The sequence below is a fragment of the Pseudomonas sp. EU05-FHT14B02 genome (genome assembly GCF_058791055.1).
Genome location: NZ_JBYTDD010000017.1, coordinates 1 through 112,257 on the forward strand (window position 1 = coordinate 1; position 112,257 = coordinate 112,257).

Consider the following 112,257-nt stretch of genomic DNA (forward strand, 5'->3'; position numbering starts at 1 on the left):
GCCGGATAGATGAAAGCAAGCCAAACACGCATCAAAACCAGTATTGCAGAAATGGGGGGATCCATAGATGTGGGAGCTTGGTCCGGGCGGCGTTCCGACGATGGGGCCACTGAAATCACCCAAGACACTCAATCCTGAACCCTTCCTGAAGAACCCCGCATTTCCCCCCGGCAAGCTTTTGTAACAGGTTTACTCTCCAAACATCGGGGCGTAAGCTTCGCGCGTTTTCATCCATTACGGAGACCCACAGTGGGTACTTGTTCGAGTGACAGTTGTCGGCCGGTCTCGGTAACCGGCATTTTCTCGGCAAGATAACGCGCAGTCTCCTGTGCCGTTGTCTCGCCGACAAGCGAGCAGCGGCATCCCGATCATGGCCCGTCCCGGCCGTGTCCCGACGTCCCTCTCATCGACGCTGAACAGTGCGTGGTTTCGACTTTTTTGTCGTGGCCGCCGCTCTATCGACACGCCTGTCATTCGTGACCGGCGTGCCAGGCCTTGCTTTGCCGGTTGTTTCGGCGGCAGCGGCGTGGACCTGCCTGCTCGACGGTTTCCCGGCTGACCAAAGGGGCACCAGCCATGAAACTTAACCTCAAGGAATTCTTCGCGGGCTTCCTGCGTAACCGCCACATCGCCCGGCACTTCCGTCGCCTGGCGTTGCTGGAATCCTTCACCGACACCACGGTCAGCCGTGAAGTCCCGCCCACCCTGGCGCAAACCCTGGTGGCCGCTGCCGGCAGCGACACCGATCAATTGTTCAACACCCTGGGCAGTCACACCGATGGTTTGAGCGAACTCGAAGCTGATGCCCTGCGCGAGCAGTACGGCCTCAATGAAGTCGAGCACGAACAGCCGCTGCCTTGGTGGACCCACCTGTGGCACTGCTACAAGAATCCGTTCAATCTGCTGCTGACGTTGCTGGCGGTCATCTCCTGGCTGACCGAAGACATGAAAGCCGCCATCGTGATTTTCTCCATGGTGGTGCTCTCGACCTTCCTGCGTTTCTGGCAGGAAACCAAATCAAACCAGGCCGCCGATGCCCTCAAGGCGATGGTCAGCAACACCGCCACGGTGATGCGCCGGGACCCTGAGGAGCGCGGCGCGCAGCGTATCGAACTGCCGATCAGGCAACTGGTGCCGGGCGACCTGATCGTGCTGTCGGCCGGTGACATGATTCCCGCCGATTGCCGGGTGCTCAGCGCCAAGGACCTCTTCGTCAGCCAGGCTGCCATGACCGGCGAATCGATGCCGGTGGAAAAGTTTCCGCGCCAGCAGGACCGTGACACGCTCAATCCCCTGGACCTGGACAACATCCTGTTCATGGGCACCAACGTGGTGTCCGGCACGGCCATGGCGGTGATTCTCATCACCGGCAACAGCACCTATTTCGGTGCCCTGGCCCAGCGGGTCGGCGCCACCGACCGGGCACCGACTTCGTTCCAGACCGGGGTCAACAAAGTCAGCTGGCTGCTGATCCGCTTCATGTTCGTGATGGCGCCGCTGGTGTTGTTCATCAACGGTTTCACCAAGGGCGACTGGAGCGAAGCGCTGCTGTTCGCGCTGTCGATCGCCGTGGGCTTGACCCCGGAAATGCTGCCGATGATCGTCACCTCGACCCTGGCCAAGGGCGCGGTGTTCCTGTCGCGCAAGAAAGTCATCGTCAAACGCCTCGACGCTATCCAGAACTTCGGCGCCATGGACGTGCTGTGCACCGACAAGACCGGCACCCTGACCCAGGACAAGATCTTCCTGGCGCGCAACGTCGATGTCTGGGGTCATGACTCCGATGACGTGCTGGAAATGGCCTACCTCAACAGCTACTACCAGACCGGCCTGAAAAACCTGCTGGATGTGGCGGTGCTCGAACACGTCGAGATCCACCGTGAACTGAAGGTCGGCACGGCGTTTCGCAAGGTCGACGAGATCCCGTTCGACTTCACCCGCCGGCGCATGTCGGTGGTGGTCGCCGAGTGCGATCAACCGCCCTTGCTGATCTGCAAGGGCGCGGTGGAAGAAGTGCTGGCGGTGTGCTCGCGGGTGCGTCATGGCGAAGTCGATGAGGCCTTGAGCGAAGAACTGCTGGCGCGCATCCGTCAGGTCACGGCCACGTTCAACGCCGAGGGCCTGCGGGTGGTTGCGGTAGCGGCACGGCCAATGGTCGAAGGCCGCGATACCTACAGCCTGGCCGACGAACAGGCACTGACGCTGATCGGTTACGTGGCATTTCTCGATCCGCCGAAAGAAAGCACCGCACCGGCCATCAAGGCCCTGGCCGCCCATGGCGTGGCGGTGAAAGTGCTGACCGGCGACAACGAACTGGTGACGGCGAAAATCTGCCGCGAAGTCGGCCTGGAGCAACTGGGCCTGCTGATGGGCAATGACATCGAACGCATGAGCGACGCCGAACTGGCGAAAGCCGTGGAGACCACCAACGTCTTCGCCAAACTGACGCCTTCGCACAAGGAGCGCATTGTCCGTCTGCTCAAGGGCAACGGCCATGTGGTTGGTTTCATGGGCGATGGCATCAACGACGCCCCGGCCCTGCGTACTGCCGACATCGGTATTTCGGTGGACAGCGCCGTGGACATCGCCAAGGAAGCGGCCGATATCATCCTGCTGGAAAAGAGCCTGATGGTGCTGGAGGAGGGTGTGCTGGAAGGGCGCCGGACCTTCGCCAACATGCTCAAGTACATCAAGATGACCGCCAGTTCGAACTTCGGCAACGTGTTCTCGGTGCTGGTGGCCAGTGCTTTCATCCCGTTCCTGCCAATGCTGCCGATGCACCTGCTGGTGCAGAACCTGCTCTATGACATTTCGCAGATCGCCATTCCGTTCGATAACGTCGATGACGAAATGCTCAAGCAACCCCAGCGCTGGCAGCCGGCGGATGTCGGCCGCTTCATGCTGTTTTTCGGGCCGATCAGTTCGATCTTCGACATCACCACGTTCGCCTTGATGTGGTACGTGTTCGATGCCAACACCCTGGACCACCAGACCTTGTTCCAGTCCGGCTGGTTCGTGGTCGGGCTGCTGACCCAGACACTGATCGTGCACATGATCCGCACGCCGAAGATTCCGTTCCTGCAAAGCCGCGCGGCCATGCCCTTGCTGGTGATGACCGGGCTGATCATGGCCGTGGGGATTTTCCTGCCGATGGGACCGTTGGCCCATTACTTCAAATTGCAGGCGTTGCCTTCGCTGTATTTCGTGTTCCTGCCGATGATCCTGCTGGCGTACATGGCACTGACCCAGGCGGTGAAGGGGTTCTACATTCACCGGTTTGGCTGGCAATAAAGCCGCGAGGCTGGCCAATCAACGCAAGCCCTGTGGGATCGTGTGTTTTTCAAAGGATTCATCATGCAAGCACTGAACAACCTCAACCTGACCTCCCTGCTCGACACCCTGGTCAGCCTCAGCGCGGCCTTCATCCTCGGAGGCCTGATCGGTTTCGAGCGCCAGTACCGGCAGCGCACCGCCGGCCTGCGCACCAACGTGCTGGTGGCTGTGGGCGCGGCGATTTTCGTCGACATGGCCAACCGTCTCGCCGGTGCCGAAGGTGCCGTGCGGGTCGTAGCTTATGTAGTTTCCGGCATCGGCTTTCTCGGTGCCGGGGTGATCATGCGCGAAGAGGGCAACGTGCGCGGTCTTAACACGGCCGCCACACTCTGGACCTCGGCGGCAGTTGGTGCCTGTGCCGGTGCCGACCTGCTGGCCGAAGCGCTGCTTGGCACCTTGTTTGTGCTCGCGGCCAATACCTTGCTGCGGCCGATCGTCAACAACATCAACCGTCAGCCGCTGGATGTGATTTCGGCGGAGGTCACCAACATCGTCTACGTCATCGCCCGACGCACACAGCAGAAAACCGTGCTGGCCCTGCTCGAAGCCGAGCTGGAACGCAGCAACTACCCGGCCAGCGATGTCGATGTGCACGCCTTCGGCACGGATGAAATTGAAATCGAAGCCACCTTGGCCACCACTTCGGTCGATGGTGATGAGCTGGATGCGCTGGTGGCACGGATTTCGACCTCGACCCTGGTGGTACAGGCGTTCTGGAGTCCGAGTACCACGGAGTAAAGGCAAAGGTTTCCCTGGCAGGCGTCAGACTAACCGGCATTTATTTAGGAAAATTCCTACATAAACCCAGGAAGGTCTTCCGTAGGCTTTGCGACCTCTTGAAATCGACATCCTTTTGGAGGTCACCATGCCGAACAAATCCCTGCGCATCCTGATCGCCGATGCGCAGCACTTCAACCGCCTGCGGATCGAGCGGCTGTTCAATCAGCTCGGCTACTTTCGCGTAGCACCGGTACAGAGCCTCGACGAGCTCCTTCCACTGGTGGAGTACGGTTGCGAGCCTTTGGACCTGGTGCTTATCAACGGTGCGATGGCCAGTGAAGGGCTGGACCTGTTGAGTTTCTTTGCCGACAACCCGCAGGTTCATCACGCGTTTATCTTCAATGAACAGCAGGTGCTGTTGCCGCCAGCCGCGGGCAACGTCCAGGTCAGCCGGACTGCCCTGCCTGACCTGGTGTCCATTACGCAGCTGATGAGCGCTGTCGATCGTCGGTTACCGTTCGTCGGAACTGTCATTTCTGTCAGGTAGTTCTTTCCAGCCTTCCATGCAAGAGTCTATGCGCAGCGTTGTGTCCAACCGCTGCGGTGCCTGGAGGGTATTTTTTACCCGATCGTGTTGGTTTGCACGGGAGATGTCATGAAGTCAGCACTGATTGTGGAAGATCATCCGGTGGTTCGCTCCATGATCAAACTCGTACTCAAGGGCGAAGGGTTCAAACGGATTTACGAGGCCTCCCGTGGCGATAAGGTCCTGACGTTGGTCCGGGAGCATAAACCGGATGTCGTGCTGCTTGATCTGGGCCTTCCCGGTGTGGCGGGGCTTGAGGTGATGGACCGTATCAAGACCGAAAAGATGCGATGCCGTGTGGTGGTGTTCACCTCGCTGGAGGCCCAGTTCTATCAGGACCGCTGCATGCGTGCCGGGGCGGTGGCCTATGTTTGCAAGAGCAAGGATCTGGATGACTTGAAGGCGGCGGTGAATTGCGTGATGGCCGGCTACACCTATTTCGCTCAGATTCCCTCCAGCTCCGTGTCGATGGGGGAGTTGCAACGCAGCGAAAAGCAGTTGATCGACAAACTCTCCAATCGAGAGTTGACCATTCTGCAGTACCTGGCCCAGGGGTCGAAAAACCTGGAAATCGCCGAGATCATGCACCTGAGCTACAAGACCGTCAGTACCTACAAGACCCGACTCACCCTCAAGCTCAACGTGAGCTCGTCGGTGCACTTGAGGGATTTCGCCCTGCGCAATCATCTGATCTGAATGAACGCACTCCGACGACTGGCAGGTGCGGTGCTGATCGGCCTTCTTCTCTGGGCATCGACGGTCTGTGCACAACAATCGTTGACCCTGTTGGGACGCTCGAGTGTCGAAGGCCTGAGCGTCAGGTTGTCGGAAACCGAGTCGCGCTGGCTACAGCAAAAGGGCCGGTTGGTGCTGGCTGTCTCGGCACCGGACTATCCCCCCTTCGAGTTCAACACGGCGGGCAAGGTGTTCGAAGGCCTGACAGCCGATTATGCCGGCTTGCTCGAACAGTTGCTGAACGTCGCCATTGAGGTCCAACGTTATCCGTCGCGGGCCGACGCGGTGCGGGCCATCAAGGAAGGGCAGGCAGATCTGCTGGGAACGGCCAATCGATTTGAAGCCGAAGATCCACAGTTACAGATGTCCAGCGCGTACGCGGTCGATCAACCGGTGCTGGTCACGCGCACCGATTTCCCTCCGGTGCTCGATCCGACACTGGCCGGCAAGCGGCTGGTGATGCTGTATCACTACCTGCCCGAATACAGCGTGCAACAGTTCTATTCCAGGGCGCAGGTCCAGCTGTTTCCTTCGACATTGGCGGCGATGGGCGCCGTGGCTTTCGGCCAGGCCGATGTCTACCTGGGCGATGCGATCAATGCCCATTACCTGATCAGCAGAAATTATCTGAACAACGTGCACCTGACGGACTTCTCGCCCATGGAGTCCGGGCGTTTTGCCTTTGCGATGGCCCGCGACAACGATTCGCTGTTGCGCATCGTCAACAAGGCGCTGGCGGCCATCACCACCAATGAACAAATGAACATCCTGCGTCGTTGGGGGGCAAACGGGGTTTCTATCCCCGGCACCCAGTCATTGCAATTGAGCGTGGCCGAACAACGCTGGCTCGATCGCCACCCACGGGTGAGGGTCGCGATCAACGAAAACATTCCGCCGATTTCATTTATCGACAGCGAAGGCAAGTTCCGCGGTATTGGCGTCGATGTGCTGACGAAAATCAGTTTGCGCACCGGCTTGCAATTCGACATCCGGGGCATGAAATCGGTAGCCGAGATGATGACCGGCATCAGGAGCGGGCAGATCGATGTGCTGGCCGGTATCGGCCTCAGTTCCCAGCGTGAAGATCAATTGCTGTTCACCCGGGCGTTCCTGAGCAGCCCTTCGGTGCTGGTGACCCGCGTGGCCGCGGACAGCCCCAGGACGCTGGATGACATGGCAGGGCGAACCCTGGCACTGACCCAGGGCAACATTGTCGGCGAGTACCTTCGCCAGCATTACCCGCTGATCCAGCTGGTGGATGCACCATTGTCGACGGACGCCATGGAAATGGTTGCCCAAGGCAAGACCCACGGCGGCATCAACTCCTTGATCAGTGCCCGTTACCTGATATCCCGGCAGTATCGCGATCGCCTGCAAGTGACCAGCACCGTGGGTACCGACCCTGCACGAAGTACCCTGGCGACCAGTCGCGAGGCCACCGAGCTGCATTCGATCCTGGACAAGGCGCTGTTGAGCATCCCTCCCGAAGAAATTGACGAGCTGACCCAGCCCTGGCGCTATGACTCGATGGTCGAGCAGAGTTACTGGTTACGACACCGGCAGGCGATCGTGAAGGCGTTTGCAGTGGCGGGTGTCTTGCTGTTGCTCGCGTTGGCCGGGATCGTCTGGCAGCGGCGCCAGATTCGCCAGCGTCAGCAATTGCTCGGACAACTGCAGGAAGCCAAGGACGCGGCGGACGATGCCAACCGGGCCAAGACCACGTTCCTGGCCACCATGAGCCATGAAATCCGCACGCCGATGAACGCCTTGATCGGCATGCTCGAACTGGCGCTGAAACGGGCCGATGAAGGGGAGACCGACCGCGCCGCCATCGAGGTGGCGTCCAACGCCGGGCAGCAATTGCTGGATTTGATCGGCGACATTCTGGACGTCGCGCGGATCGAATCAGGGCATTTGTCGCTGGCGCCGGAGCGGGTCAATCTGCAGGCGCTGGTGACGTCGGTCTGCCGGGTTTTCGAAGGGCTGGCGGTACAGAAGAATCTGCAGTGGCGGGTTGAGCTCGACGAGCACAGTGACTGTGACGTGATGCTCGACCCCACGCGCTTCAAACAGGTGCTGTCCAATCTGCTGAGCAATGCGATCAAGTTTACCCGGGAAGGCCAGGTGAAGCTGACGCTGGGAGTGCGACCTCAAGCCCCGGCGCACCTCGCCGTCAGCGTACAGATCGAGGACAGCGGCATCGGCATCAGTGCTTTCGACCAGCAGCGCCTGTTCAGCCCGTTCGTGCAGGCGGGCAACAACCAGCAGAGCGCCCGGCAAGGATCCGGCCTGGGTCTGGTGATCAGTCGTACCCTGTGCGAAATGATGGGCGGCCGGTTGCAACTCGACAGTCAGCCTGGGCATGGGACGCGGGTGGACATCAGCCTGGTGCTGCCCGCCCTGCAAGCGTTACCCGCGGGGGACAAGCCCCTGGATCCGGCGCAGCTCACGACCCGGGCGTTGTCGATTCTGGTGGTCGACGATTATCCGGCCAATCGTCTGTTGCTCTCGCGGCAGCTGAGCTACCTGGGCCATCGCGTGGTGCTGGCTGAAGATGGGGCGCAGGGGCTTGAGCAGTGGCGCGGGCAAGGGTTCGATCTGGTCATCACCGACTGCAATATGCCGGTGCTCAGTGGTTACGAATTGGCGGGTGCAATACGTGAGCTAGAGCGAGTGCAGGGGCTGTCGGCGACGCTGATTCTGGGCTTTACCGCCAATGCGCAGGCCGAGGAGAAGGTCCGATGCCAGGCCGCGGGTATGGACGATTGCCTGTTCAAGCCCATTCGCCTGGTGGATTTGCAGGCGTGGCTGGCCCAGCGGTTTGCCAGCGCACCCTCAACGCCAACTGACGACCATGGCGTCGCCGAATTCGATTTGAGTGGGCTGGAGCGCTTTGCGGATGCGGACCGTGAGCTGATCGATCAACTGTTGCACGATCTGGCGCTGAGCAACCGCGAGGATCGCGTGCATTTACTGGCCTTGCATGCCGGAGGTAATCGCCCGGGCTTGCGGGAATTGGCACACCGTATCAAGGGCGGGGCGCTGATGGTGCGAGCGCTTGCCCTGGTCGAGTGTTGCGAACAGCTGGAGCAGGCGTGCAATGACGGCCGCGGGGCAATGATCGACGACGCCGTCGACCAGCTACAGCAAGCCATGGCCCGCCTGGACCGGCATCTGGAGCAGGATTGAGGCTCAATCCCAATTCGGTGCAATGCCTTTCGGGCTGGTCAAGCGGTGGCCGCGATCCAGCGTTGCGATCAAGGCCATGTCGGCTTCGCTCAAGGTCAGTTCGCGAGCCTTCAAGTTGCTTTCAAGGTTGGCCCGGCGAGTGGACGACGGGATCACGGCGTAACCCGATTGCATGGCCCAGGCCAGGGTGACCTGCGCCGGTGTCGCGTGCAGTCGATCGGCGATCTGATGGATGAGCGGATCCTTGAGGACTTCACCGTAAGCCAGGGTCATGTACGAGGTGATGCCGATGCCCTGGCTGTGTGCGAACTCGACGACCTCGCGGTTTTGCAGGTAAGGGTGCAGTTCGATCTGGTGGGTGGCGATGTGCTCGGCACCAATGGCGGCGATCGCCTGTTTCATCAGGTCGATGGTGAAGTTGGAAACGCCGATCTGCCGGGTCAGGCCCAGGTGTTTGGCTTCGAGCAGGGCGCCCATGAATTCTTCGACCGGCACCTGATCGTCCGGCGACGGCCAGTGGATCAGGGTCAGGTCCAGGTAATCGGTCTGCAGTTTGCGCAGGCTTTCCTTCAAGCTGTCGATCAGACGATCACCGGCCAGGTTGGCGACCCAGATCTTGCTGGTGATGAACAACTCTTCCCGGGCGATGCCGCTGGCGGCGATAGCCTCGCCGACGTCGGCTTCGTTCTCGTAGATTTGTGCGGTATCGATCACCCGATAGCCGAGCGCCAGGGCGGTGCTCACCGAATCGATGACCACCTGGCCTTGCAGGCGAAACGTACCCAGGCCGAAAGCGGGAATAGACATTGAAGACTCCAGAGGTTGCAGTGGGGATGGGCGGGAGTATCGGCGCCTGCATCCGTGAGAAAAACCGCTGGAGCGGCAAAGCAATGTTTACCGGAAATCAAGAATCGGGTCAGACCGATGTATTGAAGGTGTCTGGTCTGACGCCATCGCGAGCAAGCTCGCTCCCACAATGATTCGGGTCGTACACAAATGCTGTGGACGCAGTGAATTCCTGTGGGAGCGAGCTTGCTCGCGATAGCCATCACTCGGTCCAAAGCCTTACCCCGCCCTTAAGCAATATCACTACGGCTGAATTCTTCCCCAAGAAAATCGATCAACGTGCGCACCGAAGGCAGCAGGCCCCGACGCGAGGGGAAGATCGCATGGATGACACCGCTTTTCGGTGCCCAGCCCGGCACCAGTTCCACCAGTTGCCCGGCAGCGATTTCATCACGCACCACCACGCTGGGCAGGTGCACGATGCCGATCCCGGCGACCGCCGCATGGCGCAACGCCAACAGGTCATCGGTGACCATGCGCGGTGCATGCCGGATCATCGCGGTGTTGCCATCGGCCCCGAACAGTTCCCACTGATATTCGCGCTGCGCCGCGCCCCAGTGCAGGCTCGGCAAGCCGCTGAGGTCGGCCGGGGAAGCCGGTGTCGACAGGCGCGATAAAAAGGCGGGGCTACCGACCACGCTCTGGGTGCTGTTGCCCAGCACCTTCATCACCATGTCGGTGTTTTCCAGCGGGGGGAAACGTACCCGCAGGGCAATGTCGAAGCCTTCATGGATCAAGTCGACCCGGCGGTTGGTGCTCTCGATGAACAACTCCACCAGCGGGTACTTGAGCATGTAGCGGGTCAGCATCGGCCCGACCCAGGAATTGAGCAGCGCCGTCGGGCAACTGACACGCACCAGGCCCTGAGGCTCGGAGCGATTGCGTTCGATCAGTTCGGCGGCGCTTTCCGCCTCCACCCGCATGGCCAGGCAGCGCTGGTAATAGGCCTGGCCGATTTCCGTCAATGAGCAGTGCCGGCTGGTGCGGTGCAGCAAGCGCACGCCGAGGCGTTCTTCAAGCTCGGCAATGCGTCGGCTGAGCTTGGACTTGGGCATGTCCAGTGCCCGGCCGGCCGCGGCGAAACCGTGATGTTCCACCACTTGGGTGAAGTAGTAGAGGGTGTTGAGGTCTTCCACCATCGTTCTCCAAATAGAACGCTAAAGCTGATTTTTGCAGTCTAGCGCAGCAAAGGTCACGGTTTTAAGCTTTGTCCATGGCTTCACCCACCTCATCAGGAGACACCATGAAAAACATCATCGGTATCTACACCAGTCCACGGACCCATTGGGTTGGCGACGGTTTTCCGGTTCGTACGCTGTTTTCCTACGACAACCTGGGCAGGCACATCAGCCCGTTCCTGTTGCTGGATCACGCCGGCCCCGCTGAATTCACCCCGACCACCGAACGGCGTGGCGTTGGTCAGCATCCTCATCGTGGCTTCGAAACCGTGACTATCGTTTACAAGGGCGAACTGGAGCACCGGGACTCCACCGGCAGTGGCGGCAAGATCGGCCCTGGCGATGTGCAATGGATGACCGCTGCCTCGGGGATCCTGCATGAAGAGTTTCACTCCGAAGGTTTCTCCAAGAGCGGCGGCACCCTGGAGATGGTGCAACTGTGGGTCAACCTGCCGGCCAGGGACAAAATGGCCGACCCCGGCTACCAGACGATTCTCGACCGTGACATCCCGAGCATCCCCTTGAAGGACAACGCCGGCAGCCTGCGCCTGATCGCCGGAGAGTTCGACGGTCACAAGGGCCCGGCGCGCACCTTCACCCCTGTCGACGTGTGGGACATTCGTTTGAATGCCGGCAAGTTGCTCACCCTTGACCTGCATGAAGGGCGCAATACCGCGCTGGTGGTTCTGCGTGGCACGGTTCAGGTCAACGGCCTGGAATCGGTGCGCCAGGGGCAATTGGCCCTGTTCGACCGCAAGGGCGATCAGGTGAGCCTCGAAGCCAGCGAAGACGCGGTGGTGTTGTTGCTCAGCGGCGAACCGATAGACGAGCCGATCGTCGGCCACGGGCCGTTCGTGATGAACACCGAGCAAGAAATCCACCAGGCCTTCGCCGACTTCCAGTCCGGTCACTTCGGCCGGATGCACGCTTAGTTCGCAACGCTTTAACACCCGACTCTACACAGGATGAGTAGGCCGGTTTTCAGGCCAGGGATGGCTGTTGCCCAAAAGAAAGAGGAAACGCACATGAACACTGTCTACGCCGCCAACTTCAACGGCCAGAAACCGACCATCGACCCCAATGACAGCGCAATGCTGTTGATCGATCACCAGAGCGGACTGTTCCAGATCGTCAAGGACATGGACGTGCCCCAATTGCGCGCCAACGCCATTGCCCTGGCCAAGGCCGCGACCCTGCTCAAGATGCCAGTGATCACCACCGCTTCCGTTCCCCAGGGGCCGAACGGGCCGTTGATCCCGGAAATTCACGAGGCCGCGCCCCATGCGCAGTACGTGGCGCGCAAAGGTGAAATCAACGCCTGGGACAACCCGGAGTTTCACGCGGCGGTCAAAGCCACCGGCAAGAAAACCCTGGTGATTGCCGGCACCTTGACCAGCGTGTGCCTGGCGTTCCCGTCCATCGCCGCCGTGCATGAGGGCTACAAGGTGTTTGCCGTGGTCGACGCCTCCGGCAACCACTCGAAACTGGCCACTGATCTGACCGTTGCCCGTCTGGCCCAGGCCGGGGTGGTGCCGATCGACATCATGGCGACGCTCTCTGAGCTGCAGGGCTCGTGGAACCGCCCGGACGCCGAGCAGTGGGCCGCTGTCTACGCCCAGGCCATGCCGCATTATCAGTTGCTGATCGAGAGCTACCTCAAGGCCCAGCAAGTGGCGAACGAACACGAAGCGCTGGACTCCCAGCGCTAACCGGTTACCCCACGCCGATTTCCAATCGGCATCGATAACATGCGAGGACTACTGCAATGGCTACTTCCTACAAGCGACTGGACAAGGACAACGCCGCGGTTTTGATGGTTGATCATCAGGCGGGCCTGCTGTCTCTGGTGCGCGACATCGATCCGGATCGATTCAAGAACAACGTGCTGGCGCTGGCTGACCTGGCCAAGTACTTCAAGCTGCCGACCATCCTCACCACCAGTTTCGAAACCGGTCCCAACGGACCGCTGGTGCCCGAACTCAAGGCACTCTTTCCGGATGCGCCGTACATCGCTCGCCCGGGCCAGATCAACGCCTGGGACAACGAAGATTTCGTCAAGGCGATCAAGGCCACTGGCAAGAAACAACTGATCATCGCCGGTGTGGTGACGGAGGTGTGCGTGGCGTTCCCGGCGCTTTCGGCGCTGGCCGAAGGTTTTGACGTGTTCGTGGTCACCGACGCGTCCGGCACCTTCAACGAACTGACCCGCGAATCGGCGTGGCACCGTATGACCGCTCAGGGCGCGCAACTGATGACCTGGTTCGGCCTGGCCTGTGAACTGCACCGCGACTGGCGCAACGACATCGAAGGGTTGGGTACGCTGTTCTCCAACCATATTCCGGATTACCGCAACCTGATGACCAGCTACAGCACACTGGCCAATAGCAAATAACTTCGGCATCACTCATACCCCCTGTGGGAGCGAGCTTGCTCGCGATAGCGGCCTGACAGTCAGTACATCAGTGACTGTTTTGCCGCCATCGCGAGCAAGCCCGCTCCCACATTGGTTTGTGGTGTTTTTGGGAGGGTGTTCATCCCGCCAAATCAAATGCTCCTACACTGAGGCCAATCCATGCGATCTTCGCGTTATTGACCCTGGCTGGAGTTGCTTGATGCTGTCATTGCTCACCGAACACCCGCTGATTAGCGCGATGGCGTTGATCCTGATCGATCTTGGGTTGTGGTACTTGCTCAGTGCAATTGGCAGCACCTGGCGGCTATTGGTACGGGTGGTGATTTTTTCGTTGTTCAGCCTGCTGTTGTTCAACGAAGGCCTGAACCCGATGGAGCCGCCGCCCTGGGCTGACAACGTACCCTTGCATCTGGCGGCCACCGGTTTGCAGATCGGCTGGTGGTTGTTCGGCGCGCGGACCCTGACCGTGCTGATCGGCGCGGTGATGATGCAACGGGTCGGGCACACCGGGCGATTGCTTCAGGATCTGCTCGGTGCGGTGATTTTCCTGATCGCGGTCATTGCCGCCCTGGCCTATGTGCTCGATCTGCCGGTCAAGGGCGTGCTGGCAACGTCCGGTGCGTTGGCGATCATCGTCGGGCTGGCCTTGCAAAGTACCCTCAGTGACGTGTTTTCCGGGATCGTCCTGAACACCACCAAGCCCTATCAACTCGATGACTACATCTCCATCGATGGCATGGAGGGCCGGGTCACCGACATCGACTGGCGTGCCACGCGCCTGCAGACCTCCCAGGGTTGCATGGCGGTGATTCCCAACTCTCTGGCAGCCAAGGCCAAGATCATTAATTTCAGTCGGCCGAGCGATATGTTCGGCATCTCCGTTTCGTTGGAGGTGAGCCCCCACGCGCGGCCGAACACGGTGATCGATGCTTTGGAGCGGGCCATGCAAGGTTGTCGCTTTCTGCTGGACACACCATCGCCAAATGTCGCCATGAAAAGTGCCAGCAACACTGGCGTGGTCTATGAAATCAGCGGGTTTGTCGCGCAGATGGACCAGAAACGTTCGGTGCGCAATCAACTGTTCGACCTTGCCTACCGGCACTTGCAGGCGTCCGGTGTGAACTTGCTGTCGAGCATGGAGCCCAATCCGCCTGGCAACCTGTCGCGGCCCCGGGCATTGCTCGACAGCTCGCCGATTTTCTCTACCCTGCGCCAGGAAGAGAAAGACACGTTCAGCCAGAACATGACTTTGCAATCGTTCCGCGCCGGGGAAACGATCCTGGAGGCGGGGGAGGTCAGCGATCACTTGTTCATCATCGAGTCCGGGGTAGTGACGGTGATGCTCACCCGGCACGGCGAACCTTTTGAGTCCGGGCGCATGGGGCCGGGGGAAGTGATAGGCGAAGCCGGGATCCTGGCCGACAGCTCAGTGCCTGCGCGGTTCACTGCCAAGACCTTCTGTGGCCTGTACCGCATTGAAAAGTCATACCTCAAACCGTGTCTGGATGCTCGTCACGATATCAACGACGCAATGCAAACCTTACTCGATTTCCGGCTGCACAAAGCGAAAACCCTGACTCAGGAACTGCCGGTGGTGGAGGCGAAAAAGGGCTTTTTGCAATGGTTGCGCAATCGGGTTTGAATGGCCTCCTCGACTTCTGATGGATTGGCTATTTGTGCAGACCGGTCGGGGGACTAACGTAGTCACACACTCACCTGCCCTGGAGCACCCCATGCAACCCCGTATCGATTTCTACACTGCCTCCCCTGATGCCCTCAAAGCGATGATCGCCCTGGAAACAGCGGTGTCGAAGTTGCCGCTGGAAAAAAACCTGATCGAACTGGTCAAGCTGCGTGCCTCGCAAATCAACGGCTGCGCCTTCTGCATCGACATGCACACAGCTGATGCGATCAAGGGCGGTGAAACCCCGCGCCGCCTGTTCGCCGTGACAGCCTGGCGTGAAGCACCGTTCTTTACCGAGCGCGAACGCGCTGCGCTGCTCTGGACCGAATCCCTGACCCAGCTCAGCCTGACCCACGCTCCGGATGAAGACTACGAAATGGTCAGCGCCCAGTTCACGCCCAAGGAAATGGTCGACCTGACGGTGGCCATCAGCACCATCAACAGCTGGAACCGTCTGGCCGTAGGTTTTCGCAGAATGCCTCAGGCCTGACCCGAACAAGCATCAATGAGCATCGGCACTCGGCGCGGCCGGTGGTTGTACCTTGCGCATCAAAGGCACCATCGCCGTGGCGATAATGAAGCAGACCATGATCATCAAGAACGCGTCGCCATAGGTTTGCGTCTGGGCTTCGCGGTAGGTCAGCAACCATAGTTGATGCAGGCTGGCGGTGACCCCGGCGTCACCGCTCTGGCCGAGGGCGGCGAAGTTGTTGCCGACCTGGGACAGCCATTGGTTGAGGGCCTCGTTGGTGCTGTTGAGGTTCTCCGCCAACCGGGTGAAATGCAGGTTGGTGCGGTCGTTGAGGATGGTCGCGCACGCGGCGATACCGATGGCCCCGCCCAGGTTGCGCATCAGGTTGAACAACCCCGACGCATGCTTGAGCCGTGCTGGCGCCAGGCCGCCGAGGGTCAAGGTCACCGCCGGCGGCACCGCCAATTGCTGGGCAATCCCGCGCAGGGCTTGCGGCAGCATCAACTCCTTGGCCCCCCAGTCATGGGTGATCGGGCTGAAATCCCACATCGACAAGGCAAATAGCCCAAGACCGAACATCATGATCCAGCGCAGGTCGACGCGATTGGCCAGAAAGGCATACAGCGGAATCGCCATGATCTGGAACACTCCGGTGGAGAAAACCGCCAGACCAATGTCCAGCGCTCCGTAGCCACGCACCCGACCGAGGAACAGCGGTGTCAGGTAAATGGTGGCGAACAGGCCGATGCCGGTGACGAACGAGAAGAAACAACCGAGGGCGAAATTGCGGTCCTTCAAGGCGCGCAGATCGACAATCGGGTTGGCTACATGCAAGGTCCGGCCGATGAACGCCAGCCCGGCCAGGCCACTGATCCACGCGGTGGTCAGGATCGTGCGGTCGCTGAACCAGTTCCAGCGCGGGCCTTCTTCGAGGGTGTATTCCAGGCAGCCAAGGAACAGCGCCAGAAACACCATGCTCAAGTAATCCGCGCCTTTGAGCAGCGACAGTTCCGGCTGGTCGATTTTTACCAGCATCGGCACGGCCACGGCGACGAAGATGCCGGGGACCAGGTTGATGTAGAACAGCCAGTGCCAGGACGATATGTCGGTGATCCAGCCACCGATCACCGGCCCCAGGGTCGGTGCCAGGGACGCCACTGCGCCGATGGTCGCGGCGGCGATCACCCGTTGTTTGCCGGTGAAGAACACGAAGGCCGTGGTGAACACCAGCGGGATCATCGAACCGCCCAGAAACCCTTGCAGGGCGCGGAAGGCGATCATGCTCTGGATGTTCCAGGCTATGCCGCACAGCAGGCTGGCCAGGGTGAAACCCACCGCCGATGCGCAAAACAGCCAGCGCGTCGAGAACACCCGGGACAGCCAGCCGGACAGCGGGATCACGATGATTTCGGCGATCAGGTAGCTGGTTTGTACCCACGCGGTTTCGTCGGTGCCGGCGGAAAGCCCGCCGCCGATGTCACGCAACGAAGCTGAGACAATCTGGATGTCCAGCAGGGCAATGAACATGCCGATGCACATGCTGGCGAAGGCGAAAACCTTGGTCGCCGTCGCCATGTTCGCGGCATTGAACGGTTGCGCCGGGGCGGCGAGGGCACGGCTCATGGCGCGCTGGCCACGGCTGGCGCTTCAGGTTCCTTGCGCGTGTCCACTTCAGCGGTGACCGACAACCCCGGACGCAAGTGGCCGAGCACACTGTCGGCCGGGTCGAGGTGAATCCGCACCGGCACCCGCTGCACGATCTTGGTGAAGTTACCGGTGGCGTTTTCCGGCGGCAATACGCTGAATTGCGAACCGCTGGCGGGGGCGAGGCTGTCCAGGTGACCGTGGAATTCCTGCCCCGACAGCACGTCGGCGCGGATCACCACCCGTTGCCCCGGCACCATGTGCGCCAGTTGGTCTTCCTTGAAGTTGGCATCGACCCACAGACCGCTGGTCGGCACCACCGAGAGCAATTGCGAGCCGGCCTGGGCATAGGCGCCGACCCGGGCCCGACGATTGCCGATCACACCGTCAACCGGTGCCTTCAGTTCGGTGTAGCCGACATTCAATTGCGCCAGGTCGCGCTCAGCCTTGGCCTGGATCAAGGCGGCCCGGGCCTGTTGTTTCTGAGTGTCGATCACATTCAACTGGCGTTGCGCGGCCAGCAATTCAGCCTGGGCGCGGTTGCTTTGGGCCTGGGCCGTCTTGAACGTGGTATTGGCCCGCTGGGCACTTTCAACCGAGACGGCGTTGGTGATCACCAGTTTTTTGTAGCGGGCATCGTCATCCCGCGAGCGTGCGGCTTCGGCACCGGCGGCGTCGATGCCGGCACGGGCCTGGCCGATGACGGCCTGTTGCAGTTGCTCGGTGGCGTCGAGGTTGGCGAGCAGGGCCTGCTGGGCGGCCACTGCGCCTTCGGCCTTGGCCAGGTGGGCGCGGTAGTCGCGGGAATCGAGACGGACCAGCACGTCACCGGCCTTGACCTTCTGATTATCGGTCACCAGCACTTCGTCGATGTAGCCCGCCACTTTCGGCCCGATCACCGTCACATCGCCGCCGATGTAGGCGTCGTCGGTTTCCTCGATGAAACGTCCGGCAGTCCACCAATGCGTGCCATATACACCGGCCAGCACCAGTGCCGCGATGCCCAGTGTTGGCAACAGCAGGCGTTTGAGCAGGGGAGGTTTGGCGGCAGTCACCGGGGCAGCCAGGTCGGGTTCAACGGTGGGCATGCTGGTCATGGAGGATTACCTGTGGGTGCGGCGGTTAATTATGATGATCATAATATGACGAATGTAATATTTTGTGGCAAATGGTTTTTGCTGCCGGTCGTCAGGTGGCTTGTTCAAAGAGGAAGAGATTTTGTGAGCGCTGGAGAAACATTGTAGGAGCGAGCCTGCTCGCGAAAAATGCCCAGACAACGCGCTCATCCAGACACCCCGCGTCATCGTTGACGTCCATCGCGAGCAGGCTCGTTCCTACAGGGAATCGGGGTACCAGCAAAAGCCAGGTCGGCCCGAAGGCCGCCTGGCTTTTGCTTTTGCTTTGGCTTTTGATCTTCTTGCCCCCTCGAGAGGCCGAGTGGAGGTTCTGCGCAGTGGGCAACCCGGCATGGATGCCGGGTTAGCCGCGTACGGCCATGGATGGCCGATCGCGGCGGGCCCACGGAGCAGGACCGGAGCGAGGGAATGCCGAGCCTTGGCGAGGCACCGAACGTCAGGGGCAAGAGCCCTTGGTTACTTGGGGCTCTTCCAAGTAACCCGCTGTAAAAGCGGAACCGTCAGCCGCCGTTACAGCAGAAATGGATATGCACCCACTCCAAATGTGCAGCTATCAAACCCGCTCAAAAATCGCCGCAATCCCCTGACCACCACCGATGCACATGGTCACCAGCGCGTAACGGCCGCCGGTGCGGTGTAGTTCGTGGATGGCCTTGGTGGCGATGATTGCACCGGTCGCGCCCACCGGGTGGCCCAGGGCGATACCCGAACCGTTCGGGTTGACCTTGGCCGGGTCGAGGTCCAGTTCCTGGCTGACGGCGCAGGCCTGGGCCGCGAAGGCGATGTTGGCTTCGATCACGTCCAGGTCGGCGACGGTCAGGCCGGCGCGCTTGAGTGCCAGGCGCGTGGCCGGGATCGGGCCCAGGCCCATGAATTCCGGTTCGACGCCGGCGTGGGCGTAGCTGACCAGGCGGGCGAGGGGTTTCAGGTTATTGGCCTGGACCGCGTTGCCACTGGCCATGACCAGTGCGGCGGCGCCGTCGTTCAGGCCCGAGGCGTTGCCGGCGGTGACCGAACCGTCCTTCTTGAACGCCGGCTTCATTGCTGCCAGCTGTTCCAGGGACGTGGCGCGCGGATGTTCGTCGACGCTGAACAGCTTGGTGCCTTTGCGATCCTGGATTTCCACGGTCGCGATCTGCTCGCTGAAGTAGCCGTTGGCAATCGCGTGGGCCGCGCGTTGCTGGTCTTCGAAAGCCAGGGCGTCCTGCATTTCGCGGGTGATGCCGTTGCGCGCGGCGACGTTCTCGGCGGTGATGCCCATGTGGATGCCATGGAAGGGGTCATGCAGGATGCCGAGCATGTAGTCGATGACCTGGGCGTTGCCCATGCGCGAACCCCAACGGGCGGCCGGCATCAGGTACGGGCCACGGCTCATGGATTCGGCACCGGCGCCGACGACGATGTCGGCATCGCCGAGCATCAGGGTCTGGGCGGCGTTGATGATCGCTTGCAGGCCCGAACCGCAGAGGCGGTTGACGTTGTAGGCCGGGGTTTCCTTCGGAATGCCGGCGTTCATCGCCGCGACGCGGGAGATGTAGGCATCGCGGGTTTCGGTCGGGATCACGTTGCCCATCACCAGATGGCCAACGAGCGCCGGGTCCACGGCGGCTCGCTCCAGGGCGGCTTTCACGGCCGTGGTCGCGAGGTCGGCCAACGGCACGTCCTTGAGCGAGCCACCGAAGGTACCGATGGCGGTACGGGCGGCGCTGACGACGTAGATTTCTGGAGTGTTCATGGCTGGTTTCCTTTCGGTGGATTCTTATCTGTACTGCGATTGAGCAGGGCGTTCAAGGCGGTTTTCGCCTCGTCGGTATTCAGGCGTTGAATGAACAGCGTGTTTTCTTCGCGCAGGGTGGCTTCCAGTTCGGCCAGGCAAGCCTGTTTCATCAGCAGCCGGGACTGGCGCAAGGCTTGCTGGGGCATGGCCAGAAAGCGCTGGGCGATTTTTGTCGCCGCCGCCAGGCATTGTTCGCCGTCATCGAAGGCTTCGTTGGCCAGGCCCCAGGCCACCGCTTCGTTGCCGTCCAGGCCGTTGCCCAACAGGAGCAGGTTCGCGGCACGGGCATGGCCGAGCCGGCGTGGCAGCAACAGGCTGGCGCCAAATTCGGGGCACAGGCCGATGTTGACGAACGGCATGCGCAGCTTGGCGTTGCGGGTGACCAGTACTTGATCGCAATGCAGCAGCAATGTGGTGCCAATACCGATGGCCGCACCGCAGACTGCCGCGATCAGCGGTTTTTGCAGGCGCGTGACGACCTTCATCAGGTGGAATGCCGGGGCGTCCAGATGAGTCGGCGGGTGCTGGAGGAAATCCACCAGGTCATTGCCGCTGGTAAAGCACGCCGGGCCGCCGGTGATGATGATCACGCCGGTCTGCGGGTCTTCGTCGGCGGCCAGCAACAGCTCGGCCAGTTGCGTGTACATGGCGTTGTTCAGCGCATTGAGCTTGTCCGGGCGGTCGATGGTCAGCGTCAACACGCCGTCGCGTTGCTCGTGTTTGATCAGGTCGGTCATCGCAGGATCTGCACGGTCGGTTCAGGGCTGCCACTTTAAGCGCCGGACAAACCCCGGATCTATGGCAAAACGGGTCAACTGCACTGCCGCTTTTTGCCATGCCGATGTGCCCAAAAAGCGACACACACCCATTCGGGGTATGGCCGCGCCCGGTGAATCCACCAATAGTGGGGGCATCCGCTCATCCAGAGCCGAACTCGCTATAAGGTGCATTTGCTATGGGCAAGACGCTGCTTAAGGTGATTTCCAGTCTGTTTGTTGTACCGCTGACATTGAATGCCTACGCCGCTCAAGTGGACGACAGCCATACGCTGCGGTTGTACAACTGGGCGGATTACATCGGTGAAAAAACCGTGGCCGACTTCGAAAAGGCCACCGGCATCAAGGTCATCTACGACACCTTCGATGCCTACGAAACGGTGCAGGCCAAATTGCTCACCGGCCACTCTGGTTATGACCTGATCGTGTTGAACGCGTCCCTGGCGCCACCGCTGATCAAGGCCAAGGTGTTCCAGCCGCTGGACAAAAAGCTGCTGCCGGGCTGGACCAACCTGGACCCGAAAGTCCTGGAGGATCTGCAAGGGTACGATCCGGGCACCACGTACTCGGCGCCTTATACCTGGGGTAGCAACGGCGTCACCTACAACGTCGACAAGATCAAGGAACGCATGCCCGACGCGCCGATCGGCTCGCTGGCGATGATCTTCGATCCGAAGATCGTCTCGCGCTTCGCCGACTGCGGAGTGACCCTGCTCGATGCCCCGACCGAAGTCATTCCCATGGCCCTGAAGTACTTGGGTCGTGATCCGAGAAGCGCCGCACCGGAAGATCTGAAAGCCACCCAGGACTTGTTGTTGTCCGTGCGGCCGTACATCCGCAAATTCGACTCGGTCAATTACCTGACCAGCCTGCCCAATGGCGATGTGTGCATGGCCATGACTTGGTCCGGCGACTACGCCACCGCCATGGCCCGCGCCGCAGAAGCCAAAAAGAAGATCGACCTGGCCTACTTCATCCCCAAGGAAGGCTCGCTGATCTGGTTCGACAACCTGTACATCCCGGCCGACGCGCCCCACGTCGCCAATGCCCACAAGTTTCTCGAGTACCTGATGCAGCCGCAGGTGATGGCGGACGTGAGCGACTTCATCAATTACGCCAACAGCAACGCCGCGGCCACGCCGTTGTTGAGCGCCGATGTGCGCAACAACCCGGCGATTTACCCCGACGCGCAAACCCGCGAGCGGCTGTTTCCGCAGAAGACCCAGAACGCCAAGGACATGCGGGCGATTACCCGGGTCTGGAGCACCGTGAAAAGCGGCATCTGATTTGTTCGAACGTTAGTCAATTCGGTTAGAGGTTTATTTATGGCGACGCCAACACGCACCGTTTTTTCCCCAGCGGACGAGTCCCGGCTGGTCAAGGCCGACAAGGCTCACCATATGCACGGCTATCACGTGTTCGACGAACACGCCGAACAGGGCTCGCTGAACATCGTCGCAGGCGACGGCGCCTACATCTACGACACCCAGGGCAACCGCTTTCTCGATGCGGTGGGCGGCATGTGGTGCACCAACATCGGCCTGGGTCGTGAGGAAATGGCCGAGGCCATCGCCGACCAGGTGCGTCAGCTGGCCTATTCGAATCCGTTTTCCGACATGTCGAACAACGTGGCGATCCAGTTGTGCGAAAAACTCGCCAGCCTGGCCCCTGGCGACCTTGACCATGTGTTCCTGACCACCGGCGGCTCCACCGCCGTGGACACTGCGTACCGGCTGATCCAGTACTACCAGAACTGCCGAGGAAAACCCGAGAAGAAGCACATCATCGCGCGGTTCAACGCCTATCACGGCTCCACCACCCTGACCATGTCGATCGGCAACAAGGCCGCCGACCGCGTGCCGGAGTTCGACTACGCCAACCCGCTGATCCACCACGTCTCAAACCCGAATCCGTACCGCGCGCCCGATGGCATGGACGAAGCGCAGTTCCTCGAGTTCCTGGTCAAGGAATTCGAAGACAAGATCCTCTCGATTGGCGCAGACAAGGTCGCCGGTTTTTTCGCCGAGCCGATCATGGGCTCCGGCGGGGTGATCATTCCGCCCCGGGGTTATCTCAAGCGCATGTGGGACGTCTGCCAGCGCTACGACATCCTGTTCGTCGCCGACGAAGTGGTGACCTCGTTCGGGCGCCTGGGCAAGTTCTTTGCCTCTTATGAGGTGTTCGGCGTGCAACCCGACATCATCACCACGGCCAAGGGCCTGACCTCGGCCTACCTGCCGCTGGGTGCGTGCATCTTTTCCGAGCGCATCTGGAAAGTCATCGCCGAGCCGGGCAAGGGCCGCTGCTTCACCCACGGCTTCACCTACAGCGGGCATCCGGTGTGCTGCACGGCGGCGCTGAAGAACATCGAAATCATCGAGCGGGAAAACCTGCTGGCCCATGTCGACACGGTGGGGGCGTATCTGGAAGCGCGCCTGGCAACCCTGCGGGACTTGCCGTTGGTGGGGGATGTGCGCTGCCAGAAACTCATGGCCTGCGTGGAGTTCGTCGCCGATAAACGCACCAAGGCGCTGTTCCCCGACGAGATCAACATCGGCGAGAAAATTCACGTGCGGGCCCAGGCCCGAGGCTTGCTGGTGAGGCCGATCATGCACCTCAACGTGATGTCGCCGCCGTTGATCCTGACGTTTGCCCAGGTCGATGAAATCGTCGAGACCTTGCGGGTGTGCATACTTGAAGTGGCGGCCGAGCTTGAGCAGAGCGGCCAGTATTTCGGCCAATGACTTCATCCGTCAGGCTTTTACCAAGGCCCTGTTCACCCGCTAGACTGCGGGGCATGAGCAAACCAAACGACGATACGCTGATCGCAATGCCCTTCGGGGCATTGCACAAATGGCATGGGGGAATGCGCGAGGCCTTCGCCCATATCGATGAGCCTGACGCCTTGCGACACCTGGCGTCGGCGTTGGCGCAACTGGTGTCCGTCGAGTCGATGATGATCAGCCTGGAGCGCAAGGACCGCGCGCCACAGTTGCTGCATCAGCGCGGGATTGCACAGGAGTATCAGGTGTCGATTCTTGAGCGCTATTTTGCCGGGGGCTATTTGCTCGATCCGTTCTGCCTGGCGGTGGAGCAGGGGTTGGCGCAAGGGTTCTATCACCTGGAGGAAATCGCGCCGGACAACTTTTTCGACACTGATTACTACAAGACCTATTACCTGAATGCGGGCTGTTCGGAAGACAGCTACTACATCGTCGATACCGGCAATGACACGAAGATTTCGGTCAGCCTCTATCAGGGTTTCGGCGGTGAATGCCTGAGCGCCGAACAGTTGAACCTGCTGCGCGCCGTAGAACCGCTGGTGCGTGAGTTCATCAGCGAATTCAGTCAACGCGGAATGCTGCGCAGTCGCGAGATCCAGTGCGATAAAGACCAGGGCATGCGCGATGATCTCAAGCACCGGGTGCAGTCGGCTTTCGAGCATTTCGGCAGCGATGTGCTCACCGAGCGCGAGCGGGAAGTGGCGCACATGCTCCTGCGCGGGCATTCGGTGAAGTCCACCGCCAGCCAGATGAGCATCTCACCGGAAACCGTGCGCATGCACCGCAAGAACCTGTACCTGAAGCTGGAGGTGGGTTCGCAGTCGGAGTTGTTTGCGCTGTTTATCGAGTGGTTGCGCAAACATTAAAAATTAAAAAATCGCAGCCTGCGGCAACTCCTACAGGTTTTGCGTACACCCGCAAAATGACGGTTGTACCGGACCCATGTAGGAGCTGTCGCAGGCTGCGATCTTTTGAATTTCTACTCAGGTGGATCGATTCGATCCAGCGCCCGGTTCACCGCCAGCTCGCCCAGCATGATGACTTGCGCGATACCCAATAGAGTATTGCGGCTCGATCCCTCCGCCCGGTCCGCCAGATCCATCGTCATGATATTGGCCGAGGCCAGCGATTCGCACGCATGGGCCAAGAGGCTTTCGGTATCGAGTTCAGGATTAACGAAAAACATCGTGCACAGTTTGCGTGGAGTGTCTCGGATATCGGCTGCTGAGGGAATGGTATCGGTGGGGGCGTGGGGATTATTTGAGTCGATGGTTCTGGAGGACGTTGCCGGATCGGTGTCCGGCGGGTTTGGCGTTACCTTGAACATTTCTTAGATTCCCGATTTGTGCCGGCACCACTTCCCTACTAAAAGAAGGGGTGGCAGCTGTACGCAGGTTAGTAGACCGGGGAATCTAAGAAGCCGGCGCGCCCAAGGACGCCCTACGTACAGCCACCATCAAAACGCAGGCGCAATGCCTGACTGATAGAAGCGTTGTACGACTTAGATTTAACCACGGGCTACTAAACCCGATCACTGACGATCAGTGACGCGAATCAAGTTACCGAGCGGCCCCAGGGCGCACAAGCCGGCGGATTCTGGCGTATCCGTAGGCAACGACGCAAGGTGATGTGGCTTTCGGGAAGTAAACTTGCTGACTTTTAAACAGGCAGGAACTTGATTGTAAAAAAGCCCTGAATTGCGGCCAAACCGGGTTCGCCCCGAGGGTTTTAACGCTGTCAGAAATCTCCGAGCTGTAAGCCTCAAATAGAGATCATAAAAAATCCTACAGACCTTGCGCGTCGTTATCGGGAAGAGTCCTACGCGCTAGAAGGAGCAATCCTATATCAACTGTCGCCACCTTCTTGAAAGCTGTCGAATGCTTGAACGAGGGATGGAAATGAAGCCTTTCCGTATGCTCTCAGGGAGTTCTGAACATGTATACAGCAGAGACTCGTGCGGAATTTTTCCAATGCAGCCTGAAATGAAATAAGGGAGTGTTCGGTGATGGAGATAACTATAAAAAAAACAAGAGTGCGATGGTTGTTGGGCTTGTTTGGACTGGCGTTAGTTGGATGCTCCACGGCGGAAAATGAAATGGCGGGAGGTAATCTAAAAGCGGTTAACCATACCCTGCATGCGATTAATTGGTTTTCCGTTAATGGGTACCGAGCTCACGGTGGAGGTGGAAGTACGTGTTGTATTGTTTTGCCGACCAAATGGCGTCCTGGTTTGAAGGCGAATATTGAATGGGAAGTCGATCCGGAGCCTTATGCAAAAATAAAAAGAAAAACTACTGGATATGGATTTGATGAAGATGCGTGGGCTGCGCATGAGGCAAAATTTCAGCGCCACAACACAATTGTGGATATTCCCGAATGGTCGGGAACGGATTCATGTGGTTTAAGCGTGCATTTTTTAACTTGCAATAAAATCAAGGTCACGACTTCGTGTTGGGGATACGGATCACCCAATAACCCAATTAAAGAACCCAAACAGATGAAGGAGCCAGCTGTATGTCCAAAGTAAACAATAATTCAAACGCCAAGGTATGGGCTCCGCCGGTTTTTCCAGTGGAGGGGTGTTTGCCTGGTGATGTTGTGAAGGTGACTGCCAATTACAAAAAGCAAATCGCCGAGGAGGTTTGCCACCAGCGAGGCGTCGACTCCAAAGGACAGTCCTTGGGGTTCGAGTGCAGCCACAGCCTGCACATCAGTCTGTTCTTCGATGGAACTAACAATAACGAGTTCAACGACACAAAGAAGAATCACCCGAGAGGCTGTATGGGAAAGCTCCCCGTGGGGGTTTTTCCCATGCAACCTGAAATGAAATAAGGGAGAGATGGGTGCGGGAGATAGCTATGAAAAAAAACAGGGCGCGATGGTGGTTGGGGTTGCTTGGGGTGGCGTTAGTTGGATGTTCCACGGCGGAAAATGAAATGGCGGGAGGTAATCTACAAGCGGTTAATCATACCCTCCATGCAATTAATTGGTTTTCAGTGAATGGTTACAGAGCGCATGGAGGCGGTGGAAGTTCGTGCTGTATTATTCTGCCTACCAAATGGCGCCCCGGCTTGAAGGCAAATATTGAATGGGAAGTCGATACTGATCCTTATGCGTACTCTAAATGGCCGCCGTTAGGAACTGATGGCTATAGAGCCGCTCAAGCCAAGCATAAAGCTAACTATCAGCACTACAGCACCATCGTCGAAATCCCAGAATGGTCGGGAACGGATTCATGTGGTTTAAGCGTGCATTTTTTAACTTGCAATAAAATCAAGGTCACGACTTCGTGTTGGGGATACGGATCGCCCAATAACCCAATTAAAGAACCCAAACAGATGAAGGAGCCAGCTGTATGTCCAAAGTAAACAATAATTCAAACGCCAAGGTATGGGCTCCGCCGGTTTTTCCAGTGGAGGGGCGTTTGCCCGGTGATGTTGTGACGGTGACTGCCAATTACAAAAAACAAACCGCCGAGGAGCGTGGTCACCAGCGAGGCGTCAACTCCAAAGGGCAGTCCCAGCGGTTCGATTGTTGCCACAGCCTGCACATCAGTCTGTTCTTCGATGGCACTAACAATAACGAGTTCAACGACACAAAGAAAAATCACCCGAGCAATATCGCCAAGCTCTTCCATGCGTCGATTCAAGATGATGATGCGAAGACGGAAGGCTACTTTTCTTATTACATGCCCGGTGTCGGCACACCGTTTCCGGAAATTGGCGAACCCGATTACAGTGCATATGGGCTGACGTTCGCAACGGGTGGTGAGAATCGAATCAACTGGGCGTTGGTTCAGGTGGCCAGTGCACTGTCGTACTCACTGAACAATAAAAAAGAAATTGACCGTATAGCTGCCAAGGGCCTGGTCAAAGAAATGAGCACCTGGCCGGCCCCGCTCATGAGCGTCCTGGGGGAAGGCAAACGGCGGCGAATCATGAATGGGCTGCTGGGGGATTTGGAGGAATGCAAAGCCAAATCTCGGCAACCCAAAGTGCTGGGAGTCAAACTGTTCGTATACGGCTTCTCGCGCGGCGCGGCAGAGGCCCGCACCTTCGTGACTTGGCTGAGCGAGCTGTTCGATACGCCAGCCGGTGCCGAGCTCCCCGAACAGCGACTGATCGGTCTGCCGGTCAGCGTGGAATTTCTCGGTGTGCTGGACACCGTCGCCTCGGTCGGCATCGCCCATGCGGCACCTTTTTTTGCCGGGCACATGGACTGGGCTGATGACAGTCAGTTGCTGCCCGACGCCGCGAAATTTCCGAAGTTCGTCAAACGTTGCCGGCACTTCGTCGCGGCCTTCGAGCAACGCTCGTGCTTTCCGCTGGACTCGATCCGCAACGAGGACGGCCAGTACCCGCCCAACACCTTTGAAGTGGTGTACCCCGGTGTGCATTCCGATGTCGGGGGTGGTTATCCGCAGAATGACCAGGGCAAGGCTCGCGGCGGTACTGATGAACTGGTATCGCAGATTGTCCTGCACGACATGTATGCCGAAGCCTTCGCTGCCGGCGCACCATTGCAGGTGCCGGAAACGGTGCTGCCGGAATGCCTGCTGCCATATAGACAATGGCGTGTCATGAGTCCGGCAACCGACAGAGAGTTTGGACTCAGTGACACGCTAGTCGAGCGCTTCAACGCCTGGCGCCACACCCTCCCAGGTATCACCGCCGACCCCCCCACCCACACAAAACCCTGGGAGTACAAACCCGAGCTACTCAGTACAACAGTGGAAGAAACCCTCGCCGATCAACTGGGCTGGATCACCGGCTGGCGCATCGGTCGTTATGCCAATGACCCGTTGCAGAACAACGACAGCTACAAGCATCAGCCGTTTTTCACCCAGGCCAACGAAATCACTGGCTACGAGACCGAACAACAACGCGAGGCCTACGAAAAGCAGAAAAAAATCATCCTGGCCGATCGGCTGAAGGCGCCTGAGGCGGCCACGAATCATCCCGGCCCACCCATCTATGAACCGCAGATCGACAAGACCCAGCTCAGCGAGGCGGCTGCGGAATTCAAGCGCGACTACAGAGGCTTCGACCGCAAGCAAACCAGTGCGGCCGGTACGATCACCGATGTGATCTTGCGCGACGCCATCTATCTGCTCAACGAAAACGATGAATTGCAAGACCACGCCGCGATCAGGGCGGCAGGTGATCTGCGCACCAAACAATTGTTCCGCGATGACCGAGGCACGCCCAGCAGCGACCCGCGCATGGCGCTGGTGGTCGCGTTGTTCGATGACCAGATACACGACTCACGCGCCTGGTTCATGCATGACGCGTTGAAATCCCGCGAGCTGTGGGCCGGTTATTTCTTCTATCGCATGACGTATTTCGGCAATGCCAACAGCCGGGACCTGGCACCGGTGGTGGTGGCGGGACGAATTCTGGGCGTGGCGATGCTGGCCGGCGCAACGGTCTACGGCATCAAGCGCGGTGGGGTGCTGGGCGGGGTTGGCGGGCTGGCCGCTGGCATCGGTGGCGCCACCATCGGCTATCAGGTGATCGACAAGGCGCGGGGTGTGGCGCTGCCGTTCCTGCCGGAGGCCGCGCAGTTGCTCAAACCGACGGCTCATATCGGCCAGGTGGCGGCTGAGCTCAAGCAGCAGATTGCCGAGGAAAACTATGCGCAGATGATCGATCGAACCACCGCCATGCTGCGCGAGGCGGGCAGTTTGTTCGAACTCACCGGGGAGGACGTCTGATGTTGCCTCTGGTACGCATGGGTAACGAACCTGAATGTCGAACTGGTTGCAATGTTTCTGGCTCTGTTCAAGCTGGGCTGGGCGCGCGCTAAAGTACAGGGCCATTCGGAAAAATCCACCGCCAGCCAGATGAGCATCTCACCGGAAACCGTGCGCATGCACCGCAAGAACCTGTATCTGAAGCTGGAGATGGGTTCGCAGTCGGAGTTGTTTGCGCTGTTTATCGAGTGGTTGCGCAAGCACTGAGAATTTCAGCTGGCACAAATCGAATGTGGTTTTTGGTTGACCACAGGATCTGTGGTCAACCGGAAGCCCAGATCACTCTTCGCGTTTGACCACCAGCGTCAGAATGTCATAGCTCGCCACCAGCTCACCCAACTGGTTGGTGACCTCCACATCCCACGCCACCACCCCTTGCGGGATGCCCTGCGGGCTCTTTTTGCCCTGGTCGATCTTGCGCTTGCAGGTCAGGCGCGCCTGGATGGTGTCGCCGATGCCTACCGGATTGATGAAGCGCAAGGTGTCCAGGCCATAGTTGGCCAGTACCGGCCCCGGAGCGGGGGAAACAAACAGCCCGGCCGCTGCCGAAAGCACGAAGTAACCGTGGGCGATGCGCTTGCCGAACTGCGATTCCTTGGCTGCGATCTCGTCGAAGTGCATGTAGAAGTGGTCGCCCGACAGGCAGCCGAAGTTCACCAGATCTGCTTCGGTGACGGTGCGGCGATGGGTCAGCAGCGACTCGCCGATCTGCAGGTCCTGGAAATGGCGACGGAACGGATGCACGTCGGTTTCGATGACCTTGGCCCCGCGCACGTACTCGCCGGTGACCGCCGCCAGCATGGTCGGCGAACCTTGTACCGCCGCGCGTTGCAGGTAGTGTTTCACCGCGCGCAGGCCGCCGAGTTCTTCACCGCCACCGGCACGCCCCGGGCCGCCGTGCTTGAGCTGTGGCAGCGGCGAGCCGTGACCGGTGGATTCGCCGGCAGAGTGGCGATCCAGTACCAGCAAGCGGCCGTGCCAGGCAGCCGCGACCGGGATGGCCTTGGCGGCGATCTGCGGATCCTTGGTCACCAGGCTGGCCACCAGGCTGCCTTTGCCGCGTGCGGCCAGGGCCAGCGCTTCGTCGAGATCGTCGTAGGCCATCAGGGTGCTGACCGGGCCGAAGGCTTCGATGTCGTGTGCACCACCTTCAGCGTGCGGATCGCGGGCCTGCAACAGGGTTGGGGCGAAGAACGCGCCCTTGTCGACATTTGCGCCACGCGGCTCGAAACCGTCGCGGGCACCAAACAGCATATCGCTGCTCTGCAACAGGCTTTCCAGACGCTCGGCCACGTCTTTCTGCTGATCGTGGGAAGCCAGTGCGCCCATGCGTACGCCTTCCACCGACGGGTCGCCGACCACCACTTTGGCCAGGCGATCACGCAGGCGCGTAGCCACGGCATCAATGTGCTTGGCCGGCACGATGGCGCGGCGGATGGCGGTGCATTTCTGCCCGGCCTTGGTGGTCATTTCCCGGGCGACTTCCTTGATGAACAGCTCGAACTCTTCGTCATCCGGGGTTACGTCCGGGGCGAGGATCGCGCAGTTCAGGGAGTCGGCTTCGGCGTTGAACGGCACCGAATTGCGGATCAGGTTCGGGTTGACCCGCAGCTTGGCCGCGGTGTCGGCGGAACCGGTGAAGGTCACCACGTCCTGGCCTTGCAGGCGGTCGAGCAGGTCGCCGGTGCTACCGATGATCAGTTGCAGACTGCCCGCTGGCAACAGGCCGGATTCGTCCATCAGGCGCACCACGGCTTCGGTCAGGTAGCTGGTGGCGCTGGCGGGCTTGACGATGCATGGCATGCCGGCGAGGAAGCTCGGAGCGAACTTTTCCAGCATGCCCCAGATCGGGAAGTTGAACGCGTTGATGTGCACCGCCACGCCACCGCGCGGCACCAGGATGTGGGTACCGGCGAAGGTGCCGAGCTTGCTCAATTGCAGCGCCGGGCCTTCGTGGACGACGTTGCCCGACGGCAGTTCCCGCGAGCCGAGGCTGGCGTAGGTGAACAGTGTGCTGTTGCCGCCTTCGATGTCGATCCAGCTGTCAGCGCGGGTCGCGCCGCTGTGGTGGGAAATCGCGTAGAGCTGCTCCTTGCGCTCGCTCAGGTACAGGGCCAGGGCCTTGAGACGCTGGGCGCGCTGCTGGAAGTCCAGCGCCATCAAGCCGCTGATGCCCTGGCGACGGCCGTGCTCGATGGCTTCGGCGAAGTCCGGACGCTCTTCGTGGGTGCGGGCGATTTCATGGCCGTCGATGGCGCTGCGCAGGACCTGCGCGCCGTGTTGGCCGATCCAGCGACCGGCGATGAAGCTTTGCAGGGTGGGTGCATGCAGTGCAGGTGAAGAGGACATCACGATTGCTCCTGGTTATGAAGGGTTGTGGCGTGGTGGCGGCCGCGCCTTTCGGAATTACCAAAGCGCCAGGGTGTAACCGACGATCAGCCGGTTCTCATCGAGGGCGGTAGTCAAGCCATTGCCGGAACGGAAGGTCACGTTGCGCCAGCGCAGGCTGACGTTCTTGAACACACCGCTCTGGACGACGTAGCTGATATCGGTGTCGCGCTCCCATTCGCGACCGTTGTCGACGGTGCCTGCCTTGACGTGGCGACCGTCGGTGTAGCGGGTCATGAAGGTCAGGCCGGGAATGCCTTGGGCCGCGAAGTCATAGTCGTAACGCAGTTGCCAGGAATCCTCGTCGGCGCGGGTGAAGGTGTTGAAAGTCACCAGGTTGACCACGTACGGATCGCCGCCGTTGAGGAACGGAAAGGCGCTGTCGCCGGACAATTGCTGGTAGGCGGCACTGACCTTGTGGGCACCGTGGGACACCGTGAACATGCTGTTGAAGTTTCGGTTGTCGATGCGCCCGGCTCGTTCGGTGCCGTCGCCACGGCTGTCGAAATAACGCAGGTCGCTGCGCAGGTTGAAGCCGTTGCCCAACGGTTGCGTATGCACCAGTCCGGCGAATTGCTGGCGATAGATCTGGTCGAGCTTGCCGTAGTAGTAGCTCAGGTTCAGTTGCGGGCTGAACGCGTAGCTGCCGCCGCCGAAGTCGAAGTGATCGCTGGTGGCGGCGCCGAAGCCGATGTCATCGTTGCTGGAGGAGTCCCGCAGGTTGGCCTTGGTCAGGCGTCCGGCATTCACCGTCAGGCCGTCGATTTCCTGGCTGGTCAGCAAGCCACCTTCAAAGGTCGAACCCAACAGGCGTGTGTCGTTGTAAGTTGCCACTGGCAACAAGGGCTGCAGGGTGCCGAGTTTCAGCACGCTTTTGGATACCCGCAATTTTCCGGTCAGGCCCAGTTCGCTGTACTCGTCGTCGGGCTCATGGCTCTGCGGGCCAAACGGCAGCAGCCCGGTGCCACGGCGGTCGGGACTGGAGTCGAGCTTGATCCCCAGTTCGCCCAGCGCGTCGAGACCGAAACCGATGGTGCCGTCGGTGAAGCCGGACTCGATGCGCGCAGTGAATCCCTGGGCCCATTCTTCGGCCTTGGATTGCGGCGCGTTGTCCTGACGGAAGTCGCGGTTGATGTAGTGGTTGCGCATATCAATGCGGGCCTTGCTGTCGCCGATGAAGTCGGCCATGGCGCTGGGGGCGATCATGGGCAGACTCAATGCGGCGGCCAGCGAAAACAGTGATTCACAAGACGTGGTACGTGCGGGTTTCATTATTTTTATTCCCTGCCAACTGATCGGTCGTCGTTTAGTGTTTGCTGGCGCCAGCGGCACCGATGCCGGTCATCGAGCGGATGAACTGCGCCAGATAACGGCCACGCTCAAGGGCTGCACGGGGCGAGGTGTCGGTGACGGAAAACAGCCATGCACTAAAGAACGCCAGGCTCATGGAAAACAGGGCCGGGTTGGAGTACGGGAACAGCGCCTTGTCGTGATGCATCACGTTGACCCACACCGCCGGGCTCAGCACCAGCAGGACAATCGCCGAGACCAGTCCGGACAGACTGCCGAGGACGGCGCCGCGGGTGGTCAGGCCTTTCCAGTACATCGAAAGGAACAGCACCGGGAAATTCACCGATGCGGCGATGGCCAGCACCAGACCGGAGAGGAAGGCAATGTTCTGCGACTCGAACAGCAGGCCGAGAACGATCGCCAGTACACCGATGCACAGGGTGGCGATTCGCGACACGCGCATTTCCTGTTGCTCGCTGGCCTGGCCTTTGCGCATCACGCAGGCATACAGGTCATGGGACACCGCCGAGGCACCGGACAGCGCCAGCCCGGCAACCACCGCCAGGATGGTGGCGAAGGCGACCGCCGAGATGAAACCGAGGAACAGGTTGCCGCCTACCGCGTGGGCCAGGTGTACGGCGACCATGTTGCCGCCGCCGATGATCGCGCCGCTGGCGTCACGGAACGCCGGATCGGTGCCGACCATGACGATGGCGCCGAAGCCGACGATGATCAGCAGCAAGTAGAAGTAGCCGATGAAACCGGTGGCGTAAAACACGCTTTTACGCGCTTCCTTGGCATCGCTGACGGTGAAGAAACGCATCAGGATGTGCGGCAGGCCGGCGGTGCCGAACATCATGCCCAGCCCCAGGGAAATCGCATCGATCGGGTTGGACAGCAAGCCGCCGGGGGCCATGATTGCGTTGCCCTTGGCATGCACGGCGGTGGCACCGGCAAACATCGCCTCAGTGCTGAAACCGAAGTGCTTGAGCACCATGAACGCCATGAAGCTGGTGCCGAACAGCAGCATCACCGCCTTGATGATCTGCACCCAGGTGGTGGCGAGCATGCCGCCGAAGGTCACGTAGAACACCATCAACACGCCGACCAGCATCACTGCATAGAGGTAGTCGATGCCGAACAACAGTTCGATCAGCTTGCCGGCGCCGACCATTTGCGCCACCAGGTACATCAGGGCCACGGTCAGGGTGCCGAACGCCGAAGTCAGGCGCACCGGGGTCTGTTCCAGGCGATAGGACACCACGTCGGCAAAGGTGTATTTGCCCAGGTTGCGCAGGCGCTCGGCAATCAGGAACAGAATGATCGGCCAGCCGGCCAGCACGCCCAGGGCGTAGAGCAAACCGTCGTAGCCATTGAGGAACATCATCGCGGAGATGCCGAGGAACGAGGCTGCCGAGATCATGTCGCCGGCAATCGCCAGACCGTTCTGGAAACCGGTCATGCCGCCGCCAGCAGTGTAAAAATCGCTGGTGGAGCGGGTACGCAGTGCCGCCCAGCGTGTCACACCAAGGGTGAATAACACGAACACCAGGAACATGCCGATGGCGTTCCAATTCAATGGGCGGGCCACGCCATCGGCGGCCATCGCAACATCAGTGACAGCCGCCAGCGGCAGCAGGAACAGTGCAAAAAGGCGGTTCATCGAGCGCACTCCTGCTTGAGTTTTTCATTCAGCGGATCGATCACGTTGTTGGCGCGATAGACATAGAAACCGGTCAGCGCAAAGGCCAGCCCGACGATAACGACACCCACCAGCATGCCCACGGTGGTCACGCCGCCGCTCAGGGATTGGCCGAGGGTAGAAGGGGAGAAAGCCACCAGCAGCACGAAGCCGTAATAGATCACCAGCATGGCCAGGCTCAGCGACCAGTACAGCTTCTGTTTGCGACGAACCAGCTGGATGAAATCCGGGTGCTGGCGGATGAGTTCTATTTCCTGGGGTGTCATGACGCGCGCTCCTTTGTTGTTTTTGTTGTTGTGTAAAGCAGGTACGGCCCGAGCCCTGTAGGAGCGAGCATGCTCGCGATGAACCTGAAATCACCGCGGGGTATCAGGCATCCAGCGTCATCGTTGACGATCATCGCGAGCAAGCTCGCTCCTACAGGGGTCAGTAGTCGGTGGGTCAGAGCTGATCGAAATCCAGCACCACCTTGTCGCTGATCGGGAAGGCCTGGCACGACAGCACATAGCCGGCGGCCACTTCGTAGTCTTCCAGGGCGTGGTTGCTGTCCATTTCCACTTCGCCTTCGATGACCTTGCACTTGCAGGTCGAGCACACGCCGGCCTTGCACGAGTAGGGCAGCTCCGCGCCTTGCTCGTTACCTGCATCGAGGATGCTCTGACTGTTGCGTGGCAGGTCGAAGGCGAGGGCGCGGCCGTCGCTGATCACGGTGATCTGGCTGACTGCCGCATCGACCTGGCGGGCGGCTTCGCGGGCGGCGCGTTTTTGCTCGCTGCCGGCGGCGGCGAACAGTTCGAAATGGATGCGCTCAGGTTGCATGCCCTTGGCCTTGAGGCTGTCGCGCACGGTCTCGGTCATTTCCTGCGGGCCACAGATGAAGGCAGCGTCCAGGGCCTTGACGTTTAGCCAGCGGCTGAACAGTTGCTCGCATTTCTCGGCGTTGATCCGGCCGTTGTACAGGTCGACGTCCTGCTGCTCGCGGCTGAACACGAAGATCAGGTTCAGGCGCTGCAGGTAGCGGTTCTTCAAGTCTTCAAGCTGTTCGCGGAACAGCGCACCGGAGCTGGAGCGGTTGCCGTACAACAGGGTGACGCGGCTGTGGGGCTCGGTTTCCAGGGTGGTCTTGATGATCGACAGGATCGGCGTGATGCCGCTGCCTGCCGCCACGGCCAGGTAGTTGCCATGGCGCGCCGGGTCGAGTTCGACGCAGAAATGCCCGGCGGGCGGCATCACTTCCAGGGTGTGCCCGGCTTTCAGCTGTTCGTTGGCAAATGCCGAGAAGCGTCCGCCGGTAACACGCTTGACGGCGATGCGCAGCTCACCGTCGTTGACCCCGGTGCAGATCGAGTAGGAGCGGCGTACTTCTTCGCCGTCCAGTTGGGTGCGCATCACCAGGTGTTGGCCCTGGGTAAAATGGAAGCTGTCTTGCAGGTCCTGCGGAATCTCGAAGGCGATGGACACCGCGTCACGGGTCTCGGCGCGCACGTCCTTGATGGTCAGGCTGTGAAATTTGCTCATTGTTGTTCTCCAGCTGGGACGGCCGATTCGCCGCTCAGATGCACTTGAAATAGTCGAACGGTTCCCGGCAATCGACGCAGCGGTACAGGGCCTTGCACGCGGTGGAACCGAACTCGCTGAGGACCTCGGTGTGGGCGCTGCCGCATTGCGGGCACACAACCTGCGGGTTCTCGCCGAGCAGGCTGCGCTTGCTGGTGCTGCCCTCGGGCGGCGCGATGCCGTAGGCGCGCAGGCGTTCGCGGCCGCTGTCGCTGATCCAGTCGGTGGTCCAGGCCGGGGTCAATTTGCGCTCCAGGTGCGGCGCCTTGAATCCGGCGAGTTCCAGTGCTTCGCGGATATCGCTCTCGATCACTTCGGTGGCGGGGCAGCCGGAGTAGGTCGGGGTGACCACCACGTGCAAGTGACCGGCCTGCCAGTCCAGATCGCGGACGATGCCCAGGTCGACCACGCTGACCACTGGCACTTCCGGGTCCATGACCTGCGCCAGGGTCGCCCACGCGGCGGTTAAGTCGCTCGGTTGTGCCGGCCGGGCGCCCTGGTCGCTGGCGATCAGCTCACCAGGTTGCATCGGGGTACGCTCGTGGCAGGCACTGCATTTCGGCCAGCAGGATGCCCAGGTGTTCGGTGTGCAAACCCTTGCGCGCATTCAGGTAGAAATAGCTCGGCGCGGCCGGCACGGGCAGGGTAGCGCTGGCGAAGATCTGCTCGACTTTGGCCTGCCACTGCGCGGCGACGCTGGCGATGTCCGGAGTGATGCCGGCTTCACACAGGCGCTGTTCGCTGTCATCGGCGGCGATCAGCTCAACGGTGAAACGCCAGACCTCGGGGATCGCCGCGAGCATGCGCTGGTGGCTTTCCTCGGTGCCGTCACCCAGACGCTCGACCCACTCGCCGGAGCGGCGCAGGTGATAGGTCACTTCCTTCACCGCCTTGGCGGCGATCCCGGCGATGCGTTCATCGCTGGATTGGCTCAGGCCCTTGAGTACTTCCAGGTGCCAGGCGTCATACAGGAACTGCTTGAGCATGGTCACCGCGAAGTCGCCGTTGGGTTGTTCCACCAGCAGCAGGTTGCGGTAGGCGCGCTCGTCGCGGCGGAACGCCAGATGATCGGCATCGCGGCCGTCGTCCAGCAGTTCGGCGGCGTACTCCAGCCAGTTGCGCGCCTGGCCCACCAGGTCGAGGCCGACGTTCATCAGCGCCAGTTCTTCTTCCAGTGCCGGTGCCTTGCCGCACCACTGGCACAGACGCTGGCCCTGGATCAGGGCGCTGTCGCCGAGGCGCAGCAGGTATTCGATCAGATCAGTCTTGTTGTCCATGGTCGACCTCACATGTGCCCGACTTCGGCCGGCAGCTCGTAGAAGCTGGCGTGGCGGTAGACCTTGTCGTCCGACGGATCGAACAGCGGGTCTTTTTCATCCGGCGACGAGGCGGTGATCAACGCCGAAGGCACGACCCACAGGCTCACGCCTTCGCTGCGACGGGTGTAGAGCTCGCGCGCGTTCTCGATGGCCATGGTGGTGTCGGCGGCGTGCACGCTGCCGACGTGCTTGTGGTTGAGGCCGTGCTTGCTGCGCACGAAGACTTCGAAGAGGGTCCACTCGGACATTTCAATTACTCCACATTGAGGCTCTGTAGGAGCGAGCTTGCTCGCGATGTACCCGCGAGCACCGCGGGGTGTCAGGCAACCAACGTTAACGTTGACGACCATCGCGAGCGAGCTCGCTCCTACAGGGGGTACGGTTGTCTTAGGCGGCGTTCTTGTTTTGTTTTTTGCGGGCGTGGGCGACGGCGGCTTCACGGACCCAGGCACCGTCTTCAATCGCCTTGCGGCGGGTGGCGACGCGTTCCTGGTTGCATGGGCCGTTGCCCTTGAGCACTTCGTAGAATTCGTTCCACTGAATCTCGCCGAAATCGTAGTGGCCGCGCTCGGCGTTCCACTTCAGGTCCGGGTCGGGGCAGGTGCAGCCCAGCAGTTCCAGCTGCGGGATGGTCTGGTCGATGAAGCGCTGGCGCAGTTCGTCGTTGCTCTGGCGCTTGATTTTCCAGGCCATGGATTGGGCGCTGTTCGGCGAATGTTCATCGCTTGGGCCAAACATCATCAGCGACGGCCACCACAGGCGGTTGATCGCGTCCTGGACCATGTCTTTTTGCGCCTGGTTACCGTGGCGCATCATGGTCAGGAGGATTTCGTAGCCCTGGCGCTGGTGGAAACTCTCTTCCTTGCAGATGCGGATCATCGCCCGGGAATACGGGCCGTAGGAGGTGCGCTGCAGCACCACCTGGTTGACGATCGCCGCGCCATCCACCAGCCAGCCCACCGCGCCCATGTCGGCCCAGTTCAGCGTCGGGTAATTGAAGATGCTCGAGTACTTGGCCTTGCCGCTGTGCAGCTTGGCGATTTCTTCATCGCGGTCGGCGCCCAGGGTTTCCATGGCGCTGTACAGGTAGAGGCCGTGGCCGGCCTCGTCCTGGATCTTGGCCATCAGTTGCAGTTTGCGTTTGAGGCTTGGCGCGCGGGTGACCCAGTTGCCTTCGGGCAGCATGCCGACGATTTCGGAGTGGGCGTGCTGGGAAATCTGCCGGATCAGGGTCTGGCGGTAGGCATCTGGCATCCAGTTCTTGGCTTCGATCTTGATTTCTGAATCGATTTTTTCCTGGAAGGTGCGTTCCTGTTCGGACATTTCCGAGAGGTCTTTTATGCGCTTGACGCCTGTTTCTACGAGCTGTGCGTACATTTTTGAGTTCCCGCCTTGAATCTGTTCTGGGGCATGGAGAACTTTATAAGCGATACAGAATTTAATATCAAACACAAAATGACGTGTCGTAATTGTTTTTTGTATCGCTTTGGGGGGTGGGGTTTTGGGTGGGTGTGCATATCCGTTTTTTGGGTAACGGCGACTTGGTGTTTCGCCCTTACGGCGACTCACTTTTTTTACAAGCGCCTAAAAAAAGTAAGCAAAAAAACGCTCGCCCCGAACGTCCGGCCCCTCGCTTAGGCTCGGGGTTCCTTCGCTCCGGTATTCATCCGGGGGCATTGCCCTCCGGTCCGCTTCGCTCGACCTGCATGCAATGAGTTCGACTGCGTCGAACGGCGCTGCGCGCCAGTCCCCGGATGAACGCCTCCACTCAGCCTGCCGAGGGGGCGGGTGGATCAAGATCAAGAGCTGCAGGCGAGCTAACGCTCGGCCTGTTGAATGGTGAAAAGCGTGGGGGTACACAGCCCTGCTTTTGCTCTGCTCTTCTGTAGGAGCGAGCTTGCTCCGGGCGGCGTTCCGACGATGGACGTCAACGATGACGCGGGCTGCCTGAATGCCCGCGGTGTCCTGGCGTTTTTCGCGAGCAAGCTCGCTCCTACAGGGGGAACGCATTCATTTGTGGTCAGGTCGGCTGTCAGGCCGCCTCGCTTTGGCTTTTGCTTTGGCTTTTGATCTTCTTGCCCCCTCGAGAGGCCGAGCGCAGGTTCTGCGCAGTGGGCAACCCGGCATGGATGCCGGGTTAGCCGCGTACGGCCATGGATGGCCGATCGCGGCGGGCCCACGGAGCAGGGCCGGAGCGAGGGAATGCCGAGCCTTGGCGAGGCACCGAACGAAAGGGGCAAGAGCCCTTGGTTACTTGGGGCTTTTCCAAGTAACCCGCCGTCAGGGCGGAACCATAAGTCGCCATTACCGAGAAAATGGATATGCCCCCCCCAAAAAAAAACCCCGCAAAAAGCGGGGCCATAAAGGGTGCAGCAGTCATGCTTTAGGACGTTTATCCACCACGTGGCAAGCCTTGCCCTCGGATCTCTTGATCGAGTGGAAAGGCTGCAAAACGATCCGCGAGCTGATCCCGATGTACGTCTTGATATGCCGGCTCAATTCCCCGCAAACAGCCTTCTGCTGTTCATCGCCCAGGTGCTGGTGCTCAGCCTTGAGCTCGACATGCACGTCAACGCTGTCCAGGTTGCCGTTGCGATACAGGTGGATCTCATAGCACTCGGCAAGCTGTTTGACTTTGAGGACCTGCTCCTCGATCTGTGTCGGAAACACGTTGACCCCGCGAATGATCAGCATGTCGTCGCTGCGCCCGGTGATCTTGTCGATGCGTCGCATCGGCCGCGCGGTGCCTGGTAGCAGGCGCGTCAGGTCGCGGGTGCGGTAGCGGATCATCGGCAGGGCTTCTTTGCTCAGGGAGGTGAACACCAGTTCGCCCATCTGCCCGTCCGGCAGTACTTCGCCGGTGACCGGGTCGATGATTTCCGGGTAGAAGTGATCTTCCCAGATGGTCGGGCCGTCCTTGGTTTCGGCGCATTCCATGGCCACGCCCGGGCCCATGATTTCCGAGAGGCCGTAGATGTCCAGGGCGGTGATGCCCATGCGTGCCTCGATGGCGCTACGCAGTTCGGCGGTCCACGGCTCGGCGCCGAAGATGCCCAGGCGCAGGGCCAGTTTGTGCGGGTCGATGCCCTGGCGCTCGATTTCATCGGCGATGTTGAGCATGTAGGACGGCGTGACCATGATGATGTCCGGCTGGAAATCCTTGATCAGCTGCACCTGTTTTTCGGTCTGGCCACCGGACATCGGGATCACCGTACAGCCCAGGCGTTCGGCGCCGTAGTGCGCGCCGAGGCCGCCGGTGAACAGGCCGTAGCCATAGGAAATGTGCACCTTGTCGCCACGATGGCCACCGGCGGCGCGGATCGAGCGCGCAACCACGTTGGCCCAGGTGTCGATGTCGTTCTGGGTGTAGCCGACCACGGTCGGTTTGCCGGTGGTGCCGCTGGACGCGTGCAAACGCACGATGTCGTGCATCGGTACGGCAAACATGCCGTAGGGGTAGTTGTCCCGCAGGTCGGACTTGGTGGTGAAAGGGAATTTCGCCAGGTCGTCCAGGGACTTGATGTCGTCCGGGTGCACGCCCAGCGCATCGAAGCGCTGACGGTACAGCGGCACGTTGTTGTAGGCGTGGTTCAGGCTCCAGCGCAGGCGCTCCAGCTGATGCTGGCGCAGCTCGTCGATGCTGGCGGTTTCCAGCGGGTCCAGCACAGGGTTCAGCACGGCTTGGGCAATTGGCATGTTCATGTGTTCACTCGAATTGTTTTTGTGTTCCAGCCCTTTTGCACAAGGGCTTTGAGTGCATGCCCCAAGGATACCTCTCGGCTCCTTGGGAATCGCGATTCTTTAGTGGGGTAGACGCTCGATGATCAGCGCGATCCCCTGGCCGACACCGATGCACATGGTGCACAGGGCGTAGTGGCCGTTCCGTTCCTCAAGCTCATGCAGGGCTGTGGTGACCAGGCGTGCGCCGCTCATGCCCAGCGGGTGGCCCAGGGCGATGGCGCCGCCGTTGGGGTTGACCCGCGGATCGGTGTCGCTCAGGCCCAGTTCGCGCAGCACCGCCAGGCCCTGTGCGGCGAAGGCTTCGTTGAGCTCGATCACGTCCATGTCGGCCAGGCTCAGGTTGGCCACTTCCAGCACCTTGCGGGTGGCTGGCACCGGGCCGATGCCCATGATCCGTGGTTCAACGCCAGCCGTGGCCATGGCCACGACCCGGCCACGGGCGGTCAGGCCGTGGCGTTTGGCGACTTCCGGGCTGGCCAGCAACAGCGCGCAGGCCCCGTCATTGACCCCGGAGGCGTTGCCGGCTGTGATGCTGCCGCCTTCGCGGAACGGCGTACCCAGTTTGGCGAGCTGCTCAAGGGTGGTGTCGCCGCGTGGGTGTTCGTCGTGCTCGACCACTTTGGCCGGGCCTTTGCGCTGGGGGATTTCCACCGCGACGATCTCTTTGGCCAGACGCCCGCTGGCCTGGGCAGCGGCAGCGCGTTGCTGGCTGCGCAAGGCGAAGGCGTCCTGGTCGGCGCGGGAGATGTTGAACTGTTCGGCGACATTCTCTGCCGTTTCCGGCATGGAATCGATGCCGTAGGTCTTTTTCATCAGCGGATTGACGAAGCGCCAGCCGATGGTGGTGTCGAAGACCTCGGCTGCACGTGAAAATGCCTGCTCGGCCTTGCCCATCACCAGTGGCGCGCGGGACATGGATTCAACGCCACCGACCAGCATCAGCCCGGTTTCGCCACTGCGAATGGCGCGGGCGGCGGTGCCGATGGCATCGAGCCCGGAGCCGCACAGGCGATTGAGGGTGGTGCCCGGCACGCTGACCGGCAATCCGGCCAGCAGTGCGGACATGCGCGCGACGTTGCGGTTGTCTTCGCCGGCCTGGTTGGCGCAGCCGTAGATCACGTCGTCAACCGTGTTCCAGTCGACTTGCGGGTGGCGGCGCAGCAGTTCGCGCAGCGGCACCGCGCCGAGGTCGTCGGCGCGCACGCTGCTCAGGACACCGGCGTAACGGCCAATCGGGGTCCGGACTGCGTCGATGATCAGGGCGTCATTCATTCGGGTTCTCCTGCGTCAGCACCGGGCCGCGCACTTTGTAGGATTTGCCATGGAACAGGGCGATCAACTGGCCCTGCTGGTTTTCGATGCGCACGTCGTAGTTGCCGGTGCGACCCGAACGGCTCTGCTCGATGCAGTCGGCGTTCAGCGTGTCACCCAGGCGCGCCGGGGCGATGTAGTCGATGCTGCAACCGATGGCCACGGTGGCTTCGTTGTAGCTGTTGCAGGCAAAGGCGAATGCCGAATCGGCGAGGGCGAACAGGTAGCCGCCGTGGCAGGTGCCGTGACCCTGGATCATGTCGGCCCGCACCGTCATGCCCACTCGCGCGCAACCGGGGCCGGCCGAGAGCAGGCGCATGCCCATGGCCTGGCTGGCGGCGTCGCGCTGGAACAGCGATTGCGCGCATTCACTGGCCAGGGTCATGGCTTCATGGTTAGTCATGGAATGTTCTCCCTTCGGCGACGCGGCGACGCAGCAACAGCGACGGCCGGTAGCGTTCTTCGCCATAACTGGCTTGCAGGTTTTCCAGCGTTTCAAGAATGTGGGACAGGCCAATGGCATCGGCCCAGGCCAGCGGCCCTTGTGGATAATTGACCCCGGCGCGCATGGCCAGATCGATGTCGGTGGCCGAGGCCACGCCTTGCAGCAGGGCGTCGGCGGCTTCGTTGGCGAGCATGGCCACGGTGCGCAGGACGGCGAGGGCCGGGCTGTCGCTGAGCAGGCTGACCATGAGGCCGGCCCGTTGCAGCAGGGCAACGCCTTGTTCGAGGGCTAGCGGATCAATGCCTGCCGCATGGCTGATGGCGATGCGTTTGGCATTGCGGTAATCGAACGCCAGATCCAGCAGGATCAGGTTGCGCAGCCCGTCTTCCCGGGCACGCTGGCAGGCCATGCGGCCATCGCTCAGGGCCAGCACGGCGTCACCCACTCGCAGCAATCCGCGGCCGTCGCGCCGGATGACTTCGACACCTTGCTCGCTCAAGCGCGCCAGCAAACCCTGGGCGATGCCAAGGTTACCTTCGGCGATACACGTCTCGACGCTCGCGCTGCTGCTGATTTCACCTGCTTGCGGGCGTTCGGCGCCTTGGGCGTAGCTGTAGAAACCCTGTCCGCTTTTACGTCCCAGGCGCCCACCGTCCACCAGTTCTTTCTGGATCAGCGACGGCAGGAAACGGGTGTCCTGGTAATAAGCGTCGAACACCGAGCAGGTCACGGCGTAGTTGACGTCATGGCCGATCAAGTCGGTCAGTTCGAACGCGCCCATGGCAAAACCACCGGCCTCACGCATCAGTGCATCCAGGGTAGGGCAATCGGCCGCGCCTTCCTGCAGCATCCGCAGGCTTTCTGCATAGAACGGCCGGGCCACGCGGTTGACGATGAAACCCGGTGTGGAGCGGGTGTGCACCGGTTTTTTGCCCCAGGCTTTGGCGGTGTCGTACAGGCACTCGGCGAGTGCCGGATCGCTGGCCAGACCGGAGACGATTTCCACCAGTGCCATGACTGGCGCCGGGTTGAAGAAGTGCAGGCCTAGCAGGCGCTGTGGATGATCAAGCTGCGCGGCGATGCTGGTGATCGACAGCGACGAGGTGTTGCTGGCCAGAATGCAGTGCTCGCCGCAGATGCCTTCGAGCTGGCGAAACAGCGCGCGTTTGACCTCAAGGTTCTCGACGATGGCTTCGATGATCAGGTCGCAGTCGGCCAGGGCTTCGATGGCTTCCACCGCTTGCAGGCGGGTGAGGGTGGCGCTGCGCGACTCGGCCGACAGCTTGCCGTTCTCGACTCGCTTGCCCAGTTGTCGGTCGATGCCTTCAATCGCTTGGGCGGCTACGCCGGGACGATTGTCCAGCAGCAAGACCGGATGGCCGGCCTGGGCCGCCACCTGGGCGATACCGGCACCCATGGCCCCGGCGCCGATCACGGCGATGCGTGCAGATGTGTTCAATGCGGTCATGGCTCAGCGTCCCTTGAAACTTGGGGTGCGTTTTTCCATGAAGGCGCCGACGCCTTCGCGGTAATCCTCACTGCGCCCGGCCAGGCGCTGCAGGTCTTTTTCCAGCTCAAGCTGTTCGTCAAAGCTGTTGCTCAGGCTGGCGTTCAGGCTGCGTTTGATCAGCGCCAGACCGTAGGTCGGTTGTGTGGCGAGGTGGCGGGCCAGTTTCAACGCTTCATCGCGCAGCTCGGCGTCTTCCACGCAGCGGTAGATCAGGCCCCATTGCTCGGCCTGTTCGGCGGTCAGGCGATTGCCGAGCAGGGCCAAAGCCTTGGCCCGGGCCATGCCAACAAGACGCGGCAAGGTCCAGGTACCGCCGGAATCAGGGATCAGGCCAATCTTGCAGAACGCCTGGATGAAACTGGCCGAACGCGCCGCCAGTACCAGGTCGCAGGCCAGCGGAATGTTGGCGCCGGCGCCGGCGGCCACACCGTTGACCGCGCAGATCACCGGCAGCGGCAGGTCGCGCAACTGGCGGATCAGCGGGTTGTAGAACTTCTCGATGGACTTGCCCAGATCCGGCACGGCGCTGCCTGGCGCGACATTGCGGTCGCTCAGGTCCTGCCCGGCGCAGAAGCCGCGACCTTCACCGGTCAGCAACAATACGCGCACGTCAGGGTTCTGCCGCACTTGCTTGAGTGCTTCCTTCACTTCGCCATGCATCTGGGTGTTGAAGCTGTTGAGCTGGTCCGGCCGGTTGAGGCTGAGCAGGGCGACGCCGGCGTCGATGGAAAACAGGATGTGTTCGAAGTTCATGGTCTTGGCGTTCTCTTGGCAGTCGTTCGAATTCGGATGTCAGTGGCCGCTTTATTGCCCGGTGAAAGTCGGGCTGCGCTTTTCCTGGAAGGCCGCAATGCCCTCGTCGCGGTCGCGGGTGCCGGCCAGCACGGTGAAGGCGTGACGCTCGAAACGCAGGCCGCTGGCCAGGTCGGTGTCCATGGCCTTGAGCAGCGCTTCCTTGGCCAGGCGCACCGCCAGTGGCGCCTTGGCCGCAATGCTGCGAGCGATGTGCAGGGCGCGCTCGACGGTAAATTCCGGTTGGGTCACTTCACTGACCAGGCCGGCGCGCTGGGCCTGTCGGGCGTCGATTGGCTCGCCGGTCAGCACCATTTGCATGGCCATGGATTTGCCGACGGCGCGCAGCAGGCGTTGGGTGCCGCCGGCGCCGGGCATGATCCCGAGGTTGATTTCCGGTTGGCCAAAGCGGGCGTCTTCGCCGGCAATGATGATGTCGGCGTGCATCGCCAGTTCGCAGCCACCGCCGAGGGCGAAGCCATTGACGGCGGCGATCAGCGGTTTGCTGAAGCGGGTGATGGCTTGCCACGAAGCCTGGCGCGGGTCGTCGAGGATGCCGACCAGATTGCGTTCAGCCATTTCCTTGATGTCGGCACCGGCGGCGAAGGCTTTGCGGCTGCCGGTGAGCACCACGGCACGGGTGTCGGGGTCGGCTTGCGCGATGTTCAGTTCAGCGGCCAGTTCGCCCAGCAACTCGGTGGTCAGGGCGTTCATGGCTTGCGGGCGCTGCAGGGTAATCAGGCGGACGCCAGGCTCGATCAATTCGACGGCAAGGGTCAGAGGCATGGCGGATGCTCTCACGGTGCACGCTCGGCGGGGTGCCGGCTCGTTATTGGGTCGGCCGCGGGGGCCGGTTTTGCCCAAGTATAGCTATAACGTGATACGTAAATGCAATACGAAAGTTGATTTAATGTGTCTTATTGGTGTGCGTTTGGATTTTTGATCTTCCCGCCGATGGGGGGGTGGTAGCGGGTTTTTGCTAGAAAACATTGGGTTTTATGGTGGTTTTAGAGGCGTGCAGGCATTCGTCGGAAAGGTGTATTTCAAGTGATACGGTTTTTAGTCTTTGTTCGGTTAAAAGTGATGTGATACAAAGTGAGTCACTATTTGCATCGCTTTGTGAAGGAAGCTTCCATGACCTGCTACAGCCTTGATGGCCTGACTCCGGTGGTTGATCCGAGCGCTTATGTGCATCCGTCCGCCGTATTGATCGGGGACGTGATCATCGGTCCCCATTGCTATGTCGGCCCGCTGGCCAGCCTGCGCGGGGATTTCGGGCGGATCGTGCTGGAAGAGGGCGCCAACCTGCAGGACACCTGCGTGATGCACGGTTTCCCCGACAGCGACACCGTGGTCGAGCGCAACGGCCACATCGGCCACGGAGCGGTGCTGCACGGTTGCCGGATTGGCGCCGATGCGCTGGTGGGCATGAATGCGGTGGTGATGGACAACGCTCGGATCGGCCCGCGTTCATTTGTTTCGGCGGCGGCGTTCGTCAAGGCCGGTTTCGAATGCCCGGAACAGTCGCTGGTCATGGGCGCCCCGGCCAGCATCAAGCGCACCCTCAGCGATCAGGAAGTGGCGTGGAAGCAGGCCGGCACACGTGAGTACCAGGAATTGGCCAAGCGTTGCCTCATGCAGATGCAGGTTTGCGAACCGCTGAGCGAGCCGGAAGCTGATCGCCCGCGCATCAGCGACAGAGGGTTGCGGCCCAAGGGCAGTGCCCTGTGAATACAAATCCCCTTGTAGGAGCGAGCCTGCTCGCGATGGACGTCAACGATGACGCGGGCTGTCTGAATGCCCGTATTGTCCGGACGTTTTTCGCGAGCAAGCTCGCTCCTACAGGTGGGTGCGATTAACAGGCAGGTTTTCGGTATATTCCTTTTCTTTTTTTGCACGGAACGCCCATGTCGTCCCTGACCCCCTTGAACCATCTGATTACACGCTTCCAGGAACAGACGCCGATCCGCGCCAGTTCCTTGATCATCACGTTGTACGGGGATGCCATCGAACCCCATGGCGGCACCGTGTGGCTGGGCAGCCTGATTCAATTGCTCGAGCCCATCGGCATCAACGAGCGGCTGATCCGTACGTCGATTTTTCGCCTGACCAAGGAAGGCTGGCTGACCGCCGAGAAGGTCGGTCGCCGCAGTTACTACAGCCTGACCGGCACCGGTCGCCGGCGTTTCGACAAGGCCTTCAAGCGGGTCTACAGCACCACGATGCCGGCCTGGGATGGTTCCTGGTGCCTGGTGATGCTCTCGCAACTGACCCAGGACAAACGCAAACAGGTGCGCGAGGAACTGGAGTGGCAAGGCTTCGGCGCGATTTCGCCGGTGGTGCTGGCCTGTCCGCGCAGTGACCGTAGCGATGTCAACGCGACCCTGCTCGACCTTGGCGTGCAGGAAGACACCATCGTCTTCGAAACCACCGCCCAGGACGTACTGGCCTCCAAGGCCCTGCGTTTGCAGGTGCGCGAGAGCTGGAACATCGAGGAGCTGGCCGCGCACTACAGCGAGTTCATCCAGCTGTTCCGGCCGCTGTGGCAAGCCCTGCGCGAGCAGGAAAACCTGCAACCGGCCGACTGCTTCCTGGCGCGGGTGCTGTTGATTCACGAGTACCGCAAGCTGCTGCTGCGCGACCCGCAACTGCCGGACGAGTTACTGCCCGGCGATTGGGAAGGCCGCGCCGCCCGCCAGTTGTGCCGCAATATCTACCGCTTGATTTACGCCAAGGCCGAAGAATGGCTGAACGCTGCACTGGAAACGGCTGACGGCCCGTTGCCGGATGTGGGTGAAAGCTTCTATCGGCGTTTTGGCGGACTGAAATAGCACGTCATTGTTCAGGGAGTGGTGCGGTTCAGGAGAGCATCCGATGTCGTGTGGATTGACGTAGACAATAAAAATAAGCCTGCGTGAGGCCTGACATGATTTCTACAACAGCACAGCGCCATGATGGGTTCGACCAGTGGATCCATCAAATCAACCAGATCTGTGGCGCCTTCAACGCACAACCCCTGGGCAGCGAATTTTCCGGACGTATCCGCGAATACCAGAGCGATGCGCTCAAACTCAGTTTCGTCGACGTGTGCCAGGCGCGTTTGTACCGTACGCCCCAGGAGGTCGCGGCGGGCGAGGGCGGCAAGTATTTTGCGGTATTCCAACTCGATGGCACGGCGGGCATGGCCCAAGGCGACGACAAGGTCTTGCTGTCCCCCGGCGACATCACGCTGATCGATGCTTCGCGGCCCAGCGACTTCACCTACGGCGAAAGCTCCCGGCAGTTGTCGCTGATCTTGCCGTATCAACTGGTCGAGCAAACCCTGCGTTTCAATCAGGTCAAGTGTGGCCACCGGATTGCCGCAACCTCGCCCATTGCGATGCTGTCGCACCGGCTGATCCTCGATGCCACCCGCCAGCAGCACCTGACCCGGCAGGAAAGCGAAGCGACCCTGGAGGCGATTGTCAGTCTGCTGCGCCCGGCGATCAGCCAGGCCGACGATTGCACCGATGCCCATGAGCGGATCTTCCGCAAGACGCTCACCTGCATCGACGAAAACATTCGCTCCGAAGACCTGTGCCCGGAATGGCTGGCGCGGGAAGTCGGCATCTCCACCCGTGGCCTGTACCGGATGTTTGCCAAGAAAGGGCTGGTGGTCGCGCGCTACATCAAGAACCGCCGCCTGGACCTGTGCGCCGAATCCCTGCGCCAATCGGGCAAGGAGGAGAAGTTGTCGGTGCTGGGGTATTCGTGGGGGTTTTCCGATTCGAGTTACTTCTCCACCGCGTTCAAGTCGCGCTTCGGCATTGCACCGGGGGAGTATCGCAAGCGGCATGCTTGATCATCTGCATGAACACCGCTTGACCCTGTGGGAGCCGGCTTGCCGGCGATGGCAGTGTGTCAGATGGCAATGATGCTGTCTGACACACTGCCATCGCTGGCAAGCCAGCGCCTACAAAGGGGCTGGACCCAATTGATTCGTGCAGCACCTGTAGGAGCTGTCTGGCGCCCCCATATTTCAACGCACTTGACCACTGGCCGACTTGCCTCGGCTGCAGATAATTTCGTTGTCTTTGGTGAGTATTTGGTTAAAGTTTCGACCGGTGAACCCCATTACCTTACAGTCTTGTGAATACGCTACCTCGATATGCCCACCACCAAAAAAATCCATGCGATAAATCCGTGTCTGATCCACAGTTCGCACTGCAAATGACTCAATTTCGGACATATCCCGGATGCCTACCGATTTGGGGACAAGGTTCTCGAGGGTTATATCACCGTCAATCATGCTGATCGTTACCCCGTCCGGACGAGTGACCCTCACGCCGCCCTCAATTCTTTCCACGAAGTTGCCATAAGAATGAGCTTCAATAAAATTGCCTTCCTCGTCTAACAGAATAATGCTTTCACCCTTTAATTCAGGCTCTGACGGGTTTGAGTCAAACGCTATCGTCACATCGTCTTTTTTATTTTTGCTCATTGTTTTGCTCCTTTTAGTTGCCAGAGTTGGCGGTTCCATTAATGAGCTGTGGCGAATTGCCGAAGTTGCTCAGGCGAAGGGTACATCGCACCCAATCAGCAACGAGTTCAATGCCAAGATCAAACAATGCTCAAGCTTCACCAAGTAGACTCCATTCAATTTTTTCTTCTTCGACGGTGAATCTATCGGCGAGCAAAAATCGGCTTTGCCGATGCTGAACGTTAAGGGTCGGCATGATCTCGCCCTTCTCGAAGCGCCGGGGCTCGCCTTTTTCCAGGCGCGACCAGGATTGACCGGCGATACTTTCCGCCAGCCAATAACCGGTATGCGTGCAGGCTTGGCCGCTGTTGCAGGTCGGTCTTTTGATGTTGTCGATCTGTATAAAGGCCGGGGAGCCTGGCATTGGCCGGCCTGTGGCGGGTTCGAGGACTTTGGCTTTGGCCAGTTGGTTGATCAGCGCTTCGCTGGGTTTTTCAGGTGGGACATTGGCCAAACGTTCTTCGAGCCATTGGAGCTTGCCGTCCCAGGCGGGCAACGTGGCGGGTGGCAGAGGGACGATCTCGTTGATCTCGGGGACTTTGGGATTGGCGTAGGAGTAGCCCGAGAGGATTTTCCAGATTTTTTCGTAGCGATCGGCGCGTTCGAGGTCTTCAAGTTGACCAAGGTAATCCAGCTTGTCGGTTGGTTCCGGGCCGCGAAAGCCATCATTTAACCAGGCAGCAGCGCTTTCATTACCTGCGGCTACGCCCATCTGGAATATTTCGAGTGCCTCCTTGTATTGCCCCTTGTTTTTAAGATGAATACCCAGATCGACAGCAGCCTCACCATTTCCCTGTTCTGCTGCGCAACGGCGCAACTGCCGCGCAACATCCGGGGCGACGTCGATCGGCGCCAATTTGTCGGCGATATATGCCTGAGCTTGCGCATTACCTTGGTCGGCGGCCTTGCGGTAGTAACGCAACGCCATTTCGTGATCTTTCTCCAGCCCCGCCGAACCGTTCTGCAGGAAAATGCCGACAAAGTAATATCCCGTTGCCACTCCCGCGTTGATCAATTGCTCACTCATGCGCAAATGCTCTTCACCACGGAGTTTGAAAGTTCCGCGCATCGCACCGTTCTGCAGATTGATATTGGCCTTGTAGTGGCCGTTTTCACTGGCGATGCGGTACAAGCGCTCGATCTCTGTATCAACAGTCTTGTCCTGCTTGAGCTGGTTGTTTTTTTGCAACCAGCGTGCGTAATGGAACAGCACATCGGCTTCGGCGGAGGCCGCAGGGATCTGCTCGTGTACACAGCTGAAAGCCAGCTTGGACTTAACTTCAGATAATGGGTTCAAGGGCGTCTCCTTGGTCGAAGTAGAAGTAGGATTACTGGTATCGCAGGCGACCAGCAGCAGACATGCCAGCAACAAGACCGGGCGCATCAGTCGAGGTCCGACAGTTTGGATTCGCCGAAATAGAACTCGACGAGGGGGGCGTAGGGAACAAGCTCGTCTGTCTGACGGCTTTTGTTTTCCTTAATAATCTTTTGCCAAGCTATAAACGCTTGTTCCGGATCGTCCTGTGCCCCTCTATTGTCCGTATGCATCTCCCACAACCGCCGCCGCAACCCCTGCGTCACACTTGCCCACTCATGCGCAATATTCAGCTCACTATCCACCTGCATACTGCGCGTGTTGATGTTGGCCGAGCCGTGGGTAGTGAAGACGTCATCAACAATCATCAACTTGGAGTGGATGTACACCGGCATCCATTCCTTGCCCGCCGGTGAGTCGGGGGCAACCAGTGAGCACACATGGACTTTCAGGCCGGTTAATTCCGGGAGTTGGGCAAAAGTTTCCTTCTCGATTGCCTCGATTTGGCTCTGGAGTGCGGCTTTGCGCCAATCGTTGTCTATATTCTTGCGCCGCTGGGCTTCCTTGGCCTCGTCGCTGAGATTGGTTCCGCCCAATGCGTCGGTGAGTTTCGTTAGCGTGACCAGGGCATGCTGCTCCAGGCGTTCGCCCAGACCGGACTCCAGCGCGGCGGCCTCGGTTTTTGCCTTTTCAATCCGCCGTAACTTGGTGATTGCAGGCATGGTATGGCCGCGCCCGAGGCTTTCGAGCATGCGTTGGGTGTTCACGGTGCCAGAGCCTATGCCGCCCTCGCTTGCATTGGTGATAACAAACAGGTGCAAGGGGCCGTGTATGGCGGGGTCGCGCCCGGCCTTGGTCTGGCCGGCGGCGACGGCCTTGATCAATTCGGCCAAGGGCGGCCAGCGGAAGTACTGGTTCTCGATGTAGATGAACTGGGTCGCGTTGTTGACGGCTTGCAGGTAGAGCTTTTCGATGTCCCGTTTGCCCTCCTGGGCTTGGGTGCGCAGGATCTGTGCGATCTGTCGGGTGGCGTCCGGGGAGCATTGCAGTTGCGGCCCCACCTCTTTGGCTTGGCGCAGGTCGAGCAAGTCCTCGCCGGTTTCCTTGCGCCAGGCGCTGGCGAAGTTGTGGTGCAGGTGTTCCAGGATCGGCCCGCTGACCTGGCTTGAAATGTCCTGACGTGGGGTATCGCCACGCGGTCCCTTGTTGGGGGCGGGTTTGGTGCCCTTGTCACGGTTCACCGCCAAATGGTCATTGGTGTCCCAGTACTCGTCGAGCATGTTGTGACCCATCACGAAACCGACGGCGCGGTCCGGTAGTTCATAATCGACGAGGACCGTTTTTTGATGATGGGTCGCTGTAGCGGTCAGGATGAATTGCGTCGTGGCGCTGACCTGCGGGTCGAGACTTTTGTATTTCGCCTGATGGGCTATTTCGGCCCTTTCAAACACGCTGAAACCCCGACTGACGAACACTGGAGTGCCGCGAGCCGCCAGATGTGCAGCGGCCATGTTGTCGGCAAGCGAACAGTTGACAAACCACTGGCGGTCGTAAGCATATTGCTCATCCGTGGAGGGTTGCATCTCCCGGTCGTAGTATCGGAATGGGCCTTTGCCAGGCAGGTTGGCTTCTCCGGCTTTACCTGCCGTATTGAACGGCATTTCCCACCCCAGTATCCGCACCTTGACGCCTTCGCGAGCCATGGCCATCAGCAATTCACCGATACGCGGCGATATTCCATCGCGGATGAAATACATCGACGGCTGAAAGCCCCAGCAAATGATGTCGACAGTTGCCTTGGCCTTTGAAATGGCCAAGTGCACGGCCCGGAACGTTTCTTCCCCATTGATCAACGGTTGATAGGTCGCCATTGCGGGAGGGTATTCGGTATTGCGCACATACCATGGCGGGGTACAGGTCACCTCTTGGGTGTGCTGGAGTGCGACCGGCGTCACGATTTCGTATTGGCTCATGGTGTTTTCCCTTCCTGATCACTTGCTCCTTCCATCACCGTGGCATACAGGCCTCGGTGATCCGTGTGCGATGTGGGTTGACTCACCTCGGCGTGGGCTTGCGAGGGATGGTTATGCAAGCCACGATTGGCCAGTTGCGCTTGTTCTGCATTGCGGTAGTCGGTAGGTACCGGGATCTGGTAGGTCACACCGTTGGTCATGACCAATCGGTACCCCCGTGTCACCACCTGATGATCGATCAGCAGTTGCCCGGAAGCGTCCAGCACACCTTGCTTGAGCTCGGCACCGTCGGCGTAAAGCGTGTAGGGCATGCCCGCCCAGACTTGGCGGTTGGCATTGGGGGCTTGCGATACGTTGAATCGCAGCGTTTGTTTGGACAGGCTTTGCGGGTAATCCCGATGCGTGGCCTTCATGCTCGCCGGACCGCTGTATTCGAAGTGCGCCGCCTTGACGTTGTGATCCCCCGCTGTACCCGATTCGATACGGCATTCATCCAGGCTGAGGTAACTACCGCCGCCGTTGAGGGTGATTTTCTTCTTCGCCGTGATGTGGATTTCGTCTTCGGTGCTGGTGATGTCCAGACCGTGCCGGGCGATCAGCTCCATACGATCGTTCTGCGCCTGCACGCTCACCGCGCCCTGATTGGCGATCATCTGGATGCCGAGCTTGCGCACGAACAGGCTCAGGCCCTGGCCGACGCCGATGAACAGGCGCTTGACCACACTGAGGTCGGCTTCGCCGCCCGCGTTGAGCATCAGGTTTTTCTCGGCGGCCAGTTGCAGGTGCTGGCCGCTGGTCAGGGCGATCCCTTGCGGGGCGCTGAGCAGCAGGACCTGGGACTTGAGTTGTTCCAGATCCTGACGTAGCAGATTTATCTGCGCGGCCACATCTGCCGGCTCGGCTTTGGCGGCCTGGGCGTCGACCGAGAGTTGTTGCAGTTGTTCGCCGGCCTGTTGCAGGCGGCCGACAGCGGCGGCCATGTCGAGCACCGCCCCCTGCGCTTTGGCCTGCCCATCGGCACTGATGAACAGGCCCTTGCCCGCCCGCAGGCTCCCCCAGTCATCCGTCCTCAGCTCAAACCCTTCCCCCCGCTTCTGCTTCTGGGCATCCACCAGATGCCCCAGATTCAGCTGACTCTTGCCCCCATAGTCGGTACTGAGCTTGACGTGCTCCTCCCCGCGCCGGTCCTCCATGCGCAGTTTGTTGTTGGCCGGGGTGCGCAGGACGTTGCGGGTGTAGTCGCGTTTGCCGAGGGTCACGTGGTCCGGGTGCTGGTCGTCGTGCAGGGCGTGGGCGATGTAGGGTTTGTCCGGGTCGCCTTGTTCGAAGGCGATCGCCACTTCGGTGCCGGCGATCAGTGGCAGGTGCAGGCCGTGGGTGTCGCCGGCGTAGGAGCGGGCCTGGCGCAGCCATTTGCTTTCCTGGCCGGGTTTCCAGGTGTCGCGGTCGAAGAGGAATTTGACCCGGTAGCGGCCTTCCAGGTCGATGTCGGCGTAGGGGTCGTTGGCCTTGGGGCTGGTGACGCGGGCCGGGAGGGTGCCGGCGATTTGTGGTTTGGGCGGGACTGGCGGGCGGAAGCACAGGCGTTCGGCGTAGGGCATGGCTTCGAAGCTGACTTCTAGGCTGCGGTCACGGGCGGCGCGGGTGGTGAGCCGGGTGATCACCGCGCCGGGGGCGAAGGCCTGGGGTGCGCCGCCGCTGATGTTCAGTACTTGCCCTGGGGCCAGGGTGGCGCTGCTGCTGGTGCCGCTGAGATGGGTCTGTTGGTTGAGGTAGCGTTCGTGGCGCAGGCGCGCGTAGAAGAAGCCGCTCTCGCTTTGCAGGTCTTCGTCCTGATGGTAGGCGTTGCCGAGTTCGGTGTAGGGCTCGGCGTAGTGATAGGCCTCACCGTAGGTGTGGGGGGCGCCGTGGGTGGTCGGCTCGCCACGGGTCTGGTCGACCTCGCCGTCGAGATGGGCACGGGCGTCGCGGGGGTGATAGGCGCGGACGCTGACTTGCTGTTCCACCACCTGGTGGCGGGTTTGCAGGGCCCAGACGGCGTCCTCGCCACTGCTGCTGAAGCCTGATGGCGAACGCAACGGCAACGTGACGTCGAACTGGTAGGCGCGCTGGTCGTCGCAGAATTCGACGACGTCGATGTTCAGGCGTTCGTCGCTGGTGCAGCGGTACCAGATGCCGACGTCGGCCAGCAGGCGGGTGATGAAGGCCAGGTCGCTTTCGTTGTACTGCATCACCTGTTCGCGGCGCGGGTACTCGCGGTTCAGGCGGAAGAAGAAGTCCTGGCCGAGGAAAGCGTGGCGGCTGCGCAGGATGCTTTCGACGATTTCCGGGACGGATTGCTGCTGGTAGAGGCGCAGTTGTTGGCCGCGGGCGAGCAGCGCCAGGCGCGGTTGCAGGGTGACTTGGTAGCGGGCTTCGTCGACCGAGCCGGACAGGCGTCGGCAGTGGCTGATCCTGCCGTGCAAGGTGCACAGCGGCTTGATGTTGGGGACTTCCCACGCCATCAGGGGCACCTGTGACGGCGCGGCGTGCAGGCTGAATCGGGCGTATTGGCCGAGCATCTGGTCGGCGCCGATGTCGAGGTCGCTGGCGGTGAATTCGATGCGGTAGGTGAACGGCTGGCTGAGGCCTTCTTCGCCCTTGAAGGCGAGGACGTCGGGGGTGGTGTCGAGGCCGTCGATGTGCAGTTTGTGGCGGCTGTGGTCGAAGAAGACGGGCAGATTGGTGTTCAAGTACGGACCTCCCTGGGGCAGTCGGGGAGGCGTCATTTCCATCCCCGTTCAAGCGCTCGACAGCTTTCAGGAAGGGAAAAAAGGTTGATATAGGAAGCTTCCGGCACTCGCGTAGGATGCATCCTAGTGTTGGTGCAACGTACCTGTAGGACTATTCGCGATCTTGTCGGCGCCACGTGCCGTGGCTGCTTTTGACAGGGTTGAACCGTTCGGATCGAACGCTACTTCAGAGCGCAGATCCTACTTGTTTAAAAAACCTCAAAGTTACTTCGTGAAAGCCACAGCGCCTTGCGTCGTTGCCTACAGTTACTCCAGAATCCGCCGGCTTGTGCGCCTGGGGACCGCTCGGTAACTTGATTCGCGTCACTGATTGTCAGTGATCGGGTTTAGTCGCCCGGCTAGTTTTCCTCGGTTGCATCAGCGTCATCCAGTCAGGCATCCGCCTGCACTTGATGGTGGCTGTGCGCATGGCGTCTTCGGGCGCGCCGGGTTTTGGGAAACTTTACCGGTCGACTAACTTGCGCACGGCCACCACCCTTCCGTTTAGTCGCGAGATGGTTGTGGCCCTTACTGGAGAAAATTCCCATGTTCAAGGTCACACCGAATCCGCCGGACACTGATCCGACATCCTCATCAGTAAATTTTGACTCAAGCACCCCCCACGAACTCGCCGACCGCATCCCCTCGGCCGCCGACATCCGTGCCACTCCACGCAAACTGTGCACGATGTTTTTCGTCAATCCGGAACTCGATACCGAATCCCTGCTGGCCAATGCATGCGAATCACTGGCATCGGCCAACGTCATGACTATGGATCTGGCGGATCGGATGGAAGGGACAAGTCGCAATACCCTGCTGGACATTGCGCAAGTCATCATGCTGGGGGAACTAGCGGTGAATCGGGCGCTGGACCGGGTGGAGTCGGTTGGGTAGGTATCAAAGCATGTTGCCTGAACACCACTAAACCTGTAGGAGCGAGCTTGCTCGCGAAAAAACGTCAGGACAACGCGGGTATTCAGACAGCCCGCGTCATCGTTGACGTCCATCGCGAGCGGGCTCGCTCCTACAGGTTTTGCGTTCGGCCTGGTTACTTCGGTGAGTTGAGGTTCAGGGTCGGCGTTTCATCGAAGAAGTTCCACGGTTTCAACAGCACATGCACCCATTCGGTCGGCATGATCGGCCACTCTTCGGCGCGGGCGATGTGGGTGGTGCCGGTGGTCAGCCAGACCACGTCGTCGGTGTTCTCGATGGAGTGGTTGTCCTGGGTGAACTGCCCCAGGCCCGAGTCCTTGTCCGAGCGGTTCGGGTATTTGCCTTCCGGGTACTTTTCCTCCGGGTTGTATTGCGTCACCCACAGCTGCTTGTCCATGAAACTCAGGCGGTGGTAGAGCCATTCCTCCTTGCCGAAGTTGGCACCCTTGGCCACCGGGTGCGTGCCGCCGGCATAAGGGATCAGTTGATAGGAAACCGGGTTGCCGACCTTGTTCTCCTTGCTGAAGTTGGTCAGCAGGCGCACGGTCGATGGGTCGAATTTCTGCGCCGCTTGCTGTTCGGTAGTGACCACTTTGGTCTCGGTCTGCATGGTGCTGGTGCGCGGCCCGCCACGGTCATTAGGCAACACCACCGGGTTCACTTCCACCAGCGAGTTTTGCTCGCCGTCCACGTCCATATCGAGACGGAAGTTGTAGATGTGCTGGTGCGTGGTGCCGACGATGTTGTGGTCCAGCAGGGTGCCGTGGCGCGTGTCTTCCCTGGCGGTGTCTTCGTGCATGGTTTTCGATTTCACGCCTTTTACCGCTTCGATACCGGTGGCGCCGGCGTCGATGCCGATGGTGCCGTTCTGCTGGAAGACCCAGTCGAAGATGTAGTCGTAGTTGCCCACGGTGCTGATCCAGCGCACCACCAGCTCACGGCGCTCGGTGCTGAGGTTGGGCTGACCCATTTCCTGGTGTTTGTATTCGGGGCCGGCGTAGCGTTCGAACACCGCCATGGCACGCGGGATCGCAGTCGGTGCGCCAGTGTAGTCGGCGATGGTGGCGTCCAGCAGCACGGCGTTTTGCGGGGCGTCTTTGCCACGGGCAATCGGCGAGGTCAGGGTGCCCATGCCGTAATCGCCGGAGTCGAGGTAGGCCTTGAAGTACCAGCCGACGTCCGGGTCGCCGTAAGGCACGATCATGCCGCCCAGCGAGCCTTCGTACATGATTTTGCGTTTCTTGCCCTTGTCGTCGTAGGTGACGGTGGACAGGATCGGCCCGACGCGGGAATCGAGGCGAACATGGAAGTCCCAGTTCTGCCAGTGAATGCTGTTACCGCTGATGGTGTAGTTCTTGCCCTCGGGCTCGATGATTTCCAGCGGTTTGACTGCGACGCCCTGGCGTCCGCGACCGTCATACGGCGTCGGTTTCATCGGCACCGGTATGAGCGCTTCGTCTTCGATCTTGATCAGCTTCTTCTGTTCCAGGTCGACAATCGCCACCAGGCCTTCAATCGGGTGCGCCCAGTAGTTGCCGTCGCCGGTGTTGAGGTAGCTGACGATTTTCAGCAGGCGCTTGTCCTGCGCCAGGCCGTCCTTGCCGTCGAAGAAGCCGACAGTCAGCGGTGTGGCCACGACTTTTTTCACGTCGTTGATGCCGCGCTTGGCCAGGGCCTGGGCGTATTCCGGGCTGGTTTCCACAGCCGTCTGCACCGTTGCGAAGTCGTCCAGCAGCACCATGCCGTGGGCGCCTTCGATTGGCTTCCAGGACTTGAGTTCTTTCGTGTCGAGGTCGACCAGGGCTTCGATCACATGCTTGCCGTCGAGCACCACGATTGAGGCCTCACGCGGCTGGGCGACGTTTTGCCCGGTGAAGACGAAGTTCCACACCTGATCCTTCGGCGGCTCCTTGACCGAGACTTCGGTGAAGCGGAAGCCAGGCTTGTAGTTTTCCGATTTTTTGACGATGTCCACTGCCGTGGTGATTTCGGCTGCGCTCAGGGGGTTGAGCGGGTTAGGGCGGGGCTCGACGACGAAGGTCTTGTCCAGCCCGGACTGGAACACCTGGTTGATAAAGTCCTTGGACATGAACGCCGTATGGTCCTTGAACACCACCGGCACCGTCAGCTCGATACGCTTGCCGTTGAGCATCGCCACTTTGCTGTCGGGCTTGACCTTGAGGTAGACCCCGTCCTTGGCAATGGTGAACAGGTTGGCGTAATCGTCCCATTTCACCGTGGCGCCAAATTCCTCAAGACCCGCTTGCAGCGGCACCATTTCGGCGCGACTGCCGTGGGCCTGGGCATTACCCGCCCAGAACGGCAGGCCGAGGGTGCACAGGGTGATGGCCAGGGCGAGGCGGGCCTGCGGTGTTCTCTTGGGCGGTGCTTTGGGGCTGAACATGTGTGAATTCCTGGGTGAAAGCCGGGTACGGGCATTTCTGCACTTTGTTACAACCAGTCAATGGCTGCATTTGAATGCCTGCCAGATTTCTTTGGTTCCGTGCCGCCATTGAGCTTTCCTGACGAAATGCACAATGGCAAGGGGATAAAGCGCCCTGTGTGGGGCCTCAAAATAGATGAGTCATACCCACTCACAAGCACAGGGATAAATTCATCTTTTTTGTGACTTCCGAAAACAGAAATCACAAAAAAGATGAGAAAAACCTATCGAGTTCACAAAATAAATGCCTTCGGTAAAGCCTTCGGACGCCATCTATCGTCTTGAAACCGCGCGCAATTGATTTGAGGTGGGTCGCCGCTCAAGAGGCTCGCCGCATCACCGATCGACTCATTGGATGCATGGAGGGAACGGTTATTGCCGAAGCGACGGGTGACAAGAGCGCGTCGACCGGGCGCGTGCAAAGATGACTGGTGCAAAAGGGTTCTCTATTGTTGTTGAGGGATTTCTAGCAGCGCTCGGACAGCGTGCTGTTAGTACAACGACAGAGAGGAAGGGGGGATTGACGGAGGGCTCGATCCCGGACCTAAGCGCCGGGACAGAGACCAAGCAGTCCGCTCATGACGGGAAACGTCAGAGCTAGAAGGCTTTGAGTAAACAGTAACGAACGAGGGCCCGTTCGACGCTCTGCTTACCTCTCAGGACCAGACCAATGGCGACAGTCTGATCCGCCTCGAAGATCTCGTAGAAGACGCGGTAACCATCTGTATTAAGTTCACGATATTGCATGACACCCAGCTCGCTCAACTGAGGGCTGACGGGATAACCGTAGGGGGTGGGCACGAGTTTATTTGTAATGATGTCAACGACGGAATCAACCCGCTGGTAAGCAGATTGCAATCCGTGATAATCAGCCAGATATTCGATCTGGTCTTCGATGCTTTGCTGAGCGATTTCGGTGTAACGAACGGTGAACTTGGTCATTTAGACTCCTATATTATTTGTGGGAAAACCTCCTGCTCAAACGGGCTTTCAGCTCATCAGTAGAACAATGCTTGCCTTGGGCATACTCGCGAGAACTGATTGCGAGCATTTTCACAAGGGCGACTGCTTCGTCACGGCGCTTATGGTCAACATAAGACTCCACAACATAGGCAGGAACACCGTTTTGCGTGACGACCATTGGCTCATCTAATGGCAGGTCGGATGCGTGTTTTTTCAAAAAACTTATTGTTTCGACTCGCATGAGTGGAAACCCTCCTTTGTGACGTTCGTCTCGGACGCCAACTAACTCTGATGGTTCTGTTTTAACGTGGCTCAGAACCTTCCGGGCGAAATTGCCCAACGCCAACCACCATACACCAAATTCAGACTAAAACAAGACCGATATTGATCTTCATTTTATTTGTGTAGTCAAGGTTTATTTTGTTTCCAGGCTCTCGGGGGGTTCTGACACCGAAAACGAGAAAAGCCCTGCAAGCGTAAACCTGCAGGGCTTCTCGGTCAGGCTGACCATTTCATTAAGCCCGCTCGCGCGGGCCTTTCTTTTAGCGTGGTGGACCAACCATTCGGAAGGTTCACCAAGCCAACTATTTGTGAAAATGAGCAGCTATTCTGTGAACCTGCACCCGGTGTGGGGTCGCAAACCATTGCTTCGAGTTAATAGGAAGCATTACTATTAACGCCCGTCTCCACAGCGCACCGCAATGACCCTCAAGCTGCCCCGCAGACACGGCTTTTTCGAGCATTACGAAGAGTTGGTTGGCACTTGGACCCGTCGTCTGAGGAATCGTCAGCAGGCCGAGGATCTGGCCCACGATACCTTCGTGCGGGTGCTTGAGTCCGATTCGGCGGTAGTGCAGCAGCCCCGGGCGTATTTGCACCAGACCGCGCGCAACATCGCCGTGGATGGTTATCGGCGTGAGGACCGGCGGGGCGCCATGGAGTCAGAGGCGATCGATCTCAGTGAGTCGCCGACCGGCGACCCGGAGCATTTCATGCACGCGATCCAGCTGGCGGATTCCATCGAACGGGCGCTCACCGAGCTGCCGGTCAACTGCCGCAAGGTGTTTGTCTGGCAGAAAATCGAGGGCCTGACCCAGGCCGAAATCGCCGAACGCCTGGGGCTGTCCAAGAACATGGTGGAAAAGTATATGATCCGCACGCTTCGGCATCTGCGCGATCGCCTGGACGGGTTGCAGTCATGACCGGCCGCGCCTTCTCCTCCCCAGCCAAGCAGGAACTTCCATGATGGATACTCGTGATTGTGCGTGCGGGCAAACAGCGGTTCGCGATGACGCGGCGCAGTGGTTTGTGCGTTTGCAGGAGCCTGTTGTCGATGTCGAAGTGCGGCGTCAGTTTCAACTCTGGCTGGAGCAGCACCCCCAGCACCGCAACGAATTCGAAGTGCTCCAAGGCTTGTGGAGCGCCGCCGACCTGCTACCGACGGCGCGCTTGCGGGCCCTGTGTGAAACCCCGTCAGCCCTGAAAAAACGTCGTCCCGTGCTGCGTTACGCGGTGGCTGCCAGCGTATTGGCGGTAGCGCTCGGCCTGGGTTTGTTCAGCAGCCTGAATCATCCGGCGCCTTATACCGCCGAGTTTTCAACGGCCCTGAATGAGCGACGCCAAGTGGCGTTGCCCGATGGCTCGGTGGTCGATCTGGACAGCCGCAGCCGGATTCAGGTGCGCTTTGAAAAGGATAGCCGCAACGTTGAGCTGAGCGAAGGCGAAGCGATGTTCAGCGTCGAGCATGACACTGGCCGGCCTTTCGTGGTCGCGGCGGGCGGCGGCAAGGTCACGGTCACTGGCACCCGTTTCGATGTGCGTCGCGGCGCCAGCGAAACCCGGGTGGTGGTGGAGCAGGGCAGCGTCAAGGTTCAAGGTCGCGACGCCGCCGATAACGATTTCATCAATCTGACGGCTGGCCTTGGCACCCACGTCGATGCTCAAGGCAAAGTTGCCGCCGCCTATGTCGTCAACCCGGCGGAAATGACCGCCTGGCGCAACGGCAAACTGGTGTTCAACAATGCCAGCCTGGCCGATGTCGCCGAGCAGGTCTCGCGCTATCGCGAGAAGCCACTCAAGGTCGCCAGTGCCGCGGTGGGCGATCTGCGCCTGACCAGCGTGTTCAAATCCGACAACACCGACGCGCTGCTCAAAGTCTTGCCGAGCATCCTCCCCGTGGCCGTGCGCACCCTTGGCGATGGCAGTCAGGAAATAATTTCAAAATAAAATTCAGGTTTTTTTCGAGTTCATCGTCTTCCTGTTCAACTGCAACTGGTTTGCATTAACAAACGCACACTCTTGCGATCCACAGGATTACGTTCGACGTGAAAATCTCCATCGCTAAAAACAACAAACTCCCCTGGTTGCCGCTGGCCCTCGCGCTGGCGGTCAACGTTGCGCTGCCCCAAGCCTTTGCCGCCGATGGCATCCGCATCCCGGCGCAACCCTTGGGACGAGCCCTGAGTCAGTTGGGCCAGCAAACCTCGCTTCAGGTGTTCTTCAGCCCTGAACTGGTCGCCGGCAAGCAGGCTCCGGCGGTGGATGGCAACCTTTCCCCGGAAGACGCGCTGCGCCAGTTGCTGCAAGGCAGCGGCCTGCAATACCAGATCGATGAAGGTTCGGTGACGTTGATGCCGGCGCCCGCTTCGGCGACCAACGGCCCACTGGAACTGGGCGTGACTGACATCAAGGTGGTCGGTAACTGGCTCGGCGACGCCGATGCCGCTGTGGTGCAGAACCACCCCGGGGCACGAACCGTGATCCGCCGCGAAGCCATGGTCGAGCAGGGCGCGATGAACGTCGGCGACGTACTCAAACGTGTTCCGGGCGTGCAGGTGCAGGACGCCAACGGTACCGGTGGCAGCGACATTTCCCTCAACGTCGGCGTGCGCGGCCTGACTTCGCGCCTGTCGCCTCGCTCCACCGTGCTGATCGACGGCATCCCGGCGGCGTTCGCGCCTTACGGTCAGCCGCAACTGTCCATGGCGCCGATTTCCTCGGGCAACCTCGACAGCATCGACGTGGTGCGCGGTGCCGGTTCCGTACGCTACGGACCACAGAACGTGGGCGGCGTGATCAACTTCGTGACCCGCGCGATCCCGGAACAGGCCTCCGCGGAAATCGGCACCACCCTGGAAACCTCACAGCACGGTGGCTGGAAGCACATCGACACCGCGTTCATGGGCGGCACCGCCGACAACGGCATGGGCGTGGCGCTGTTGTATTCCGGCGTGAACGGCAACGGTTACCGTGAAAGCAACAACGGTAACGACATCGACGACGTGATCCTCAAGACCCATTGGGCGCCGACCGATGTCGACGATTTCAGCCTCAACTTTCACTACTACGATGCCAAGGCCGACATGCCCGGTGGCCTGAACCAGGCGCAGTACGAAGCCGACCCGTTCCAGTCCGTGCGCGACCACGACAACTTCAGCGGTCGCCGCAAGGATGTGTCGTTCAAGTGGCTGCGGCAGATCGACGATCGCACCCAGGCCGAAGTGCTGACTTACTACACCGACAGTTTCCGTGGCAGCACCATTGCCTCCCGTGACCTGAGCACACTCAACTCCTATCCGCGCAGCTACTACACCTTCGGTATCGAACCACGGGTGTCCCATGTGTTTGATGTCGGCCCGACCACCCAGGAAGTCAGCGTCGGTTATCGCTACCTGAAAGAGGCCATGCACGAGGAGGCCAGTCGTGTGGCACTGGTCAACAATGAGCCGGTCGTGCGTCCGGGGGCGGACGGCCATGTCTATCAGGACCGCACCGGTGGAACCGAGGCCAATTCGGTCTACGTCGACAACAAGATTGACGTTGGCAACTGGACTGTCACGCCAGGCATTCGCTTCGAGCACATCAGCACCGACTGGCACGACCGTCCGGTACTCGATAACGCCGGTAAACGGGTGCCGGAGAAAAAACGCAGCATCGAAAGCAACGAGCCGCTGCCGGCCCTGAGCGTGATGTATCACATGTCCGATGCCTGGAAACTGTTCGCCAACTACGAAACCTCATTCGGCGCGCTGCAGTATTTCCAATTGGGTCAAGGCGGTATCGGTGACGAGCCCGCCAACGGCCTGGAGCCGGAAAAGGCCAAGACCTACGAAATCGGTACGCGCTACAACGATGACGTGTGGGGCGGTGAAGTGACGCTGTTCTACATCGACTTCGACGACGAACTGCAATACATCAGCAACGATGTGGGCTGGACCAACCTCGGCGCGACCAAGCACCAGGGTATCGAAACGTCGGTGCACTACGATCTGGCCGCGCTGGACCCACGCCTTGACGGCCTGACCGCGAACGCCGGCTTCACCTACACCCGTGCCACCTACGAAGGTGAAATCCCGGGCTTCAAGGGCCGTGACCTGCCGTTCTACTCCCGTCAGGTGGCCACTGCCGGCTTGCGTTACGACATCAACCGCTGGACCTGGAATCTCGATGCGTTCGCCCAGTCCAAACAGCGCTCGCCGGGCACCGGCGTGAACGCCGATGGCAGCTTCAACGGCGACTACATCACTGAAGGCACCGCCGACGGCCAGTTCGGTGACATCCCGGGTTACGTGACCTGGAACATGCGTGGCGGCTATGACTTCGGCCCGCAGGTGTCGAACCTGAAACTGGGGGCGGGGGTGAAGAACATCTTCGACAAGCAGTATTTCACCCGTTCCAGCGACAACAACTCGGGTATGTACGTCGGTGCGCCGCGCACGTTCTTTGTGCAGGCCAGTGTCGGGTTCTGATAGACCTGTGGCGAGGGGGCAAGCCCCCTCGCCACAATTCAGACTTTCAACACTCTCCCGCCAACGGCAACCGCCACCAGCAATACCGCCATCAAGGCAAAGGCAAAACTCAAACTGCTGCCATGGGCGACGAAGCCGATGACGGCAGGGCCTGCCAGGATGCCCGCATAACCCAGGGTGGTAATGGCCGGCACGGCGATGCTTTCGGGCATGACCGTCTGCTTGCCGACTGCCGTGTACAGCACTGGCACAATGTTCGAGCAACCGGCCCCCAGCAACGCATAACCCACCAGCGCCGCCTCCCAGCTCGGTGCGAACGTTGCCAGAAACAAACCTGCGGCGGCGGTCAGCCCGCCGGACACAATCACCCGCGTCGCGCCCAACCGCCGTACGATTTTGTCGCCGGTCAAACGCCCGGCCGTCATGGTCAAGGCAAACGCCGCGTAACCGAGCCCCGCATACGCTGTGTCGATGCCACGTTCCTGTGTCAGGAACACAGCGCTCCAGTCCAGCGCAGCGCCTTCGGCGAGGAACACAATGAAGCACATGCCGCCAATGAACAGGACGATGCCATGGGGCACGGCAAACGCCGGCCCCGAACTCTCACTGCCGTAGGGCAGCAGATGCGGCACGGCCTTGGCCAGCGCGATCAGCAGCAACACGATCACCACCAGCGTGGCCCCCAGAGGTGAGATCCCCAGGCCAAGCAATCCGCTGACGCCTGCCGCGCCGACAATCCCGCCCAGGCTGAACAGGCCATGGAACCCCGACATCATGTTTTTGCCGCTGGCGCGCTCGACGATCACCGCTTGCAGGTTGACCGTTGAATCCACTGTGCCCAGCCCCGCGCCGAACATGAACAGTGCGGCGATCAGCGCCGGAATCGACGACACCGTCGCCAGCAGCGGCAGGGCGGCACAGATCAGCAGGGTCCCGCCGGTCGTTACCCGCCGGCAGCCGAAACGTGTGGACAGGATCCCGGCCAGCGGCATCGCCAGGATCGAACCTACCCCCAGGCACAGCAGCAACAATCCCAGTGTGCCTTCATCCAGTCCGGCCCGGGCCTTGGCATAGGGCACCAGCGGTGCCCACGCGGCGATGCCGACTCCGGCGATGAAAAAGGCGATGCGCGTGGACATCTGTTCCAGGCGCCCGGGAACGAAGGTGGTTTGGCTGTTGAGGCTGGTCATAACAATCCTTGGCAAAAAGCGTCGCGTCCTCAACGGACAGTGATCGGCCTATGAGGGTTCGATCAGTGCCCGGAAAGTTTTACGGTCAAACAGGGCGATATGGTTGCACAGCGCCAGTGTTTTTCGCGATATGTTGAGCCATTCCAATGACACACGGAGGGCGCCATGGCGCAGAGGTACGATGCACGGGGCAATATTTACATCGTGGTAGCGCCCGAAGAACTGCGCCGTCAGGGCATCGACCTGCCCGACCAGGCCAGCCAGGCAGCGCAAACCCTTGAGGCCTGGGCGCTAGCCGCGATTGAGGCTTGCTGCAGTTGGGCTCCAGGCACTCAACCGCCCGGCAGCAAGGATCATCGCAGCGACGGTTTGCTGGTCGGACCGTTTCAGTCGTCGTCTCCCTTCGATCTGCTGATCGTCAACACCGATGGCACGCTGGCCGAGCGCAGCGGCAACGGGCTGACGATTTTTTCCCAGGCCCTCAGCGATCAAGGGCTGTTGCCGCAGAACGAAGCCTGTCTGCTCAGGGTTCACCACGACAAGGCTGATTCGCCTTCGCCGGGGCAGACTTCAGTGAAAGCCGCAGAGGTCGGGGGCGTGAAGGGTTTTTGGCTCGATCTGGGCCAGCCGGGATTCGGGCCGTCGGCGGTCAGTGCTCACGGGGTTGAAGCGGCGATGTTCAATGGTCGTGAACTCAGTCACGTTGAACAATTGTCGGCACTCAATAGTGCATGGTCGCACAGTCAGTTCGCGCGGGTCGGCAATCCCCATTGCGTGACGCTGGTGGAAAGTGCCGAGGATCTGCCGAGCAACGAGCAGATGCGCGAGCCGGCACTGGGTGAGGGGCTGACGCGAATCGCCTACGCCATGCCGGTCGGCGCAGGCCAGCCTTGTCCGGCGGGAATCAACCTGCAATGGGCAATGCGGGTGTCCGAAGGACACATCGCCGCGCGGGTATTCGAGCGAGGTGAGGGGCCGACGGCGTCGTCGGGGACCAGCGCCAGTGCAGTGGCCTGCGCGGCGTGGCGGGCAGGTTGGGTCAGCGCCGGGGAGGTGAAGGTGACGATGCCGGGTGGCACGGCGCCGATCTTGCTGGCGGAAGAGTTGGGGGAGTTGAGTCGGGTCAGTCTGTTTGGTACGGCTCGGTTAATTGATTGACTTCAAAATAGCTTTCGCGAGCAAGCTCGCTCCCACAGTGTTTTATGTCGTTCACAAAACCTGTAGGAGCGAGCCTGCTCGCGATGGGGCCAGTCCAGTCAGCGCAAGTTTCAGCTCAGCCCACTGAACTCTACCACCGGCATCGTCCGCTTCATCAACACCTTGCCATCGCGCACCGAGTACAGCGGCAACCCCTGGCTGCGGATGACCTCGTAGTCACTCTCCGCCGACAGAATCAGCAGGTTCGCCGGCCGCCCACGCTCCAGGCCATAGCGATCGCCGAGGTTCATGGCTCGGGCGCTATTGTCCGTCACCAGGTCCAGCGCACTTTGCAGGTTTCGATAACCGAGCATGTGGCAGATGTGCAGGCCGGCTTCGAGTACCCGCAGAATGTTGCCGTTGCCCAGCGGATACCACGGATCGACGATGGAGTCCTGGCCGAAGCACACGTTCATGCCTGCTTCCAGCAACTCATTGACCCGGGTCACGCCCCGGCGTTTCGGGAAACTGTCGAAGCGACCTTGCAAGTGGATGCTTTCGGTGGGGCAGGAGACAAAGCTGATCCCCGAATGCCCGAGCAAGCGAAACAGTTTGGCGCAGTAGGCGTTGTCGTAGGAACCCATGGCCGTGGTGTGGCTGGCCGTGACCCGCGAACCCATGTCGCGGCTGCGGGCCTCTTCGGCGAGCACTTCGAGAAAGCGTGAATGCGGGTCGTCGGTTTCGTCGCAATGCACATCCACCAGGCAACCGCTGCGTTCGGCCAGGTCCATGAGAAACTTCACCGAGCTGACGCCCTGATCGCGGGTGTATTCGAAATGCGGAATGCCACCTACCACGTCGGCGCCCATGCGGATCGCTTCTTCCATCAATTCGCGACCATTGCGGTAGGACTCGATGCCTTCCTGGGGGAATGCGACGATTTGCAGGTCGACCAGGTGCCGGCTTTCCTCGCGTACTTCGAGCATCGCCTTGAGCGCGGTCAGTTGCGGGTCGGTGACGTCGACGTGTGTGCGCACATGCTGGATGCCGTGGGCGGCGAGGGCCTGGATGGTTTTCTTTGCCCGGGCCTTGGTGTCTTCCTGGGTGATGGTTGCCTTGCGTTCGCCCCAGCACTCGATGCCTTCGAACAGCGTGCCGCTCATGTTCCAGCGCGGCTCGCCAGCGGTCAGGGTTGCGTCGAGGTGGATGTGCGGCTCGACAAAAGGCGGCACCACCAGGTTGCCGCCGGCATCCAGATCGTCAGGGCCCAGGGTCGGGGCTTCGATCTGGCGGCCGATGCTGCTGATCAGGCCGTTTTCCAGGTTCAACTCATGCAGGCCTTCCTGGTTGCGCAGACGGGCATTGATGATGTGCATCGGGCAGATCCTTTTGGCGAATCGTTTAGGCAATGCTCTTACGTTAGCTCGCCAGCGGCGATTCCCGCCAGTGACGTTGATCACCACCGTTCAAATGTGGGAGCGGCGGTGCGGCGATCCGACTTGCTCGCGAAGACGGTGTGTCAGCTACATAGATGCTGGATGTACTGCTGCTTTCGCGAGCAAGCCCGCTCCCACAGGGGATTGGGTTTGTTCTGGAGGATTACTGCAGGGGCAAAAACCGCAGCAGCGCCGCGACTACCGCTTCGGGCGCGTCTTCCTGAACCAGATGACCGGCGTTGGGAATCGGATAAAACTGCGATCCGGGAATCATCTGCTGCAAGGCCCGCCCGCGTTCGATGGGAATCCACTGGTCATCTTCACCCCAGAGAATCTGCACCGGGCAGCGAATCGTCGGGTACAGGCCCTCGACCTCGCAGGTATAGCGCTCGTTCATCTGCGCGATTTGCCGGTAGAACGCCGCTTGCCCCGGCTCTCCCAGCCACGGCTGAACATAGGGGGCGAGTTCGTGGTCCGGGATTTTCCGCTTGATCGCCCCGCGGATGTAAGTCGGCACAATCGCTTGCTGGATGTAATCGGGCAGCCCGCTGAAGGCGGCTTCATGCTGGCGCACATGCTGCACGAACGGCGACCCCCAAGGCGTGAGCGCCACCGGGTCGATCAGTGTCAGGCTGCGGTAATTCTTGCCGTTGAGCAGGTGCGCGCGCAGCGCTGTGGCACCACCAAAGTCATGGGCTACCACGTCGGGGCGATCCAGGCCCCAATGGTCCAGCAACTGCGTCAGCAATTCGTTCTGCACACCCAGGGACACGTCACCATCAACTTTCTCGGATTGCCCGTAGCCCAGCAAATCGAAATAGTGCACCCGGTGCGTGGTGATGAAGTGCGGGGCAATCCGGTGCCAGACATAAGAGGAGAAGGGCGTGCCATGCACGAACACCAGCGGCGGGCCGTCGCCGCGCACGGCGTAGCGCACGGAGTGCCCTTTGAAGCGATAGGTCTGGGGCAGTGGCCAGTCAGTCATAGGTGAGTCCTCTTGGCGGGTGCGAGGCAAAAAGCATAGGCATAAAAAAACAGCCGATAAAGGCTGTTTTCCATGTCATTGACAAACTGTAGGAGCGAGCTTGCTCGCGATAGGCGTCAACGATAAGGCGCGGCATCTGGCAGCCCGTGGGGCTCTGGCGTCCATCGCGAGCGAGCTCGCTCCTACAGTGGGCAGTGTTTTTATTCGCCGCGATAGATGCAACCGCTGGTACAGGTCTCGTGGATGCGGATCGCGCTGAGTTCCGGCAGCAAAGGCTTCAATTCCTGCCAGATAAACTTGGCCAACACTTCACTGGTCGGGTTTTCCAGGCCAGGAATGTCGTTCAGGTAGTTGTGGTCCAGGCGCTCGTACAGCGGCTTGAAGATCTCTTTGATTTCCGAGAAGTCGCGGATCCAGCCGGTGTGCGGGTCGAGGTCGCCGCTCAGGTGGATTGCCACTTTGAACGAGTGACCATGCAGGCGCCCGCACTTGTGGCCGTCCGGTACGTGGGGCAGGCGGTGGGCGGATTCGAAGGTAAACTCTTTGAAAATTTCCACAGTATCTTCAGCTCTGTTCAGGTGGCGTTCGCCGCAGCGATTCGGGCAGGTGGCGAGTTTACCAGTTTGTCCTGACTAAAGGGTCAGCAAGCGCTCGCCCAGGCGACCGTTGGCGGCCAGTTCGAGGAATTCGTCGCCCAGGCGGCGGCTTTCGTCCATGGTCGTGCGCCAGTATTTCTGCCGGCTCGGGGCATCGCCCATGAAACGCTTGAAGTCGTTACGGTCCGGCAGTTTGCCGTAGGGCAGGCGCGCCAGGTACTCCTTCGACGGCGCCAGCAACAGCACGTTCTGCAAGCGAGCCGGGCAGGCGCGGCGCCATGGCAGGGTTTTGTCGAACCAACCGGGAATCACCCGGTCGGTGAAATGCGGGTAAAGCACGATGTCGTTGCCGCTGTAGGGCAGGTCCAGGTGGTAATCCAGCAGACCGCCGTCGCGGAAGGTACCGGCGCCGGCGCCCGGCAGATCGCGCACGCCTTGCATCACCATCGGGATCGAGCCCGATGCCAGCAGGGCCTGGCGCAAATTGCCGGCATTGAGGGCGACGAAGCGCGACGGGAAGTCATTCAAGGCATTGACTGGCGGCGCCAGGCGCGGGTCGTGGATGATCAGGCGTTCGAAGTGTCGTGCCAGCCGCGCCCGGCCGCGCAGGTTGTCGGCGATGACCGACGACAGGCCCAGCCCGAGGCGGCCGCGATGATCGTCAGCCAGCAGGCCGTGGCTTTTGACCACCATGATGTTCAGGCGGTAATGGTTGTTGTCGAGGATCGAGGCATCGCGCCCGTCGAGCAGGTCATTGAGCATGCGCTGTGAGCTCTGGCTGATCTGCGCCATGGTCACGCCCTTGGCAAAGTCTTGCTCGGTGTACAACTGCCCGAGACGCCGGATGCCTTCGGCGGCGTCCGGCAGGCAGGCGCTGGCGAAGCGCCAGGAACCCACCGATGCGCCAATCAGCGAGCGTTCCCGCGGTGCCGCCGGCAGCCACTCGCCGAACAGCGCCAGGTCCAGACCTTGAATCCCCAGTGCCTTCGGACCGCCAGCCGCGCCAGGCAAGGTGCCGACGTCGGCGGCGTTCAAGCCGCTTTCACGAATGCGCGCAAAGGCACCTGGACCGGCCTTGAGGGTCAGGGAAGGGAACTTGATGTGGATGGCGGTCATTAAAGTCTCGAAGTCTGTTCAGCGGGCAGATTATGTGGGAGCGGGCTTGCTCGCGAAAGCGGTGTGACCGTCAACACATTGATGGCGATTGACACGGCCTCTTCGCGAGCCAGCCCACTCCCACAGGGCATTTGCGGTGTTGCCAATGATGGCAATTCAGTTTCAATTAAGTTCATCCGGTTAAGGTGGCGCCCACAGGCAGCACCTGAAGAAATACGGAGACACCCATGAAAACCCTGACCACCCTGTTCACCGCGTCGATCCTCGGCATGACCGCAAGCCTCGCCCACGCCCGGGAACTTGGCCCGGATGAAGCGCTGAGATTGCGCGACGCTGGTACCATTGTGTCGTTCGAGACACTCAATGCCAACGCGGTGGCCAGGCATCCGGGTTCCACCGTCAGTGAAACCGAGCTGGAACAGCGTTATGGCAAATACCTGTACAAGGTCGAGCTGCGCGATCCTCAGGGCATCGACTGGGATGTGGAATTAGACGCTGTCAGCGGGCAGGTTCTCAAGGATCATCAGGATTCGTAATGAAGGTGTTTTTGTTCAAGCGATGCACCGGTAGCCGGATGGCGCTGTTGCTTCTGGCATTTTGCTCGGCAGTGTTGGCCCGCGACCTGGATCAGGATGAAGCCCTGCGCCTGCGTCAACAGGGCGTGATCCTGCCGCTGGAGCAACTGCTGCTGCAGGCAATGGATCGCTATCCCGGCTCGAAACTGCTGGAAGCCGAGCTCGAAGAAAAACACGACGTCTACATTTATGAAGTCGAGTTGCTGACCCCTGAAGGCGTGGTCCGCGAACTGGGTATCGATGCCACCAAGGGCCACCTATTGAAAGACAAGGAAGACTGATCCATGCGTTTGCTTCTGGTGGAAGACCATGTGCCCCTGGCCGACGAACTGCTGGCCGGCCTGAACCGGCAGGGTTATGCGGTGGACTGGCTGGCCGACGGTCGCGACGCGGTGCATCAGGGCAGCACCGAGCCTTACGACCTGATCATCCTCGACCTCGGTTTGCCCGGCGTGCCGGGGCTTGAGGTGCTGGCGCAATGGCGCGCGGCGGGGCTGGCCACGCCGGTGCTGATCCTGACGGCTCGAGACTCCTGGGCCGAACGCATCGAAGGCCTCAAGGCCGGCGCCGACGACTACCTGACCAAGCCATTCCATCCCGAAGAGTTGTTTTTGCGCATCCAGGCGTTATTGCGCCGCTCCCATGGACAGGTCAACCAGCCAACGCTCAAGGCTGCCGGGTTGCATCTGGACGAAGGTCGCCAGTGCGTTGTGCGCGACGGTGCGGACATTCAACTGACCGCCGCGGAGTTTCGCCTGTTGCGTTATTTCATGCTGCACCCCGAGCAGATCCTCTCCAAAAGCCACCTCGCCGAACACCTCTACGACGGTGAAACCGAGCGCGATTCCAATGTGCTGGAAGTCCACGTCAACCACTTGCGCCGCAAGCTCGGCAAAAGTGTGATTGAAACCCGTCGCGGCCAGGGTTATCTGTTCGGCGGGCAAGCCCGGTGAGATCTATCCAGCGCCGCTTGAGCCTGGGCCTGATCAGCGTGATGGTGGTCGTTGGCCTGGTGCTGGCGCAAACCAGCCTGTGGCTGTTCGAGTTGGGGTTGCAGCGCTACCTCGAAGCCGGGTTGCGCAATGACAGCGAGAACCTGCTGGCGGCACTGGTGCGCGGGCCGCAAGGCTTGCAACTGGATGAGCGACGCCTGTCACCGGCTTATCAACGGCCGTTCTCCGGGCATTATTTCCGTATCGATTTCGCCGACGGCCATTGGCGTTCCCGTTCTTTATGGGATCAGGAACTGCCGGTGCTCGATCACCCCGGCCTGCATGGCAACTTGCAATTGGGGCCGGAAGGGCAACAGTTACTGGTGCTGCGTACCGACTATCGACGTTCTGGGTTGCCGATCTCCATCAGCGTCGCCGAGGATTACACGCCCATTCGCGAAAGCTTCCGACGCATGCAACAGCTCGGGTTTGGCCTCGGTTTGACGGCGCTGTTGCTGATTCTGCTGCTGCAACGGATTACCGTGCGCCGGGCCTTGCGTCCGCTGGAGCAGGCCCGCGAGCAGATTGCGCAACTTCAACAGGGCCAGCGTTCGCAACTCGATGATCAGGTGCCGGTGGAACTGGAACCACTGGTGGCGCAGATCAACCATTTGCTGGCCCACACCGAGGACAGCCTCAAGCGCTCACGCAATGCCTTGGGTAACCTCGGCCACGCCTTGAAAACTCCGCTGGCGGTGCTGTTGAGCCTGGCTTCAAGCGAGCAACTCGACGCGCACCCGCAATTACGCAAGGTCCTCAAGGAGCAACTGGAGCACGTCCAGCAACGGCTCAATCGGGAACTCAATCGTGCGAGGTTGTCTGGCGATGCGTTGCCGGGCGCACTGTTTGATTGCGATGCAGAACTCCCCGGGTTGCTGGCCACGCTGAACATGATCCATGGCGAACACCTGGCGCTGAGCTACCGCGCACCCACCGGCCTGCAATTGCCCTGGGATCGCGAAGACCTGCTGGAGCTGTTGGGCAATCTGCTGGATAACGCCTGCAAGTGGGCGGATGCCGAGGTTCGCCTGAGTGTGGCCGAGACTGCAGAGGGCTTTGAACTCAGCGTGGAAGATGACGGCCCGGGCATTCCCGAAGAGCGTCGCGATCAGGTGTTCGGCCGAGGAACGCGGCTGGATGAGCAAACCCATGGGCATGGTTTGGGGCTGGGTATCGTGCGCGACATCGTCGATAGCTGGGGCGGCAAACTGTCGTTGCTGGAAAGCGAATGGGGCGGGTTGAAGGTCGTCATCGAGTTGCCTAAACATACTTGAAGCCACACCAGGAACCCTGTGGGAGCGAGCAAGCCCGCTCCCACATGGAAACTGCCCGACTCAGGTGTGATGAATCTCCCGATCCTTGGTTTCCGGCATGAAGAAAATACCCAGCACCGCCGTCATCACCGCGATGACAATCGGATACCACAGCCCGTAGTAGATATCCCCCGTGGCCGCCACCATGGCGAACGCCACCGTCGGCAGGAAGCCACCAAACCAGCCATTGCCGATGTGGTAGGGAAGCGACATCGAGGTGTAGCGGATGCGTGCCGGGAACAGTTCCACCAGCCAGGCGGCAATCGGCCCATAGACCATGGTCACGTAGATCACCAGGATCGTCAGCAATAGCAACACCATCGGATAATTGGTCTTTGCCGGGTCGGCCTTTTCGGGGTAGCCGGCGTCCTTGAGGGCGGTGGCGAGGGTGGCGGCAAAGGCGTCGTTCCTGGCCTTGAAGTCGGCGGCCGGCATGCCGGTGCCCTCGAAGCTCTCGATCACTTTATCGCCAATGCGCACCTGCGCAACGGCGCCCGGCTCGGCATCCACGTTCTTGTAGGGGATTGCCCTTTTGGCCAGCACGGTCTTGGCCAAGTCACAGGAACTGGTGAATTTGGCCTTGCCCACCGGGTCGAACTGGAACGAACACTGGGCGGGATTGGCGACGACCGTGACCGGATTCTTCTCCTGCGCAATGAACACGTCGGGGTTACCGTACTGGGTCAGCGCATGGAAGATCGGGAAGTAAGTCAGGGCCGCGAGGATGCAGCCGGCCATGATGATGCCCTTGCGCCCGATACGGTCGGACAGGCTGCCGAAAATGACGAAGAACGGCGTGCCGATCAGCAGGGAGCCGGCAATCAGCAGGTTCGCGGTTTGCGGTTCGATCTTCAGCGTCTGCAACAGGAAGAACAGCGCATAGAATTGCCCGGTGTACCAGACCACTGCCTGGCCGGCGGTGCCGCCGAGCAGTGCCATGATCACGATCTTCAGGTTCTCCCAGCGTGCGAAAGATTCAGTCAGCGGCGCCTTGGAAGACTTGCCTTCGGCCTTCATTTTCACAAACACCGGCGACTCGTTGAGCTGCAAGCGGATGTACACCGAGATAATCAGCAGCAGGATCGACAGCAGGAACGGAATCCGCCAGCCCCAGGCTTCGAAGGCTTCGGTGCCCAGAACGGTACGGCAGGCGAGGATCACCAACAGTGAAAGAAACAGGCCGAGGGTTGCTGTGGTCTGGATCCACGAGGTGAAGAAGCCGCGTTTGCCCTTGGGCGCATGTTCAGCCACGTAGGTCGCTGCGCCGCCGTACTCACCGCCCAGCGCCAGGCCTTGCAACAGGCGCAGGCTGATCAGGATGATCGGCGCGGCGACGCCGATGGTCGCGTAGCCGGGCAGTAAACCCACCACGGCCGTGGAGATACCCATGATCACGATCGTGATGAGAAACGTATGTTTGCGCCCGATCATGTCGCCCAACCGACCGAACACGATGGCGCCGAGGGGCCGCACGGCGAAGCCGGCGGCGAAGGCGAGCAGGGCGAAGATGAAGGACGTCGTTTCGTTGACACCGGCGAAGAAGTGCTTGGCGATGATCGCCGCGAGGGAGCCGTACAGGTAGAAGTCGTACCATTCGAACACGGTGCCCAGGGACGAGGCGAAGATGACCTTGCGCTCCTCCCGGGTGAGCCCGCGGTTGGGCGTGCTGCCCGTGGTTGCATTGTCGATTGCTGCCATGAGTATTCTCCGTCTTGCTCTTGTTGTAGGCCGGAGTTCCCACCAACACTTACCGTACCCAGGCCCTGGGGCTGAAGTCTTCGGATTACGTGGCTTGCATTCAGATTGACGCCAGAAGGCGCTGCAAGGTTCCATGAAGCACAATCGGCTTGCGGAAGATATCCACTTGCCATCATTTGATTGAGCAGCACGACACCTGTAGGAGCGAGCTTGCTCGCGAAGGAGTGTCAGCTACCGTGGTGTCGACTGACACACCATCGCGAGCAAGCTCGCTCCTACAGAGGGGATGTTGCCGGGCTTAAACGCGGAACTGATCCATCAGGCTCTGCTGCTGGTTCGCCAGGCTATTGAGCGACTGGCTGACCCGCGCCGATTCATTGGCCTGGCCCGACAGCGATTCGGTCACGTCGCGGATGGTCGCCACGTTGTTGTTGATCTCCTCGGCCACCGCGCTTTGCTCTTCGGCGGCACTGGCGATCTGCATATTCATGTCGTTGATCACGGTCACCGCGTCACCGATCTGGCGCAGCGCCGTCACGGCCTGGCCAACCTGCTCGACACTGCCCTGGGCCTGACGATGGCTGTTGTTCATCGAACCCACCACCTCCTGGGTGCCGTTTTGCAGTTGTTCGATCACCAGACGGGTTTCTTCCACGGACTCCTGGGTACGCCGCGCCAGGTTGCGCACTTCATCGGCCACCACGGCAAACCCGCGCCCGGCCTCACCGGCACGGGCCGCTTCGATCGCGGCGTTGAGGGCCAGCAGGTTGGTCTGCTCGGCAATCGCACGGATCACTTCCAGTACGGTGCCGATCTTCTCGCTGTTGGCGGCCAGACCTTCGACCTGAACCATGGCCGTGCTCATGTCGGCGGCGAGGTTGTCGATGCTGGTGGTGGTGCGGTCGATCACGGTCAGGCCCTGACGGGTCGCCTGATCTGCATCGCGGGCGGCGTGGGCCGCCTGCGCGGCGCTGCGGGCGACGTCCTGGGCGGTGGCGCTCATTTCGTGGGAGGCGGTCGCCACCTGGTCCACCTGGCGGTACTGCTGCTCCATGCCGGCGCTGGTTTGTGCGGCGATGGCGGACGACTGGTCAGCGGTGCTGCGGGCGTCCTGCACCGAGCGCTTCACTTCGGCAATGATCGGTTGCAGCTTGTCCAGGAAACGGTTGAACCAGCCGGCCAACTGGCCCAGTTCATCCTGCTTGTCGTAGGCCAGGCGGCGGGTCAGGTCACCTTCGCCGCTGGCGATGTCTTCGAGCATGTGCGCCACGCCGAGGATCGGTCGGGTGACGCTGCGGGCCATCAGCCACACCAGCAGCAGGCCGAGCAGGGCGGCGAGCACCCCCAGGCCGAGTTCGACCAGGGTACCGGCGGTGTTGCTGTCATCGAGTTGCTTTTTCAGGGCTTCGGCGGGGCCGACCAGGACTTTCTCCGGCACGTCGAGCAGCACGCCCCAGGATTTACCGTCGGGAATCGGCTGGAAGGGTGCCAGCACTTTCAGTTGCCGATGGCTGTGCAGGCTGGCGGTTTTGCTGCTGGCGGCGAGCATGCGCAGCAGTTCGGCGCCATTGGCCTTATCCACGGTGTCCAGGCGCTGGCTGAGTTTGCTGGCGTCCGGGCTGTAGCCGGCGAGCAGGCCGGCCGGGCTGATGATGCTGACGCTGGTCTGGCCGTCATAGAGCTTCTTGCTCGCGCCCAGGCTGACCGCTTGCAGGCTGTTGAGGTTGATGTCCACGGACAGCGAGGCGATCACCTTGCCGTTGACCATTAGCGGGAAAACGATGCTAGTCATCAGCACGTTCTGACCGTCGATCTCATAGAAGTAAGGTTCGATCACGCACGGCTTGAGTGTGGTGCGCGGGCAGGTGAACCAGGCGTTGGCCGCTTCGCCGCTGGGGCCGGTGCTGGTGTCGGCCATGTCCTTTTCCGGCAACGCCATGGACGTTACCTTGCCCGGCGTCGGCTGCGACCAGTAGAGGGCGAAACGACCCTTGTCGTTGCTGCCAAGCTCGGCCTGACCGGCGAACAGTTCGTCCTTGCCGTCCAGCCCATTGGGTTCGAACACCAGGGACAGGCCGAGCAGGTCCGGGTTGGCTTGCAGGGCTGACTTGACCTGGCGGGTCAGGTCTTCGCGCAGGTCGAAGGCATCGAGAAAGCGCTTCTCGGCCTGGTCACGCAGGAACAGCACCTGCCGGGAGAAGCCGTGGCCGTACTGATAGGCGTCCATGAACTGCTGGCGTATCCCCAGCGCCTGGTTTTCGCCCTGGGACTCGATCCGGGCCTGGGCCGCCTCTGTCAGCATCTCCATGCTCGAGGCTTTCACCAGCTCGGAGCTGTGCTCCATGCGGTACAGCGAAAGACCCACCAGCAGGGTCACGATGCCCGCCAGGCACAGCCCGGCCAGCAGGGTGATTTTCCATTGAATGGAGAGTTGTCTGAGCGACATGGAGACGTCCTTATTCGATAAATATCTGAGACTTTGCACTGTAACGGCCGGGATTTTGGTTTCTTTATCCCGTCTATCGGCGATCAAACACTTCCCTATGTAGGAGTGATCATGCTCGCGATGGTCGTCAACGATGACGATGGAAACCTGATACCCCCGGTGCTCTCAGGTGCATCGTCGGAACGCCGCCCGGAGCTAGCTCACCCCTACAGGTCATGACATGTCGTTACATATCGACAGCGCCGAGGTGCTTTGACAAGGAGGTGACGCTGCGGCACAGTGCGCGCCCTCTAATAAAACCCATTCCTTAATCCGCTGGTGGCTCTTCGCAGACTGCCGGACGGAGTCTTTTAGTTTGTATCGAGGTAATGAAATGAATGCAGTAATTGCCGCGGTCGGCATCATGCTGATCCTCAGCCTGTCCCGCGTGCATGTGGTGATCGCCCTGATCGTCGGTGCGCTGGTCGGTGGCTTGACCGGTGGCCTGGGAATCGAGGCGACGCTCAAGGCTTTCAACAGCGGCCTCGGTGGCGGGGCGACGGTGGCGTTGTCCTACGCCTTGCTCGGCGCTTTCGCCGTGGCCATTGCCAAGTCCGGCATGGCCCATGCGCTGGCCGACAAGGCCCTGGCCATGGTCGATCGCCAGCACGCCAGCGGCGGTGGCCAGGTCAAGTGGCTGCTGATTGGCCTGCTCTGGGTCGTGGCCATCGCCTCGCAGAACATCTTGCCGATACATATCGCGTTTATTCCGTTGCTGGTGCCGCCGCTTCTTTATGTGCTGACGAAGCTGCAACTGGACCGTCGACTGATCGCCTGCGTCATGACCTTCGGCCTGATCACGCCCTACATGTTCCTGCCGGTGGGCTTCGGCAACATCTTCCTCAATGAGATCCTGCTGGCCAACGTCGCCCGCAGCGGCGTGGACATCAGCGGCATCAACGTGACCCACGCCATGGGCATTCCGGCCTTGGGCATGGTGGCGGGCCTGCTGATCGCGTTTGTCAGCTACCGCAAGAAGCGTGTCTACGACCTGGCGAAGATCGAACAGGTCGAGCAAGTGGCGGTGCAATACAACCCGCTGAGCCTGATGGTGGCCGGCGTGGCCATCGCGGCGGCGTTCATCATTCAGTTGTTGCTCGATTCGATGATCATCGGTGCGCTGGTCGGCTTCCTGATCTTCTCGGTGTCGGGCATTGTCAAATGGCGTGACACTGACGACCTGTTCACCGAAGGCATGAAAATGATGGCGATGATCGGCTTCATCATGATCGCCGCCTCGGGGTTTGCCGAAGTGATGAAGGCCACCGGTGAGGTGCAGACGCTGGTCGAGTCGTCGGCGTCGTACATCGATCACAGCAAAGGCATTGGCGCCTTGCTGATGTTGCTGGTGGGGTTGCTGGTGACCATGGGCATCGGTTCGTCGTTCTCCACCGTGCCAATCCTGGCGGCGATCTTCGTGCCGTTGTGCGTGCAACTGGGCTTCAGCCCATTGGCAATCGTGTGCATCGTCGGCACTGCCGGTGCCTTGGGCGACGCCGGTTCACCGGCTTCCGACTCGACCCTGGGCCCGACTTCCGGCCTGAACATCGACGGCCAGCACCATCACATCTGGGACACCGTGGTCCCGACCTTCCTGCATTACAACCTGCCGTTGCTGGCGTTTGGCTGGGTGGCGGCAATGGTCCTGTAACCAATTCCCTTCTGATTACCCTGGATCAGAATGTGGGAGCGAGCTTGCTCGCGATGGCGGTGAAACAGTCAACATCTATTTGGCTGACAGTCCGCTATCGCGAGCAAGCTCGCTCCCACAGGGGGCTCCACTGCTCCCACTGACTGCGTTCAACTTTTGACCCGGCGTGCCGTTAAAGCTTTTAACCACGCCAACAAAAATCAAAAGAGTGAACGTCATGCGCATGAGTCTCAAGGCAAAAGTCCTGTCCCTTGCCGTCCTCCCGGTGTTGCTGTTTGCGCTGGTCATCAGCCTGACCACGCTGTTCATTCTTCAGGATCAGGCGCGCAAGGAAGTCGAGCAGACACGCGAGCGCCTGCTCAGCGATGCCAAGGCAACCTTGCAAAGCTACGTGGCCGTGGCCATGACCACGATCAAACCGCTCTACGACGCGGCCGCCCCCGGCGATGAGGCGGTGCGGGCCCAAGTGATCAAGCTGCTGTCGAGCATCACCTACGGCAAGGACGGCTACTTCTTCGGCTACGACTCCAACACCGTGCGCCTGTTCAAGGCCAACAGCCCCGAGGGCGTGGGCCAGAGCTTCAAGGACAACCGCGACCCGAACGGTGTCTACGTCAACCGCGACCTGGTGAAAGTCGCCAAGGACGGTACGCACTACCTGCAATACAGCTCGCCATTGCCTGGCAACACCCAGGTGCTGGTGCCCAAGCTCGGCTACACCGAATACCTGCCGAAGTGGGACATGGCGGTCGGCACCTCGGTCAACCTCGACGGCATCGAAGCACAAGTGGCCGTGGTTGAAGCCAAGGTCCAGGAGCGCATGCAAGGCATGGTGCTGAGTATCGTTGGCGTAGCAGTCGTGGTGCTGTTGCTGATCGCTGCCGCCGGGATGCTGCTGGCCAACACCATTGTGCGTCCGCTGCATCTGATGAAAGCCAACCTCGACGATATCGCGGCGGGCGAAGGCGATCTGACCCGCCGCCTGACCATCACCAGTCAGGACGAACTCGGTGAACTGGCCGGCTCGTTCAACCGTTTCGTCGACAAGATCCACGGCCTGGTACGGCAGATCACCGAAATGACCTCGCAATTGACCGGGCTGGTGAACCAGGTGTCCGACCAGGCCAACCGTTCGGACCAGGCCATGGAACGCCAGCGTCACGAAACCGATCAGGTGGCCACAGCGATCAACGAAATGTCGGCGGCGGCCCAGGAAGTGGCCAAGAGCGCGCAGAACGCCGCGGTAGCAGCCCAGCAGACCGACGAAGAAGGGCAGGCGGCCAAGCGTGTTGTGGCCGGCAGCATCGAGAAGATCCATGCCCTGGTGGACGACATCCGCAGCAGCGGCGTGTCCCTGGACAGCCTGCAAAAAGACGTGTCGTCGATTGTCAGCGTGCTCGGGGTGATCCGCTCGATTGCCGAGCAGACCAACCTGCTGGCGCTCAACGCAGCCATCGAAGCCGCCCGCGCCGGCGAGGCCGGGCGCGGCTTTGCGGTGGTGGCCGATGAAGTGCGGGCGCTGGCCAGCCGCACGCAAATCAGCACCCAGGAAATCCAGGGCATGATCGACCGTTTGCAGGCCGGCACCCAGTCGGCGGTAGAGGCGATGCGTCGCTCCAGCGAGGCCGGCGACGGCACCTCGGCCCAGGCCAACGAGGCGGGGGCTTCGCTGGACACCATGGCTCAGCTGATTGCGACCATCAACTCGATGAACGCACAGATCGCCAGTGCCGCCGAAGAACAGACCGCCGTGGCCGAAGAGATCAATCGCAGCGTGCATCAGATTGCCGTGGCGGTGGACAGCGTCGCCGACGAAACCCAACTCGGCGCGCAAACCTCTCGCAGCCTGGCCGACCTCGGTCAGCGCCTGGGTAGCCTGGTCGGGCAGTTTCGTATTTGACAGTTATGGTTAACAACGCGAAATGGTGTGGTTTTTATAACTAAACAGTATTGAACAACTGTCATATTTGACAGTTGTTGCCGTTGGCTTATTGGTCTTTCATTTCAATGACATAGCGAGGTAACTGCAAACCATATAGAAACAGGGGCTAAGTATGAGGTTTTGGCAACTCTCATGTTTCATCCTGGTTGGCGGCTGTGCCGTTACCGTGACGGCACAGGCTCTGGATATACCAAGCTCAGTGGACTGGCGTACCCAGGGAGCTGTTACCAGAGTCAAGCAATTGGGGACTTGTGGCTCCGGTTATGCTTTTTCAGCGGTGGGTGCCCTGGAGGGCGCATTGTTTTTGCAAACCGAAAGACTGGTCGAGCTTTCCGAGCAGCAGATTCTTGATTGCAGCAGTGAGCAAGGTAATCAAGGATGTGATGGCGGGCTGATGGATTACACCTATGACTACGTCAAGCAACACGGTATTCAGTCAGAAGAATATTACCCTTACACAGGCGGCGGGGGACGCTGTGATGCAGGCATGATCAAGGCTGTCGCCGCCAATACGGTGACCTATACGAATATTCCTCGTGGCGACGAGGAGGCACTGCGCCAGGCCGTAGCCAAAGGGCCGGTATCGGCGGCGATTGACGCTTCCGACAACTTTAAAAAATACTCCGGCGGGGTATTGAATGATGAAGATTGCGATGAAAATGATTTGAATTACGCCGTGCTTATTGTTGGTTATGGCACCGAAGATGGCGAGGATTACTGGCTGGTGAAAAATAGCAGGGGGCCGGAGTGGGGGGAGGCCGGGTATATAAGGATGTCCAGAAACAAAGATAATCAGTGTGGCATCGCCTCTTACGCGTCATTCCCTGTCCTCGCGAAACGGATAATTCATCAAGGACTCAAGTAGTGCGCGATACGCGCTGTTGCGGTGTTGCAGTCGACCCCTACACTGAAAAGCACGGGTTGTTTTCATCTCCCCCCGACGACCACTACCCACAGGAGTCAAACCCATGACTGAGCGTATATGCGATTGTCCGAAGTGTTCCTGCAAACTCGGCGAGCATCCGATCGTGCGTCACGGCAAACACTATTGCTGTGAAGCCTGTGCCAAGCATCACGAGCACGGCGAGGAGTGCACCTCCCAAGGCTGCAAGTGTGCCCACTGAAAACCACGGCATACGCAAAAGTGGAGCCTAGTCCGGCTCCACTTCCAGCCTGAGGCTGTCATCTTCCAGGCGTTCGCTGTGGCGGACGGTGCCTTGCAAGCGCCGCCCTTCGACCCGCAGCACCAGGGTCTTGGCTTGCTCCAGATCTTCCGGCAGTGGCGCCGGGACGCGTATGGCGAAGCAGAATGGGTCATTTTCGACCTGTTCCAGTCCGATCCGGCACTCGACACTCCTGGTGAAGCGGCCGTTCGGCGTGTCCAGACCGTAGTCCAGTTGCGCAGGGCTGTTGACGGGTGTTGCGCTCATATCCCTTCCCCCGAACCTGATGGTTACCGGATATTAGTTCGCCGGCCGCCACTTGACGTTTTCCACGCCGAATTTTTCAGCCATCGGCTTGCTGGTCTTTTGCACCTTTTCGCGTCCGAATCGGGGGATTCGCCCCACCCCCGCGTCACAACTCGCCCAATGCCAGGCTTCTGCGTTATCCATTTTTTCCAGTCGGATGATGAATGATTTCGGAGCACCATGGAGGGTGTACTCGATGACGAATAATTTTGCACTGTTCATAAAGCCCCGGTTCCTCCCTGTTGTACATAAACGGATCGCGTACCATCAGAAAAATTCACTCGGATTGTCAGATACCGGCGGTTGCTGGCGACACGTTCGGCGCCTCGTTACCATGAAGCCTTCCCGTACCCAATGAACATAGACCATGGCCCTCGCCGCACCACCTGACCTGAGTGACACCGATGTGCCTGTGCAACCGCTGGCCCGCACCTATCCGCGCGGGTTGTACATCGAGCCCCATGAGCACGTCTGGGGCCAGTTGCTGTATGCGATGAGCGGGGTGATGTGGGTCGAGACGCCGCATGAGGCGCTGGTGGTGCCTCCGCAACGGGCGGTGTGGTTGCCGCCCGGCGTGCCTCATGGAATTCGTGTGGTATCGGACCTGCAAATGCGCAATATCTACCTGCGGCCGTCCCTGGCGGCGACCCTGGATGACAGCGTTCAGGTGATCGAGGTCGGCGGTTTGCTGCGCGAACTGATCGTCGGGCTGGTGGAGCAGGGTAACGACGGGGCACCCGAGTATTACGACGCGCTGGTGGGCCTGGCGCTGCTGGAACTCAAGCGGGCCAGGCGTTCGCTGCTGAAAATTCCTCTGCCGGACGATTCCGACCGACGGCTGATGAACCTGTGTCAGGCGGTCATGGCCGCGCCTTCACTGGACATTCCTTTCGAACAACATGCGGATAACGCCGGAGCCAGCGTGCGCACCCTGGCGCGGCTGTTCAAGGACGGTTTGGGCATGGGCTTCGCCGAGTGGCGGCGTCAGGTGCAATTGGCGACGGCGGTGGCCGAGCTGATCCAGGGCGTACCGGTCAGCGCGATTGCCCGGGAGCTGGGATATTCACCGAGCAGCTTCAGCGACATGTTTCGTCGTGAGCTGGGCGTTGCCCCTTCGCAGTTTCCTGCGGCGCAACGCCAGGACTGATTTCCTCGAAAGCCAGGTTTTGGCCGAAATTCAGAAGCACTTGACCGATGATCAAGCGCGTCGCCCCCTAGACTTGGCGCATACCTCAATTGCCCCGGAGTCTGCCATGAACTACCTCGTGTCATTGGCCATCGGTCTGGGCGTCGGTCTGCTCTACGGCGCCCTGGATTTTCGTTCCCCCGCCCCCCCGGCCATCGCCCTGGTGGGCCTGCTCGGCATGCTCGCCGGCGAAAAACTCTGGCCGATGGGGCGAGGGCTGGTGGCTGGCTGGATCTCCTGAACCCTTTTCGACTCGATGGATACGCCCATGAAAGCTCTGCAATTCGATAAAACCGGTGATCTCTCGGCCCTGCGCTACGTTGAGGTGCCTACCCCCGTTCCCGGTGCCGATGAAGTGCTGGTCGAGATCAAGGCCGCTGGCCTCAACCCCAGCGATGTGAAGAACGTGCTGGGACGTTTCCCCTACACCACCTTGCCGCGGATTCCCGGTCGTGACTTTGCCGGTGTTGTCGTGGCCGGCCCGCAGGCGATGATCGGTCAGGAAGTCTGGGGCACGGGCAAGGAACTGGGCTTTTTCGCCGACGGTTCCCACGCGCAGTTCGTCAAGCTGCCGGCCAACGGCGTGGCGCTCAAACCTACGCATCTGAGCTTTGCCCAGGCCGCCAGCCTTGGCGTGCCGTACACCACGGCGTGGGATGCTCTTGAGCGCAGCCTGGTGACGGCCGAAACCCGATTGCTGGTCATCGGTGGCGGGGCAGTTGGCAGTGCCGCGCTCGCCTTGGCCAAGGTGCGCGGTGCCCGGGTGTTGGCGGCCGCGCGGCGTCCGGAGCAGGTCAAGGATTTACAGGACCAGGGCTACCAGACCCTGCAACTGGATAACCCCGAAGACTTGGGCGCACAGGTCAACGCGGTGTATGCCGGCGGCGCCGACGTGATTTTCGACACCACCGGTTTCTGGCTGCCGGCCTCGGTAGCGGCCCTGGCCGCGTTCGGTCGCATCGCGATCATCGCGGCCCCCGTGGACGGTCACGTGCAGTTGCCGGCTCTGGCGTTGTATCGCAAGGGTGGTTCGGTTGTGGGGATCAACTCGTTGCTGTACGGGGTGCAGGCGTGTGCGGCGATGCTAGAACAGTTCGGCCGGTTCTTCGATCAAGACCTGTTGCCGTTGCCCCAGGGCCTGTTCGAGTCGCCATTGGCCGAAGGCCTGGAGCGTTATGCCGAGGTGAATCAGGGCAGTGGTGACAAAGTGATTTTGCTGCCGTAACCGCTCCCACAAGGTCCATGGCTGTGCAACGCCTTGCGCATGCCTCGCTCTGCTAGAATCGGCCCATTGACCCAATGAGGTACCCCTATGAGCGAGCCGATTCGCCTGACTCAATACAGCCACGGCGCTGGATGCGGTTGCAAGATTTCCCCCCAGGTGCTGGAAGTGATCCTGGCCGGCAGTGGGGCGCAGAACCTCGACCCGAAACTTTGGGTCGGCAATGCTTCGCGCGATGATGCGGCGGTGTATGCAATCGATGATGAACGCGGCGTGGTCTCGACCACCGACTTTTTCATGCCGATCGTCGACGATCCCTTCGATTTCGGTCGAATTGCCGCCACCAATGCCATCAGCGACATCTATGCGATGGGCGGCGATCCGTTGATGGCGATTGCAATTCTGGGCTGGCCGGTGAACGTGCTGGCCCCGGAGGTTGCCCGGGAAGTGATACGCGGCGGTCGTTCGGTGTGTGACGCGGCGGGTATCCCGTTGGCCGGTGGGCACTCCATCGACGCGCCAGAACCGATCTTTGGCCTGGCCGTCACCGGTCTGGTGGAAAAGCGCCACATGAAGCGCAACGACACCGCCACGGCCGGTTGCCTGCTCTACCTCACCAAGCCCCTGGGGATTGGCATCCTTACCACGGCCGAGAAAAAGGGCAAATTGCGCAACGCCGACATCGGCCTGGCCCGGGACTGGATGTGCACCCTGAACAAACCCGGCAGCCGTTTCGGCAAGCTCGACGGTGTGACCGCGATGACTGACGTCACCGGTTTCGGTCTGCTCGGGCACCTGGTGGAAATGGCCGACGGCAGCCAGCTCACGGCGCGCATTGAATATGACCGCGTACCGCGCCTGCCGGGGGTGGAGTATTACCTGGAACAAGGCTGCGTACCGGGCGGGACTCTGCGCAATTTCGACAGCTACGCCAGCAAGCTCGGACGCCTTCAGGAGCTGCACAAACGTGTGCTTTGCGACCCGCAGACCAGCGGTGGCCTGCTGATTGCCGTGACGCCTCAAGGCAATGAGCAATTCCTCTCGGTGGCCGCCGAACTGGGCCTGAGCCTGGAACCGATCGGTGAACTGGTCGAGCGACAGAGCAACGCAGTCGAGGTGTTTTGATGTTCGTCGACTGCACTGATTACCGCGACATCTTCCTCAACGACCGGCCAATGATGGACGCCCGCGCGCCGGTCGAATTCAACAAGGGTGCGTTTCCTGGCGTGATCAACCTGCCGTTGATGAATGACCATGAACGCCAGCGGGTCGGCACCTGCTACAAGCAGCACGGCCAGCAAGCGGCCATCGTGCTGGGGCATCAACTGGTGTCGGGCGCGGTCAAGGCCGAACGCATCCAGGCCTGGGCCGATTTTGCCCGGGCACACCCAGATGGTCTGCTGTATTGCTTTCGCGGCGGCCTGCGCTCGCAGATTGTCCAGCAGTGGCTCAAGGACGAGGCCGGCATCGACTATCCACGGGTCGGCGGTGGCTACAAGGCCATGCGCACCTTCCTGCTGGACACCCTCGATCAAGCCGTGACCCAGTGCAATTTCGTCTTGCTGGGCGGGATGACCGGCACCGGCAAAACCGAGGTGCTCACGCAACTCGACAATGCCGTGGACCTTGAAGGTCATGCCAACCATCGCGGCTCCAGTTTCGGCAAGCGCGCCACGGGCCAACCCTCGAATATCGACTTCGAAAACCGCTTGGCCATAGACGTACTGAAAAAACGCGCCCGTGGCATCGAGCAGTTCGTACTGGAAGACGAAAGCCGTGCGGTGGGCAGTTGTGCCTTGCCGTTGCCGCTTTATCAGGGCATGCAGCAGTTTCCGATGGTGTGGCTTGAAGACAGCCTGGAAGGGCGGGTCGAGCGGATCCTGCGCGATTACGTGGTGGATCTGTGTGCCGAATTCATCGACGTGCATGGCGAGGAAGGCTTTGCGCTGTTTTCCGAACGCTTGCTGGCAAGCCTGAACAATGTGCAGAAGCGCCTGGGTGGCGAACGTCATCGGCGCATGCTGGTTTTGATGGAGGATGCGTTGGCCGAGCAGGCCCGTAGTGGTGCGGTGGATCTGCACCGGGGCTGGATCGAAGGCCTGCTGTGCGAGTATTACGATCCGATGTATGCGTTTCAGCGGGAGAAGAAAGACGCGCGGATCGAGTTTGCCGGGGAGCGGGGTGCGGTTCTCGAGTATCTGCGCGAGCGAGTGAATCAACGAAAGTGATGCAGGTTTAACTGGCCCTATCGCGAGCAAGCTCGCTCCCACAGGGCTCAGTAGTGCTCATGCCTTCGTGATCACACTGCAAATCCAATGTGGGAGCGAGCTTGCTCGCGATGAGGCCGGATCAGGCATTACAGGTTTCAGGTCGGACAGGTTTCGGCACCATTATCCAGGCCTTGCTTGTACACATGGCTCTGCAAACTGGCCTTGCCGTTGTGCCAGGTCAGGGTGAGTACATACAGCGAGTCGTAGTCGCTGGACTCCCAGTCATCCGTGATGGTCATTTTCTTGCCGGTGGCGTCGCCGGCTACCTTGTTGATCAGCTCCGGCAGATAGCCGTGGGACCAGGCCGTGTAGATGACCGCATTGTGGTACTTGTCGTGGAGCAGTTCATCGGCCAGGTCACTGGTGTCATTGGCGGAAAAGTTGATGTTCACCGGCAGGCCAAGCTTGATGGCGCTAGGGCTGATGGTCATCAGTGGGCGGATGTAACTGTAGGAATTGTCGAACTCGCCTTCCTCGACGTTACGCGTCGGGTTCGCCGCAAATACGTAGTTGGCCTTGCCGAACTTGTCCGGCAGCAGCGTGGCCAGGTCGATAGCGCGGTTCAGTCCCTGGCAATTGAGCTGGCCCAGGCCTCCGGCGGGTTTTTCCCCGTGACGCAGGAAGACCAGCGTCTGGGTGCCATCCATCGGTTGGGCGCGACTCAGGCCGGACTCCAGCGTCAGGCACACCGCGCTGACCACCAATAAGGCGGGCAACAAAAGGTAAGCACGATGTTTGAAGCGTTTGGCAAAATTGAACAGGTTCATGTGTAAAGGGTCTTCAGCGTAATTCGGTTAAGGCTGACAAACCTCTACACCACGATTGTCCTGCGTCGGGTGTTTTCCATGTCATTGAAGCCGGTCCGTCATCAAAGGGGTGGTTCTCAGAGTCCCCTGAGCCCGTTTGGTTCGATTCCGGCCGAGTGGGCGGCAATGTACCGGTAACCTTCACGGGTTTGCAGAGAAGGTTATCGACAGGATGTTGCACAATTGTGGACACGCTACACCGGATGGCGTTGAAACAGTCGTGATTTCTTTTGATCTCGCCTATCAGCGAGATCGATGACTTCAAGGGGTCGCAGAGCCGATATCTGCATTATGATCGTCACTCTCAATGTCTTCGTGGATCGTGCCCATGACCGATTTGTCCGCATTCCCCATCACCCGCAAATGGCCTGCCCAATACCCGGAGTGGATTCAGCTGTACTCCTTGCCGACTCCCAACGGCGTCAAGGTCTCGATCATGCTCGAAGAGATCGGCCTGCCGTATGAACCTCACCGGGTAGGCTTCGACACCAACGACCAGATGTCCCCGGAATTTCTTTCCCTGAATCCCAACAACAAGATTCCGGCGATCCTTGACCCCCACGGCCCGGACGACAAGCCACTGGCGCTGTTCGAGTCGGGAGCGATTCTGATCTACCTGGCCGACAAGAGCGGGCAACTGCTGGCCCAGGAGTCGGCACCGCGCTACGAAACGATTCAGTGGCTGATGTTCCAGATGGGCGGCATTGGCCCGATGTTCGGCCAACTCGGGTTTTTCAACAAATTCGCCGGCAAGGACTACGAAGACAAGCGTCCCCGTAACCGCTACGTCGAGGAAAGCAGGCGCCTGCTCAAGGTGCTGGACGGTCGTTTGCAAGGGCGCGACTGGATCATGGGCGAGCGCTACACCATCGCGGACATCGCCATTTTCCCGTGGGTGCGCAACCTGATCGGCTTCTATGAAGCCGGCGATCTGGTGGGCATCCAGAACTTCCCTAACGTCACGCGGGTGCTGGAGCGCTTCCTGGCGCGGCCGGCGGTGGTGCGCGGGCTGGAAATCCCGAAACCAATCTCGAATTAAATCTCTTGCCTGTAGGAGCGAGCTTGCTCGCGAAAAAAGTAAGGGCAACGCGAACATTCAGACAATGCGCGTTATCGTTTACGACCATCGTCGGAACGCCGCCCGCAGCAAGCTCGCTCCTACATCTCGTCCTCTGAAATTCAGGAAAACCCATGTCCAGTCAGTTCCCCGAAGCACGCCCACGCCGTCTGCGCCGCAATGCGAGCCTGCGCAGCCTGTTCCAGGAGACCGAGTTCAGCCTGAACGACCTGGTACTACCGATTTTCGTCGAAGAAGAAATCGACGACTTCGTGCCGATCAACAGCATGCCCGGCGTGATGCGCATTCCCGAGTCGAAGCTGGCCGGCGAGATCGAGCGCTACGCCCGTACCGGGATCAAGTCAGTGATGACCTTCGGCGTCTCCCACCACCTGGACAGCAGCGGCAGCGACACCTGGCGTGAGGACGGCCTGGTTTCGCGCATGTCGCGCATCGCCAAGGACGCGGTGCCGGAAATGATCGTCATGTCAGACACCTGCTTTTGCGAGTACACCGACCACGGCCATTGCGGCGTACTGCACAACCATGAAGTCGACAACGACCAGACTCTGATCAACCTCGGCAGGCAAGCCGTCGCGGCGGCCCGGGCCGGTGCCGACGTGATCGCACCCTCGGCGGCCATGGACGGGCAAGTCCAGGCGATTCGCCGGGCGCTCGATGATGCCGGTTTTACCCAGACGGCGATCATGGCCTATTCGACCAAATTTGCTTCGGCGCTCTATGGCCCGTTCCGCGAGGCCGGCGGCAGTGCGCTCAAAGGCGACCGTAAAAGCTACCAGATGAACCCGATGAACCGCCGCGAAGCGATACGCGAATCGTTGCTCGACGAACAGGAAGGCGCTGATGCGCTGATGGTCAAACCGGCCGGTGCATACCTGGACATCATCCGCGACATTCGCGAAGCCTCGCGCCTGCCGCTGTCGGCCTATCAGGTAAGCGGTGAGTACGCGATGATCAAGTTTGCCGCCCAGGCCGGGGCCATCGATGAAGATCGTGTGGTGCGCGAGAGCCTGGGGGCGATCAAGCGCGCCGGGGCAGACCTGATCTTTACGTACTTTGCGATGGATCTGGCGCTGGCGGGGATCTAGGCACCCGCGCATATCCCCCTTGTAGGAGCGAGCTTGCTCGCGATGGTCGTTAACGATGACGCGTGTTTACTGACTAAACGCGGCGCCCTTGAGTCCATCGCGAGCAGGCTCGCTCCTACAGGGAGATGTGGTGTTCTCAGGCAGCGCCAAAAAACGGCCGGATCCCCTGATCACGAAAATACCGTTCGATCACTTTCGGGTCCGCGCAAGTTTCGGCAATCGCCACATAGGTATCGGGCCGCAACAGATAAAAGCCGTTGCGCCCCAGGCCCGCGGTTTCGAACGCCGGTCGCCAATCAAATACATGCAGTGGCAAATGGTGTTCGTGGCACCAGGCAATCATCTCGTCGCTGGTGTCGCCATAGACATGCACCTGCCAGGTCAGGCACTTGAGCGAATCAAAATTATCCCCCTCACCGTCATGGGCCCAGGGCAGGCGATCACCACCATGCACGTGCCCGGCAACGCCCGTGCTCAGCGGCATTCCACGATAATTCAGGGTGATCTGCGACACCGTGCGAAACATGAATTCGCGAGAGGTTTCGAACGAGGTTATTTTCGGTATCAAGAACGGGGCCAGACGTGTACGTAGCAAGTCGGCAATTCGTCCATCAGCAGTGACGAAGTTAAATACCCGGTCGGTGGTGGCCACCAGTTTGCGGGCAAACGCGATGCGCTCGGTTTCATAAGTGTCGAGCAGTCTGGCCTCTGCGCCGCCGCTCAACACGGCCGCCAGTTTCCAGGCCAGGTTGATGGCATCGCCAATCCCGGTGTTCATGCCCTGGCCGCCCGCCGGGCTGTGCACGTGGGCGGCATCCCCCAGTAAAAACGCCCGGTCTTTGCGGAAGTGATCCGCCACCCGATGATGTACGCGATAGGTCGAAAACCAGTTCAGTTGCTCGATCTTCACCTTCATGTGCTCGATGGCCCTGCTGCTGACGTCCTCGAAGCGCAGGGTTTCGGCGTGTTCGGCACGTTCGTCGCGTACCGTGCCGATCAAGCGCGCACGACCACTGCCGGCCAACGGGAACACGGCGAGGAAGTCTGCCTCGTCGAGGTCCACATGCAGTTCGCCGTTGAATGTCGGGCCGCTGCCCTGTACGTCGGCGACGTAGAAAATCTGCTGGTAAGTCCCGCCGGGAAACCCGGTATCCAGGGTTTTGCGCACAATCGACCGGGCACCATCGCATCCGGCCAGGTAACAGGCCTGGCAGATTTCCTGCTGACCGTCGGGCAGGTGCAGCGTGGCTGTTATGCCGTCTGCGGTTTGCTCGAAGCCCGCCAGTTCGGTGTTACGTTCCACTGTGATACCGAAAGCGTTCAGGCGCTCGATCAACAGCCGTTCGTGTTCGTCCTGGGGGAAAATCTCGAGAAACGAGTAGGGCGTCAGGCCTTCACCGATCTGAGACAGGGGCAGGCGCGCCACGGGCTCACCCTTTACCCAGAAGTTGCCGGCCGTTACTTGATGTCCGTTTTGCACCACGGCGTCGTCCAGTCCAAGCTGGCGATACAACTCCAGCGTCCGTGCCTGGACGGCCAGCGCCCGGGACGTGGTGCCGGGGGCGGAGGTTTTGTCGACGATCCGCACGCGCACGCCGAGTTTGCTCAGCCACAACGCCAGGACCAGCCCGGTGGGGCCGGCGCCGATGATCAACACGTCGCTGCGGTGCATGAACCTGTCCTCCTCGCGGTGTGAATCAAGTATGGTCCAGTCGGGGAGGGCGGCAACCGTCGGACTGTCACGGACGTAGCCGCTGACCTGCCATTGGTCGTATGGTTGGCCCGGACCAACGGATTAGATGGAACGACATGCAAATCAGATTGATCACAAGCGTCGCAGCGTTGCTGCTATTGGCCGGTTGCGGCAGCCAACGGACCCAGGAACCGGTGGCGCGCAGCCCGGCCGAAGTGAAGGCCGAGATTGTGCGTTTGCTACCGGCCAAGGCTGCCGATCGCCAGGGTTGGGCCACGGATATCCAGGTGGCGTTTACCGCGCAAGACATCTCGCCGACCACGCAAAACCTGTGCTCGGTGCTGGCGGTGACTGAACAGGAGTCGACCTTTCAGGTCGATCCGAGCGTACCGGGCCTGGGCAAGATCGCCCGCGACGAGATCGACCGCCGTGCCGCCAAGGCACATATTCCCGGCCTGTTGGTGAGCGGTGCGCTAATGCTCGATTCGCCCAACGGCAAAAGCTACAGCAGCCGCCTGAGTGCCGCGCGCAGTGAAAAGGAACTGAGCGCTGTTTTCGATGACTTCATCGGCATGGTGCCGATGGGCAAGACCCTGTTCGGCGGCTTCAACCCGGTGCATACCGGCGGGCCGATGCAGGTCAGCATTGATTTTGCCGAGCAGCAGGCCAAGGGCTATCCGTACCCGGTGAAGGGCTCGATTCGTCATGAAGTGTTCACCCGGCGCGGCGGCATGTATTTCGGCATCGCGCATCTGCTCGGCTATCCGGTGAGTTACCCACAGCCGTTGTACCGCTTTGCGGACTTCAACGCGGGTTGGTACGCCAGCCGTAACGCCGCGTTCCAGAACGCGGTGAGCCGGGCTTCCGGTATCCCGTTGGCGCTGGATGGCGACCTGGTGCGCCACGGTTCGATCATGCCCGGCACCACGGAACTGGCCGTGCGTACCCTCGGCAAGCAACTGGACATGCGCAATCCGACGATCCGGGCACAACTGGAAGAGGGGAACACCCTGGCGTTCGAAGACAGCAAACTCTATCGGCGGGTTTTCGAACTGGCCGAACGGGCCGAGGGCCGGCCGTTACCCCGTCAAGTGTTGCCCGGGATCGTGCTGCAAAGCCCGAAAATCACCCGCAAACTTACTACCGCGTGGTTCGCCAAGCGAGTCGATGAACGCTACCAGCGCTGCATGGCGCGGGCAGGGCAGTAATCGCGGCGCAAAAAAGCATAAAAAACCCGGCGGGTAAGGCCGGGTTTTCATTGAGTCCTGCGGTCAGGCACTGCATTCAGACAGCGCGGCTTTCGATCAAACGATCCGAACCGCCTTCGGCGACGCGGTTTTGCAGGAGCTTGTCGGAACCGCCTTCGGCGACGCGGTTTTGCAGGAGCTTGTCGGAACCGCCTTCGGCGACGCGGTTTTGCAGGAGCTTGTCGGAACCGCCTTCGGCGACGCGGTTTTGCAGGAGCTTGTCGGAACCGCCTTCAGCGACGCGGTTTTCAATCAGACGATCCGAGCCGCCTTCAGCGACTACAGGTTGAGCAGAGTTTGCGGCAAAAGCGTTAACTGCGAAAACCGAGAAAGCGATGCTGAGGAGGGTTTGGCGTTTCATGATGGTGTGCTCCGGGGTGCTTATGGGTTGGTATGGAGCAGATGTTACGCCGAGGATTTTTTAAGAGAACTTCATTGAAGTGATGGTGAACATCGACGGCAATGATAGGACCGATGCCACACCCCAAGTGAACGTGATGGTGCGATCGTCGGATGGTCGTGGTGTGGTGGGTGGTGGCTTCTACACTGGTTAGCTGGCGCGTTCCTCTGCCGCGATGCTTGATGCGGCGCTGCAGAGTTTAGGGTATGCAAGGAGACGTTTATGTACCAGCTCTACGGCCATCAGAACTCCGGGGCGGCGGCCATCGAAGCCGCCCTTGAGCTCTGTGATGTTCCTTATCGCTTCATCGATGTCGAGACGTCCGCGGAGGCGGCCCAGGCGCTGGAGAAGCTCAACCCGCTCAAACAGATTCCGACCTTGCAGCTACCCAACGGCGCTGTCCTGACCGAGAGCGCGGCGATCCTGATCCACCTCGGGCTCACCTTTCCCGCATCGGGATTGTTGCCGCAGGATCCGGCCGAGCGGGACCAGGCCATTCGCGGCATGGCGTACATCGTCAGCAATTGCTATGCGGCCATCGGCATCATTGATTACCCCGAACGCTGGCTGGCCGAGGCGGATGAGTTCTCCAGGCAGAACCTCATGGAGGGCACCCGCCGACGCCTGCACTGGAGTTGGGAGGTGTTTGCCGATCAGTTTTCGGGTGAGTTGTACCTGGGCAGCGAAAAACCAGGGGGCCTGGATGTGCTGGCGGCGGTGATCTCGCGATGGGCGGGTAGCCGGGAACATTTGCGCAACGCCCGGCCGGGTTTTTTCGCCTGGCTGGAACGCATCGACCGCCACCCGGCATTGGCACCGGTGTTCGCCCGGCATTGGCCGGCTTGAAAACACCACTTACCCTGTGGGAGCGAGCTTGCTCGCTCCCACAGGTTTTCGGGTGAATGTTGAGTCCGGCTTTATTCCCCGCGAATGTACTGCTCCAACTGGCGAATCAGTTCAGCCTGTTCGGCAATGGCTTCCTTGACCAGGTCACCAATCGATAGCAGGCCGATCAATTTGCCATTTTCCACCACCGGCAAGTGACGCAGTCGCTTATCGGACATGATGCCCAGGCAGGTATCCACGGTTTGATGGGTGTCGACGGTAATCACCGGCGACACCATGATGTCGCGTACCGGCGTGCCCACCGAAGAGCGGCCGTGCAGCACCAGTTTGCGCGCATAGTCCCGTTCGCTGATGATGCCCAGCACTTCATCATTGTCCACCACCAGCAAGGCGCCGACGTTTTTCTCGGCCATCTTCATCAGCGCTTCAAGCACCATGTGATCGGGTTTGATCTGGTGCACTTCCTGATTCTTCTGATCTTTGAGCTTGAGCAGTTGGGCGACGGTTTTCATGGTGGTTACTCGGGTGTTGTCGTTGTTCTTGAAGAATCGTAGACGCAAGCGTTCAGGGCAAGGGCGAAAGCGGCAGATAACACGCAAAAAACGTCATTTGGCGGTTTTTCTTCGGTAAGTCTCCTTTTCAGGCCAGTAAATCACTTTGTGGGAGCGGGCGGTGTCTGCCTGACAGGCCTGCGGTAAACGGGCTATCGCTGTCGATGACGCGTAGAATCCCCCTCTGAATCAGTTTCGAGGTTTGCAGTGGTGGATCTACAGCAGGGCTTCGTCCTGACCCGGCATTGGCGCGACACCCCGGCCGGCACGGAAGTCGAATTCTGGTTGGCGACCGACAGCGGTCCCCGACGTATCCGCCTGCCTCATCAACCGTCGGTGGCGTTCTTCCCGGCTGCGCAGCGTCAGCCCGCCGAAAGTGTTTTGCATGACGAGAAAAACGTCGAGCTCAAGCCCCTGGCCCTGCAGGATTTCGAACATCGCCCGGTCCTCGGTCTCTATTGCCAGCAACATGGCCAGTTGATGCGCCTGGAAACCGCGCTGCGCCGGGCCGGTGTCGAGGTGTTCGAAGCCGACGTGCGCCCGCCGGAACGCTACATGATGGAGCGTTTCATCACCGCGCCGGTGCGCTTCAGTGGTACGCCGAATGCCGAGGGCCTGCTGCTCGACGCGCAGATGAAACCCGACCCCGATTACCGGCCGAGCCTGAAACTGGTGTCCCTGGACATCGAGACCACGGCCCAGGGCGAGTTGTACTCCATCGCCCTGGAAGGCTGCGGCGAGCGCCAGGTGTACATGCTCGGTCCGCCTAATGGCGATGCCAGCCAGGTGGATTTCCAGCTCGAATACTGCGATTCGCGCACCCTGTTGCTGAAAAAACTCAACGAATGGTTTGCCCGGTTCGACCCCGACGCGATCATCGGCTGGAACGTCGTGCAGTTCGACTTGCGGGTGCTCCATGAACACGCCCGGCGCCTGGCGGTGCCGTTGAAACTGGGGCGTGGCGGCGAGGAAATGCAGTGGCGCGAACACGGCAGCGGTAATCACTACTTCGCCTCTGCGGCTGGCCGCTTGATCATCGACGGTATCGAGGCCCTGCGTTCGGCGACCTGGAGTTTCCCCTCGTTCAGCCTGGAAAACGTCGCGCAAACCTTGCTCGGCGAAGGCAAGTCCATCGACAACCCGTACCAGCGCATGGACGAAATCAATCGCATGTTCGCCGAGGACAAACCGGCGCTGGCAAAATACAACCTCAAGGACTGCGAACTGGTCACTCGGATTTTTGCCAGGACCGAGTTGCTCACCTTCCTGCTGGAGCGAGCCAGTGTCACCGGTTTGCCGGCCGATCGCATGGGCGGTTCGGTGGCGGCGTTCACGCACCTGTATATGCCGCTGATGCACCGTCAGGGTTTCGTAGCGCCAAACCTCGGTGGCAAGCCACCCGAAGCCAGCCCCGGCGGATTTGTCATGGATTCGCAGCCGGGACTGTACGAGTCGGTGCTGGTGCTCGACTACAAAAGCCTCTACCCGTCGATCATCCGCACCTTCCTGATTGACCCCGTGGGACTGATTGAAGGGCTCAAGCACCCGGACGACAGTGAGTCGGTGCCGGGGTTTCGTGGCGCGCGCTTTTCCCGCACCCGGCATTGCCTGCCATCCATCGTCGCCCGGGTGGCCGAAGGCCGGGAAACCGCCAAGCGCGAACACAACGCACCGCTGTCCCAGGCGCTGAAAATCATCATGAACGCGTTCTACGGTGTGCTCGGCTCCAGCGGTTGTCGTTTCTTCGACACGCGCCTGGCGTCGTCCATCACCTTGCGCGGGCACGAGATCATGCTGCGCACCCGCCAGCTGATCGAGGCCCAGGGGCATGCAGTGATTTACGGCGACACCGACTCGACGTTCGTCTGGCTGCGTCGCGCCCATGGCCAGCAGGAGGCGGCGCAGATCGGCCAAGCGCTGGTGGCGCACGTCAATCAGTGGTGGCGCGAGCACGTGCAGCAGGAATACGGCCTGCAGAGCGTTCTCGAATTGCAGTTCGAAACCCACTACAAGCGTTTTTTGATGCCGACCATTCGCGGCGCCGAAGAAGGCAGTAAAAAGCGCTATGCCGGGCTGGTCACCCGAGAGGACGGCAGCGACGAAATGGTCTACAAAGGCCTGGAAACCGTGCGCACCGACTGGTCGCTGCTGGCCCGGCAGTTCCAGCAGGAGCTGTATTCGCGGATCTTCCTGCGCAAGCCCTACCAGGATTATGTGCGTGACTACGTGCGCAAGACCCTGGCCGGTGAATTCGATGACCGGCTGATCTACCGCAAACGCCTGCGCCGCACCCTCGATGACTATCAGCGCAACGTACCGCCCCATGTGCGCGCGGCGCGCCTGGCCGACGAGTACAACGACCGGCAGGGGCGCCCGCGGCAGTATCAGAACGGCGGCTGGATCAGCTACGTGATCACCGTCGCCGGCCCCGAACCGCTGGAAGTGCGCAGCGCGCCCATCGATTACGACCACTACATCACCCGGCAGCTGCAACCGGTGGCGGACGCGATACTGCCGTTTGTCGACGACGACTTCTCAACCCTGATTGGGGGGCAACTGGGCCTGTTTTGAGTCCATCAGCGACAGGGTCCAGTCATCCAGGATGCCGTGGAAGTACTGGTTCAAGGCTTGCTGGAAAAGGTTGTCGGCATCGGCGACCTGGGCAAACAGGGTCATCGAGGAATGAAACTTCAGGTCATCGGGATGACCGAAAATCCCCGCTACCGAGCGCTCCCGGACGTTCAGCACTTCCTGGGTGCAGGTACGTAGCCGGGCGCCCAGCAACGGATGCTCAAGGTAGGCCAGGGCTTCCTCCCGCGAGCGGATGGCAAAGCGGCGCGACATCTCGCTGTCGCCGAGCCCGGCAAACTGCGGAAAAATGAACCACATCCAGTGACTACGCTTGTGTCCGTTGTTCAGCTCGTTTTGAACCCGGTCGAATACCGGGTCCTGAGCCTGGAGAAAACGTTGCAGATTGAACGGGTCCAGGTGGTCGGTGCTTCTCATGGCGAAGCTCTCTGACAGGCTGCGGTGGTTCAGACCATGGCCAGCCGCTGTTTGCGTTGTGGCGCGTGAAACGCTTGGTCCAGCGCCTCCAGATCCTCGGGCTCAAGCTGCAACGTGGCGGCCTGGGCGTTGAGGCGTACATGTTCGAGTCGGACCGCCTTGGGGATGGCGATCACTCCTTCCTGACGCAGTATCCAGGCCAGTGCCACCTGAGCCGGTGCGACGCCGTGACGGGCAGCTACCTGCTTGAGCGCGACGTCCAAGAGCATTTTACCGCCTTGGCCAATCGGGCAGTAAGCCATGACCGGCAACCGCCGTTGTTGGCTCCAGGGCAGCAAATCAAATTCTATGCCCCGTTGCTCCAGGTTGTAGAGCACCTGATTGGTGGCACAGGCCGGGGCGTCCAGTTCCAGCAGGTCGTCGAGGTCGAAGTTGGACACGCCCCAACGGCCAATCTTGCCGGCTTCGCGCAAGCGCTCGAAGGCGTCGACGGTTTCTTCCAGAGGATACTGACCGCGCCAATGCAGCAGATACAGGTCGATGTAATCGGTGCCAAGCCTGCGCAAGCTTCGCTCGCAAGCCTGGGGAATGCCCTGGCGACTGGCGTTGTGCGGGTACACCTTGCTGACCAGAAAGACGTTGTCGCGCTGGCCGGCAATGGCATCGCGCACCACTTCCTCGGCACCGCCTTCGGCGTACATTTCCGCAGTGTCGATCAGGGTCATGCCCAGCTCGATACCCAGGCGCAGTGCCGCGACTTCTTCCGTGTGCCGTGAACGGTCTTCACCCATCTGCCAGGTCCCCTGGCCGATGACCGGGACCCTGGTGCCAGCCAGTTCAAGCGTGCGCATGCAAACCTCCTTTATGAATGCCGATGGTTATTTCAGTGGGCAGCAGAATAGTCCATCGGTTCCGCCGCAGGCTGCGAACTCTTGAGCTGCACCTTGCCGGTGATCGATTGCTCTGTGCCGATACTGCACTTTTTCGAAATGTCCGGCTCTATCCATGGCAGCCTGCGGCGATCCCCACCGCCGGCCCATGCCCAAGTCCAAGAACCCATGGCTCGAGTTTCACCTACGATCACCACTAAAATCCGCCGTCATTGCCTGCTGCTTGCAGGTTTGTCGATGCTCTATGTCACCGGTTGCAGCCAGCAGCAGGGCGGCGACATCATCAACCAGATGCGCGAAGGCAAACCCCAGGAGTTCCTGCAGACCAGCGTCGACCGCATGGCCACCCTGACCATGCGCGACAACCTCAACAGCCTTTACCTGCTGATGAGCAAGCTCTATCTGCGTAACCCCGACGAGCTGAAAAAATCCGGTTTCCTCGATGCCCGCACCGCTGGCAAGCAAGTGCGCATGGCCATTGAGCTGCAGCAACCATTGCCGACCCTGGGCGGCAAAAAGGACCTCGCGGCCCTGCGTTTTGCCATGAGTCCGGAGTTTCTGGGCGACCGGGTCGGGGCGTTCATCTATGCCATCGGCAGCATGCTGGTGACCGCCCATGGCAATCGCCTTGAGTTCTACATGACCGACACGATCAACCCGGTATTTGTCAGCAATGCCGCACGCAATATCGAAATCGCCACCTGGATCCTCAGCCAGCGACAGAACAAAGAGGGCCAACCCTTGCTGTTCTCCAACGAAATCTCGGAGGAGGGCAGCAACCTGAGCTTTGCCGTCGAATTCGGCAAGATCGTCGCCCGGCTGGACCTGCTGACCCGGATGCTCGACGAACGCTACCGGCGCATCGGCGTGAACTATGCCCAGAGCCTGCTGTTCCTGAATTTCCTGCCGGTGCAGTGAGCACGACACATATTCCTTGTGGGAATTGAGTTCAGGGCATAAAGATAGATCGCATCGATATAACTGGTTATAAGAAATATCGCTATGCTGCGGGCCTGATTTCCCCTGCGATCTTTGTGGAAGTATTCATGGATTTAGTGAACATCGGGTTGGTCGTCGCCGGGCTGGTTGTCGGCTTCATCGTCGGCATGACGGGCGTAGGTGGCGGGTCGCTCATGACCCCGATCCTGCTAGGGTTCGGCATCAACCCGGCGACGGCGGTCGGTACCGACCTGCTGTACGCCGCCATCACCAAGTCCAGCGGCGTACTGGTTCACCGCAAGAACAACAACATCGACTGGGCGATCACCGGCTGGCTGACCTTGGGCAGCGTGCCCGCGGTGGCGTTGACGCTGTGGTTCCTCAGTACCCTGCACAGCGCCCCCGAGTCGATGAACGCGATCATCAAACAAGCCCTCGGGTTCGTGTTGTTCGCCACGGCTCTGGCGATCCTGTTCAAGAAGCGCCTGCTCGACTTCGCCCACAAACGTGCGGGTGGCAACTACAACCCCAGCGGATTGCGCTTGAACGTGATGACGGTCATCACCGGGCTGATCCTTGGTGCCATGGTCGCGCTGACGTCCATCGGTGCCGGTGCACTGGGCACCGTGGCACTGTTCATTCTCTATCCGATGCTGCCGACCCGCCGCCTGGTGGGGACTGAAATCGCCCACGCCGTGCCGCTGACCCTGGTGGCGGGCCTAGGCCACGCCAGCATGGGCAACATGGATTGGCACGTCCTGGGTTACTTGTTGGTGGGCTCGTTGCCGGGGATTTACCTGGGCAGCCACCTGACCGGGCGCATCTCCGACGAAGTGCTGCGTCCTTGCCTGGCGACCATGCTGTTGCTGATTGGCTACAAACTGGCGTTCTGAATCAAGCCGCCACGCCGGCTTCATTCGCGGGTGAATATTTCCAGCAGATGCCCGTCCGGGTCATCGAAATACACCCGCCGTCCTCCCGCGTAATCATTGATCTCCCTCAGTCGCTGCTTGCCCGGGTCGGCCCACCATGGCTGACCGTTGGCTTGCAGGCGTGCGAAGGCCGCATCGAAATCCTCATCGCCAATCAGGAATGCGTAGTGCTGAGACGCAATCGGCGGCTCGTTGTCGTAGAAATCCAGTGATACGCCGTTATCCAGTTTGACGATCAGCATGGGGCCGAAGGGCTCGGGGGCAGGCAGGCCAAGGAGGCCAGTCAGGAAATTCGCTGAAACCTGCTTGTCCCGGCACCAGACGATGGTGTGATTCAACTGAGTACTCATGGGCAAGTTCTCACAAGGGATCAGGCTGGTTGCCATGAGTCTTCAGATTAGCCCAAGCTGTTGCGCAATGACCGCCCTGACCTAAGCTTGGGGCAAGGCGAACAATATTTGCGGTATGTCACCTGGAACGATCGCCGCGATGCGCAATCATTAGAGCGTGAATATCAAAAGGAGATGCGCATGCTCATCAGGTCACTGACTCTGGCTACTTTGCTGGCGATTGCCGGCACCTCGTTCGCCGCCGATGGCGACTCACCGCTGGACATGGACAAGGGCAGGGCCCGGCCACTGATCGTCATCGCTCCGAGCACGGTTGATCCGACCTGGGTGAGCCTGAAAAAGTCCCTGGATGAGCCGGCCAACCGCAAGGGCTTCACCGACCGCAACATGGTGCTCTACACCGTACTCAACCTGATGGGCCAGCGCGACGGCAAGGACCTCGGGCCACAGGACACGGCGGCACTGATCCGCTCGCTCAAGCTGGGGGCCGGCGCCAAGACCAAGGTGATTCTGGTCGGCAAGGACGGCGAAAAGAAACTTGAACAATCGGACGCCATCAAGCTGGAAGATGTTTTCAGCGCTGTCGATCAGCTACCGGCGGCCGAGAAAGAATTTACCGCAACCGTGGCGGCTCCCGTCACTGAAGTCGAGCCGGCGGCAAAAGGTGCCAAAGGAACAAAACCTGGCAAACCGGCCAAACCCGCCAAGCCACCTGAAATGCCGGATGATTGAACCTCCATCCTCGGAACGCCACCCGGAGCAAGCTCGCTCCCACCGACGGATCAGCAGCTATCGGGCAAGGGCACTCAGTATCTGATGAGCGATCCTGACCCTCTGCGCATTGGGATAATTCTTGTTGGCCAGCATCACGATGCCGATGTCCTTCGAAGGCACGTACGCCACATAAGCCCCGAAGCCACCGGTTGAACCTGTCTTGTTGATCAGCACGTTTTCCGGCTGCGCCTGCGGCGGGTTAAGCCACTGGACTTCATGGGCCTGCATGGCCATCGGCGTGGAGTTGCCGTCCAGCAAGCGATCCAGTGTGATCGGGTAGCGATACATCTCCCAGCCCAGGCCCTGGGTCATATCGCCTACGGTGTAGTAACCGCTGTGAGTCAAGGCGATGGCTTGCTGCAACGGCTTTTCCAGGGACGCCGGTTTCATGTTCGCGCCGACATAGCTCAGCAAGTCTGCGGCGCTGGTCTTCACCCCATACGCCTCGGAGTCCAGCGCGCCCGGACTCACCCGTACCGGTTTGCCGTCCTTGTTGTAGCCCTGTGCGTAGAGCGCCATCTGATCCTGTGGCACATGCACATAGGTGTGCTGCAAGCCGAGTTTTGGCAGCAGGGTTTTCTCCATCAGGTCATCAAACGGCTGGCCCATGCTGTGGGCGGCGAGGTAGCCGAACAGGCCCAGACTGGGGTTCGAATACAGTCGGTGGCTGCCGGGGGCGTAGGGCGGTTTCCATTGTTTGTAGTAGCCGAGCATCTTGTCGGCCGAATCATATTCGGCAGGGAATTGCAGCGGCAAGCCGCCAGCGCTGTAGGTACCCAGTTGCAGCACGCTGATGTGGTCGAAAGCACTGCCGCGCAAGGCCGGCAGGATCTGGCTGGCCTTGTCGGTCAGGGACAGCTTGCCTGTGGTCTGGGCGTAGGCGGCGAGGGTGGCGGTGAAGGTTTTGCTGACGGAGCCGATTTCGAACAGGGTGTCTTGCGTGACGGGGTTGCCGGTTTCTATCGAGGCGACGCCATAGTTGAAGTAATGCGTCTGGCCGTTGACGGTGACCCCCACGGCCATGCCGTGGATACCCTCGGCCTGCATTACCGGTTGTACAGCGGCGTTCACCACTGTCTCGACTTGATCCTGTGCGGCGCACTGGCCCGCGGCGAATATCGCCATGCAAGCGGCGATGGTTTTCAGCCTGTCCATGTTGGTTTCATCCGTCGTTGATTCAGTTGCGCGTCATTTTAGGGGCTCAAGCGCCATGCTCCGAGCGCTTTTTAAAATTGGCCGCCATCAGGCGGCCACGCGCAACCCTTGATTCAACGCGCTTGGCGCTTCAACGCACCAGGCAAGGCCGCTTGTTGTCGAACTTCCAGCCGGGAATCAGGAACTGCATCGCCACGCTGTCATCCCGCGCCCCCAGGCCCATGCCTTTGTACAGCTCGTGAGCCTTGGCGACCTGATCCATATCCAGCTCGACTCCCAGCCCCGGTTTCTGCGGTACCTGCACGCAGCCATCGACGATTTGCAGCGGGGCCTTGGTCAGGCGCTGGCCATCCTGCCAGATCCAGTGGGTGTCGATGGCGGTGATCTCGCCCGGCGCGGCAGCCGCGACATGGGTGAACATCGCCAGGGAAATGTCGAAGTGGTTGTTAGAGTGCGAACCCCAGGTCAGGCCCCATTCGTGGCACATCTGCGCCACGCGCACCGAACCCTGCATCGTCCAGAAGTGCGGGTCGGCCAGGGGGATATCGACCGACTGCAACTGGATCGCATGGCCCATCTCCCGCCAGTCGGTGGCGATCATGTTGGTCGCGGTTTTCAAACCTGTAGCGCGACGGAATTCGGCCATGACTTCTCGACCCGAGTAACCGTTTTCTGCCCCACACGGGTCTTCGGCGTAGGCCAGCACGTGGTGCTGATCGCGGCACAGGCGGATGGCTTCTTTCAGTGACCAGGCGCCATTCGGGTCGAGGGTGATGCGCGCATCGGGGAAGCGTTCGGCAAGGGCTGTGACCGCTTCGATTTCGGCGTCGCCGCTGAGCACGCCGCCCTTGAGCTTGAAGTCCTTGAAGCCATAACGCGCGTGAGCCGCCTCGGCCAGGCGGACCACCGCCTCGGCGGTCATGGCCTTCTCGTGTCGCACACGGAACCAGTCGTTGTCGGCGTCCGGTTCGCAGCGGTAGGCGAGGTCGGTTTCGTTGCGATCACCGACGTAAAACAGATAGCCGAGCATCTTCACTTCATCGCGCTGCTGGCCTTCGCCGAGCAGGGCGGCCACCGGTACGTTCAGGTGCTGACCGAGCAAATCGAGCAATGCGGCTTCCAGGCCGGTGACGGCGTGAATGGTGATGCGCAGATCGAAGGTCTGCAAACCGCGGCCACCGGCATCGCGGTCGGCGAAGGTCTGGCGTACCTGATTAAGGATTTTCTGATAACTGCCAATCGGGCTGCCGACCACCAGGCTACGTGCGTCTTCGAGGGTCTGGCGAATGCGCTCGCCCCCCGGCACTTCTCCAACGCCGGTGTGGCCGGCGTTGTCCTTGAGGATCACGATGTTACGGGTGAAAAACGGGCCGTGGGCGCCGCTCAGGTTGAGCAGCATGCCATCGTGGCCGGCCACCGGAACCACTTGCATGCTGGTGATGACCGGGGCTTTTGCGGTGTCTTGTGCGTTCATTTTGCAGTCCTTGAAAAGCGAAATTCAGGCGTGGTTAGGCATGGGTTTGCCCTGCGCCGCGGCAGGTGCGGGTTTCGGTGTGTTACGGGCAGCAAACACGATGATGGCGGCGATGATCGAAGTCGCGGCCAGGCCGTACAGCCCGCCCTGAATGGAACCGGTGCGTTCTTCCAGCAGGCCGAAAGTGGTCGGCGCAACGAAGCCGCCGAGGTTGCCCACCGAGTTGATCAACGCGATGACGCCAGCGGCAATGCGCGCATCCAGATAGGCCTGGGGAATCGGCCAGAACAGCGATGAGGCCGATTTGAAACCCAGTGCTGCAAAGCAGATGGCGACGAAAGCGAAGATCGGCCCGCCGGTGGTGGACATGAACATCCCGGCCGCAGCGATCAGCAGGGCAGTGGCGACCCAGGCTTGTTGGTGTTTCCATTTGGCCGACAAGGAAGCGAAGGCGTACATGCCGACAATCGACAGCAACCACGGAATCGAGTTGAACAGCCCGACCTGGACATCGCTCAGATCGCCCATCTTCTTGATGATGCTCGGCAGCCAGAAGGTCGCGGCGTAGATGGTCAGCTGGATAAAGAAGTAGATCAGGCAGAACAGGATGATCTGGCGATCCTTGAGCAGTTTGCCCAGCGACGGCTTGATGGGCGTGGCGGCTTCCCGGGCCAATTGTTCGTCGTCGATGGCCTTGACCAGTGCGTCCTGCTCTTCGCGGCTCAGCCATTTGGCGTCGTGGGGCTTGGAGTCCAGCCAGAACCAGACGAACACGCACAACACCACCGAAAACATGCCCTCGATGAAATACATCCACTGCCAGCCGTGCAGGCCCAGCCCTTCGATTTGCAGGAGCAAACCGGACAGGGGGCCTGAGATCAGCGACGCGACCGCCGAGCCACTGAGGAAGATGGCAATCGCCTTGCCTCGCTCCACGCCGGGCAACCAACGGGTGAAGTAGTAGATCACCCCGGGAAAGAACCCGGCTTCGGCCACGCCCAGCAGAAAACGCAGGATGTAGAAGTGGGTTTCGTTCTGGATGAACGCCATGCCTGCGGCGACCAGTCCCCAGGTCAGCATGATCCGGGTCAGCCAGATGCGTGCGCCGACTTTCTGCAGAAGGATGTTGGAAGGCACCTCGAACAGTGCATAACCGATGAAGAACAAACCGGCACCCAGGCCGTAGGCGGCCGCGCCAATGCCCAGGTCGTGCTCCATGTGGGAGCGGACGAAACCGATGTTCACGCGATCAATGTAATTGACGATGAACATGATGACGAATAGCGGCAATACGTGTCTTTTGACTTTGGCGATGGCGGACTTCAACGCTGAATTGGCGTCGTCGTGCATCCCGGAGATGGATGTATTCACTGCATTTTCTCCCACTCGTTATTTTTATGCGGGGTGAAGCTTGGGGGTTGCGTTGTTGATAGACATCATACAACTAGATTTTTTTAACTTGCAACCATGTTTATCCAATGAAATGGCGACAATTCGGAGGTTTTTAATTCTGTTGGTGGTGTTGAGTGGCCTTTTTAGCGACTCAATATGGGCTTTTGTGGAGTGTTGTCATACAAGCTTGGCAAGATTTTTCGGAATTCCCGCCCGGCGCGGTGCTACGATTCGATAGCCCTGATTTCGGACACACCCATGCAAGAAGACCTCGAAGCACCTGCCCGCAAGCGCAGCCACAACCTGGCCCATGATCTGGTGGAGAAACTGACCCAGCGCATCCTGCTCGGCCAGATGTTGCCCGGCGACAAGCTGCCGTCGGAAAACACCATCGTTCAGGAGCACGGGGTCAGTCGCACGGTGGTGCGTGAGGCGATCTCGAAGTTACAGGCCTCGGGGCTGGTGGAAACCCGGCATGGGATTGGCACGTTTGTGATCGAGCGCGCTCCGGAGCAGGGGCTGCGGCTGAATGTCGATACGGCGTTGGGGGTGCGCAGTATTCTGGAGTTGCGCATGGGGCTGGAAACCCAGGCGGCGGCGCTGGCGGCAACTCGCCGCACCGATCTGCAACTGGCGCAGATGCGTGAAGCGCTGGACGACTATCAAAACCTGCTGGCCAACAACGACAGCTGTGTCGAGGCGGACCGGCGTTTTCATCTACTGATCGCCGAAGCCACCGGTAACGTCTGTTTCACTGAAATCATGCAGCACCTGGGCAGCGCGATGATCCCGCGCACCCGTGTCAATGCAGCCGAGCGTGGTGCGGTGGACTTGAGCAAGCTCGGTCAGTTGGCCAACCTGGAGCACGAGGCGATTCTCAACGCCATCAAACGCCAGGACCCGGACGCGGCGCGGGCGGCGATGTGGCTGCACCTGACCAACAGTCGCGACCGGTTTTCGGCTAGCTGATGGTCAGTGATACCGCGTTATCGTTCATCGTCGGAACGCCGCCCGGACCAAGCCGCGCTCCCACAGGGTTTTATGGTTGCCGCAGTTCTTGAGCACGGCTCAAAACCTGTGGGAGCGAGCTTGCTCGCGATAGCGCCAGACCTGACAGCGAAAAAACTGAGTCAGACCCTGACAGTTTGAACAACCACAGCCCGCCGCTCCAGATTCAACGCCAGCACACTCGCCAATACCACCAACCCGCCGACCACGATCATCAGCGTCGGCCGCTCCCCCAGCGCATAAGACGCAATCACCATCGCCGTCGGCGGCGTCAAGTACAGCGTCATGGTCGCCCGGCTCAAATCGACATGCGCCAGCACATAAGCCCAGGCCAGGTACGCCAGGGCACTGGGGAATATCCCCAGGGCAATCACCGCAAACTGCACGCGCAGCGGCGCCTGGGCGACTTGATCCGCCAGACCGGGCAAGTAGACCAGCAACAGCACCGTCCCGGACCACACCGTGTAACACACCAGCGTCAGCCCGTCGTATCGCCCGGTGTGATGCTTTTGCAGGGCAAAGTAGAGACTCCAGGACACTGCCGCCAGCAGGATCAGCAAGCCATGGGCATCAATGCTGCCCAAGCCATGATCGCCCGCCACCACAATCATCACGCCAAACAACCCGAGCAGCACACAACCCCAGCGCCACAGGCTCACCTGATCCTTGAACACGAAGCGCGCGATCAACGTACTGAACAGCGGCGTGGTCTGGGCCAGGACGCTCGAAGCGCCAGCGCTGACACCCTGCTGTCCGAAATTGATCGCCACGTGGTGCAGGCTCACGGCAAAGAAGCCCAGGCCGAACATCAGGGGCAGATCTCGCAGGCTCGGCAGGCGAATGCCCTTGAACATCGCGACCACGGCCATGAACACAGAGGCCAGCAGGAAGCGCAGGAGCGCCAGGTGCACCGGGTCGTAGGCCTGCAAGCCGATATGGATGCCGGTCGGGGAGTAGCCCCAGCACGCCACGACAAACGCCATGGCCAGAATGATTTTCCAGGGTGAAACGGGGGAGGGTGTGAGCGGCGTCATGGTCGTGCACCTGTGGGTGGATGCACCGAGTATCAGAAAGCCGATCGTTCGCCACAACTGACTTATACTGCGCTAACCGTTCACTATAGGTGATGTATGGAGCTGGCTCAGATTCGCATGTTCAAGACCGTGGCCGATGTCGGCAGCATCGCCCGCGCGGCCGAGCTGTTGCATTGCGTGCCGTCGAACATCACGGCCCGGATCAAGGCCCTGGAGGCCGAACTGGGTGTCGCGCTGTTTTTGCGTGAGGGGCGAGGGTTGCGCATCAGCCCGTCGGGGCACACCTTCCTGGCCTACGCCTCGAAAATTCTTGCGCTCACCGCCGAGGCCAAGCGCGCGGTCGACCCTTCGGCCGAACCCTCGGGGCCATTGCGCATCGGTGCCATCGAGTCGTCGGCCACCGGGCGATTGCCGCGCCTGCTGGCGAAATTCCACAAGCGTTTCCCGCAGGTGGCGCTGGAGCTGACCACAGGCTCCTGGGGGCAGTTGCTCGACGACACGCTCAACCACAAGCTCGACGGCGCCATCGTGGCGGTGGATGTCGAGCGTTCGCACCTCAAGCGCACGCCGATGTACCGAGAAGAGCTGCTGCTGATCGCCTCGACCTCCCTGGGGCCGCTGCGGGATATCAGTGATTTGCAGGACCAGACCGTATTCATGTGGCCTCAGGGCTGTCCGTACCGGGCGGCGCTGGAGCATTGGTTGTTGCGAAAGGGGCAGGCGCTGCCGATTGTCAGCCTGGCCAGTTATGGCGCGATTGTCGGTTGCGTCAGCGCCGGGGCCGGCGTGGCGCTGGTGCCTAAGGGGATCTTTGACCAATATGCCAAAGGTGCAGGCTGCGCAGGGTTTGAGTTTCCCGAGCTGACCGCCGTCGACAACCTGTTTTACTGGCACGAAAACGCCGGGGTGCACCCGGCGCGTGAGGCGTTTGTGGCGATGCTCCGCGAGGAATTTGCCTGACGCAGTACCTGTGGGAGCGGGCAAGCCCGCTCCCACAGGGGTTACGGCATGTTGATGTCCCGCATAAGCAGGCCAAAACCTAGCTCCACCGCATCCGGTATCGGCAAATACACCGTATGCCCATCCCCCGGCGCAACGTCGATCGCTTCACCCTTGGCGGTCTGCAACTGATGCAGATCGAAGTGGAAGTTGCCCTTGGGCGTCATCAGCTCCATGTGATCGCCCAGGCCGAAGCGGTTTTTCACCTTGACCTCGGCCAGGCGATCCCGCCGCTGTCCGGTCAGTTCACCGACAAACTGCTGGCGCTCCGACACCGAGCTGCCGTTTTGGTAGTTCTGGTATTCGTCATGTACATGCCGGCGCAGAAAACCTTCGGTATAGCCACGCTGGGCGAGGGACTCCAGGTCGGTCATCAGGCCGCGGTCGAAGGCCCGGCCCGCCACCGCATCGTCGATGGCCCGGCGATAAACCTGGGTAGTGCGCGCGCAATAAAAGTGGGATTTGGTCCGGCCTTCGATTTTCAGGGAGTGCACGCCCATCTGGGTCAGGCGTTCGACATGCTGCACGGCGCGCAGGTCCTTGGCGTTCATGATGTAAGTGCCGTGTTCGTCTTCGAAGGCGGGCATCTGTTCGCCGGGACGATTGGCTTCCTGCAACAGGAACACCTGCCCGGTGGGCGCGCCGATGCCCAGGGTGGGTTCCGGCTGATACTGCTGCACGATCTCGCCCAGGTGGTTTTCCGTGGCCGGTTGCGCTGAATATTTCCAGCGACAGGCATTGGTACAGCTGCCCTGATTGGCGTCACGCTTGTTCATGTAGCCCGACAGCAGGCAGCGCCCGGAATAGGCCATGCACAACGCGCCGTGCACGAACACTTCCAGTTCCATGGCGGGTACTTGTTCGCGGATCTCGGCGATTTCTTCCAGGGACAGCTCTCGGGACAGGATGATCCGGCTCAAGCCTTGCTGCTGCCAGAACTCGACACTGGCCCAGTTCACCGTGTTGGCCTGCACCGAAAGGTGGATCGGCATCTGCGGGTAGTGTCGGCGCACCAGCATGATCAGGCCGGGGTCGGACATGATCAGCGCATCCGGGGCCATGGCGATCACCGGTTCAAGGTCCTTGAGGAAGGTCTTGAGCTTGGCGTTGTGCGGCGCGATGTTGACCACCACGTAGAAGCGCTTGCCCTGAGCCTGCGCTTCGCGAATGCCAAGGGCCAGGTTGGCGTGGTCGAATTCGTTGTTGCGCACCCGCAGGCTGTAGCGCGGCTGGCCGGCGTATACGGCATCGGCGCCGTAAGCGAAGGCGTAACGCATGTTTTTCAAGGTGCCGGCGGGGGCGAGCAGTTCTGGCGCAGTGAGGTTCATGGCAGTGTCGGTCGCAAAAACCGCACAGGGTAAATGCCCTGTGCCAAGGGTTTATTGACCTGGATCTATGCCAGATCAACAAACCGATGGCACTCGCGCGAGCCGTGGCGGACTAAACATCAAGGCGAAAATTTTTCGTCCTGACTGGCTGGCACGGATCGGACATGAACGAAACTACCCCACAAGACAAATCGCTGATGGTTTTACTGGTGCTGGTGAGCGCTGCCTTCATCTTGATCCTGCTGCCGTTTTACGGCGCGGCGTTCTGGGCGGTGATCCTGGGCATCCTCTTTGCGCCACTGCAGGGCCGGCTGCAAGTGAAGTTCGGCTGGCAACGCAACCTCACGTCGCTGTGCACATTGAGCATTTGCCTGGTGATTGCGATTCTGCCGGTGATCATCATCAGTGCCTTGCTGGTTCAGGAAGGCGCGTCACTCTACAAAAGCGTCGAGAGCGGCGAACTCGACATAGCCGGGTATGTGTCGCAGTTCAAGCACAGCCTGCCGCCGTATTTCCAGCATCTGCTGGATCGCTTCGGCATGGGCGAGTTGAACGGGCTGCACGAGAAAATCGTCAAGAGCGCGATGACCGGCGGGCAGGTGCTGGCCTCTAAGGTGTTCAGTTTCGGCCAGGGCACGTTCGAGTTCATCGTCAGCTTTTTCATCATGCTGTACCTGCTGTTTTTCTTCCTGCGTGACGGTGCGGAACTGGCGCGCAAGGTGCGTGCGGCGGTGCCGTTGCAGGAACAGCAGAAACGCCGTTTGCAGCTCAAGTTCAATCGTGTGGTACGGGCGACGGTGAAAGGCAACCTGCTGGTGGCCGTCACCCAAGGCGCGCTGGGCGGTCTGATTTTCTGGTTTCTGGACGTTCCCAGCGTGTTGCTCTGGGCTGTATTGATGGCGTTTCTGTCGTTGCTGCCGGCGGTGGGGGCGGGAATAGTCTGGGTGCCGGTGGCGGCGTTTTTCCTGCTCACCGGGGCGATCTGGCAGGGCGTGGTGCTGGTATTGTTCGGGGTCTTGGTGATCGGTCTGGTGGACAACCTGCTCCGGCCATTGCTGGTGGGCAAGGACACCAGGATGCCGGACTACATGATCCTGATCTCGACCCTCGGCGGTCTGGCGATTTTCGGGCTGAACGGTTTTGTCATCGGCCCGTTGATCGCGGCCCTGTTCATGTCGAGCTGGGACATTTTCATAGAAACCAAACCGCGGGTGCAGCTGCCTTAGGCGCTGAACCTGCCGGACTGGCCGCTGCCGATGC

The 112,257-nt window shown here is 60.5% G+C and carries 101 protein-coding genes and 2 pseudogenes (1 of these 103 only partly in view); 50 read left to right on the forward strand and 53 right to left on the reverse strand.

Features of this window, described 5'->3' with window-relative positions; all coding sequences use genetic code 11:
* Positions 1-576: 576 nt before the first annotated feature.
* The 5 genes from mgtA to AC3WTM_RS16580 all read left to right on the forward strand — a co-directional run bounded on the left by mgtA (position 577) and on the right by AC3WTM_RS16580 (position 8,563).
* The gene (mgtA, locus tag AC3WTM_RS16560; protein WP_102672668.1) at positions 577-3,291 is read left to right on the forward strand and encodes a magnesium-translocating P-type ATPase; all 2,715 of its coding nucleotides are present in this window, start codon (positions 577-579) and stop codon (positions 3,289-3,291) included.
* 63 nt (positions 3,292-3,354) lie between these two features.
* On the forward strand, positions 3,355-4,071 hold the full coding sequence (locus tag AC3WTM_RS16565; protein ID WP_102672669.1) for an MgtC/SapB family protein: 717 nt from the start codon (positions 3,355-3,357) through the stop codon (positions 4,069-4,071).
* A gap of 127 nt (positions 4,072-4,198) precedes the next feature.
* Positions 4,199-4,600, forward strand: coding sequence for an ANTAR domain-containing protein (locus tag AC3WTM_RS16570; protein ID WP_102672670.1), 402 nt, complete (start codon positions 4,199-4,201; stop codon positions 4,598-4,600).
* Between the two features lie 108 nt (positions 4,601-4,708).
* The gene (locus tag AC3WTM_RS16575) at positions 4,709-5,335 is read left to right on the forward strand and encodes a response regulator transcription factor (protein WP_102672671.1); all 627 of its coding nucleotides are present in this window, start codon (positions 4,709-4,711) and stop codon (positions 5,333-5,335) included.
* On the forward strand, positions 5,336-8,563 hold the full coding sequence (locus AC3WTM_RS16580; protein ID WP_102672672.1) for a transporter substrate-binding domain-containing protein: 3,228 nt from the start codon (positions 5,336-5,338) through the stop codon (positions 8,561-8,563).
* Between the two features lie 3 nt (positions 8,564-8,566).
* Here the strand turns inward: AC3WTM_RS16580 and dkgB are convergent, their stop codons facing one another.
* The gene (gene dkgB, locus AC3WTM_RS16585) at positions 8,567-9,370 is read right to left on the reverse strand and encodes a 2,5-didehydrogluconate reductase DkgB (RefSeq protein WP_102672673.1); all 804 of its coding nucleotides are present in this window, start codon (positions 9,368-9,370) and stop codon (positions 8,567-8,569) included.
* 269 nt (positions 9,371-9,639) lie between these two features.
* On the reverse strand, positions 9,640-10,548 hold the full coding sequence (locus tag AC3WTM_RS16590) for a LysR family transcriptional regulator (RefSeq protein WP_102672674.1): 909 nt from the start codon (positions 10,546-10,548) through the stop codon (positions 9,640-9,642).
* Positions 10,549-10,652: 104 nt separating this feature from the next.
* On the opposite strand from AC3WTM_RS16590, the gene AC3WTM_RS16595 reads away from it, so the two are divergent.
* The 5 genes from AC3WTM_RS16595 (at position 10,653) to AC3WTM_RS16615 (ending at position 15,174) form a co-directional block, all read left to right on the forward strand.
* Positions 10,653-11,519 (forward strand): pirin family protein, encoded by an 867-nt coding sequence (locus AC3WTM_RS16595; protein ID WP_102672675.1) that lies wholly within the window; start codon positions 10,653-10,655, stop codon positions 11,517-11,519.
* A gap of 93 nt (positions 11,520-11,612) precedes the next feature.
* A complete protein-coding gene (locus AC3WTM_RS16600) occupies positions 11,613-12,296 on the forward strand; it encodes an isochorismatase family protein (RefSeq protein WP_008049795.1) in 684 nt (227 codons plus the stop codon).
* Between the two features lie 56 nt (positions 12,297-12,352).
* Positions 12,353-12,979, forward strand: a complete 627-nt coding sequence (gene ycaC / locus AC3WTM_RS16605; RefSeq protein WP_102672676.1) for an isochorismate family cysteine hydrolase YcaC — start codon at positions 12,353-12,355, stop codon at positions 12,977-12,979.
* 220 nt (positions 12,980-13,199) lie between these two features.
* Positions 13,200-14,642: a mechanosensitive ion channel family protein gene (locus AC3WTM_RS16610; protein ID WP_102672677.1), complete on the forward strand. Its 1,443-nt coding sequence runs from the start codon at positions 13,200-13,202 to the stop codon at positions 14,640-14,642.
* 91 nt (positions 14,643-14,733) lie between these two features.
* On the forward strand, positions 14,734-15,174 hold the full coding sequence (locus AC3WTM_RS16615; RefSeq protein ID WP_102672678.1) for a carboxymuconolactone decarboxylase family protein: 441 nt from the start codon (positions 14,734-14,736) through the stop codon (positions 15,172-15,174).
* A gap of 12 nt (positions 15,175-15,186) precedes the next feature.
* Here AC3WTM_RS16615 and AC3WTM_RS16620 read toward each other — a convergent pair whose 3' ends face one another.
* The 4 genes from AC3WTM_RS16620 to AC3WTM_RS16635 form a co-directional block, all read right to left on the reverse strand.
* Positions 15,187-16,779 (reverse strand): DHA2 family efflux MFS transporter permease subunit, encoded by a 1,593-nt coding sequence (locus AC3WTM_RS16620; protein WP_057713965.1) that lies wholly within the window; start codon positions 16,777-16,779, stop codon positions 15,187-15,189.
* Positions 16,776-17,897, reverse strand: coding sequence for an HlyD family secretion protein (locus tag AC3WTM_RS16625; RefSeq protein WP_102672679.1), 1,122 nt, complete (start codon positions 17,895-17,897; stop codon positions 16,776-16,778). The genes AC3WTM_RS16620 and AC3WTM_RS16625 overlap by 4 nt, the downstream gene beginning before the upstream one ends.
* 592 nt (positions 17,898-18,489) lie before the next feature.
* Positions 18,490-19,671 (reverse strand): acetyl-CoA C-acyltransferase family protein, encoded by a 1,182-nt coding sequence (locus AC3WTM_RS16630; RefSeq protein WP_102672681.1) that lies wholly within the window; start codon positions 19,669-19,671, stop codon positions 18,490-18,492.
* Positions 19,668-20,450: an enoyl-CoA hydratase-related protein gene (locus AC3WTM_RS16635; RefSeq protein WP_102672682.1), complete on the reverse strand. Its 783-nt coding sequence runs from the start codon at positions 20,448-20,450 to the stop codon at positions 19,668-19,670. Before AC3WTM_RS16635 ends, AC3WTM_RS16630 begins: the two co-directional genes overlap by 4 nt.
* 218 nt (positions 20,451-20,668) lie before the next feature.
* Here AC3WTM_RS16635 and AC3WTM_RS16640 point away from each other — a divergent pair, with 218 nt between their 5' ends.
* From AC3WTM_RS16640 to AC3WTM_RS16650, 3 genes are read left to right on the forward strand one after another with little or no spacing between them, the layout of a single operon-like run.
* Positions 20,669-21,775, forward strand: a complete 1,107-nt coding sequence (locus tag AC3WTM_RS16640; RefSeq protein WP_102672683.1) for a polyamine ABC transporter substrate-binding protein — start codon at positions 20,669-20,671, stop codon at positions 21,773-21,775.
* 39 nt (positions 21,776-21,814) lie between these two features.
* Positions 21,815-23,233 (forward strand): aminotransferase, encoded by a 1,419-nt coding sequence (locus tag AC3WTM_RS16645; protein ID WP_102672684.1) that lies wholly within the window; start codon positions 21,815-21,817, stop codon positions 23,231-23,233.
* Positions 23,230-24,138: a helix-turn-helix domain-containing protein gene (locus AC3WTM_RS16650; RefSeq protein ID WP_102672685.1), complete on the forward strand. Its 909-nt coding sequence runs from the start codon at positions 23,230-23,232 to the stop codon at positions 24,136-24,138. Before AC3WTM_RS16645 ends, AC3WTM_RS16650 begins: the two co-directional genes overlap by 4 nt.
* Before the next feature lie 113 nt (positions 24,139-24,251).
* Here the strand turns inward: AC3WTM_RS16650 and AC3WTM_RS16655 are convergent, their stop codons facing one another.
* Positions 24,252-24,599 (reverse strand): DUF6124 family protein, encoded by a 348-nt coding sequence (locus AC3WTM_RS16655; RefSeq protein ID WP_102672686.1) that lies wholly within the window; start codon positions 24,597-24,599, stop codon positions 24,252-24,254.
* Between the two features lie 678 nt (positions 24,600-25,277).
* Here AC3WTM_RS16655 and tli1a (AC3WTM_RS16660) point away from each other — a divergent pair.
* The 5 genes and pseudogenes from tli1a (AC3WTM_RS16660) to AC3WTM_RS16680 form a co-directional block, all read left to right on the forward strand.
* A complete protein-coding gene (tli1a, locus tag AC3WTM_RS16660; RefSeq protein ID WP_102685603.1) occupies positions 25,278-25,799 on the forward strand; it encodes a Tli1a family immunity protein in 522 nt (173 codons plus the stop codon).
* Positions 25,787-26,104 carry a hypothetical protein gene (locus AC3WTM_RS16665; protein WP_102685604.1) on the forward strand — a complete coding sequence of 106 codons (318 nt, stop codon included), beginning with the start codon at positions 25,787-25,789 and terminating at the stop codon, positions 26,102-26,104. Before tli1a (AC3WTM_RS16660) ends, AC3WTM_RS16665 begins: the two co-directional genes overlap by 13 nt.
* Before the next feature lie 26 nt (positions 26,105-26,130).
* Complete coding sequence (gene tli1a, locus AC3WTM_RS16670; RefSeq protein WP_207291311.1) at positions 26,131-26,640, forward strand: Tli1a family immunity protein; 510 nt, start codon at positions 26,131-26,133, stop codon at positions 26,638-26,640.
* Entirely contained in the window at positions 26,628-28,985 is a 2,358-nt protein-coding gene (locus tag AC3WTM_RS16675) for a T6SS phospholipase effector Tle1-like catalytic domain-containing protein (protein ID WP_492587621.1), read from the forward strand. Before tli1a (AC3WTM_RS16670) ends, AC3WTM_RS16675 begins: the two co-directional genes overlap by 13 nt.
* Positions 28,986-29,078: 93 nt before the next feature.
* Positions 29,079-29,231 (forward strand): annotated as a pseudogene (locus AC3WTM_RS16680) (helix-turn-helix transcriptional regulator); the annotation flags it as partial.
* A 72-nt stretch (positions 29,232-29,303) separates the two neighbouring features.
* Here the strand turns inward: AC3WTM_RS16680 and paaZ are convergent.
* From paaZ to paaF, 15 genes are all read right to left on the reverse strand, one after another.
* The gene (gene paaZ / locus AC3WTM_RS16685; protein ID WP_102672875.1) at positions 29,304-31,373 is read right to left on the reverse strand and encodes a phenylacetic acid degradation bifunctional protein PaaZ; all 2,070 of its coding nucleotides are present in this window, start codon (positions 31,371-31,373) and stop codon (positions 29,304-29,306) included.
* 57 nt (positions 31,374-31,430) lie between these two features.
* On the reverse strand, positions 31,431-32,684 hold the full coding sequence (locus AC3WTM_RS16690; RefSeq protein ID WP_102672876.1) for an OprD family porin: 1,254 nt from the start codon (positions 32,682-32,684) through the stop codon (positions 31,431-31,433).
* 34 nt (positions 32,685-32,718) lie between these two features.
* On the reverse strand, positions 32,719-34,365 hold the full coding sequence (locus AC3WTM_RS16695) for a cation acetate symporter (RefSeq protein ID WP_102672877.1): 1,647 nt from the start codon (positions 34,363-34,365) through the stop codon (positions 32,719-32,721).
* Positions 34,362-34,670, reverse strand: a complete 309-nt coding sequence (locus tag AC3WTM_RS16700; protein WP_007978006.1) for a DUF485 domain-containing protein — start codon at positions 34,668-34,670, stop codon at positions 34,362-34,364. Before AC3WTM_RS16700 ends, AC3WTM_RS16695 begins: the two co-directional genes overlap by 4 nt.
* 175 nt (positions 34,671-34,845) lie before the next feature.
* A complete protein-coding gene (paaE, locus tag AC3WTM_RS16705; RefSeq protein ID WP_102672878.1) occupies positions 34,846-35,922 on the reverse strand; it encodes a 1,2-phenylacetyl-CoA epoxidase subunit PaaE in 1,077 nt (358 codons plus the stop codon).
* A gap of 34 nt (positions 35,923-35,956) precedes the next feature.
* Positions 35,957-36,490 carry a 1,2-phenylacetyl-CoA epoxidase subunit PaaD gene (gene paaD / locus AC3WTM_RS16710; protein ID WP_102672879.1) on the reverse strand — a complete coding sequence of 178 codons (534 nt, stop codon included), beginning with the start codon at positions 36,488-36,490 and terminating at the stop codon, positions 35,957-35,959.
* Positions 36,477-37,238 (reverse strand): 1,2-phenylacetyl-CoA epoxidase subunit PaaC, encoded by a 762-nt coding sequence (gene paaC / locus AC3WTM_RS16715; protein ID WP_102672880.1) that lies wholly within the window; start codon positions 37,236-37,238, stop codon positions 36,477-36,479. Before paaC ends, paaD begins: the two co-directional genes overlap by 14 nt.
* 8 nt (positions 37,239-37,246) lie before the next feature.
* Positions 37,247-37,528 (reverse strand): 1,2-phenylacetyl-CoA epoxidase subunit PaaB, encoded by a 282-nt coding sequence (gene paaB, locus AC3WTM_RS16720; protein ID WP_007943393.1) that lies wholly within the window; start codon positions 37,526-37,528, stop codon positions 37,247-37,249.
* A 139-nt stretch (positions 37,529-37,667) separates the two neighbouring features.
* Positions 37,668-38,657, reverse strand: a complete 990-nt coding sequence (gene paaA / locus AC3WTM_RS16725) for a 1,2-phenylacetyl-CoA epoxidase subunit PaaA (protein WP_102672881.1) — start codon at positions 38,655-38,657, stop codon at positions 37,668-37,670.
* Between the two features lie 999 nt (positions 38,658-39,656).
* A complete protein-coding gene (gene paaK / locus AC3WTM_RS16730) occupies positions 39,657-40,982 on the reverse strand; it encodes a phenylacetate--CoA ligase PaaK (RefSeq protein ID WP_057713982.1) in 1,326 nt (441 codons plus the stop codon).
* Between the two features lie 99 nt (positions 40,983-41,081).
* Positions 41,082-42,293 carry a 3-oxoadipyl-CoA thiolase gene (pcaF, locus tag AC3WTM_RS16735; RefSeq protein ID WP_102672799.1) on the reverse strand — a complete coding sequence of 404 codons (1,212 nt, stop codon included), beginning with the start codon at positions 42,291-42,293 and terminating at the stop codon, positions 41,082-41,084.
* Positions 42,286-42,735 (reverse strand): hydroxyphenylacetyl-CoA thioesterase PaaI, encoded by a 450-nt coding sequence (gene paaI / locus AC3WTM_RS16740; RefSeq protein WP_102672798.1) that lies wholly within the window; start codon positions 42,733-42,735, stop codon positions 42,286-42,288. Before paaI ends, pcaF begins: the two co-directional genes overlap by 8 nt.
* A complete protein-coding gene (gene paaH, locus AC3WTM_RS16745) occupies positions 42,728-44,245 on the reverse strand; it encodes a 3-hydroxyacyl-CoA dehydrogenase PaaH (protein WP_102672797.1) in 1,518 nt (505 codons plus the stop codon). Before paaH ends, paaI begins: the two co-directional genes overlap by 8 nt.
* A 3-nt stretch (positions 44,246-44,248) precedes the next feature.
* Positions 44,249-45,040 (reverse strand): 2-(1,2-epoxy-1,2-dihydrophenyl)acetyl-CoA isomerase PaaG, encoded by a 792-nt coding sequence (gene paaG / locus AC3WTM_RS16750; protein ID WP_102672796.1) that lies wholly within the window; start codon positions 45,038-45,040, stop codon positions 44,249-44,251.
* Between the two features lie 51 nt (positions 45,041-45,091).
* Complete coding sequence (gene paaF / locus AC3WTM_RS16755) at positions 45,092-45,865, reverse strand: 2,3-dehydroadipyl-CoA hydratase PaaF (protein ID WP_102672795.1); 774 nt, start codon at positions 45,863-45,865, stop codon at positions 45,092-45,094.
* A gap of 348 nt (positions 45,866-46,213) precedes the next feature.
* Between paaF and paaY the strand changes: the two genes are divergently transcribed.
* The 3 genes from paaY (at position 46,214) to feaR (ending at position 48,920) form a co-directional block, all read left to right on the forward strand.
* Positions 46,214-46,810 carry a phenylacetic acid degradation protein PaaY gene (paaY, locus tag AC3WTM_RS16760; protein WP_102672794.1) on the forward strand — a complete coding sequence of 199 codons (597 nt, stop codon included), beginning with the start codon at positions 46,214-46,216 and terminating at the stop codon, positions 46,808-46,810.
* Positions 46,811-46,986: 176 nt separating this feature from the next.
* Positions 46,987-47,910 (forward strand): phenylacetic acid degradation operon negative regulatory protein PaaX, encoded by a 924-nt coding sequence (paaX, locus tag AC3WTM_RS16765; protein ID WP_008003007.1) that lies wholly within the window; start codon positions 46,987-46,989, stop codon positions 47,908-47,910.
* Positions 47,911-48,005: 95 nt separating this feature from the next.
* Positions 48,006-48,920, forward strand: coding sequence for a transcriptional regulator FeaR (gene feaR, locus AC3WTM_RS16770; protein WP_102672793.1), 915 nt, complete (start codon positions 48,006-48,008; stop codon positions 48,918-48,920).
* Positions 48,921-49,097: 177 nt separating this feature from the next.
* Here the strand turns inward: feaR and AC3WTM_RS16775 are convergent, their stop codons facing one another.
* From AC3WTM_RS16775 to AC3WTM_RS16790, 4 genes are all read right to left on the reverse strand, one after another.
* Positions 49,098-49,559, reverse strand: a complete 462-nt coding sequence (locus AC3WTM_RS16775) for a hypothetical protein (RefSeq protein WP_102672792.1) — start codon at positions 49,557-49,559, stop codon at positions 49,098-49,100.
* A 130-nt stretch (positions 49,560-49,689) separates the two neighbouring features.
* Positions 49,690-50,982 carry an SEL1-like repeat protein gene (locus tag AC3WTM_RS16780; RefSeq protein WP_102672791.1) on the reverse strand — a complete coding sequence of 431 codons (1,293 nt, stop codon included), beginning with the start codon at positions 50,980-50,982 and terminating at the stop codon, positions 49,690-49,692.
* Positions 50,982-52,886, reverse strand: a complete 1,905-nt coding sequence (locus tag AC3WTM_RS16785) for a phospholipase D-like domain-containing protein (RefSeq protein ID WP_102672790.1) — start codon at positions 52,884-52,886, stop codon at positions 50,982-50,984. Before AC3WTM_RS16785 ends, AC3WTM_RS16780 begins: the two co-directional genes overlap by 1 nt.
* On the reverse strand, positions 52,883-55,618 hold the full coding sequence (locus AC3WTM_RS16790) for a type VI secretion system Vgr family protein (protein WP_492587623.1): 2,736 nt from the start codon (positions 55,616-55,618) through the stop codon (positions 52,883-52,885). The genes AC3WTM_RS16785 and AC3WTM_RS16790 overlap by 4 nt, the downstream gene beginning before the upstream one ends.
* Positions 55,619-56,203: 585 nt before the next feature.
* Here AC3WTM_RS16790 and AC3WTM_RS16795 point away from each other — a divergent pair.
* On the forward strand, positions 56,204-56,551 hold the full coding sequence (locus tag AC3WTM_RS16795; RefSeq protein WP_102671812.1) for a DUF6124 family protein: 348 nt from the start codon (positions 56,204-56,206) through the stop codon (positions 56,549-56,551).
* Positions 56,552-56,705: 154 nt separating this feature from the next.
* Here the strand turns inward: AC3WTM_RS16795 and tynA are convergent, their stop codons facing one another.
* The 3 genes from tynA to AC3WTM_RS16810 all read right to left on the reverse strand — a co-directional run bounded on the left by tynA (position 56,706) and on the right by AC3WTM_RS16810 (position 60,237).
* The gene (tynA, locus tag AC3WTM_RS16800; RefSeq protein WP_102671813.1) at positions 56,706-58,994 is read right to left on the reverse strand and encodes a primary-amine oxidase; all 2,289 of its coding nucleotides are present in this window, start codon (positions 58,992-58,994) and stop codon (positions 56,706-56,708) included.
* A gap of 636 nt (positions 58,995-59,630) precedes the next feature.
* A complete protein-coding gene (locus AC3WTM_RS16805; protein WP_102671814.1) occupies positions 59,631-59,975 on the reverse strand; it encodes a type II toxin-antitoxin system RelE/ParE family toxin in 345 nt (114 codons plus the stop codon).
* A gap of 13 nt (positions 59,976-59,988) precedes the next feature.
* Positions 59,989-60,237 (reverse strand): type II toxin-antitoxin system Phd/YefM family antitoxin, encoded by a 249-nt coding sequence (locus tag AC3WTM_RS16810; RefSeq protein ID WP_102671815.1) that lies wholly within the window; start codon positions 60,235-60,237, stop codon positions 59,989-59,991.
* Between the two features lie 460 nt (positions 60,238-60,697).
* On the opposite strand from AC3WTM_RS16810, the gene AC3WTM_RS16815 reads away from it, so the two are divergent.
* The 3 genes from AC3WTM_RS16815 to AC3WTM_RS16825 all read left to right on the forward strand — a co-directional run bounded on the left by AC3WTM_RS16815 (position 60,698) and on the right by AC3WTM_RS16825 (position 64,744).
* Positions 60,698-61,198: a sigma-70 family RNA polymerase sigma factor gene (locus AC3WTM_RS16815; protein ID WP_057713991.1), complete on the forward strand. Its 501-nt coding sequence runs from the start codon at positions 60,698-60,700 to the stop codon at positions 61,196-61,198.
* A gap of 40 nt (positions 61,199-61,238) precedes the next feature.
* Complete coding sequence (locus tag AC3WTM_RS16820; protein WP_102671816.1) at positions 61,239-62,222, forward strand: FecR family protein; 984 nt, start codon at positions 61,239-61,241, stop codon at positions 62,220-62,222.
* Between the two features lie 98 nt (positions 62,223-62,320).
* Positions 62,321-64,744: a TonB-dependent siderophore receptor gene (locus AC3WTM_RS16825; protein ID WP_102671817.1), complete on the forward strand. Its 2,424-nt coding sequence runs from the start codon at positions 62,321-62,323 to the stop codon at positions 64,742-64,744.
* A 38-nt stretch (positions 64,745-64,782) separates the two neighbouring features.
* On the opposite strand, the gene AC3WTM_RS16830 is transcribed toward AC3WTM_RS16825, so the two are convergent.
* Positions 64,783-65,934 carry an MFS transporter gene (locus tag AC3WTM_RS16830; protein WP_102671818.1) on the reverse strand — a complete coding sequence of 384 codons (1,152 nt, stop codon included), beginning with the start codon at positions 65,932-65,934 and terminating at the stop codon, positions 64,783-64,785.
* A 165-nt stretch (positions 65,935-66,099) separates the two neighbouring features.
* On the opposite strand from AC3WTM_RS16830, the gene AC3WTM_RS16835 reads away from it, so the two are divergent.
* Entirely contained in the window at positions 66,100-67,092 is a 993-nt protein-coding gene (locus tag AC3WTM_RS16835; RefSeq protein WP_102671819.1) for a diaminopimelate epimerase, read from the forward strand.
* A gap of 110 nt (positions 67,093-67,202) precedes the next feature.
* On the opposite strand, the gene codA is transcribed toward AC3WTM_RS16835, so the two are convergent.
* The 4 genes from codA to AC3WTM_RS16855 form a co-directional block, all read right to left on the reverse strand.
* Positions 67,203-68,447: a cytosine deaminase gene (codA, locus tag AC3WTM_RS16840; protein WP_102671820.1), complete on the reverse strand. Its 1,245-nt coding sequence runs from the start codon at positions 68,445-68,447 to the stop codon at positions 67,203-67,205.
* 223 nt (positions 68,448-68,670) lie between these two features.
* The gene (locus AC3WTM_RS16845; protein WP_102671821.1) at positions 68,671-69,492 is read right to left on the reverse strand and encodes an alpha/beta fold hydrolase; all 822 of its coding nucleotides are present in this window, start codon (positions 69,490-69,492) and stop codon (positions 68,671-68,673) included.
* 200 nt (positions 69,493-69,692) lie between these two features.
* Positions 69,693-70,049, reverse strand: a complete 357-nt coding sequence (queD, locus tag AC3WTM_RS16850; protein ID WP_008021670.1) for a 6-carboxytetrahydropterin synthase QueD — start codon at positions 70,047-70,049, stop codon at positions 69,693-69,695.
* Positions 70,050-70,124: 75 nt separating this feature from the next.
* Positions 70,125-71,204, reverse strand: a complete 1,080-nt coding sequence (locus AC3WTM_RS16855; RefSeq protein ID WP_102671822.1) for a hypothetical protein — start codon at positions 71,202-71,204, stop codon at positions 70,125-70,127.
* A gap of 227 nt (positions 71,205-71,431) precedes the next feature.
* Between AC3WTM_RS16855 and AC3WTM_RS16860 the strand changes: the two genes are divergently transcribed.
* Genes AC3WTM_RS16860 through AC3WTM_RS16875 form a run of 4 tightly spaced genes read left to right on the forward strand, consistent with a single transcriptional unit; the run spans position 71,432 to position 74,045 of the window.
* Positions 71,432-71,740, forward strand: a complete 309-nt coding sequence (locus tag AC3WTM_RS16860; protein WP_102671823.1) for a PepSY domain-containing protein — start codon at positions 71,432-71,434, stop codon at positions 71,738-71,740.
* Entirely contained in the window at positions 71,740-72,060 is a 321-nt protein-coding gene (locus AC3WTM_RS16865) for a PepSY domain-containing protein (RefSeq protein ID WP_102671824.1), read from the forward strand. The genes AC3WTM_RS16860 and AC3WTM_RS16865 overlap by 1 nt, the downstream gene beginning before the upstream one ends.
* A gap of 3 nt (positions 72,061-72,063) precedes the next feature.
* A complete protein-coding gene (locus AC3WTM_RS16870) occupies positions 72,064-72,732 on the forward strand; it encodes a response regulator transcription factor (RefSeq protein ID WP_057714001.1) in 669 nt (222 codons plus the stop codon).
* A complete protein-coding gene (locus AC3WTM_RS16875) occupies positions 72,729-74,045 on the forward strand; it encodes a sensor histidine kinase (protein WP_102671825.1) in 1,317 nt (438 codons plus the stop codon). Before AC3WTM_RS16870 ends, AC3WTM_RS16875 begins: the two co-directional genes overlap by 4 nt.
* Before the next feature lie 60 nt (positions 74,046-74,105).
* Here the strand turns inward: AC3WTM_RS16875 and AC3WTM_RS16880 are convergent, their stop codons facing one another.
* The 3 genes and pseudogenes from AC3WTM_RS16880 to AC3WTM_RS16890 all read right to left on the reverse strand — a co-directional run.
* Complete coding sequence (locus AC3WTM_RS16880) at positions 74,106-75,782, reverse strand: MFS transporter (protein ID WP_102671826.1); 1,677 nt, start codon at positions 75,780-75,782, stop codon at positions 74,106-74,108.
* A 298-nt stretch (positions 75,783-76,080) separates the two neighbouring features.
* A complete protein-coding gene (locus tag AC3WTM_RS16885) occupies positions 76,081-76,836 on the reverse strand; it encodes a methyl-accepting chemotaxis protein (RefSeq protein ID WP_371918587.1) in 756 nt (251 codons plus the stop codon).
* Between the two features lie 102 nt (positions 76,837-76,938).
* Positions 76,939-78,228: pseudogene (locus tag AC3WTM_RS16890) on the reverse strand (methyl-accepting chemotaxis protein); the annotation flags it as partial.
* Between the two features lie 373 nt (positions 78,229-78,601).
* Between AC3WTM_RS16890 and AC3WTM_RS16895 the strand changes: the two are divergent.
* The 4 genes from AC3WTM_RS16895 to AC3WTM_RS16910 all read left to right on the forward strand — a co-directional run bounded on the left by AC3WTM_RS16895 (position 78,602) and on the right by AC3WTM_RS16910 (position 82,984).
* Complete coding sequence (locus AC3WTM_RS16895; RefSeq protein ID WP_056722503.1) at positions 78,602-79,918, forward strand: Na+/H+ antiporter family protein; 1,317 nt, start codon at positions 78,602-78,604, stop codon at positions 79,916-79,918.
* A gap of 223 nt (positions 79,919-80,141) precedes the next feature.
* The gene (gene ctpM / locus AC3WTM_RS16900) at positions 80,142-81,818 is read left to right on the forward strand and encodes a methyl-accepting chemotaxis protein CtpM (RefSeq protein WP_492574104.1); all 1,677 of its coding nucleotides are present in this window, start codon (positions 80,142-80,144) and stop codon (positions 81,816-81,818) included.
* 154 nt (positions 81,819-81,972) lie between these two features.
* Positions 81,973-82,725: a C1 family peptidase gene (locus AC3WTM_RS16905; protein ID WP_090456813.1), complete on the forward strand. Its 753-nt coding sequence runs from the start codon at positions 81,973-81,975 to the stop codon at positions 82,723-82,725.
* A 103-nt stretch (positions 82,726-82,828) separates the two neighbouring features.
* Positions 82,829-82,984, forward strand: a complete 156-nt coding sequence (locus AC3WTM_RS16910; RefSeq protein ID WP_102671829.1) for a metallothionein — start codon at positions 82,829-82,831, stop codon at positions 82,982-82,984.
* Between the two features lie 27 nt (positions 82,985-83,011).
* Here the strand turns inward: AC3WTM_RS16910 and AC3WTM_RS16915 are convergent, their stop codons facing one another.
* Both AC3WTM_RS16915 and AC3WTM_RS16920 read right to left on the reverse strand, forming a co-directional pair.
* On the reverse strand, positions 83,012-83,290 hold the full coding sequence (locus tag AC3WTM_RS16915) for a hypothetical protein (RefSeq protein WP_102671830.1): 279 nt from the start codon (positions 83,288-83,290) through the stop codon (positions 83,012-83,014).
* A 33-nt stretch (positions 83,291-83,323) separates the two neighbouring features.
* Complete coding sequence (locus tag AC3WTM_RS16920) at positions 83,324-83,551, reverse strand: DUF6555 family protein (protein ID WP_057714008.1); 228 nt, start codon at positions 83,549-83,551, stop codon at positions 83,324-83,326.
* Positions 83,552-83,696: 145 nt separating this feature from the next.
* On the opposite strand from AC3WTM_RS16920, the gene AC3WTM_RS16925 reads away from it, so the two are divergent.
* From AC3WTM_RS16925 to mnmH, 5 genes are all read left to right on the forward strand, one after another.
* Entirely contained in the window at positions 83,697-84,476 is a 780-nt protein-coding gene (locus AC3WTM_RS16925; RefSeq protein ID WP_057714009.1) for an AraC family transcriptional regulator, read from the forward strand.
* Between the two features lie 106 nt (positions 84,477-84,582).
* Entirely contained in the window at positions 84,583-84,756 is a 174-nt protein-coding gene (locus tag AC3WTM_RS16930) for a DUF1427 family protein (RefSeq protein ID WP_079246732.1), read from the forward strand.
* A gap of 27 nt (positions 84,757-84,783) precedes the next feature.
* Positions 84,784-85,740 carry a quinone oxidoreductase family protein gene (locus AC3WTM_RS16935; RefSeq protein WP_102671831.1) on the forward strand — a complete coding sequence of 319 codons (957 nt, stop codon included), beginning with the start codon at positions 84,784-84,786 and terminating at the stop codon, positions 85,738-85,740.
* An 87-nt stretch (positions 85,741-85,827) separates the two neighbouring features.
* Positions 85,828-86,862 carry a selenide, water dikinase SelD gene (gene selD, locus AC3WTM_RS16940; RefSeq protein ID WP_057714011.1) on the forward strand — a complete coding sequence of 345 codons (1,035 nt, stop codon included), beginning with the start codon at positions 85,828-85,830 and terminating at the stop codon, positions 86,860-86,862.
* Positions 86,862-87,965: a tRNA 2-selenouridine(34) synthase MnmH gene (gene mnmH, locus AC3WTM_RS16945; RefSeq protein ID WP_102671832.1), complete on the forward strand. Its 1,104-nt coding sequence runs from the start codon at positions 86,862-86,864 to the stop codon at positions 87,963-87,965. Before selD ends, mnmH begins: the two co-directional genes overlap by 1 nt.
* A gap of 137 nt (positions 87,966-88,102) precedes the next feature.
* Here mnmH and AC3WTM_RS16950 read toward each other — a convergent pair whose 3' ends face one another.
* Entirely contained in the window at positions 88,103-88,774 is a 672-nt protein-coding gene (locus AC3WTM_RS16950; protein ID WP_102671833.1) for a histidine phosphatase family protein, read from the reverse strand.
* 367 nt (positions 88,775-89,141) lie between these two features.
* On the opposite strand from AC3WTM_RS16950, the gene AC3WTM_RS16955 reads away from it, so the two are divergent.
* Entirely contained in the window at positions 89,142-89,852 is a 711-nt protein-coding gene (locus AC3WTM_RS16955; RefSeq protein WP_102671834.1) for a glutathione S-transferase family protein, read from the forward strand.
* A gap of 152 nt (positions 89,853-90,004) precedes the next feature.
* The gene (gene hemB, locus AC3WTM_RS16960) at positions 90,005-90,979 is read left to right on the forward strand and encodes a porphobilinogen synthase (RefSeq protein ID WP_102671836.1); all 975 of its coding nucleotides are present in this window, start codon (positions 90,005-90,007) and stop codon (positions 90,977-90,979) included.
* Positions 90,980-91,115: 136 nt separating this feature from the next.
* On the opposite strand, the gene AC3WTM_RS16965 is transcribed toward hemB, so the two are convergent.
* The gene (locus tag AC3WTM_RS16965) at positions 91,116-92,651 is read right to left on the reverse strand and encodes an FAD-dependent oxidoreductase (RefSeq protein WP_102671837.1); all 1,536 of its coding nucleotides are present in this window, start codon (positions 92,649-92,651) and stop codon (positions 91,116-91,118) included.
* Positions 92,652-92,788: 137 nt separating this feature from the next.
* Between AC3WTM_RS16965 and AC3WTM_RS16970 the strand changes: the two genes are divergently transcribed.
* Positions 92,789-93,880, forward strand: coding sequence for a DUF1615 domain-containing protein (locus AC3WTM_RS16970; protein WP_102671838.1), 1,092 nt, complete (start codon positions 92,789-92,791; stop codon positions 93,878-93,880).
* 76 nt (positions 93,881-93,956) lie between these two features.
* Here the strand turns inward: AC3WTM_RS16970 and AC3WTM_RS16975 are convergent, their stop codons facing one another.
* The gene (locus tag AC3WTM_RS16975; protein WP_102671839.1) at positions 93,957-94,280 is read right to left on the reverse strand and encodes a hypothetical protein; all 324 of its coding nucleotides are present in this window, start codon (positions 94,278-94,280) and stop codon (positions 93,957-93,959) included.
* Positions 94,281-94,541: 261 nt separating this feature from the next.
* Here AC3WTM_RS16975 and AC3WTM_RS16980 point away from each other — a divergent pair, with 261 nt between their 5' ends.
* A complete protein-coding gene (locus AC3WTM_RS16980) occupies positions 94,542-95,165 on the forward strand; it encodes a glutathione S-transferase family protein (RefSeq protein WP_102671840.1) in 624 nt (207 codons plus the stop codon).
* Positions 95,166-95,236: 71 nt separating this feature from the next.
* Here AC3WTM_RS16980 and AC3WTM_RS16985 read toward each other — a convergent pair whose 3' ends face one another.
* Positions 95,237-95,677 carry a CBS domain-containing protein gene (locus AC3WTM_RS16985; RefSeq protein ID WP_008021710.1) on the reverse strand — a complete coding sequence of 147 codons (441 nt, stop codon included), beginning with the start codon at positions 95,675-95,677 and terminating at the stop codon, positions 95,237-95,239.
* A gap of 249 nt (positions 95,678-95,926) precedes the next feature.
* Here AC3WTM_RS16985 and AC3WTM_RS16990 point away from each other — a divergent pair, with 249 nt between their 5' ends.
* Entirely contained in the window at positions 95,927-98,287 is a 2,361-nt protein-coding gene (locus AC3WTM_RS16990; RefSeq protein ID WP_173677964.1) for a DNA polymerase II, read from the forward strand.
* Here the strand turns inward: AC3WTM_RS16990 and AC3WTM_RS16995 are convergent.
* The 3 genes from AC3WTM_RS16995 to AC3WTM_RS17005 are packed head-to-tail and all read right to left on the reverse strand — an operon-like array spanning position 98,252 to position 99,782.
* Positions 98,252-98,722 (reverse strand): DUF1810 domain-containing protein, encoded by a 471-nt coding sequence (locus tag AC3WTM_RS16995; RefSeq protein ID WP_057714021.1) that lies wholly within the window; start codon positions 98,720-98,722, stop codon positions 98,252-98,254. The two genes, AC3WTM_RS16990 and AC3WTM_RS16995, sit on opposite strands and share 36 nt — an antisense overlap.
* A 29-nt stretch (positions 98,723-98,751) precedes the next feature.
* Entirely contained in the window at positions 98,752-99,573 is an 822-nt protein-coding gene (locus AC3WTM_RS17000) for an aldo/keto reductase (RefSeq protein WP_102671842.1), read from the reverse strand.
* 32 nt (positions 99,574-99,605) lie between these two features.
* Positions 99,606-99,782, reverse strand: a complete 177-nt coding sequence (locus AC3WTM_RS17005; RefSeq protein WP_158247458.1) for a hypothetical protein — start codon at positions 99,780-99,782, stop codon at positions 99,606-99,608.
* Here AC3WTM_RS17005 and AC3WTM_RS17010 point away from each other — a divergent pair.
* Complete coding sequence (locus tag AC3WTM_RS17010) at positions 99,781-100,530, forward strand: hypothetical protein (RefSeq protein WP_057716584.1); 750 nt, start codon at positions 99,781-99,783, stop codon at positions 100,528-100,530. The genes AC3WTM_RS17005 and AC3WTM_RS17010 overlap by 2 nt on opposite strands.
* A 128-nt stretch (positions 100,531-100,658) precedes the next feature.
* Positions 100,659-101,444, forward strand: a complete 786-nt coding sequence (locus tag AC3WTM_RS17015) for a sulfite exporter TauE/SafE family protein (protein ID WP_102671843.1) — start codon at positions 100,659-100,661, stop codon at positions 101,442-101,444.
* A 20-nt stretch (positions 101,445-101,464) separates the two neighbouring features.
* On the opposite strand, the gene AC3WTM_RS17020 is transcribed toward AC3WTM_RS17015, so the two are convergent.
* A complete protein-coding gene (locus AC3WTM_RS17020) occupies positions 101,465-101,833 on the reverse strand; it encodes a VOC family protein (protein WP_057714024.1) in 369 nt (122 codons plus the stop codon).
* A 180-nt stretch (positions 101,834-102,013) separates the two neighbouring features.
* On the opposite strand from AC3WTM_RS17020, the gene AC3WTM_RS17025 reads away from it, so the two are divergent.
* Positions 102,014-102,565, forward strand: coding sequence for a DUF4174 domain-containing protein (locus AC3WTM_RS17025; protein WP_102671844.1), 552 nt, complete (start codon positions 102,014-102,016; stop codon positions 102,563-102,565).
* A 57-nt stretch (positions 102,566-102,622) separates the two neighbouring features.
* Here the strand turns inward: AC3WTM_RS17025 and ampC are convergent, their stop codons facing one another.
* From ampC to AC3WTM_RS17040, 3 genes are all read right to left on the reverse strand, one after another.
* On the reverse strand, positions 102,623-103,732 hold the full coding sequence (ampC, locus tag AC3WTM_RS17030) for a class C beta-lactamase (RefSeq protein WP_371918588.1): 1,110 nt from the start codon (positions 103,730-103,732) through the stop codon (positions 102,623-102,625).
* Positions 103,733-103,892: 160 nt separating this feature from the next.
* The gene (gudD, locus tag AC3WTM_RS17035) at positions 103,893-105,236 is read right to left on the reverse strand and encodes a glucarate dehydratase (RefSeq protein WP_102671846.1); all 1,344 of its coding nucleotides are present in this window, start codon (positions 105,234-105,236) and stop codon (positions 103,893-103,895) included.
* A gap of 24 nt (positions 105,237-105,260) precedes the next feature.
* Positions 105,261-106,607 carry an MFS transporter gene (locus tag AC3WTM_RS17040; protein ID WP_102671847.1) on the reverse strand — a complete coding sequence of 449 codons (1,347 nt, stop codon included), beginning with the start codon at positions 106,605-106,607 and terminating at the stop codon, positions 105,261-105,263.
* A gap of 279 nt (positions 106,608-106,886) precedes the next feature.
* On the opposite strand from AC3WTM_RS17040, the gene AC3WTM_RS17045 reads away from it, so the two are divergent.
* Positions 106,887-107,597, forward strand: coding sequence for a FadR/GntR family transcriptional regulator (locus tag AC3WTM_RS17045; RefSeq protein WP_102671848.1), 711 nt, complete (start codon positions 106,887-106,889; stop codon positions 107,595-107,597).
* Positions 107,598-107,758: 161 nt separating this feature from the next.
* Here the strand turns inward: AC3WTM_RS17045 and AC3WTM_RS17050 are convergent, their stop codons facing one another.
* The gene (locus tag AC3WTM_RS17050) at positions 107,759-108,670 is read right to left on the reverse strand and encodes a DMT family transporter (protein ID WP_057714030.1); all 912 of its coding nucleotides are present in this window, start codon (positions 108,668-108,670) and stop codon (positions 107,759-107,761) included.
* A gap of 96 nt (positions 108,671-108,766) precedes the next feature.
* Here AC3WTM_RS17050 and AC3WTM_RS17055 point away from each other — a divergent pair, with 96 nt between their 5' ends.
* Entirely contained in the window at positions 108,767-109,630 is an 864-nt protein-coding gene (locus tag AC3WTM_RS17055; RefSeq protein ID WP_102671849.1) for a LysR family transcriptional regulator, read from the forward strand.
* 41 nt (positions 109,631-109,671) lie between these two features.
* Here the strand turns inward: AC3WTM_RS17055 and trhP are convergent, their stop codons facing one another.
* Complete coding sequence (trhP, locus tag AC3WTM_RS17060; protein ID WP_102671850.1) at positions 109,672-110,997, reverse strand: prephenate-dependent tRNA uridine(34) hydroxylase TrhP; 1,326 nt, start codon at positions 110,995-110,997, stop codon at positions 109,672-109,674.
* A gap of 164 nt (positions 110,998-111,161) precedes the next feature.
* On the opposite strand from trhP, the gene AC3WTM_RS17065 reads away from it, so the two are divergent.
* Positions 111,162-112,223: an AI-2E family transporter gene (locus tag AC3WTM_RS17065; RefSeq protein WP_102671851.1), complete on the forward strand. Its 1,062-nt coding sequence runs from the start codon at positions 111,162-111,164 to the stop codon at positions 112,221-112,223.
* Here the strand turns inward: AC3WTM_RS17065 and AC3WTM_RS17070 are convergent.
* Positions 112,220-112,257: the final stretch of a hypothetical protein gene (locus tag AC3WTM_RS17070; protein WP_057714034.1), read on the reverse strand. 154 nt of this gene lie beyond the right edge of the window; 38 of the gene's 192 nt are visible here — the last part of the coding sequence; its start codon lies beyond the right edge, outside the window — the gene reads right to left on this strand; the stop codon is at positions 112,220-112,222. The genes AC3WTM_RS17065 and AC3WTM_RS17070 overlap by 4 nt on opposite strands.

Excerpts from the sequence above, each read along its gene's own strand:
- AC3WTM_RS16860 (WP_102671823.1), top strand. The coding sequence starts at position 71,432 with ATGAAAACCCTGACCACCCTGTTCACCGCGTCGATCCTCGGCATGACC.
- AC3WTM_RS16855 (WP_102671822.1), bottom strand. The coding sequence starts at position 71,204 with ATGACCGCCATCCACATCAAGTTCCCTTCCCTGACCCTCAAGGCCGGT.
- AC3WTM_RS16970 (WP_102671838.1), top strand. The coding sequence starts at position 92,789 with ATGCAAATCAGATTGATCACAAGCGTCGCAGCGTTGCTGCTATTGGCC.
- paaB (WP_007943393.1), bottom strand. The coding sequence starts at position 37,528 with ATGTCCGAGTGGACCCTCTTCGAAGTCTTCGTGCGCAGCAAGCACGGC.
- ctpM (WP_492574104.1), top strand. The coding sequence starts at position 80,142 with ATGAGTCTCAAGGCAAAAGTCCTGTCCCTTGCCGTCCTCCCGGTGTTG.
- AC3WTM_RS16700 (WP_007978006.1), bottom strand. The coding sequence starts at position 34,670 with ATGACACCCCAGGAAATAGAACTCATCCGCCAGCACCCGGATTTCATC.
- paaA (WP_102672881.1), bottom strand. The coding sequence starts at position 38,657 with ATGTACGCACAGCTCGTAGAAACAGGCGTCAAGCGCATAAAAGACCTC.
- AC3WTM_RS16785 (WP_102672790.1), bottom strand. The coding sequence starts at position 52,886 with ATGAGCCAATACGAAATCGTGACGCCGGTCGCACTCCAGCACACCCAA.
- AC3WTM_RS16920 (WP_057714008.1), bottom strand. The coding sequence starts at position 83,551 with ATGAACAGTGCAAAATTATTCGTCATCGAGTACACCCTCCATGGTGCT.
- AC3WTM_RS16915 (WP_102671830.1), bottom strand. The coding sequence starts at position 83,290 with ATGAGCGCAACACCCGTCAACAGCCCTGCGCAACTGGACTACGGTCTG.
- paaI (WP_102672798.1), bottom strand. The coding sequence starts at position 42,735 with ATGACTAACCATGAAGCCATGACCCTGGCCAGTGAATGCGCGCAATCG.
- AC3WTM_RS16590 (WP_102672674.1), bottom strand. The coding sequence starts at position 10,548 with ATGGTGGAAGACCTCAACACCCTCTACTACTTCACCCAAGTGGTGGAA.
- AC3WTM_RS16675 (WP_492587621.1), top strand. The coding sequence starts at position 26,628 with ATGTCCAAAGTAAACAATAATTCAAACGCCAAGGTATGGGCTCCGCCG.
- mnmH (WP_102671832.1), top strand. The coding sequence starts at position 86,862 with ATGTTCGTCGACTGCACTGATTACCGCGACATCTTCCTCAACGACCGG.
- AC3WTM_RS16965 (WP_102671837.1), bottom strand. The coding sequence starts at position 92,651 with ATGCACCGCAGCGACGTGTTGATCATCGGCGCCGGCCCCACCGGGCTG.
- AC3WTM_RS16650 (WP_102672685.1), top strand. The coding sequence starts at position 23,230 with ATGACTTCATCCGTCAGGCTTTTACCAAGGCCCTGTTCACCCGCTAGA.
- AC3WTM_RS16615 (WP_102672678.1), top strand. The coding sequence starts at position 14,734 with ATGCAACCCCGTATCGATTTCTACACTGCCTCCCCTGATGCCCTCAAA.
- AC3WTM_RS16775 (WP_102672792.1), bottom strand. The coding sequence starts at position 49,559 with ATGAGCAAAAATAAAAAAGACGATGTGACGATAGCGTTTGACTCAAAC.
- AC3WTM_RS17055 (WP_102671849.1), top strand. The coding sequence starts at position 108,767 with ATGGAGCTGGCTCAGATTCGCATGTTCAAGACCGTGGCCGATGTCGGC.
- AC3WTM_RS17000 (WP_102671842.1), bottom strand. The coding sequence starts at position 99,573 with ATGCGCACGCTTGAACTGGCTGGCACCAGGGTCCCGGTCATCGGCCAG.
- AC3WTM_RS16880 (WP_102671826.1), bottom strand. The coding sequence starts at position 75,782 with ATGGCAGCAATCGACAATGCAACCACGGGCAGCACGCCCAACCGCGGG.
- AC3WTM_RS16600 (WP_008049795.1), top strand. The coding sequence starts at position 11,613 with ATGAACACTGTCTACGCCGCCAACTTCAACGGCCAGAAACCGACCATC.
- pcaF (WP_102672799.1), bottom strand. The coding sequence starts at position 42,293 with ATGAATGACGCCCTGATCATCGACGCAGTCCGGACCCCGATTGGCCGT.
- AC3WTM_RS16815 (WP_057713991.1), top strand. The coding sequence starts at position 60,698 with ATGACCCTCAAGCTGCCCCGCAGACACGGCTTTTTCGAGCATTACGAA.
- AC3WTM_RS16895 (WP_056722503.1), top strand. The coding sequence starts at position 78,602 with ATGAATGCAGTAATTGCCGCGGTCGGCATCATGCTGATCCTCAGCCTG.
- AC3WTM_RS16885 (WP_371918587.1), bottom strand. The coding sequence starts at position 76,836 with ATGGAGCAGCAGTACCGCCAGGTGGACCAGGTGGCGACCGCCTCCCAC.
- AC3WTM_RS16985 (WP_008021710.1), bottom strand. The coding sequence starts at position 95,677 with ATGAAAACCGTCGCCCAACTGCTCAAGCTCAAAGATCAGAAGAATCAG.
- paaK (WP_057713982.1), bottom strand. The coding sequence starts at position 40,982 with ATGAACATGCCAATTGCCCAAGCCGTGCTGAACCCTGTGCTGGACCCG.
- paaY (WP_102672794.1), top strand. The coding sequence starts at position 46,214 with ATGACCTGCTACAGCCTTGATGGCCTGACTCCGGTGGTTGATCCGAGC.
- ycaC (WP_102672676.1), top strand. The coding sequence starts at position 12,353 with ATGGCTACTTCCTACAAGCGACTGGACAAGGACAACGCCGCGGTTTTG.
- AC3WTM_RS16870 (WP_057714001.1), top strand. The coding sequence starts at position 72,064 with ATGCGTTTGCTTCTGGTGGAAGACCATGTGCCCCTGGCCGACGAACTG.
- AC3WTM_RS16845 (WP_102671821.1), bottom strand. The coding sequence starts at position 69,492 with ATGACTGACTGGCCACTGCCCCAGACCTATCGCTTCAAAGGGCACTCC.
- AC3WTM_RS16835 (WP_102671819.1), top strand. The coding sequence starts at position 66,100 with ATGGCGCAGAGGTACGATGCACGGGGCAATATTTACATCGTGGTAGCG.
- AC3WTM_RS16865 (WP_102671824.1), top strand. The coding sequence starts at position 71,740 with ATGAAGGTGTTTTTGTTCAAGCGATGCACCGGTAGCCGGATGGCGCTG.
- AC3WTM_RS16595 (WP_102672675.1), top strand. The coding sequence starts at position 10,653 with ATGAAAAACATCATCGGTATCTACACCAGTCCACGGACCCATTGGGTT.
- AC3WTM_RS16645 (WP_102672684.1), top strand. The coding sequence starts at position 21,815 with ATGGCGACGCCAACACGCACCGTTTTTTCCCCAGCGGACGAGTCCCGG.
- trhP (WP_102671850.1), bottom strand. The coding sequence starts at position 110,997 with ATGAACCTCACTGCGCCAGAACTGCTCGCCCCCGCCGGCACCTTGAAA.
- AC3WTM_RS16570 (WP_102672670.1), top strand. The coding sequence starts at position 4,199 with ATGCCGAACAAATCCCTGCGCATCCTGATCGCCGATGCGCAGCACTTC.
- AC3WTM_RS16795 (WP_102671812.1), top strand. The coding sequence starts at position 56,204 with ATGTTCAAGGTCACACCGAATCCGCCGGACACTGATCCGACATCCTCA.
- AC3WTM_RS17010 (WP_057716584.1), top strand. The coding sequence starts at position 99,781 with ATGGCTCGAGTTTCACCTACGATCACCACTAAAATCCGCCGTCATTGC.
- AC3WTM_RS17005 (WP_158247458.1), bottom strand. The coding sequence starts at position 99,782 with ATGGGTTCTTGGACTTGGGCATGGGCCGGCGGTGGGGATCGCCGCAGG.
- paaE (WP_102672878.1), bottom strand. The coding sequence starts at position 35,922 with ATGAGCAAATTTCACAGCCTGACCATCAAGGACGTGCGCGCCGAGACC.
- AC3WTM_RS16665 (WP_102685604.1), top strand. The coding sequence starts at position 25,787 with ATGTCCAAAGTAAACAATAATTCAAACGCCAAGGTATGGGCTCCGCCG.
- AC3WTM_RS16950 (WP_102671833.1), bottom strand. The coding sequence starts at position 88,774 with ATGAACCTGTTCAATTTTGCCAAACGCTTCAAACATCGTGCTTACCTT.
- AC3WTM_RS16620 (WP_057713965.1), bottom strand. The coding sequence starts at position 16,779 with ATGAGCCGTGCCCTCGCCGCCCCGGCGCAACCGTTCAATGCCGCGAAC.
- mgtA (WP_102672668.1), top strand. The coding sequence starts at position 577 with ATGAAACTTAACCTCAAGGAATTCTTCGCGGGCTTCCTGCGTAACCGC.
- AC3WTM_RS16655 (WP_102672686.1), bottom strand. The coding sequence starts at position 24,599 with ATGTTCAAGGTAACGCCAAACCCGCCGGACACCGATCCGGCAACGTCC.
- AC3WTM_RS16635 (WP_102672682.1), bottom strand. The coding sequence starts at position 20,450 with ATGACCGACCTGATCAAACACGAGCAACGCGACGGCGTGTTGACGCTG.
- AC3WTM_RS16810 (WP_102671815.1), bottom strand. The coding sequence starts at position 60,237 with ATGCGAGTCGAAACAATAAGTTTTTTGAAAAAACACGCATCCGACCTG.
- tli1a (WP_207291311.1), top strand. The coding sequence starts at position 26,131 with ATGAAAAAAAACAGGGCGCGATGGTGGTTGGGGTTGCTTGGGGTGGCG.
- AC3WTM_RS16780 (WP_102672791.1), bottom strand. The coding sequence starts at position 50,982 with ATGCGCCCGGTCTTGTTGCTGGCATGTCTGCTGCTGGTCGCCTGCGAT.
- AC3WTM_RS16925 (WP_057714009.1), top strand. The coding sequence starts at position 83,697 with ATGGCCCTCGCCGCACCACCTGACCTGAGTGACACCGATGTGCCTGTG.
- AC3WTM_RS16830 (WP_102671818.1), bottom strand. The coding sequence starts at position 65,934 with ATGACCAGCCTCAACAGCCAAACCACCTTCGTTCCCGGGCGCCTGGAA.
- AC3WTM_RS16995 (WP_057714021.1), bottom strand. The coding sequence starts at position 98,722 with ATGAGAAGCACCGACCACCTGGACCCGTTCAATCTGCAACGTTTTCTC.
- AC3WTM_RS16580 (WP_102672672.1), top strand. The coding sequence starts at position 5,336 with ATGAACGCACTCCGACGACTGGCAGGTGCGGTGCTGATCGGCCTTCTT.
- AC3WTM_RS16575 (WP_102672671.1), top strand. The coding sequence starts at position 4,709 with ATGAAGTCAGCACTGATTGTGGAAGATCATCCGGTGGTTCGCTCCATG.
- paaH (WP_102672797.1), bottom strand. The coding sequence starts at position 44,245 with ATGACCGCATTGAACACATCTGCACGCATCGCCGTGATCGGCGCCGGG.
- AC3WTM_RS17065 (WP_102671851.1), top strand. The coding sequence starts at position 111,162 with ATGAACGAAACTACCCCACAAGACAAATCGCTGATGGTTTTACTGGTG.
- paaX (WP_008003007.1), top strand. The coding sequence starts at position 46,987 with ATGTCGTCCCTGACCCCCTTGAACCATCTGATTACACGCTTCCAGGAA.
- hemB (WP_102671836.1), top strand. The coding sequence starts at position 90,005 with ATGTCCAGTCAGTTCCCCGAAGCACGCCCACGCCGTCTGCGCCGCAAT.
- AC3WTM_RS16955 (WP_102671834.1), top strand. The coding sequence starts at position 89,142 with ATGACCGATTTGTCCGCATTCCCCATCACCCGCAAATGGCCTGCCCAA.
- AC3WTM_RS16935 (WP_102671831.1), top strand. The coding sequence starts at position 84,784 with ATGAAAGCTCTGCAATTCGATAAAACCGGTGATCTCTCGGCCCTGCGC.
- AC3WTM_RS16690 (WP_102672876.1), bottom strand. The coding sequence starts at position 32,684 with ATGAAACCCGCACGTACCACGTCTTGTGAATCACTGTTTTCGCTGGCC.
- AC3WTM_RS16640 (WP_102672683.1), top strand. The coding sequence starts at position 20,669 with ATGGGCAAGACGCTGCTTAAGGTGATTTCCAGTCTGTTTGTTGTACCG.
- selD (WP_057714011.1), top strand. The coding sequence starts at position 85,828 with ATGAGCGAGCCGATTCGCCTGACTCAATACAGCCACGGCGCTGGATGC.
- paaF (WP_102672795.1), bottom strand. The coding sequence starts at position 45,865 with ATGCCTCTGACCCTTGCCGTCGAATTGATCGAGCCTGGCGTCCGCCTG.
- ampC (WP_371918588.1), bottom strand. The coding sequence starts at position 103,732 with ATGGCGATATTCGCCGCGGGCCAGTGCGCCGCACAGGATCAAGTCGAG.
- AC3WTM_RS17050 (WP_057714030.1), bottom strand. The coding sequence starts at position 108,670 with ATGACGCCGCTCACACCCTCCCCCGTTTCACCCTGGAAAATCATTCTG.
- AC3WTM_RS17025 (WP_102671844.1), top strand. The coding sequence starts at position 102,014 with ATGCTCATCAGGTCACTGACTCTGGCTACTTTGCTGGCGATTGCCGGC.
- AC3WTM_RS16910 (WP_102671829.1), top strand. The coding sequence starts at position 82,829 with ATGACTGAGCGTATATGCGATTGTCCGAAGTGTTCCTGCAAACTCGGC.
- AC3WTM_RS16625 (WP_102672679.1), bottom strand. The coding sequence starts at position 17,897 with ATGACCAGCATGCCCACCGTTGAACCCGACCTGGCTGCCCCGGTGACT.
- codA (WP_102671820.1), bottom strand. The coding sequence starts at position 68,447 with ATGCACATCATCAATGCCCGTCTGCGCAACCAGGAAGGCCTGCATGAG.
- tli1a (WP_102685603.1), top strand. The coding sequence starts at position 25,278 with ATGGAGATAACTATAAAAAAAACAAGAGTGCGATGGTTGTTGGGCTTG.
- AC3WTM_RS17045 (WP_102671848.1), top strand. The coding sequence starts at position 106,887 with ATGCAAGAAGACCTCGAAGCACCTGCCCGCAAGCGCAGCCACAACCTG.
- AC3WTM_RS16695 (WP_102672877.1), bottom strand. The coding sequence starts at position 34,365 with ATGAACCGCCTTTTTGCACTGTTCCTGCTGCCGCTGGCGGCTGTCACT.
- gudD (WP_102671846.1), bottom strand. The coding sequence starts at position 105,236 with ATGAACGCACAAGACACCGCAAAAGCCCCGGTCATCACCAGCATGCAA.
- AC3WTM_RS16980 (WP_102671840.1), top strand. The coding sequence starts at position 94,542 with ATGTACCAGCTCTACGGCCATCAGAACTCCGGGGCGGCGGCCATCGAA.
- AC3WTM_RS16565 (WP_102672669.1), top strand. The coding sequence starts at position 3,355 with ATGCAAGCACTGAACAACCTCAACCTGACCTCCCTGCTCGACACCCTG.
- AC3WTM_RS16975 (WP_102671839.1), bottom strand. The coding sequence starts at position 94,280 with ATGAAACGCCAAACCCTCCTCAGCATCGCTTTCTCGGTTTTCGCAGTT.
- tynA (WP_102671813.1), bottom strand. The coding sequence starts at position 58,994 with ATGTTCAGCCCCAAAGCACCGCCCAAGAGAACACCGCAGGCCCGCCTC.
- paaD (WP_102672879.1), bottom strand. The coding sequence starts at position 36,490 with ATGCAACCTGGTGAGCTGATCGCCAGCGACCAGGGCGCCCGGCCGGCA.
- AC3WTM_RS16630 (WP_102672681.1), bottom strand. The coding sequence starts at position 19,671 with ATGAACACTCCAGAAATCTACGTCGTCAGCGCCGCCCGTACCGCCATC.
- paaZ (WP_102672875.1), bottom strand. The coding sequence starts at position 31,373 with ATGTCCTCTTCACCTGCACTGCATGCACCCACCCTGCAAAGCTTCATC.
- AC3WTM_RS17015 (WP_102671843.1), top strand. The coding sequence starts at position 100,659 with ATGGATTTAGTGAACATCGGGTTGGTCGTCGCCGGGCTGGTTGTCGGC.
- AC3WTM_RS16930 (WP_079246732.1), top strand. The coding sequence starts at position 84,583 with ATGAACTACCTCGTGTCATTGGCCATCGGTCTGGGCGTCGGTCTGCTC.
- AC3WTM_RS17020 (WP_057714024.1), bottom strand. The coding sequence starts at position 101,833 with ATGAGTACTCAGTTGAATCACACCATCGTCTGGTGCCGGGACAAGCAG.
- AC3WTM_RS16610 (WP_102672677.1), top strand. The coding sequence starts at position 13,200 with ATGCTGTCATTGCTCACCGAACACCCGCTGATTAGCGCGATGGCGTTG.
- AC3WTM_RS16905 (WP_090456813.1), top strand. The coding sequence starts at position 81,973 with ATGAGGTTTTGGCAACTCTCATGTTTCATCCTGGTTGGCGGCTGTGCC.
- paaC (WP_102672880.1), bottom strand. The coding sequence starts at position 37,238 with ATGGACAACAAGACTGATCTGATCGAATACCTGCTGCGCCTCGGCGAC.
- dkgB (WP_102672673.1), bottom strand. The coding sequence starts at position 9,370 with ATGTCTATTCCCGCTTTCGGCCTGGGTACGTTTCGCCTGCAAGGCCAG.
- feaR (WP_102672793.1), top strand. The coding sequence starts at position 48,006 with ATGATTTCTACAACAGCACAGCGCCATGATGGGTTCGACCAGTGGATC.
- AC3WTM_RS16805 (WP_102671814.1), bottom strand. The coding sequence starts at position 59,975 with ATGACCAAGTTCACCGTTCGTTACACCGAAATCGCTCAGCAAAGCATC.
- AC3WTM_RS16820 (WP_102671816.1), top strand. The coding sequence starts at position 61,239 with ATGATGGATACTCGTGATTGTGCGTGCGGGCAAACAGCGGTTCGCGAT.
- paaG (WP_102672796.1), bottom strand. The coding sequence starts at position 45,040 with ATGAACTTCGAACACATCCTGTTTTCCATCGACGCCGGCGTCGCCCTG.